The sequence below is a fragment of the Fibrella musci genome (genome assembly GCF_041321105.1).
In the GTDB taxonomy this organism is placed as follows: Bacteria; Bacteroidota; Bacteroidia; order Cytophagales; family Spirosomataceae; genus Fibrella; species Fibrella musci.
Genome location: NZ_JBGGWD010000001.1, coordinates 865,074 through 980,416 on the forward strand (window position 1 = coordinate 865,074; position 115,343 = coordinate 980,416).

The window sequence follows — 115,343 nt, forward strand, 5'->3', positions numbered from 1 at the left end:
CATGCCATACAACCTATAGCTTTGTAGCGCCATTGTTCACTGTTCAGTGCGCATTGTTCATCGTACATTATTCATTGTGCATTATTCATTATTCATCATCCACTGTCCACTCTTCTTTTTCACCCTTCCTCTACTCATGATCACAATCCGCACCGGCACTCCCGCCGATGTTCCGCAGGTATTCGACCTCATCCGCGAATTAGCCGTTTACGAAGAAGCGGCCAACGAGGTAACCAACACCGCCGAGCAACTGCTCGAAGACGGCTTCGGCCCCAATCCACTATTTGGCTTGCTGGTGGCCGAAGACGGAGAAACCCGGAAACTGGTTGGCATCGCGCTGTATTATTACCGCTATTCGACCTGGAAAGGGAAGCGGTTGTATCTGGAAGACATCATCGTGACCGAAAGCCACCGCGGACAAGGGTTGGGCAAGGAGTTGCTCGACGCCACCATCGAGCAGGCCAAAGCCACCAAGTGCACAGGTATGATGTGGCAGGTGCTCGACTGGAACAAACCCGCCATTGGCTTCTACAAACAATTCGGTACCCGCTTCGACGACGGCTGGACCAACTGCCATTTAGATTTTTAGATCCAATTGCCGGCTAGATCGATACGTGCACTGACGTCATTGATCGCTCATTCTTGGCTTGCCGCAACCAGTAGCCATCGGCAGGACGGCCGCCCCTCACCTACTCCCTTTTGGGAGGTAACCCTTACTAATCAGAAAGCGGAAAAGTGCTTTCCGTTTAGTAAGGGTTACCATATACAACGTGATTTTTTACGCAGTGAATAATACGCTCTCGTTCGAACGGACTGGGAATCAGCCGTCTGCCATCGCATTGCTCAGACCACGCAACGTCGCAGGTGGCAACGGATCGTTCAATAAAATGTAGCCATTGATTGCCGATTGGCACAAAGTAGGGAACGTCGATCAAACCCTTTAGTCCTGTACAAACCGGATACGGTTTTATCGGTTGCTCAGACGTTATGATCGCTTCCTCCTGTCCGCTGCTCAGGCTTGCCCTGCTGCTACTATCCCCTTTGCTGATTAATGGCGTTCGGGCTCAGTCGACGTTTGTTCAGCAGGCACAGGATCAGGCCATCCGCACTTACGAGCAGCGACTGCAAGGGCAGGCGCACGCCCAGGAAGGCCATCTGTATGTGGGACATGACCCCCGCATCAAAATACATCCCTATTTTCAGACTGATAGTTTGCAGCGGGGCACGGTGCAGCTCAACGGCGTCCGCTACCGCGATCTGCAACTGCTGTACGACGTCGTCCGGGATCAGGTGGTGATTCAGCCCACCGGGAGTGGCTACCGGCTACAGGTACCCATGGAAAAAATGGCCAGTTTCTCGCTGGGCAACAGCCAGTTCACCTGGATCAATGGCGATAGCCTGGCGGGCGTTCGCACGGGATTTTATGAAGTCATCTACAACGGCCGGGTCAAAGCGCTGGCCAAGCGCGTAAAGACCATCGAGGAAGACCTGTACGATGGCAGCTACAAAGGGAAGTACCTGATCAAAGACAAATTCATTGTTCAGAAGCAGAACGCCTTTTTCGAGATAAAAACCAAGCGAAGCTTCCTGAAACTGTTCCCCGATCAGGCCAGGGAGTTGCGCCGGTTTATTCGAAAAAACGCCCTTCGGTTCAGCGCCGACAGGCGGGAGCAGGCGATTGCCCAGGCTACGCAACGGTACGACGAATTAACGCGCGGGCTATGATGCAGCTATATCGATTCGTTCTTCTGGGGTACCTGACCACTTGGCTCGTCAATACGGGGGTTGCCCAGACCAAAAACGACCCGCTCATCAGCGGGGATTTCCGCCAGGTACGTTTCAGCCAGTTTGTTCAAGCGGTTGAGGCACAGACTTCGTCGCGCTTTTTCTACAACCCGGCCGATACCGACAGCCTGATTGTGAACCTGCGTGCCGACAAACAGCCGCTACAGGCCCTGCTGAACCAACTGGTTGCCGGCACAAAGCTCAGTTATTCGATTGACAACCAGCACCAGGTGTACATCACCGCCGGCCGGCCCATCCGAACGCAGTTGCCCATTGGGTTCTTTGTTCGAGGCGCTGTCGACGACGATACGACGGGCGCGACGTACCTGACGGAAATGCCGAAAATACGAGCCGAACCTGAAAGCCGGTTGTACGAAATCGGCAAACGAACCAACCCCATCCGGCCTGGTCGGGCCACGCTGGCCGGGTACGTCCGCAACATAGCGTCGGGCGAGCCGATTGTGGGTGCGGCCATTTATATTGATAATCCGCGCGTCGGTACCGCCTCTGATCAATTCGGGTATTACTCGCTGACCTTGCCCCGGGGTCGGCACGACCTAAAAATTCGGAGTACCGGCCTGAAAGATACCCACCGCCGGATTGTGCTGTACGCAGACGGCAAGTTCGATATTGACCTGGAAGACGACGTGATTGCCCTGAAGGAGGTGGTCATCGAGGCGGAAAAGGACGTCAACATCTCGGGTCTGCAAATGGGGCAGGAACGCGTCGACATCAAGAGCGTCAAGCAGATACCTACGGCGTTGGGGGAAGCCGATCTGCTACGGGTCATCCAGACATTGCCTGGCGTGAAAACGGTGGGCGAAAGCTCGACCGGGCTGAACGTGCGCGGCGGGGCCACCGACCAGAACCTGATTCTCTACAACGACGCCCCAATCTACAATTCGTCGCACCTGTTCGGCTTTTTCTCGGCCTTCAACCCCGACCTGATCAAGAGCGCCGAATTGTATAAAAGCGCCATCCCCTCGCGCTACGGCGGTCGGCTGTCGTCGGTGCTGGACGTGCAGACCCGCGACGGCAACAAAAAGAAGTTTATTGGCTCGGGCGGCATCGGGCTGCTGACGGGCCGCCTGACGGTGGAAGGGCCGATTCTGAAAGACAAAACATCGTTCATCGCCGGTATCCGAACGACTTATTCCGACTGGCTGCTTAAACAGTTGCAGAATGCGGCTTTCCGGAAAAGCGACGCGCAGTTCTACGATCTGAACGCGCACATCACGCACGAAATCGACGAGAAAAATACGCTTTACCTGACCGGCTACCTGAGCCGCGACCGGTTTACACTAGGCAGCGATACGGCCTACGCCTACCAGAACAAAGTCGCGACGTTGAAATGGAAGCACGTTTTCAGCCAGAAGCTGTACAGCGTTTATACGGCCAGTTACAGCGGTTACGAATACCGGGTATCAAGCGTATTGAATCCGGTGAACGCCTACCAGCTCGATTTCGGCATTAACCAGTCGCAGTTGAAAGCGGATTTCAATTTTTACCCGACCAATCAGCACGCGGTCGACTTTGGTATCAGCAGCATCTATTACAAACTCCGGCCAGGTACGTTCCAGCCGCAGGGCGCCGAGTCGCTGATCGTACCGCTGAGCGTGGGGACCGAACAGGGGCTGGAAAGCGCCGTGTATGTCGGCGATCGGTTCGACATCAGCCCGCGCCTGTCGGTCAGTGGTGGGCTTCGGTACTCGTTTTTCCAGTATCTGGGGCCGCGGGGCGTGTTCCAGTACGTACCTGGGGAGCCCCGCACCGTCGACAACATCACAGACACCATCCCTTACGGGCGGAATCAGGTCATCCAGACCTACGGCGGCCCCGAATATCGGGTCGCGCTCCGCTACGCGCTCTCGTCGTCGGCCTCGGTAAAAGCCAGTTTCAACCGTACGCGCCAGTACATTCAGATGCTCTCAAACACGACGGTCATTTCGCCCACCGACATCTGGAAGTTAAGCGACAACAACATCAAACCGCAGGTAGGCGATCAGTTTGCCGTGGGGGTCTACAAGAATAACCGGACCAACACGATTGAGCTGTCGGTGGAGGCGTATTACAAAACCATGCGGAACCTGATCGATTTTCGGAACGGGGCCACGCTGCTGCTCAATCCCCACATCGAAACCGACGTCGTAGCTGCCGAGGGGAAAGCCTATGGCGTGGAGTTTCTGGTGAAAAAGATGACCGGAAAGCTGAATGGCTGGCTGAGTTACACCTACGCCCGCACGTTTCTGCGCTCCACCGGGCAAGCAGAAACCGACGTCATCAATCAGGGCCAGTATTACCCGAGCAGCTTCGATAAACCCCACGACATCACGCTGATCAGCAATTACAAGATTAACCGCCGGTTTAGCCTGTCGCTGAATTTCACCTACAGCACGGGGCGGCCCATTACGCTGCCCATTGCCAAATACACGGCCGACAACGCGTTGCGGTTACTGTATTCGGAGCGAAACCAGTACCGGATTCCGGATTATTACCGGGCCGATTTTGCGATGAACATCGAAGGCAATCACAAGGTCCGGAAACTGGCGCATAGCTCGTGGACCATCGCCGTGTACAACCTGACCGGTCGCCGGAATGCCTATTCGGTCTATTTCAAGTCGGAAAACGGAGTCATCAACGGCTATCAGCTGTCGATTTTTGGGCAACCGATTCCCTCGATAACGTATAATTTCAGATTCTGAGACGAAGCGCTACGGATGAAAAACAGCATCTATCAACAGGTTTTGGGCGGGTTGCTCGTGCTACTGGCAGCGGCGAGTTGCGTAGACCCGTACCGCCCACCCGAGATTGCCGCCCCCGCCAGCTACCTGGTTGTCAACGGCTTTTTCGACAGCACACCCGGCGCCACCACGTCTATCCGGCTGAGCCGGAGCCAGAACCTGAGCGACAAAAATGCCCCCACGGCCGAAAGCGGGGCAACCGTCACGATTGAGAGTGCCCGTAACGCCATATACACGTTGCAGGAAAGCCCGGGCGGTATCTATTCCCTGGCCGGTATAACCCCCGTCTCGGGCGAAACCTACCGGCTGCACATCCGGACGGCTGCCGGAGGCGACTACGTCTCCGATTACGTACCTGTGGTGAAAGCGCCTCCCATCGACAGCGTGCACTGGACGGTAGAGAACGACGGCGTTCAGTTCAACGTATCGACCCACGACCCAACCAATCGCACCCGGTATTTCCGCTGGGAATTCGACGAAACCTGGGCCTATACGTCTGCCTACTACTCCGGCTACATCTACAATGACAAGACGAAAGCCGTCGAGCTGCGGCAGGACAATATCTTTAACTGCTGGAGTTCGACGAGTTCTAAAAACATCCTGACGACGTCTACCGCCCGGCTAAGTCAGGCTATTGTCAACCGGTTTCCGCTCACGTTCGTGGATGGCCAGTCCATGAAATTTCAGCGACGCTACAGCCTACTGGTCCGGCAGTACGCCCTGACCCAGGCGGGGTACAACTACTACGATCAGCTCGCAAAAATCACCCAGAACGTCGGCTCGCTGTTCGACCCGCAGCCGTCGCAGCTTACCGGCAACATGCGCTCAACCAGCAACCCCGCCGATCTGGTGCTGGGCTTCTTCTGGGCGGGTGACGTAAAGACGAAACGGATTTTCATCGGACGCGCTCAATTACCCAACTGGCGCACCGCCACGGGCTACGAGCTGTGCGATGTTGACACACTGTCGCTGGCCCAGATTCAGAAGACGCAGCCCGGCATTATGGCCGAATCGGGCATGCCGGGACCGCTTTACCTGACGACCACCTTCGAATGCATTGACTGCCGGATGCAGGGGGGCATCAATAAGAAACCTGATTTCTGGGACGAGTAAAACGCACTGACTACCACGATGATCGTATTGCGTAATGGCGCTATGCTGGTGCTGCTGCTGGTTCAACTGGCGGCATTCGGTCAGACGACGACCTCCGCCGATTGGCTGGTTCAGTCGTTCGATACCTACCGGCGGCAGGCTCTGACCGAGAAGCTGTTCGTCCATACCGATCAGGCTTTTTACCTGACGGGTGAGTCAATGTGGTTCAAGCTGTACTACGTCGATGGTACGTACCACAAGCCACTCGACCTGAGCAAAGTAGCCTACCTCGACCTGCTCGACGGGTCAGGTACGTCGATGCTGCGAGCGGCAGTTGCCCTCTCGGCGGCGGGCGGCAACGGCGCCCTGTCGCTACCGACCAATCTAGCGTCAGGTACGTACCGGCTGCGGGGGTATACCAACTGGATGAAGAACGGTGATGCCGCTTACTTTTTCGAGAAAAACGTAACGATTGTCAATCCATTCCGGCGGCTGGGGCTGAAACTCCCCCGCGAAACGGTGCGCTACGACGTTCAGTTTTTCCCGGAGGGGGGCTATCTGGTGCAGGGGCTCGCCAGCCGGGTGGCGTTCAGGGTGGCCGACGAAGCGGGACGGGGCGTAAACGCCCGAGGCTGGCTGCTGGGCGAGAAAAACGACACCCTAGCCCAACTGACGACACAGCATCTGGGCAAGGGGAGCTTTACGCTGACACCCACTCAGAACGCGACCTACCGGGCGTTGTTTGTGGACGAGAAAGGCCGCACCTTCAGTCAACCACTCCCCACGATACAGCCACAGGGGTACGTGATGCGGCTGGAGGAAAGCAGCGCCGACCAGTTACAGATCACGGTTACCACCAACGTACCCAATGCCTCGGCGGTGTACCTGTTTGCGCATACCCGGCAGGTCATTGATTTCGCCGAAGCACGGCCAATCCAGCGCGAAACGTCGTTTCGAATCGACAAAACGAAGCTGGGCGACGGCATTTCGCACCTGACGCTTTTCGACGCCAATCACCAGCCAATCTGCGAGCGACTTTATTTCAAACGACCAGCCAATCCGTTGTCCATCGCGTTGAAAACAGACCGGGATACGTACGCTACCCGGTCTAAAGTCGCCCTCACTGCCGCCGTGCAGGGCCCCGACGCGGCGAAGGATGGTTCGCCCACGCTCTCAATGGCCGTGTACCGGCTCGATTCGCTGGCCACGCCCCATTCGGAACACCTGTTGAGTTACCTCTGGCTGTCCTCCGATCTGCCCGGCCTGATCGAATCGCCCGGTTCTTACTGGCAAACCGATTCACCCCAACTTCGCGAGGCTACCGATCTGCTGATGCTCACCCAGGGCTGGCGGCGCTTCCGCTGGAACGACATTCTGACGCCCACCCGCCCCGGTTTTCGCTACCTGCCCGAGTACAACGGCCAACTTATAGAAGGGCGACTGACCGACCCCCAAACGGGCCAGCCAGTTCCGGGCGTGCTCACGTACCTCTCGGCCCCCGGCAAGCCAACCCGGCTCTACGTATCCCGCAGCGATACCGCCGGGCGCGTCTATTTTGAAATGCGCGATTTCTGGGGAACCAACACCATTCTGGCACAGACCAACCCCAACGACAGCCTGAAGAAGCTGACGATCCGCTCGCCTTATGCGTCTGTTTCTGGGCCGTTACCATTGCCCGAACCCGCCGTCAGTGAGTCGCAGCAGGAGACGTTGCTTAGCCGGTCGGTGGCGATGCAGGTGCAGCAAACCTACTGGGGCGACCGGCTCCTGCGCTACCAGTTGCCCGTTGTCGACAGCCTGCCGTTCTACGTACGACCGAGTGAGAGCTACCAGTTGGATGCCTACACGCGTTTTCCGCGCATGGAAGAAGTGCTGCGGGAATATGTGCGGGGGGTGATGCCCCGCAAGAAGCAGGGGCGTTTTCAGCTCAATGTCGTAAACCTGCCCTTCAATGAACTGTTCAACGACAATTCGCTGGTGCTGATGGATGGCGTGCCGGTTTTCGATATGGACAAGGTGATCGAGTTCAGTCCGTTGAAAGTGCAGCAGATCGATGTGGTTTCCAATAACTACGGCATGGGGCCTGCCATGTTCAACGGCATTGTCAGTTTCATGACCTACAAAGGTGATCTGGCGGGCTTTCCGCTGCCAGCCAACGTCGTGAAGCTGGATTACGACGGTCTGCAACTCCAGCGTGAGTTTTACGCGCCCCGGTACGAAACCGCCCGGCAGCTCGAAAACCGCCTGCCCGATAAACGTACCCTGCTCTACTGGAATCCGAACCTGGCCGTCGACACCAATGGCAACGCCCGCACCGATTTCTTCACGTCTGACCAGCCCGGCACGTACCTGATTGAGGTCAACGGCCTCTCAACAGACGGTTCCGCAGGCTACCAGCGAACCGTGTTTACGGTACAGAACCTACCGAAGTAGCCATTGGAAGTGATTTATTTGTGTTCAGTGCAGTTTCACTCTTCACCCTCAAGACTGAGGGTCACTTGGTGAGGGGTAGCAAAATAAACGCGTAGATATGAGCGGCAACTAGTCAATTCAAATAGGATCTAATGCATTAATCTGCTGATAATACCAGAACCTATAAATAGGGAGCGTAGAGTTTTATACAGTTAAAATTTCGCACGATCCGTTGTTGTCAATTAAGCAGTGACAAGCACATTGTGGCGATCCAATCAGTAGCTTTCGTATTTATACGTATAGCTGATTTGCCTACTTGATTTAAGATTAGCGTTCAAAACTTGTTTAATCAACAAGCCATTGGCATCATACGTGAGTGCATGACTTACATCTTCCTCTAAGCCACCGAGCCTCGCGATAGTGTTATTACGATTATACGTTGAATTGACAAAACCGACAGGATGTTCAGTCAATCCGTAAAAAGGGTTCGGCTTATCATCGTACTGAAAAGTGGTTATTGTCGTATGTTGCGTAACTGGATTTATTATTTTAACACTCTCTACATTGCCATTCCGAAATAAACTCTCAGCCACAGAAATTGAGATCAACTGCCCATCCATATAAGTCTTTGTCGTCATTTTGACTGGCTGCGCAATGTCATTATATTCTAATTTATCAATGCGTCTTAGCGAATATATTTGCTTACCATATGAAGTGGCATAAAACTCGGCAGTTGTTAGGTTCCCCTCTTGGTTATATGCGTAAGTACGGTAGTTACTGTACGAGGTTACACCGGGGGCCGGCTTTTCTTCTGAACGAGTGAGTTGTCCCTTCCCATCATAATTCAGCGTTCCCACTACAAGATCTCCACTTGTTACAGCTGTATAACTTACCAATTCCCCAGTCGCTCTATAGTGCAATGAAACCGAATCCCCTCTAGCATAAAAACTATCCCTCTTGATCTGTGATAACCGAAGGCGCTGGGGAGTTGCTGAAATGGACTCGTGTTGGCAACCACTTAGATGAAAAATAGCAGTAACTATTGATAAAATGTATAAGAGACAGTAACGAGTCATATAAATCAGAAATCGCAGTAAAAGCGTTGCCAAAATTCGCTTTTTTGTAACTAAAAACAAAATTTTATTGAACTATTGCCCTAATTCTTCTCTGATCATTATACTTCTTCAATCAGGTACTTACAGGCACGCTTTAACTTCCCCACGATCATACTCAGTATTCCTATCTGTATGCGTGTTACCTTCATCTATACCTGCAACACCTTGTGTTTATTAGGTCATCAATTTTACGCAAGCGTGTGCTGACTGGTTTATCTTTAACGGTGTAGCTTCAGATTCAATTAATTGCTTTTCATTAGTGAACATCTAAAAGAGGTAGTAGTATTTCGACGTACCTGAAATGCCTAAAACGAAAGCAATAGACCCGCGGAGGCGTAATTGATCCAGGTGAAATTGTAAATTTCGTCGACGTCGGCACCGCCTTCTACAACCCGATAGCCGGCTTTCACACTGACCGCCGGGCTGATGGCGTAGGCGCCTCCGGCAAAAATATCTTCGGCCCGCCCGAACCGTGACCCCAGCGCATCACCTTCCAGCAGGAAGCTAAACCGCTCGCCGGGTTTGTAGGCCGCATAAAAATTGACCAACGGTACAAAACCGAGGTTGTCAAAATTGGTACGACCCGATTCACCGGCAAACTGCACGTTGGCATCCCGGATTTTGGCCGTCAGCCCCGCCCCTACCCGCCACCGGTTGCTGACAACGAAATCATAGCGATACGTCAGGCGGTAGGAACTGAACTTGTAGTCGACTGTAACCGGTCGATTGGCCGGAAAGAGTAGATTGTTGAAGTTTACGTTCTGGTCGAAGTTCCCGTTATAACGCACGGTCAGCGGCGCATACAGAAGCGATACCGTATGGCGATTAGCAATCGTATAACCCAGCCGGGCCCGGTAAAATACGGTTGGTTTGGCGCTCAGTCGATCATTCAGATTGACGAACGTCCCACCCTGATTGGGGATTCGGATTTCGTTGTAGTTGGTACCCAGCACAAGTCCCGATTCCAGGTCGAGCCGCAACTGGGCTTTCAGTGATAAGCTACTGAAAAGCAAGGCAATGGTGAAAAGTCGAGTTATCATCAACGTTGAAAGACGTGTTTTGCTGTACATCCTTCCAGAACGCCTCGACCATCAAATTGTTTTTGGTCAGCTCGGCCCTTAACAAACATCCCGGAGGCCTCGAAACGGCGTACGGCCTGACAAAGCCGCTCAGAACAGCTTTACCAGGCCGCGTATTTTTCGTGCACCAATTCAGCCGGCTAGCCCAACTAGACTGTGAGTTTCAGGTACGTACCTGACAGCTCAAAATTCTTGCTTATCAGGCATTGAAGGCGGGCGCAAACTCGTTTTTGGCGAAGTCCTCCAGCTTGATTTTACTCAGCGCGGGGCGGTTGGCCAGGTAATCGGCCTGCATCGAACCATCCCGCAACGATGCGCCCATTTCAGTGTAGTTTGTCGCCACTTCGTCGCTCAGACCGGCCTGCAACATCCCCTGTTTGTTCTGCTCATCGCTGAACACCACCCAGGGCGTTTCAGGCTTCCCGACGGCCTCGCCCAGTACGCGGGCAATTTCGGCCCCTGTGCGCTCATCGCCCGCCACGTAACGTACCTGCGTGCCCGTGAAGTCGAGGTTCAGCAGTTCCTGCAAAGCAGCGGCGGCGATGTCGTCGGTATGCACGAGTACCACGGGATCGTCGCCAAAATTGCTACCCATGATGCCCATGCCTTTCACCATCCCCGCCATGCTAAACAGGTTTTGCATGAAATACGACGGACGCAACACCTTCACATTCAATCCCTCCACCGTTTTCAGCTTTTGCTCCATATCGTATAGCCCATCCACGGGGCCGGTACCACTGCCTTTGTGGGCACCTACACTGCTCAGCAACACTACAAACCGGATGTCATTGGCCTTAATGGCTGCGATGTAATGATCGCCCACCTGATTCTGGTAGGCCCGCCAGTCGGTCATGTTCCACTTCGGCGGAATCATCAGGTATACGGCATCGGCGTTGGCGAAGGCCTGCGTCACAAAGGCTCCGTCTTCCAGACTCCCAACGGCGGCTGTGGCTCCCAACGCCTCAATCTTGGCCGCATTGTCGGCTTTGCTGGTGATGACTGTAACGGTATGACCCGCTTTCAGCAGGCCTTCAGTGATGGGTTTGCCCGTGTGGCCCAATGAGCCGGTAACTACGTAATGCATGGTTAACTGTGGTTTATTGTCTGATTATACTTGTATATACAAATGAATGAATTGCGCTGTCGAAAAGTTCGCAAGAATCCGCACTTCGCTTATTTTTGTTAACGAAGCTTTCTCTCTCTTTGCGCAGCGCCACTGCTGTAGCCAACCCATTAACCAATGCCTTTTTTAGTATTAGACCTTGAAATGTCGGGGCCCGATCCGGGCTACAATGAGATTATTCAGTTGGGAGCCGTGCTGTTCGACGACGACTGGCGCGAGAAGGGCCAATACCTCACCAACGTCTACCCCGAAAACGAAGAGGCGTTTACGGCCTCGGCCGAGCAGGTGCACAACCTCTCGCTCGCCGACCTCGACGATGCTCCTATGATCTACGATGTGTTGCCCGCGCTGGAAAACTGGATCTGCGAACAACTCAATATCCGGGTGCCGCCCAACCAACTCGACAAGACGCCCTTCCTGCGCGATGTGGTGATCTGCGGCCAAAGCGTAATGCACGATATCAATTTTCTGAAGGAAGCTTACCTGAATGAGAAGATGAAATGGCCGTTTTCGCGCACCCTCGTCGACCTGCACACGCTGAGTTACTTTGTATTCCGGGTGCTGCGCAAGAACGGCAAACCCACCCCGAAAGGCCTTAGCCTGACAGCCATTGCCGCCCATTTCGGCTTCGAACGCGAAGACTCCTTCCATAACGCCCTCGAAGACGCCACCCTGACGGCTCAGTGTCTCAAAGCCATCTTCAAGCTGGGCGATGGGTTTACGGTGAGTTAAGAATTAGGAACTATGAATTAGGAACTATGAATTATGAGCTATGAATCGGCTGGCGCGGGTAGTCATGCGCCAGCCGATTCATAGCTCATAATTCATAGTTCCTAATTCATAGTTCATTCGCCTACTAGCAGCGCACGCAGTTCGGTGGCTTCCTGGGGTTTCATGCGGCCGGCCAGTACGAGGCGTAGCTGGCGACGGCGCAGGGCCGATTCATACCGGGCTTTTTCGTCGTCGGTTTCAGCAATGACGGGGGACACTTCGATGGGTCGCCCGCTCTGATCGACGGCGACAAACGTGTAGTACGCGCTGTTCGTGCTGACCCGGATACCCGCCGGAATATCTTCGGCCCACACCTCAATAAACACCTCCATCGACGAGTTGAAAGCCCGCGTCACCTGCGCTTTCATCGTCACGATGTTGCCTAGTTTGATAGGCTCGGCAAAGGATACGTTATCGACCGAGGCCGTCACGACGATCCGGTTAGAGTGCTTTTGGGCGGCGATGGCAGCGGCGATGTCCATAAAATGCAGCAGCCGTCCGCCCATTAGGTTGTTGAGCGTGTTGGTATCGTTGGGCAGCACCATCTCGGTCATGATGGTGTGCGATTCACTGGCGCGTTTGGGTTGCGGCATTGATGAAGCGATGGTTTCGTAGTTCGTGTTGGCTTGGTCGTAAATCGATCCAGCCGTTGGCGCGGCGAAGTTAACAGCCGGATTACCGAATCGGAACCACCACGCCCATGCCAAGCGGCGACTGCCCGATCAGCTGGATTTGCTGAGGATCGCCTCGTTTCTTAAAAATGAAGTAGTTAACTACATCGAAGGCCAGCAGAAACGCGCCCTGCACCATCACGGCTTTTCCGTAGCCCCGCAGCTTGTCGGCCTGATCGGGACGCGAATTGGCCCGCTCGGTCAGGTACAGCCCGCCCGCGATGTAGGCCACGTCGAGCCCCGCGTTGAACAGCAGCGTGCGTTTCATGGCCTCGTGTTTCTGCACCGCCTCGCCCAGCGTTTCGGTGCCGGGGTGTTGCTTACGCAAACCCAGCAGACCCACCCCGGCGATGCCCAGGTTCACGGCATTCCAGTACAGATTCATCTGATGAAAATACTTCGCTTCGCCCTGCGACTGCCCAATCGAGAGACCGCTCACGGCCATGTTCGCCAGCGCGTAACCGCCCAGCGAAAGGCCTAGTGTTCGGGTATGATTGTAGCGCTGCTGACTAAATGCCAGCCGATCGGCGGGCAAAGCCATTGACGATTGCGCGTGCGTGGTTCGCCCAGCCAACGTAGCCGCCAGCGTGCAGAGGGCCATTCGTAGGTAGCTCATAGCGTGGTTGTTTGTCAACCAACTAACTACCATCAGGCTCGAATGTTGGGGCGCATCAGGTATACTGATACGCCCACCAGATCAGCACGGCCTGCAAGGGAAGCCGCCCCCAACGTACCCAGGCCGGAATTTTCCGAAACTTTTCGTCCGTTGCCATGTACACGTTGGCGGGGAAGACAGCAATCAGCAGCGCGATGATGCCCCACGCCGCCCAGGTACGTAGCGCGGGCAGCAGCAACGCCAGACCCAGCGCCAGTTCAGCCACACCACTCCAGAACACCAAGGCCTTGTGTGCAGGCAGGTAGGGCGGCATGATGGCCAGGTACGTTCTGGGTCGGATAAAGTGCAACAGGCCAGCCACGATGTAGATGGCAGCCATGCTATAGAGCGATGTCATACGAGCATAGGATTTTGTTGGTTACGAGTTTACCCCCCCCGCCCTGAAGGAGGCCTGCTGGCGCACTCGCAACTACGCGAATGCCAATAGTTATGCGCCAGCAGGCTCCCTTTAGGTGGTCCGGCATTCCGGCGGGGGGTAAGCATGGTATTTAACCAGAAAGGGCAACCCCGAGGGGCTGCCCTTTTCCAGTTGAGTGAGTCACTACAGGCTACTTCAGATTCAGCTCGTCGGTCACGCGCTGCACTTTCGCTTTCAGGGCGGCGTAGGTGTCGTCGAAGGCCTCGGCACTTGGCAGTGGCTCGTTGACGCTGACGTAGAATTTGATCTTCGGCTCAGTTCCCGACGGACGGGCCGATACCTTCGTACCATCGGCGGTGAAGAATTGCAGCACGTTCGAGGCTTCGATACCCATCTTACCCGCTTCAATGGCCGTGGTCTGTCCCGACGCCATATCCAGCGTGGTCAGGGCCTTGTAGTCATCAACGCGCACCACCGGCGAACCGGCGATTTCTTTCGGCGGGTTGGCCCGGAAGTCGGCCATCATCTGCTGAATTTCTTCGGCACCGGCTTTTCCCTTTTTGGTCAGCGACACCAGCGCTTCGTAGAAGAAGCCCGTTTGCTGGTACATCTCCATCAGCAGGTCGAACAGGCTCAGGCCCTGATCTTTGGCGTAGGCCGTCAGCTCGGCAATCATGGCGCACGACGCGATGGCGTCTTTGTCACGCACGAAATCACCGATCAGGTAGCCATAGCTTTCTTCGCCACCGCCAATGAACTGCTCTTTGCCTTCCAGTTCACGAATCACCTGCGCGATGTATTTGAAGCCCGTGAGGGTATTGTAACAGGTAACACCATACTGCTCGCACAGCCGGTCGATCAGGTCCGTCGTGACGATGGTTTTCGCCACAAATTCGTTACCCGTCAGTTTGCCGGTTTCTTTCCAGGCGCGCAACAGGTAATAGATAATCAGGCTGGCCATCTGGTTACCGTTGAGCAACTCAAACTCGCCGTGGTGGTTCAGCGCACCCGCCCCCACACGGTCGGCGTCGGGGTCGGTAGCGATGATCAGATCGGCGTTCTGGTATTTGGCCTGATCAAGCGCCATCTGCATGGCGGCTTTTTCTTCCGGGTTCGGCGACTTCACCGTCGGGAAGTTGCCATCAGGCGTAGCCTGCGCTTCCACCACGCTCACGTTGGTGAACCCGAGGGCTTCCAGCGCGCGCGGCACCAGCGTAATGCCCGTGCCATGGATAGGCGTAAAGACGATGTTCAGGTTGGCTTGCCGGGCAATCACGTCGGGGTTAACCGCGTTCGACTTGATCCGCTCGATGTACGGCGCGTCGATTTCTTCGTCGATCAACTTGATCTTGTCGGCTACGCCTTCAAACTTGATGTCGTCGACACTGCTGATGGCGCTCACCTCGTCCACGATGTTTTTGTCGTGCGGAGCCACCACCTGCGAGCCGTCGTTCCAGTACACTTTATAGCCGTTGTACTCGGGCGGGTTGTGCGACGCCGTCACGACCACGCCGCCCTGGCAACCCAGTTGCCGAATAGCAAACGAGAGTTCGGGCGTGGGGCGCAGGGCCGAGAACAGGTACACTTTGATGTTGTTGGCCGAGAAAATATCGGCGGCGATACGCGCAAATTCGGGGCTCATCCGGCGGCTATCGTGCGCAATGGCCACGCTGATATCCTGTCCCGCAAACGATTTGTTGAGGTAGTTGGCGTAGCCCTGCGTGGCCGCGCCCACCGTGTAGCGGTTCATGCGGTTGGAACCAACGCCAATGACGCCGCGCAGCCCCCCCGTACCAAATTCGAGGGTGCGATAAAACGAGTCGGTTAGTTCGGTGGTGTTGCCGCTGTCGATCAGTTGTTGAATGGCGGCTTTGGTGTCGGCGTCGTAGGGGCCAGACAGCCATTGGTCAACCTGTTGTTGCGTGGTGGCGTCGAGGGTTTGCGTAGTCATAGAGAAACAATTTGCTGGTCAAAATTACACGTATGCCAATGCGGGACAAATCCGTGTAGTAGGTAAGCGATTAATAAGGCGCTGCGCGTTCGATCAGTTGCTGCCATTGCTCTTGCAGATGAAGTTGTTCTACCCACTGCCGGAGGTAGGTCATGTCGAGTTGATCGAACTGCATCTCGAAAACCCGAATGGCATCGGTAAGTTGCTTTTCGCTTCCACCCGCCAGCTTGGCCCATCTAAGCTTACTCAATATAGTATCTTCCGGAGCAGACACATAAAAATTGGTAAGCCCGAAAATAGCGGCGTTTCGTCGTCGACTAAACCGGCTTACATCAAACGGATCTTCGGTTAAAAGCCAAAAATCGACCTTGTTACCCGTTGCCCCCTCGAGCAGATTGAACATATGCTTCCGCTCAACAGCTTCCAGCACACTATGCTCGTTTAGGTAGAATACGTCTTTCGGAATAGCGGCACTAAACGATTGAACAGCCGCCTTTTCCAGCATAACTACAACATCAATATCGTGTGTTGAACGAGGGTCTCCCTGTATACTCGACACAACAGAGCCTGTCACCATATACGGAATGTTGAGGTCCGTCAGCAGACTCAGTATATAGATCAGTAATTCTGATTGTGACACTTGGCAAGGCGTTTCAGAAACAGTTCATGCAGTTCTGACTCTGTCTTTTCGGGAAACCGCTGACGTAGCCCCTCTTTGAACAATTGGCGGGTAAACTCCGACAGCTCAAACGCCTTCAGAAGCCGTTGCTCTTCGGTCATACGACGCAACGCTTCCAGATATAGACGATGATTAGGACGCGGCTTAGGATCCATTGGGCATAATTTGCTGGTCAAAATTACACGTATGCCGATACAGGACAAATCCGCGTAATAGGTAAGCAATCAACAAATTCATCGCAACACGATCATCAATAATTTTTTATTGTTTTTCAATAAATATTTACTGATACTTACAAAATAAACGCGATAAACATGAATTTTCCCTCACTGCCACGCTGGCTGGCCCGCCTGTTTACGGTACTGTTTTATGGGCAGATTGCCCTACTGCTCTTTGTTACAGTCCTGATAGGGCTATTGCTGGTTGAAGGGCCGTTTGCCAATGAGTCAGGTACGTTCGTATTTCCGATCGAACTTAACGGTCGAATCAACTCACCTGTGACGAAGCAGGCACAGGCGTTGGCCGAATGGAGCGAAGCCCCACAGGCGTTTGATCTGAAGCTGGGGTTACCAGCCTTCCTGAGCAAATCGAACCCTAACCAGACTCAGACTTTCTGGCTCAACATGGCTGTTCGTTCGTGGACCGATCTGGCCGAAATACCCCGTTTGCTAAGCGTCTTGGTCAGTGGAATGGGATTGTTGATGGTACTGCTGGTCTGGACTACGTACCAGTTCAAATGCCTCTTTCAGTCTATCGCCGACGAGCGGGTATTCAATCCGCTCCAAGTGCAGCGGCTCACGCGCATTGGCTTTGGCTTTATTGCCTACTTCTTCGTAGGTACGTTAATGAACATGCTGCTCAGCTATGACGCTGTTGAGTTGCTAGCGGCCAGGGGTTACGTTCTGAAACCGGCCCTCAATTTTACGGTAGGCGTTGGATCTGCCAATACATTGCCCTGGATCGTGACAGGGCTCTGTCTGCTGGCTCTAGCACAGGTATTCCGCTACGGCACACAACTGCAACAAGAAAGCGAACTAACTATCTAGCCCATGCCTATAATCGTGAACGTCGATGTGATGATGGCGCGGCGGAAGATGTCGCTCACCGAACTGGCCGAAAAAGTCGATCTGACACTGGCTAACCTGTCGATTCTCAAAACCGGCAAGGCCAAAGCCGTGCGGTTCAGCACCCTCGAAGCCCTCTGCCAGGCCCTCGACTGCCAACCCGGCGACCTGCTCGAATACGTACCTGACGCTGTAGAAAACGTGGTTTAAACGCGAAGGGCGCGAAGGTGTCGCATAGAGCCTTTGCGTTCTTCGCGGCACCTTGGCGCCCTTCGCGTTCAACACTTACCGTTACCGGCTGCCATATGCCCGGATGGGCTGCCCGTTGATCCCAATCAACAGCCGATCACCAACGGGTAGAACACTGCGCACGTCGCCCGTGAGCCGGAAACCCGACTGTTTCTGCGGAATGGCGGTGAAATTCCCTTTTCCGTCGTTGTGCAGCAATACGCCATAGTTGGCATCGGCCCGGCCAAAGCGCAGACGGGCCTGCGTGGTGTTGCCACACAGCAGTAAATCCCGGTGGCCATCGTGGTCGTAGTCGAGCGGGGTGATCGTATAGACCGGCGCCAGTTGCGCGGCCGTCGGCAACGGTTTCTCCTGCCATTTTCCGTTGGCTGAACTCATCAGGCAGATCGTCCTCAACTCGGTGGCGGTCAGGCGTCCGGCGTCGCGCAGTTCGTCGGACGTAAAGACATCGGTCAGGGTGGCGTTGGCGTAGCTGTCGTAGGTAGTGAAGCGGGCGCGCAGCATGCTCAATTGATCGAGCAGTTCGTCGCGGGTGGCGTGGGGGTAGCTTTTTCCCTGCACGAAGAGCGTCAGGATGGGGTCGATTTTACCGTTGTTATCGAAGTCTTTGTAGACCAGTTCGGCGGGTTGGTCGTCGCTGGCCCGGCACTGGGTATTAAGGCCCTGCCCACCCACCACCAAGTCGGGTTTGCCGTCGCCGTTCAGGTCATCTACCAGCAGTTTGTTCCACCAGCCATGGTACCCGCCAGACTCAGTCTTGGGTAGGTACGTTGCAGTTTGGTCGGTCAATTGGCTTCCCTCCCAGCCCAGTACCGTCACGGGCATCCATTCACCAACCAGAATCAGCTCCGGTTTACGGTCGCCGTTGAGGTCGGCCCAAGCGGCATCACTGACCATCCCGATTTTTTGCAGCGTCGGAGCCAGCCGGTTTGTCTGATCGGTGAACGTACCCCGCCCATCGTTGATGAGCAGATACGACCGGGGCGCTTCCGGGTACCGGCCCGGCACCACCCGGCCACCCACAAACAGATCGGGTTTGCCATCGCCGTTCACATCGGCAACCCGCGCACAACTCGTGCTGGTGCGCATAGCCGGAAGCGCCTGCTGGGTGAACGTACCTGAGCCGTCGTTGAGATAAAGCCGATCCTGCAAACGCGCATCGTCGGGGGCGAAATCGGCGTAACCACCCGCGCACACGTACAGATCGGGTTTGCCGTCGCCGTTGGCGTCGAAGAAGATGGCGTCGACATCATCGCTCGCTTTGGTCGCGTCAAAAGCGGGTTGCGCCTTGCGGCTGAAAGTGCCATTGGCAGCCTGAATAAACAGCGCTCCTGCCTGCCCGACGCTTCCGCCTGCGTAGATATCGTCACGCCCATCGCCATTGACATCGGCCTTGGCCAGACACGGCCCGTTGAACGACTGAGCGTTGACCAGCAGTGGCTGGCGTTTGAAATCGTTGACAGGCAGCGCTGGGTACGTCTGCGCAACGGGCGAGGGTTGTTCGGCAAACAGGGTGGCGGCAGGACTGGTGGCGCGGGCTTTTCCGGTCGCCTCAGCCTCACGCAGCGTCAATACCTGATCAGCGTTGACGTTGGTGAGCACTTGCTGCTTCCCGCCCGGCCATACCACCCGCAACGAGTCGATGGTCGCGTTGCCACCCAGCCCGAAGTGGACTTTAGGCGACATACTCGACTGGTAGCCACCGGTCGGCATCTGTTCGGCATACTGCGTGCTGTTTTTCTGGTACAACGTCAGTTTAGCGCCCAACCCCTGCGTGTTGGCCTTGGCGCCTTTGAGTTGCAGCGTCAGGTAGTGGTGGGTACGTTGTCCAGCGGTGCCGATTCCTTTGTTAGCGTCATTCTGGTAGATGAAAGCAGGCTGGTTGGTGTTATTGACCACCAGGTCCAGATCGCCGTCGTTATCCAGATCGGCGTAGGCTGCACCGGTGCTATTAGCCGTCTGCGTCAGGCCCCACGCCTTCCCGACGTTGGTAAACAGCGCGTCGTCGGCACGCCCCCGGTTCTGAAACATGTAGTTCGATACGTTCGACGAAGGCATCTGGTATACCAGCTTCAGAATCTCGTCCCGACTGGGGTTGGCGGGCCGGTTTTGCATGAAGTCGTTCAGGTATTTTATGTAATCCTGATTGGTGTAATCCCGAACGTACCCATTAGTAATGTACAGGTCTTTCCAGCCATCATTGTCGAAATCGGCCAGTAGCGGCGACCAACTCCAGTCGGTGTTCGAGATGCCCGCCAGCTGCCCCACCTCGCGATACGTGCCGTCGCCGTTGTTCAGTTGCAGCATGTTTCGCATGTTCTGGTGGTGAAAACCCGACGCCACGCTCATGGCATATTTCTCGTAATTGTCGGGCGCCATCAGCAGCTTTTGCCGCCGATTGTCTTCGGGCAGCATATCAAGCGTCAGTATATCAGGCAGCGCGTCGTTGTTCACATCGGCGACGGCGTTCCCCATCGAAAAGTTCGACGTGTGCCCGACGCTGGTTTTCAGCGCATCGCGGAACGAGCCGTTCTTCGTGTTCAGATACAGGTAGTCAGGTACGCCGTAATCGTTGGAGATATACAGGTCTGGCCAGCCATCGGCGTTCAGATCCGACACGCCTACGCCCAGCCCGTAGGTCAGGGCCGAGCTACTCAGGCCCGCCTTGCTCGTGACATCCGTAAATCGTTTACCCGTGTTCTGGTAGAGACGTACCCCGATTTCGGGGGCGGGTTGTCGCATGAGCGCCGCCGTTGCCGAGGGTTCGAGCACGGGCAACAGCCGGGGGTTATGGTTGAGCAGAAACAGATCGAGATCCCCATCGAGGTCGTAATCGAAAAACGTAGCCTGGGTGCTCTGCGCGGGGTTGGCTAGCCCATACTGGGCCGTCTGATCGGTGAAGTGCGGAATGCCCTGTGCATCGGGGCCGTCGTTGATGAAGAGTTGTGGAATGCGTTTGGGCCCGGGCAAGCTCCCCGAATAACAAACGAACAGATCGAGCCGTCCGTCGCCGTTGACATCGGCCATGCTGACGCCCGTGCGCCAGGGGCCTTCCCGCCCGGCCACGCCCGCCGCTGCCGTGATGTCCTGAAACTTCAGGTTGCCTTTGTTGAGGTACAACTGGTTGGGCACCATGTTGCCACTGAAATAAATATCATCCAGGCCATCGCCGTTCAGATCACCCACAGCCACGCCGCCGCCGTTGTAGAAGTATTCATACATCAGCACGTTGGTGTTGGGGCCTTCGGTCAGATTATTGGCGAAGGTAACGCCCGTTTGCTCGGGCGAAAGCAGCGTAAACAAGGTTGGACCAGCAGGCTGTTCAGCCGTTTTTTGGTCGCTATTCGAAGCGTCTTTGCAACTGGTACTGACAACAGCAATGCATAGAAGTAGAGAAAAGGCAGAAACCGGTCGAAATGACATACAAAGGGAATAACGTACCTATCAAAATTACAACTTACTGCTCGCATAGCTGAGCAGTTTTCTTAAATCTTCTTCGCTTCGAAAATCGATGTTTTGCGCCTCAATGTACGCGCGAAGTGCTGATTTGTGCCGGGCAAACAGCTTTAGAATAGCCGCTTCAGTCGTTCGATGAACGCGTTTATTGGCATCGACGATTAAGTATTCCTCCACCTTTTTCAGCAACAGGTCGCCCGGCTGCTCAAGCCGCGTCAGTTGCCCATTGGCACCCGCAAAGGATCGGTACTGAGCGATTGACGACGTACCTGACGATTGCCCGTAACCACCCGTTTTGTCGGTCGGCACCGGTTTGAGGAGTAGCTTGCTCGTCAGTTTCAGCGTACCATATTCGGCCAGCACATCAAGATAACCATTCCTGACGTCGTAGACATACATCGTTTCGCCCAGGTGGATGGCCTGTATGTTGTATTCATCAGCCAGCGACAGTGTATCACCGGCAGGATTGACAAACTGCATCTCACCAAGCAACAGGTTGTAGTTGAGCCGCCCTGTTGCCGACGTACCGTTTATGAACGTTATGGTGCCGGGCCGAAACTCACCGTATCGGTATCGCTGAGCGGCGGGAATAGCCTTTTGCCAGTTGGCCCCGCCCTTCACCCGAATCGTCGTTTGGGCTCGTAGGGTGTGGCTGGTCAGCAACCCAATCCCGATTAGTAACCACCTCGTTTTCATAAAGCATAGGGCTTAAAACAACCGATGCCAGCTCGGTTTGAACTGGCATCGGTTAACTTATGAGCGTTCCTACAGACGATTAATAGCCTGGGTTCTGCACCAGCTTGGCGTTTCGATTGCTCTCGTCGCGGCTGATGGGCAGGTAGTACATTTTGTCGAGCCATGCCCGGTTTTCCTTACCAGGATCGATGTCTACCACGCGGTAGGTGTAATCGTAACTGGTGGGATCATAGCGGTATAAGCTCATCGTCTTGCCGGGTTTCAACGTACCTGTGATGCTGATGGTATTGGCTTTTCGGCCGAGCGTTGCGGGCGCAATCATCCAGCGGCGGGCATCGTGGTAGCGTTGTTCTTCAAACACCATTTCGATCCGGCGTTCATTCCGATACCGTTGCCGCAGCGCGTCGCCCGTTTCAGTCAGGGCAGGCATGCCCGACCGGAAGCGGATCTTGTTCAGCCACGTTTTTGCTTCGGCATCTTCACCCAGTTCGATACAAGCCTCAGCGTAGTTGAACGCAGCTTCCGTATACCGGAAGAACGGCCAGGGAATTTGCTGATACGTGTTCTGATCGACGATTGCCGGGTTCGGATCGATAAATTTCCGCATGTAGTAGCCCGTATAGCTGCCGTTCCAGTCTTCGACCGTGCTCTTGCGCGTATCGAGGCCCGCTACCGACACCTTGCCGCTACCGCTCGTTATTTCATATTGACCCGTCTGAATCTGGTTGGCGGGGTCTTTAGCCGCTACGTCGGCTGTACGGGGTTTCCAGGGCGCTCCGTCATACAGGATCGAGGCGTAGAAACGCGGGTCGCGGTTGGCGTAAGGCGTCGTTGCTTTAGCGGGATCGCTCCAGCTAAACTTGGTGCCATCCATCATTTCGTAGTCATCGACCAGCAACGATACCGGCGTGTTACCAGCCCAGTTGTGGTACCCGTTGGGGCCATTAAACAAACCCTGTTGCCCACCGGCCTCCGGCTTCTGGTTGATGAACAGGCGCGAGAACAGGACGTCCTGCTCACCACCGCTGCGCGACAGCGCGATGTTCATGTAGTTTGTCGTACCCGCGTCTTTGCTTACCGGAGCCGACAGGTTCATCTGATATCCGTAACCAGTCATGTCCAGCACCGCTTTCGAGGCGGCTTTGGCTTTCTGCCAGCGCTCCGTACGGCTGCCCGAGGTATATCCCAACAGGGCCGGGGTAGCAAAGGCAGCATGGGCTGTCGACTTCGATTTAGCCGTAGCCGCGTCGTACAGATCACTGGCCGCGTAGGTCAGTATCCGCGATTTCAGCGCCAGCGCGCTTACATCATTAGCCCGGCCTTTCACCATCGATTTCCCTTTCAACAAGGCAGCCGCGTCGTCACAATCCTTCACGATGAAGTTGATACACTCCTCCATGGTATTGCGTGGCATCGAGTAATCGGCTTCACCCAACAAGTAGGCCCGATCGACGATGGGCACACCGCCGTAGTAACGTACCAGCTGATGGTAGTAATAGGCCCGCAGGAATTTGGTTTCACCCGTCAGCCGCTCCACGATATTGTTGTTATTCGGGAAGCCAGGCTTGGCCAGATTCTCCAGCGCCAGGTTACAGGCCCGGATACGCAGGTACATGTTGTTCCAGTTGATCGTCTCGTTGATCCAGCCAGGGCTGGCCGGGTTCGAGCGCGCTTCGGTGATGGTCGTGATGTCACGGCCAGGGTGCGTAAAAATGGTTTCGTCGGTCAGCGAGGCGAGCTGTTGCTCGTTGAACCCTCCCTGGCCAAGCCCCGCATAAATACCCGTCACGAAGGCCTCTGCCAGGGCGGCATCTGACCAGACGGCCGTTCCCGATACCTGATCGAGCGGCTGCGTATTTACAAATTGGTCGTTACAACCCGTCACGGTAAACGATGCCGCAAACAGGGTTAGTACGATGGTTTTAAAACGTGTCATAACTGAAGTCAATGAGTTAGAAGCGAAGCGATAGGCCGGTGTTGATAATGCGCGACTGCGGATAGTACTGCCCAGTGGCATTGTCGGCTTCGGGGTCAAATGAGCCCAGCCCGTTGTAGAGCGTTGCCAGGTTCAGCGCGTTTACGTAAACCCGCAGGCTGCTGATACCTATTTTTCTGCCTACTGTTTCGGGGATGGTGTAACCAAGCTCGAAGTTTTTCAGGCGGATGTAATCGGCCGAACGCAGCCAGTAGGTGTTGCCACCCGAGAAGTACTGATCGCTGCGGTTGGCAATGCGGGGATGCACGCTGCTGGGGTTTTCTACCGTCCAACGGTCGGTGTAGAACTCCTTCAGGTAGTTACCGATGTTACCCGATTCACCCAGGCTGATGTACTGCTGTGCCCCGGCTGCACCCTGGAACAGAATGGTCAGGTCGAAGTTTTTGTACGAGGCCGTCATGTTCAGACCACCCTGGAACAGGGGCAGGTTGGTGCGGTTGTTACGTACCTGATCATCCGGCGTGATTTTGCCATCTGGCCCCGAACCGTTTGGCCCACCAATGTCTTTGTACTTCATGTCGCCGGGGCGGAGCGTCTTCACGATCGCCGAGTAGTCGAGTTTGTTGGCGGCAATTTCTTCTTGGGTGGCAAACACACCATCATACTGGTACGCCAGATACGCGTTGATGGGTCGGCCCGTCGTCCGCTGCCAGTCAGGTGCACCGGGCGCTTCGTCCCAGAACAGAATTTTGTTCTGTGCGTAGCCACCGTTTATCCCCACGTTGAAGCGCAGCCCACCGGCCTGTCCGTTATACGTAATCTGGCCGTCGAAACCACTGTTACGTACCCGGCCAATGTTTTCCGGAGGCAGCGTCAGGCCCGTCGTACGGGGTACTGAGGCGTTACGCGGGTAGAGGATCGACGTACGCAGGTTGTTGAAGTAATCGAACTCGAAGCTGATTTTGCCATTGAACAACTGCCCTTCCAAACCAATGTCAGCGTTGTTGGCCACCTCCCACGTAATGTTGGGGTTTGGAATCCGCGCCTCGCCCAGCGTTTGCTGTTGCGCGTTGTTGATAATGTACGTGTTGAACCCGTACGTAGCCAGGTACTGGTACGTAGCCAGCGTAGTGGTGCCAGGCAGATAAATCTGGTCGTTACCCAACTGGCCCCACGAAGCCCGCAGCTTGAAGTAGTTCACCACCGGTGCGGCTGATTTCCAGAAGTTCTCTTCTGAAATTACCCAACCCGCCATGAAGCCGGGGAAGAAACCGTAGCGCGTTGCCGCCGGGAAGATGTCGGATCCGTCGTACCGGCTCAGGAATTCGAACAGGTATTTGTCTTTGTAGTTGTAAGCAACCCGGCCAAAGTAGTTCAAGCGCGCCCGGTTAAAGGCACCACCGCCGTTGTTTTGCTCCAGCGCCCCCCCAGCAAACAGTTGGTCGATTGCAGGCGAGATGAAGTAACGACGATAAGCGTTGAAGTTGTCACCGGTGATAGTTTCGCGGTTAACCCCCGCCAGAACCGTCAGGCCGTGATCGCCAAACTTGCGCTCATACGTACCGATAGCCCCCAACAGAATGTTGAGCTGCGTGTTGTTACCCAGTGTCAGACGGGGTTCTGCCGGACCACGTACGCTGGCCGTCAGGTTCGGGTTGCCATTGGCGTCTACGCCCGCGCCACGCTCATACAGCGTCCAGGGTGTTTCCCAACGCCGGTTGTTCTGGTTCAGCTTATCGATAGCCGCCGTCGCGCTTAATTTCAGGCCTTCTACACCCGGCACTTTGAAGTCAAGCTGCCCGTTGGTCTGGATGTAATCACGCTTGTCGCGGTCATAGCCCGTGGCGTTGGTCGTGATCACGACAGGGTTTTCCCCGTTTTCGATATCAGGACCGGGACGACCATCGGGCCAGAAAGCCGGCTGGTTGGGTTTGCCCCGCATCTGCATCCGGAAAATCGCAGTGGCACCGCGCGTCGGGTAATAGCGGAACTCTTCACGGCCCAGAATGCCCAACGCCACGTGCAGATTCTTGCTGATGTTGGCGTCGAGGTTCAGGCGGATATCATACTGCTGGTAACCCGTGGCCGAGTTTTTGTAAAACGCGTCCTGATTCTGATAGCCCAGCGAAGCCAGGTATTTGAAATCTTCGGTACCACCCGTCAGTTGCAGGTTGTGGCGCGACTGCGGCGACCACGTTTTCAGGGTCGACTTGTACCAGTCGGTGTTGGGGTGACCCCAGGGATCCGAACCGTCGTTGTATTTCTGAATGTCGGTTGGCGAGTAAGGCGCCGTACGCACCGAGCCGTCGGGCCGGGTATATGTACCCGCCGTTTTGTAGGCCTGGGTGGCAGCGCCCCACTCCCCTACCGGGAGTTCATATATGTTCAGGTCATTCAGCATGGTGGCGTATTCAGCCGCATTGGCCAGCTTAGGCACCACCGTGGGCTGCGCCCAACCCTGGTTGAAGGTGTACGACAGCTGCGGTTTGCCGGTTTTGCCCCGCTTGGTCGTGATCAGGATAACGCCGTTAGCGGCCCGCGACCCGTAAATAGCGGCCGAGGCATCTTTCAGTACCGAAATGGTCTCGATATCGGCCGGGTTGATCCGGTCCAGACCACCCGCACGATCAGGAATACCATCGACAACGACCAGCGCACTGTTGTTACCCAGTGTGTTGGTACCCCGGATCCGGATGGTCGACCCGTCATAACCCGGCTCACCGCTGCGGTTTACCGCCGTTACACCCGGCAGACGCCCGGCCAGTGAGTTAGACAGGTTGGTTGTTGGCGATTTAACCAGATCACCCCCTTTCACGGCTACAACTGAGCCCGTAATCGTTTCTTTCCGTTGCGTACCGTAACCCACAACCACAACTTCGTTCAGTGATTTGGTATCGGTCGCTAGCGTAACGTTGAGCGAAGTCTGCCCATTGAGCGGAATTTCCTGTGTAACGTACCCGATGTACGAGAACACCAGGGAGCCCTTGGTATTCTGTACGTTTACCGAGTAGGCACCCGTGGCATCGGTAACGGAGCCGGCAGTCGTCCCTTTCACGACGACACTCACGCCGGGAATACCCTGCTGTTGATCGTCAATGACGCGACCCGTGACCCGAACTTGCGCGAGAGCGCTCGTCGTGCAGAGTAGCAGAGCAAGGCACAGCACATATAAGCTGCGTGTCTGGGGCCATCCTGGTGTGAATGCCTCCTGCCGCTTATAGCCTGGCACGTTTCGAATAGATTTGTTTGGCATAATATTGGGGGAATAATGATACTTACCTCAAAAGCCTTCTGCTCATCGCTATCTACTAATGAACATTCCCGTATTTATCTCAATATTTTATCAAAAAAGTACTCTATTTTACCAAGGATACACTTCCTGTACTTATAGACAATTTATAACTGGTTACAAAACAGAATGGCCCTAAATGAGTCAGAAACAGCACTTTCTGACTCATTTAGGGCACATTAAAGGCAGATTAGAGCCGATTTATACGTATTTTCCCGTGATGTGCCGGGTACGTTCGGTGGTTTCGTCGAGCAGCGGATGCCGGGGGGTCGTGAGGGCCTGCTCCAGGTCGGCGATCGTATCTTTAAAGAGACAATGAACGGGTACGTTGTACGTCTCCGTGTCCAATTTTGCGTAGACCAGTTGCGGACGCGTTTCGCCCAGCGCGGCGGCATCGTTGTACCGGGCACGGGCCATTGTCCACTCGTCGTCCGACGGGCCAAACGGAATAGCCTGTTCGGGCAAATCGGCCGCTTTCCGGTCGGCCAGGCGCTCATCGAGGTCGGCCAGCATTTGTTTCAGGCGGAACGTGTCTTTGCCCGTGCGGATGCGTTCCCGTAACGACTGCCGAATCAGGTACGTCAGCGAATCGCTCAGATTCATACCGATTTCAGCCATCTGCTTAAAAATCAATGACGTCGGCGACATGCCCGGAATCGTGTTGGGGTCGTGCAGCAAGACACGCCCCGGCTCGCCATCGCGATCGGGCGTCAGAAAGCCGTCGATGCGCGAGTAGACGTTGATCCCCAATTTAGTAAACACCGTCTCGACCGCCAGTTGGATAGCCCGGTTGTTTTCCAGACTCGTGGCGACCGGAATGCGCTTTTTGGCTTCGCTGCTGAGGTATTTGGTCTCGTAATCGAAGGCTGTGGCGTTATAAATTTCGGTGGGCGGCAGGGCAATGGCGCGGCCATCGTCGTCCTGAATAACGCCACACGAGAATTCCTGTCCGTTAATAAACTCCTCGAAGAGCAACTCGTCTTCCGCGTTAATTGAGGCCAAGGTCAGCGTTTCGGTTTCCGAATTGTCGGCGTAGTCGTTTAGTGTCTGAATGAGTTCGACCGGGCTGCCGACGTATTCGCCGGTTTCTTCAATCACCATCGGGTAACCAATGGTCGCACTGAGGTTTGCCATCCGTTGGGCATACTCCCGCTTGGCGGCTTCATCCATTCCTTCCCACTCGGCAATCGATAGCTGCGCCGTGAAAAAGCACTGGTTCACGGCCTTCTGGAACGTACCCAGGTCATTCTCGCGCACGATGGCCACGCCGATGCTTGACCCCTGATGCGGCGCTTTCACCACGATGGGCAGGCCCAGATGCTCGATCAGCGACGAGAAGTACGCGCCCTGATCGGCTTGCAACCAGGCATCGCGGCCAATGGTGGCGGTCTTTTTCTGCTGCCCCGTTACCAGCGCAATCAGGTGGTTTTGCAGGATTTTGTTGATGCCCAGCCCGGAGCCCAGAATACCCGGCCCGGTATAAGGCATCTTGTGCCATTCGAGCAGGCCCTGAATGGCGCCATCTTCACAGTCGGGGCCGTGCATGGCCAGGAACGCCAGATCGAAATAGGCTTCAAAAAACTCAGGGCCGATGAGTTGTCCCGGAATAAGTTCGTCGTCATCGGGCAATGATTCGTCGTAGACCGAGAAGCCATCCTGCTCGGGCAGTGCCGCCCTAATTGACTCGTTCTCCAGAAAATCGGGCTCGACGATATAGAAATCGCCCATGCCGCTGACAAACACCAATACGGGCTCAAACAGGGCTTTATTCAGGTTGGCCAGCGCCGTGCGCCCGCCAGAAAACGATACGTCGCGCTCCCGCGAAGGCCCGCCAAAGAAAATTCCGATACGCATAAAATCAGTGTACAGTTTGCAGTATGCAGTTTACAGTTGCATTTACACATTTACGCGCCGGATAAGGGAGCCATTGTATACTGCATACTGTAAACTGGCTATTGATTACAATAAAAGTCCCGCCAGGGTGGCCGACATATAGCTGGCCAACGTGCCGCAGATCAGGGCTTTGAAGCCGAGCTTGGCCAGATCCGTACGGCGATTGGGGGCCAGTTCGCCGATCCCGCCAATCTGGATGGCGATCGACGAGAAATTGGCAAACCCACAGAGGGCAAAGCTGGTGATGGCAATGGTTTTGGGATCGAGCGTGGGTTTGAGCTTTACCAGGTCGATGTAGGCGACAAATTCATTCACCACCATTTTGGTGCCCATCAGCGCCCCGGCAGCTTCCACATCTTTACCCGGAACGCCCATCGCCCAGGCAAACACCGAGAACAGCTTGCCCAGCAGGAAGTTGAGGCTCAGTTGCGAGAAACCCGACAGGCTCCCCACTTTGCCCAGAATCATGTCGATGAGCGAGATCAAGGCAATAAAGCCGATCAGCATGGCTACCACGTTGAGGCCTACTTTCAGCCCTTCGCTGGCGCCGCTGGCAATGGCATCGACCAGATTGGCGTGCGATTTCTTGATTTCCAGCTTTACCGTGCCCTGCGTGGTCGACGCTTCGGTTTCGGGAAACACGATCTTCGAGATCACTAGCGCGCCCGGTGCGGCCATAATGCTGGCGGCGAGCAGATACGGGGCCGGCACACCCAGCGAGATATATACGGCCAGCACGCCCCCGGCAATGCAGGCAAAGCTACCCGCCATGGAGGCCAGCAGTTCGGAGTTGGTCATGGTGCCCAGATACGGCTTGATCATGATTTGCGCCTCGACCTGCCCCACAAACGTACTGGCGACGTTGGAGAGGGCTTCGGCGCCGCTTACGCCCATCAGCCACTTCATCACCCGCGCCATCACGGCTACAATCCGCTGCATGATGCCAAGGTAATAGAAGATGTTGACCAGCACCGCCACGAAAATGATGGTGGGAATCACCTTGAAGAAGAAAACGAAGTCGTTGCCGCTACCAAACGCGCGGACCATCAGGTCGCGGTTTACGAGTGTGCCGAAGACGAAGGCCGCTCCCTTGTCGGCGTTTTCAAGGGTTTTATTAACGAGAAAACCGAGGTAGTTGAAGACATTCTGCCCTAGGTCGGTTTTAAGTACAAAGACGGCGAGGCCAAATTGCAGCCCCAGCCCCACACCAACGGTGCGGTAATTGATGGCCTTTCGGTTGTTCGACATGGCAAAGGCAATGCCTAAAATCAGTACGATGCCGAGCAGGCCGGTAAAACGCTCCATGCGGTTCGATGAAATGCGGTGGTGAAAAAAGAACCTGCGAAGATAGGGTTAGAAGGAGTTTAATCTTCAGGGTCAAAGTCCAAAGTTGCGCCGCGTCACCATATCGCCCTATTCTCGATGAGTAATGGCCCCAAACGGCCGATCTGCGCAGTTTGGCGGATAGTCAACGTACCCACGATACTACTGGAGGCGGATTAACGGTAGTCAATGCCGTTGAGATAAATATACACTATATAGAAAATAGTGTATTTAAAAAGAGAATGCAACCGATTACACATTGAGTAGGTTTTTTTGAACTATACTTGCTGTATAAAACCTGACCAGTACTCTGTAAACCTGCTATGTACAGACAGTGTGCCCCCTTGTTATCGGTTGTATTTTTTGTTGTCGTATCCGCCTTACTGACAACAGGTGGCCTTATCGCCCGGAGTTCAGGGCCATACATACCACTTCCTTACCTACATCTGTCGAAGGGTGATACATCCCATACCCTGTCTATACTCGTCACATCGGCCTTTACCGCCCGAAAAGCACCGGATGCCAAAGGGTTCGTTTAGCATTGGCTGATACTGAAAGAAAAAAAGACATTGTCAGGCACAACATAGTCACCAACAACTCCCTCCGCATCGTGCTTGCGGCTGACAATTTTCCAGCGATTACACCACTATCCCGAAAACTCTTGCAACCACTATACGCATAAACCATGAGTCTACATTGTGAAAAATTGGCGTTGGCAGCGGGCTTTGTCTTTTTAGCAGGCCTAGGCCTACAAAGCTGTTCCGTCACGCCAAAAAGTCAAACGGCAGGTACTGCCAAAAGCGACACCGTACGAAGTCTTTCTCCCTACTTCACGTCGGCCACCAGAGCAAAAAAGACACCGGATGCTGAAGGCTTCATCCAACGTTGGTTGTTACTGGAACCTATCAATAAGCCTAACCGCACCAATACTGTTTTTACAGACAGTTACCTCCGAACGGCCTTCGCAACCGAGTATTTTCAAAACCAGTTTACGGCGCTCCCCAAAGACGGCGATAAAGTAAAAGCAGGCGATCAGGAATTGACCTGGCATGCCCTTGAAAGCACCAATTACAACGTCAAGTTATTCCGTTTCGCTTACGGATTGAGAAAGCCAGTCTACGGCGTTTTATTTTGGGCAGTGACGGTCATTGATAGTCCGCAGGAATTGAAAAATGTCAGAATGGCGGTTGGGTCAAATTCGGCATCGATGTGGTGGCTGAATGGCAAAGAGTCGGTGATGCTTTCTGGCGACAGGCGGATGGTCATGGATGACTGCGTTTCAAATCGCCTGACGCTTAACAAAGGAAAAAATATAATTCGGGGGGCCGTTATTAATGGTCCTGGCATGAGTGATTTCTGTGTTCGCTTCCTGGGTGAAAACGGAAAGCCAGTGAAGGATCTCACGATCAGTTACGAATAAAATCAATTGATCTGCCTGTTTCGAAGCTATCTATTTTACAGAATTGACATTACCATGAACCTAAGGACTAAACTCATTGGTGCAATAGCCCTGTTGTCAGTGTGGTCGACCGAAACCATACAGGCACAAGTCGGGAAACCGTTTATTCATGACCCATCAACCATCGCTGAATGTGACGGAAAGTATTATACGTTTGGCACAGGCCGAGGTGGCCTGATATCCGAAGATGGCTGGACATGGAACGGTGGGGCAGAACGACCGGGTGGTGGAGCGGCCCCGGATGTAGTGAAAATTGGCGACCGGTATCTGGTTGCCTACGGGGCAACAGGTGGCGGTTTGGGAGGCGGACACAATGGGCGGATACTGACCATGTGGAACAAGACACTCGATCCCAAGTCGCCCGATTTTAAGTATACGGAAGCGATCGTCGTTGCCTCATCAGATGGAGTTGAAGACAATGATGCCATTGACCCGGGGATGCTCCTTGATCCAACCGACGGTCGTTTGTGGTTATCGTATGGTACTTATTTTGGATTCATCCGCCTCATCGAACTCGACCCTAAAACGGGAAAACGAGTCGCAGGAAACAAAGCAATCAACATTGCCATTGATTGTGAAGCCACCGATTTGATCTACCGGGATGGCTGGTATTACCTGCTCGGCACCCATGGAACCTGCTGCGACGGCCCAAATTCGACCTATAATATTGTGGTTGGCCGTTCCAAAAAAGTAACCGGTCCATACCTTGATAACATGGGGCGGGACATGCTAAAAGGCGGCGGCAAAATGGTACTGGCGGCTGGTGGCCGAGTTAACGGTCCCGGACACTTTGGCCGGGTCATTCTTGGCGATGGCGTTGAAAAAATGTCCTGCCACTACGAAGCCGATCTGGATCAGAGCGCTCGTAGTGTACTAGGGATCCGTCCGTTGCTTTGGAAAAATGGATGGCCCGTTGCCGGCAACAACATCAAAGAAGGGACGTACGAAATTGAGTCTGAACGGCGTGGGTATGCGTTAGAATTGATCGTTGACTTCACACGAATGCCCGTTGGCCCGCGCGGACCGAATCGTAACAATGATGAGCCAATAAAATCGATTCCATCGCAGGAACTAGCCGACGTGATTAAAACCTGGCCAACGGGTACGATTGGTGTGCGAATCGGTGATTACATGTTTCGCCCCCATCAAAAGTGGACGATTACGGCTGTTCCAACGGCGGGTGGTTACCTTGGCGGTCCCTATTACAAAATCGTCATTGCCGGAACAGAACGTGCCCTGGCAGCAACGGCAGACGCCGAACTCACGACGGTTCCAACCTTCACCGGTACTCCCGAACAGCTATGGCGAATTGACCAACTCACCGACGGTACGTACCGGATCATGCCCAAGCAAGTACCTAATTCAGGCAAACCATTAGCGTTGGTCTCTTCTGGAGACAGCACCCCCACCCTGGCCGAGTTTGACGCCAACAGCGATAATTCCAAATGGAATTTTAAGGCGCACTAGGTGTAATCCTGCTTCCGTTGGCGCAGATATCCTTCTGCTACAGAAAAGCCGTCAGCTGAATAATGTATTATCTGGGTACGTGTTCGTCCATCTCATAAAATAAGGAGGATACAAAATTTTCGTATCAGCTAGCCAAGAAAATCACAGTACACAAATAGTACGATTCGTACACCAATTCACATTAATCAACATGATCTGAAAGCAGAAATCTACATTACCCGATGCACAAAATTGCGTGCTACTAAAAATGGATAATTCATAGTTTGCGCTACTCATTATTTATTTTCTCAATTGACTTCCTAATTAGTCAGTTGATTAGTGACTTTTTTAGTGATGAACCCTTTTATTGACATGAAGAAACTAACCATTTTATCAGTAATAGTGCTACTGCTCGGGGCATACAACCATGCGTTGAGTCAGGAGTTGAAACTCAATAATCTTGAGTATTTCGAGACGCAGGGTGTCAATGTACTGGTGTATAATAATTTGTTTACCGGCGGGTTTAACGATGAGAAGAATGCCGGTATCGAATTGATCCACCACGGAGTACGGACAGCCCAGGGTGGTGCGGTGCGGCTGTCGAACACGCCGGAGCAGTGGGATCTGGTGCCGGAGGTTTCCAACCGAAAGGTAGACCGGGCAACGAACACGATCGAGGCGACCCTGCGGTATAAAGACTATGACTTCAGCTCACGGGTAGTCGTTACAGGAAAAGGCAAGGGGGTAGAGATCGCCGTTTATCTCGATCAGCCGCTTCCCAAGGCGCTGGAAGGAGCGGCCGGGTTTAACCTTGAGTTTTTGCCCTCACAATATTGGGCTAAGACGTACCTGATGGACGGGCGCTACAACCGGTTTCCGCGTTACGTAGTCGGCAACAGCGCCACACGACCCAATAGCGAAAAGCCAAAGCAATTTAAAGGGTACAATACCTCCGACGACCGGGGCACCGGCCGGTTTATCGATCCGCTACCGCTGGAAAAAGGACGTACGTTTCTGCTGGCTCCCGACGAACCGTCGCGCCTGATAAAAATCGCCTCGCCGGATGCTGACCTTATGCTGTATGACGGCCGTGTGCTGGCGCAAAATGGCTGGTTCGTCGTGCGCAGTATGCTGCCAGCGGGCAAAACAGGCAAGGTGTTGACCTGGACCGTTGAACCCAATGCCATCAAAGGCTGGGTACGTGAACCCAACATTGGTTTCTCGCAGGTGGGTTACCGCGCTACGCAACCCAAAGTGGCTGTCATCGAACTCGACAAGAAAGACAAGCCACAGGCAACTGCCGCCTTGTATAAGATAGGTACAGACGGCAATGCCAGCGCCGTATTCAACGGTAAAATCGAAGCGTGGGGCGACTACTTCAAATACCATTACGTGAAATTCGACTTTACGTCAGTGAAAGAACCCGGTATCTACTACATCAAGTACGGGACTGTGCAGACGAACAACTTTTTGATCGACAACAGCGTCTACGATAAGATCACCGATGCCACAAGCGACATCTGGATTCCAATCCATATGAACCACATGACGGTAAATGAAGCCTACCGCATCTGGCATGGCGAACCGTTCAAGGAGGGCTATCGGCAGGCGCCGCCCAACACCGACCACTTTGATCTGCACGCGCAGGGCCCAACCACCGATACCAAGTACAAGGCGCTCGACTTGATCCCCGGCCTGAACGTAGGTGGTTTCTTCGACGCTGGCGATTTCGACATCGAGACCGGGGCGAATATCAGCGTAGTGCAAAACTTCGTGCGGACGTGGGAATATTTCAAACCGTCGCGCGACCAAACGTTCGTTAGCCAGAAGCAGCGGTACGTTGACCTGCACCGCCCCGATGGTACGCCCGACGTATTGCAGTTTATCGAGCATGGCACCCTGAATCTGGTGGCGCAGGCCGAGACGCTCGGCCATATGGCGCAAACGCTCTCCAACTCGGTGCTCGATAATTACCATCACCTCGGCGACGCGGCTTCGCTCACCGATGGTCTTCCGTACAATCCGAATCTGGGCCCTTACGAAGTGGCCGCCGATGGCCGGTCAAGCGGGGTTAAGGATGATTTGTGGGCCTTCACCAGCCGCAATGCGGGCCTTGACCTGAACGCAGCCACGATGCTGGCGGCCGCGAGCCGGGCCCTAAAAGGGTACAACGACGAACTGTCGGCGCGGGCCTTGGTGCAGTCGAAACGATTGCTGAAAGAAGCAACGGAGTTGCTCGCCAGCCAACCACAAGACAACATGGCCAGACGGTTTGGCTCAAGCATTTCGACCAACCTGCAATTGTACATCTCGACCGGAGAGCAGGAATACCTTACCAAGTTTCAGGAACAATTGTGGCCTGCGCTCGACCGCAACGTGAACTTCACGCTGCTAACAGCCCTGGACGCCATACCGCATATGGACGCAGCCTATAAAGAAAAGCTCCGGCCTTATGTAGTCAAGTACAATGATTACATCAAAGGGCTTGAAAAGAACAACCCCTATGGCGTACCCATTGGGCTAGGCAACTGGGCCGGTAGCGGCGAGGTTATCAACTTTGGTACGACCGTTTGCTTTGCCAGCAAGTATTTCCCGGATATTATCGACGCCAGCCATGCCTTTAAAGTGAGCAACTACTTGTTTGGCTGCCATCCGTACCACAATTATTCATTGGTGGCCGCGGTGGGGGCTACCCGTCCCAAAGCCGTCTTTTACGGGAACAACCGGGCTGACTTTTCCTTTATTCCGGGGAACGTGGCACCGGGCCTGTTGTTCAGAAAACCCGACCACTTTGAAAACTACGACGACTGGCCTTTCTTCTGGGGCCAAAACGAAGGCACGATTGCCGGCAACACCAGTTACCTGATCTTCGGCTCAGCCTTCAAGAACCTGGTCAAGTAAACAGACTTGAGTAATTGCTATAGCACAAGTGATAAGCCCGCTAGTTTGGCGCTTGTCACTTGCGCTATTTTTTGTAGGTTTAGGCGGTTCTGAGTTGCGTCAATACAACTTGCCCTTATCAAACAATACAAAATACGCAATGCGTGTTTTGTATTGTTTGATGACGCAGATTCAAAAATTACTTAAGCTCAGTATCTTGATTGTCAGACTATTGCGTTGCCATAGGGCGTGGTTCTATTATATTTGAGCAGTATATATTTAGATTTGTTCTATATGCTAAAAAGTGCGTCTATTTATGAGTTAGCGGTAAGCGTAAAATAACAAACCGTCAAAAGTAACATAAACAGTAATGGAACAGATTGAAATATCAAAAATCATAAAAAAGCTAGAAAGAATTGAAAAGACGAATGGTGTTGAAGTTGAAGACATTCTTAAACTTCTAAAAAATGGAGACCAAACGTTAGTTCAACCCATAAAGGAACTATCTTCAAGACTTGAATGGAAACCAATAAATAAACAATCGTATGTTCCATTAGCGACTTGGACTGATATAGTTTGTGTTTATTTGGAATTTGGATTAAACGGTTTAAAGGAATTACTTATAAAAAAAGATAAAATTTCAGAGTTTGTGCTTGGTATTTTGGGAGAACTTACTACTGTTGAAGCGTTAAGTACAATTTTAAGTGTTGCTGAAAAATTCGATTTGACAACTAATGAAAGTAAAGAAATTGAGTTTATAAAAAAATATAGCTATTCTTTAAATATGATTTCTTTCAAGATTGATAGACAAAATATTAATGATAATTTATATGTAAAACTTATCAACAATTTGAAAAATATGATCGAGTTTTCAAATACTATAAACAATGAAGTAATTAGAGCGAATTGCATTGCTTGTATGGGAAAACTAGGACGACTAAACGAAATTGATTATCTCAACAAGCAAAGAAAATTTGAAACGCCGTATACAGGACTTATTAAAAAAATGACTAAAAATATACAAAACGCCTACCGCTAACAAGGGTTTTGCAATAGTGGGGCGAAACTGCAAAGTTCAACGGTATTTCTTAGATTAAACTTTTGTGCAAAATTGAAGATTTGTGCTTCGATTGCCCCACCATCGCAAAGCCCCAAAACGTTGCACGCAAGCATATCGACTACATTTACTATGACAAAAATTGTTCTGATACTTCTTCTTTCTGTATTACTTTTCTCTTGTGGACAACAGGTAAGAGAAACAGATAAGGACACAGTAAAGGAAGGCAACAAATCAACAACCCTTTCAACCGACACAGGCAAACTTTCAAAGATTATAGACCTTGTGACATACAAGCCAACTCATGTTAAGTTTAAGTATATTTTCATTGACAATTCAGGACAAAACGAACGGCTAAGTATTCCTGGACCATCGGATAGTTATTTACAAGCCGTTTTATATTTTGACACAGTAACGTACCGACAGTTCAAGACGAAATATTTTAATGCAGATTATGTATCACCAAATTATGACAAACAAGATTTTAACTTTGAATGGCTCGACACAACTATAAGAAAGGAACTTTTGCAGTCCGACACAAGCTATCACGGACATCCGGATTTCTTTTTAGGATTAGGCGTAAAAGGTAAGTTGTGGCTTTTGAATAATAAGGTCTTGCTGACTAAGACCACAGATTGACAAACCAAAAAATGCCATGCGTGCAACATTGGGTTTTATGCAAGTTGGGCTTGACATTGTAACATCAGCTAATTGCAAATCCAAACTGTGGTTCAGGCTGGACGAATAAATCTCAACTTTTGTTCTCAGATTCAATTTTATATTTTCAATCAGCCGCGGTTATCGGCGGACGGAATTCTAATTCCCAACCTGCATAAAGCCCTGCTCGTTGCCTGCAATTTTATGGATAAACTTCAACCTCAAGATCATTTACAACAGCTGCTGTTGAGTTTGAACGTATTGAAAGGATTTTACTTTATTTCAGAGTAAGTAACAATCTCATTAATGAGGACTTACTAAAATCTATCACAAAACTCAAAACATTCAACGAAAATTTAGAGGTCCCATTTGAACTTGACATGCAAATGGAAAAGGAGTTTTTGGAGATAAATTACTACGAGATGACTTTATCGACGATGATGTATGTAAAGACGGTTGACAACTTTGAAAATTATTTCAAAGAGATTTTATCAGAAATTGTCATAAGCGAACCTAGAGTGCTAAAATCTAAAGAGACTGAGCAAATAGACTTTATCCTATCATTCACAAACTACAATAGTTTAATTAATGCAATTGTAGAAAAGAAGGTTGAAGCGCTTTTTCATCAGGGCATAGATGGCATTCAAAAGTTTTTCAGAGACAGAATTGGGATAGAGGTCTTTAAAGAGAAAGCTGACCAAATAAATCTTCTAGTCAAACAGAGAAACTTAGCGGTTCATAATAGAAGCAAAATCTCTAAGGATTTCTTACGGCAATTTCCTAATGAAAACTTCACCGAGAATATGTATTTAAACTTCACATTTGACTACGTTGGAAAAGCAGTTCCGGCTTTGTACAAAATAATTAACGAGCTTGACTATGAGTTCACTAAGAAATTTAATCTTCTTCAAGTCGAGTATTAAAACCACAGTCAACATCGGCTTGGCGTTATGGAGGCTGACGAAGCGCGACATCAGCAGTAATTATCGCTTTTGCGCCACATACCATCGGGACCGAATGTTATGAGCCGTAGAATAAAACTTGTACAGTAGTTCATCATTCGGCTTTAGTTGTCGGCAGATAGAACACAGAATATCGTCACATCGCCAATGCTTGATGTTGACCATGATCTGAGGTATCCAATACCTCCCTTACCGCTTATCTTTGACTATACTGCCGTACTTTCCTATCCAATAGCAGTTCAATGAGCGGCCGGGTACGTTGCCTGTCGGTTGCTTCGATTGATGAATACCAATGCGCCGAGAACCTAAAACGATGGTTGTTCAGTTTGATCCTAATAGACTGAAGTCAGCGGCCTTCCTTGTCAGCTGGGCAATGACCCACTAAACGAATAACTAACTACCCGTATGTCGATAACCAGAGAAGCGGACCTAATCGGAATGCAAAAAGCGAGTGAAGCTGTTGCGGCCACCCTGAAAGCAATGCGAACCTACGCCCAACCCGGTATGACCACTAAGCAACTGGACGAGTATGGCGCTGCGATCCTGGCCGATTACGGGGCTAAATCAGCGCCGTATCTGACCTATGGCTTTCCCGGCTGGACGTGCATCAGCGTAAACAATGAGTTTTGCCACGGCATTCCGTCTGACAAACGGGTGCTGAAAGAGGGCGACTTAATCAACATTGATGTATCGGCTGAACTGAATGGCTTTTGGTCTGACAACGGCGGCTCTTTTATACTGGGCAACGACATCAACCGACACCAAAAACTTGTAGACGCCTCGAAACAGATTTTGCGCAGGGCAATAAGTAATATAAAAGGCGGGGTGCGTATTTCAGAGATTGGCCACTTGATGGAAACGGAAGCCAAAAAACAGGGTTACAAAGTCATCAAAAACCTCACCGGCCACGGCATCGGCAAAAGCCTACACGAAGAGCCCAGTGAAATCGCCAATTTTCGGGACCGCTCCAATACAGCACGGTTTAGAAAGAATTCAGTCGTCGCCATCGAGACCTTTATTTCAACCACCTCAACCTATGCAGAAACACTACAGGACGGCTGGACCATGGTTGGCGACAAAGGTGGTTTTATGGCGCAACACGAACACACAATTGTGGTTACCGACGGTAAGCCACTCATCTTGACGGAAATGAATGAGATTTGGAATTAGTGAATAGGCTACTGGGCAGGTCTTTTTCCCGATAATAGAGGCAAGCGTGCTACCCTACTTTCCTTTTCAGCAAGAGTTCAACCAACGACCAGGTACGTTGCCGCTCAAACCCAGCGACGCCCTGATCGAAGTCGATACGCACTACGAAGCGGAAATCGCCCTAAAACAAGCCTTGCTGACCGACAGCAACCCCGCTATCCGAAATGGGGCGGGGCAGGCTGTACCTGATTATTACTTCCAAGCCGCGCCCGGCACCGAAGCAGCGCAATGGGACGTGCTGGAGGCCGTCCTGACCGACCTATCCCGGCATCAGCCCGATCAGTTTAACTTACATAAGGCTGGTGATCAATGGCACTGGCAAAACCACCGGCTGGGTACGTCGGCGGCATTCACGTATGGGGAATCAGGTACGTTACCGCTTTCTCCGCTCGATTGGGTAGGTCGGCAGGTACAAGAGGATTTGCTGATTCTCGACGGCCCCAACGCGACGCTGGTAGCTGGTCAACTCTGCTTTGGCAACGGCTGGAGCCTCGATGAAAAGATGGGTTTGCCGTTTGGGTCGATTCACGCGCCCATTAACCCGATTGTGCCGCCGATGATGCAGGCTGCTCAGACGATTATGGACCGGCTCCCCGTGGGAAAACCCCTCTGGCGCCTCAACTGGAGCCTGAAAGCCAGCGATCAACTCGACATGACAACTCACCGAATGCCAGCGCTTAACGCCCAACTCGCCGACCTGCTACCCACGTTGACCGCCACCAATGCCGGAGATCACCTGTTTATTCGCATCGAACGCCAGACACTGACCCGCCTACCCCGCTCCGGCGCGATCCTGTTTGGTATACACACGTACCAGAACCGCCTTGCCGACGAATGCCGCGCCCGCCCCGACGCCGCCCAACGCCTGTTGGCCGTGCTGGAAACCACCCCGCCCGCCATGCTCGATTACAAAGGTATCCGGCCTTTTCTGGCGGTGACGTTAGCGTGGTTGAACGCGGTTAGATGGAACACGGATGACGGGGATTTTGGGGATGAATAAGGCTGAGTATACAGGAAGAAGCGTTTTTGTCATCCCAACGACAGGAGGGATCTCAACCTTTCTCTCTTGAGAGTCAAGACGCTTCAAGATCCCTCCTGTCGTCGGGATGACAAAAAAGTAGAATAGCTCTGTCTCTGACTAAAAACTTCATTTTCCAAATCCGCGATCATCCCCAAAATCCCCGTCATCCGTGTTCCATCTAACCGCGTTCAACCCTCTTTCAAACCCCGCCAGTTGCGCATACCAACGGTGGCGATCAACACCATCGTTGCCGAACTGAGCGGCATCAATACGGCGGCCACAACGGGTGAGAGGTGACCGGTGGCGGCAAACGACAGCCCGACGAAATTGTACAGTAGCGATATGCCGAAGCTGAACCGGATGAGGCGCATGGCAAAGTGGCTATAGCGCAGAAAACGAGGCAGTTGTCGCAGCGAACGACTTTCCAGAATGGCATCGCTCGCGGGTGTAAACTGAAGCGTATCGTCGGTCACGGCAAGCCCCACGTTGGCCTGCCGGAGCGCACCGGCATCATTAAGGCCGTCGCCAACCATCAGCACCTGCCGACCCGACGCCTGTAGCTCGCGTACGAGGCGCAGTTTATCGTCGGGGCTACAGCCGAACGTCATGGCGGCGTCGGCAAACCAGGCACGCAGGTCCTTTCGGGCCGCATCGCTGTCGCCCGATAGCAGGTACAGGTCTTTCCCGCTTCCTTTCAGTGCCGTCAGCATGTCTATGACGCCGTCGCGCAGTTGCCCGGCCAGCCGGAAATAGCCCCGGTATTGGTTATCGATGCGAACATGCACAACTGAACTGCTCGCCGCTCCATTAGTAGGCACATCCACAAAAGCCGCACTCCCCAGTTTAACAATGGCTTCATCGACCAGCCCGATCAGTCCCTGCCCCGGCATTTCGGTAAAATGAGCAATGCCAACGGGCGGTTCTTCGGCCAGAAACTGCCGTAACCGACGACTCAGCGGGTGAGCCGACTGCCCGACCAACGTCGCGACCATAGCCCGTTCGATAGACGACAGCGGCGGGTTAAAGACCTCCGTGACCGACTCGGCAATGGGCGTGGTGAGTGTACCGGTTTTGTCGAAAACGATGGTGTCGCAGTGGGAAAGCTGTTCGATGGTTTCGGCGTTTTTGAGGTAGAAACCCCGTTTGCCCAACAGCCGCAGTCCATGCCCCAGCGCCACCGGATACGACAGAGACAGCACGCAGGGGCAGGCGACAATCAGCACCGCCGTGAAGGCATTGACTGCCGTGGTGGGTTGCCCGACCCAGCCGTACCAGTAAGCGCCGATGAGCGTGGCCAAGGTCAGCACGGTGATGGTGAAGTACGTACCTACGGCATCGGCAAAAGTCTGTGCCCCAGTAGTTTGTTCTTTTTTAAACGCATCGTTATTCCAGAGCTGCGTCAGGTAACTCTGCGATACGTTCCGGACAATTTCGAGGTCGATGGCCCCGCCAAGATGCCGCCCGCCCGCGTAGAGCAGGGCGCCCGGTTCGCGCTGTTCGGGCGTCGATTCGCCCGTCACGAACGAATAATCAATAACGCCTTCACCCCGATACAGCAAACTGTCGGCGGGAATCAGGTCGCCGTGACGTACCCGGATCCGATCACCTTTTTGTAGGTCAGCCACCGGCGCGAAGGTTTCTTCGTCGCCCACCAGCCGACGCGCCGCTAACGGAAAATAGGATTTATAATCGCGCTCGAACGACAGAAAATCATAGGTACGTTGCTGAAACCATTTTCCACATAACAAAAAGAAAATCAGGCCTGTAACGGAGTCATAATAGCCCGCCCCACCCAGCGCGAAGACTTCATATGTGCCCCGAAAATAAGCGACCAGAATGCCAAGCAGAATGGGGAAATCGATGTTGATGAACCGACCACGAACGTGTCTTTTTAAACTCTTCCAAACCGACTTGAAATAGCCCGATCCGGAGTAGAACACGACGGGCGTGGCCAGCACCAGGTTGATGATGCCAAACCAGTGTTTGAAGACCGAATCGTCGAGGCCAAGGTATTCGGGGAAGCTGAACAGCATGATGTTACCCGCGCAGAAACCCGCCACTGCCAACCGATACAGCAGTGGTCGGTACGTCTGTTTCTGCCCTTCCTTCACCACGTCGTTGAGGCTGATCAGCGGTTCGTAGCCCAGCGACGTGAGCAGTTCGGCCACCTGCCGCAACGACAATTTTCCCGGATTGAACACCAGATGTACCTGTTTCTTGAGAAAATCGACGCGGGTTTGCGCTACGGCCGGTTCGATGCGGTACAGGTGTTCAAGCAGCCACAGGCACGACGAGCAGTGGATAGCCGGTATGTAGAATGTAGCGTGGGCCACTTTGTCGTTCTGAAACTCGATCAGCTGCGCGGCAATATCGGGATGATCCAGAAACGCCAGCCGGTCGAGCGAGGGCGTCTGATTGGGCATGAACGTACCCGGCGCGGCATTCAGGTCGTAATAGCGGCAAAGCTGGTGGTGCTGCAAGACCTGATAAACGGTTTCGCAACCCGTGCAGCAAAACGGTTTGTCGTCGTAATACAGCGTCGCGGCGGGGCTGGGGCAGTCGTTACCACAGTGGTAGCAAACCGTCTTGGTGGGGTTGACCGTAGGCGTCATCATCCAGAATCGTTTGGTCAAAATTGCCGCCACCACCACCGCCAAAACCTGACGAAGATCAGCCCGGCAACTGATTGGCGTTGGGCTGGTGGCCCTTCTCCAGCCCGATTTTTGTCTGATCCTGCGGCCCGACAACGTACCTGGAAGCGGGCTCTTTTCATGCACAACGCGCTCATCGCCAAATACAACGTATCTGGCCCCCGCTATACCAGCTACCCAACCGTTCCCTTCTGGAATACTGATGCGTTTGACCACACAGTCTGGCAGGGACGGCTCACCACGGCCTTTGCCATGGACAACTACGCCGATGGGATCAGCCTGTATATTCACCTGCCTTACTGCGAAAGCCTCTGCACGTTTTGTGCCTGCCATAAGCACATTACCCGCAACCACGCCGTCGAAAAGCCGTACATCGACGCCCTGCTGGCCGAATGGGCACTCTACTGCGACTGGCTCCCCGAGCGTCCGCGTATTGCCGAGCTACACCTCGGCGGCGGTACGCCCAGTTTCTTCGCGCCGGAGGAACTTCAGCGCCTGCTGACGGGCCTCTTTGCGTTGGCCGATCCGGTGGAGACGTCATCGGGCGGTGGGCCAGACTTTGGGTGGGAAGGCCACCCCAACAATACCACTGCCGCGCACCTGCAAACGCTCTTCGACGGCGGCTGTCGGCGCGTTAGTTTCGGGGTGCAGGATTACGATCCGGTTGTACAAAAAGCCATTCATCGCGTGCAGCCGTTCGAGAACGTGCGCCGCGTCACCGAAGAAGCCCGCACCATCGGCTACACGTCGATCAGCCACGATCTGGTGTTTGGTCTACCCTTTCAACGCCCCGACTCCATCCGGCAAACGATTGCCCAGACCCTGACGCTGCGCCCCGACCGCATTGCCTTTTACTCGTATGCTCACGTACCCTGGATCGGTAAAAAGGGCGGGGCATTTGGGCAACGCGGTTTTCGGGAGGCGGATCTGCCCACGGGCGAGGCCAAACGTGAACTCTATGAGATTGGGCGCGATCTGCTGCTCGAAGCTGGGTACGTTGAAATCGGCATGGATCACTTCGCCCTCCCCCACGATTCGCTGCACGTGGCGCTGCAAAACGGAACGCTGCACCGCAACTTCATGGGCTACACCACCACCCGCACCGATATGCTGATCGGCCTGGGCGTGTCGGCTATCAGCGACATTGGCACGGCGTTCATGCAGAACGACAAAGACTTACGTAGTTATCAGGAACGCGTGATGGCGGGGCAGTTCCCCATTGGTCGCGGCCATTTACTGACCGACGAAGACAGCCAGGTACGTCAGCAAATCCTCGACATTATGTGTCGGTTTGGCACCGTCTGGGCTACGGATAAGCTGTCGGCCAGCGAACGTACCCAGTTGCTCATGCAACTCGATGCTTTCCGCGCTGATGGCCTGATTGATTTCGACGAAAGCCACTTGTGGGTAACACCCGAGGGGCGCCCCTTTTTGCGCAACATTTGCATGGCATTTGATCGCCACCTTGCTCGCAGCCAACGTACCGAACGCCTCTTTTCGCAGACGGTATAGACTAGAGCTGGCTACAGCAAACGGAGCGAACCTTGCTGAGGCTCAGGCATCAGCAAGGTTTTCATGATCCCGGTTATACCTTAAACCACGCCACAAAAAAATCCCGATGCACCTAACCCCTCAGGCGCACCGGGATCTGCACTCCCCTATTTACCTATACTTAAAGCGCTTTGATCCGCTCCAGCAGGTGCGGCAATAAGGTACGTTCTTCCCAAGCCCGAACCCCCTCCTGTCGCCAGCGTTCGACGCCATGATGCACCAGCACCAGGGCGGGCAACTGGGTTAAGTTAAAGCTGTTAACCACATCGGGATGAGCCGTTTGGTCGACATTGAGTACCCGCACCAGATCGGGCAGGCGCTGCTGTAGCCCCTGACTAAACGTCGTCATGAAGGTGCGTTCCTGAACGGCTTCCCGCGACGTAGCAGGTGGTAAAAAGCAGAGCAGTACGGCCTTCCGGGCTGTGGCTACGGGTGGCGATAGTGTGTTGACTTCCATCACAAAAAGGCGATTGGGCCCGCTTACATAGGTGCTTTGAATTTACTGATGAAGATACGGCCATTACTAACCAAAAAGTATAATACCCGTCACCTCAAGTGTTGATTAATCACCCATAACCGATTGGTTGAGATCAGAGTAACGGACTTACATATATGCTTCGTCGCGCCCCCAACGTACCCGGATGACCCCAACCTTGTTCAGCAAGCGAATCAGCGGGTAAGCCGGGTCCAATTCATGCCAGCGGAAGCCACCAAAATTGACCCGTCCACCGAATTTGTGGTGGTTGTTGTGGTATGATTCGCCCATCATCAGAAAGTCGAAGGGCAGCAGATTTCTGGCCGTATCGTTGACCACAAAATTGGTGTACCCGTATCGGTGCGCATACCAGTTGATGATGGCTCCGTGTACTGGTCCCATCAGAAAGTGCACCGGTAGCAGCAGAAACCACCAGGGCGACGGCGAAAACACCACGTAGATGAGCGTGTAGACCGCCACCCAGCCCAAACGCACCAGCCAGCGATCGCCAAGCCATTCCATAAACGCCCAGTTGGGTACGTTCTTTTTGAATTTCGCCGGGATGTGGTCACGGTTGTTCACGATGTCGTTGTAATACGTCCGGGTCTTCCACATCATATCGAACAGATTTTTGGAGAAGTCCGGCGAGTGTGGGTCCTGCTCGGTATCAGCGTGGGCGTGGTGCAGACGGTGCATGATGCCGTAGGCGCGCGGGCTCAGAAACGACGATCCCTGGGTGAGAAACGTGAGCGTGTAGAAGAATTTCTCCCAGCCTTTGCTCATGGTAAACATCTGATGAGCTGCGTAGCGGTGGAGAAAAAACGTTTGCATCAGTACCGATGCGTACCAGTGCGCCAGAAAGAAAATGGGAATGATCATTAGGCAGTGAAAAGTGGGAAATAAACTTGACTAACAAGCCCTTACTCCGTCTGTAGCAGCCCTGTCAGATGCAGGCGGCTTTGCATGACGGCAGCAATCGACTGAGCCCGGAGTATGGCTTCATTGGCCCGCTCACCGGCGAAGCACTCCCTCACGGTCTGGCTAAACAGCGCTAGCCACTGATCGAAATGATCGGGCCGGATGGGGGCTTTCTGCGCCAGTTCAAAATGCGGGCGCATGGGGTGGCCCTGGTAGCTGTTGGTACCCAGCAGCAGGCTCGACCAGAACTTTTCGATTTTGGGCAGGTGCGTCGGCCAATCGACCTGCGCTACCCCGTCGAAGAGGTAACCCAATTCCGGGTTTTGCCGCACACGAGCGTAGAATCGGTCCAGAAAATAAGCAATGTCGGCTTCAGTTTCGATGTCGCGAAGGGGCGTATGCATGCGGAAGGTGGCGCGCGGCCAGAAACGGGTTAGACGGATGTTGACCGGCGGGGCTCGTCGCCACCGCCTGTTCTATAAATCAGCATCCGGCCCCGTCCGGTTCACACCCGCGAGGGGGTTAAATCAAATTAAGCCTGACCAGCCCCGCCAGAAACTGGTAACAGATTTCGCGGAGGCGGGTCAGTTCGTCGCCGAGTTGGGCGAACGTACCTGTCAGCGCCTGATAGCGATTGTATTGCGGGTTTTGACAGGGCACACTGTCGCAGGTGGCGCTGCCACATAAGTAAAGCTGACGCAGCTGATCGATCCGGTTTTTGAGTCGGCTCAGGCTGGTATAGTAGCTCATCAGGCGGTAATGAAGTCCCTGCGGATTGGGCCGGTCTTTCAGGTCATCAAACAGGCTCAGCAGCCCGTCGATTTCGGCTTCATTGTGGCGCAGGGTAGCCGCCCAGTTCTGGTTCTGCGTGCGGCAGGTTAGGATGCTCGGCAGTGCCTCGTCGGTAGTTGGGGTCATGGCAACGAGTTGCATAATTTTCTGAAAATAGGGGTGTTTCGGTACGTAAAAGTAGCCGCTCCCCCGCCCCTGCCGCCTGACGGCCGTCAGCTCCCGATCTGATAGTTATCAGCCAGCGAGGCGGCTGAATTTAATCAGGCCCTCTACTGACCGAACTCATCGGTGCCCGACCGGCCGCCGCTCACTTTTGGGGTGTTAAACATCCCTGCGTATGGCTATCCTCTTTTTTATGATCGGCGTCAGTCTCGTCATGGCCCTGGGTTTTCTGGGCGCGTTCATCTGGTCGATGCGGACCGGCCAGCACGACGACCTTTACACCCCTTCCCTGCGCATGCTCTTCGACGACGACACCACTACGCTTTCACCGCCTTCCGATCCTGCTTAATCAATAATCTCCGTTTCGTTGCTTATGTCTACTGTATCAAACACCCCCGTTACCCTGGTTTCGACGGACCGCGAAACGCTCGGGCAACCGCCGGGTTACCAGCCACCCGTCAGCCAGCTTCCCGCCGAGCAGTTCACCTACGACAACCGCATCGTGCGTGATTTTGGCGTCGCCACCATGATCTGGGGGATCATCGGGATGCTTGTGGGGGTAATCGCGGCGACCCAGCTGTTTGCTCCCGTGGCCAACCTGAACACGCCCGAAACCACGTTTGGGCGCATCCGGCCACTCCATACCAACGCGGTCATTTTTGCCTTCGTGGGGAACGCCATTTTCATGGGGGTGTATTACTCCTTGCAGCGGCTCTGCAAAGCCCGGATGTTTTCTGACCTGCTTAGCCGGGTACATTTTTGGGGCTGGCAACTGATTATCCTGTCGGCCGTGGCGACGCTGCCGTTCGGCATTACCACGTCAAAAGAATACGCCGAACTCGAATGGCCCATCGACATCGCCATCACGCTGATCTGGGTGGTGTTTGGGGTGAACATGTTCGGGACGATTTTCAAACGGCGCGAACGGCACCTCTACGTAGCCATCTGGTTTTACATCGCCACGTTCGTGACGGTGGCGGTGCTGCACATCGTCAACTCGATGGAGATGCCCGTCAGCTTCCTGAAAAGCTATTCGCTGTATGCCGGGGTGCAGGATGCCCTCGTGCAGTGGTGGTATGGCCACAACGCCGTAGCCTTCTTCCTGACGACCCCTTACTTGGGTATGATGTATTACTTCCTGCCCAAGATGGCCAACCGCCCCGTGTATTCTTATCGCCTGTCGATCCTGCACTTCTGGGCTTTGATTTTCATCTACATCTGGGCGGGGCCGCACCACCTGCTCTACACTTCGCTGCCCGACTGGGCGCAGTCGCTGGGGGTGGTGTTCTCGATCATGCTCATCGCGCCGTCGTGGGGTGGTATGATCAACGGCCTGCTCACGCTGCGCGGCGCCTGGGACAAGGTACGCGAAGACACCATTCTTAAGTTTATGGTGGTGGGCCTGACGGCCTACGGTATGGCTACGTTTGAAGGCCCGATGCTGTCGCTCAAAAACGTCAACGCCATTGCCCACTTCACCGACTGGATCGTGGCGCACGTACACGTGGGCGCGCTGGGCTGGAACGGTTTCCTGACGTTCGCCATGCTTTACTGGCTCGTGCCGCGCCTCTACCACACCCCGCTGTTTTCGCAAAAGCTCATGAGTGTGCACTTCTGGCTGGGTACGTTGGGCATCCTGTTCTACGCCATTCCGATGTATATCTCGGGGTTCACGCAAGGGATGATGTGGAAAGAATTTACGCCCGAAGGCACGCTGCACTACGGCAACTTCCTCGACACCACGCTGCGCCTGTTGCCCATGCACCAGATGCGGGCCATCGGTGGCACGCTGTATCTGGCCGGGGCTATCCTGATGGCGTACAACCTCTTCAAAACGATGGCAGCCGGTACGCTAACGGCCAATGAACCCGCCGAAGCTCCGGCTCTGGCCAAAACCTATGTGGCCACGGGTGGCGATACCTTCTGGCACCGCTGGTTTGAACGCAAGCCCATTCCGCTACTGATTGGCTCGTTGGTAATGATTCTGATTGGCTCGCTGGTGGAGCTCATTCCGACCTTTATGGTGCGCAGCAACGTACCTACCATCGCTGCCGTACAACCCTACACGGCCCTGGAGCTGGAAGGCCGCGACCTATATATCCGCGAAGGCTGCGTAGGCTGCCACAGCCAGATGGTGCGGCCCTTCAGGTCGGAAACCGAACGCTATGGCGAGTACTCGAAAGCAGGCGAATATGTCTACGATCACCCGTTCCTGTGGGGTAGCAAACGCACCGGTCCCGATCTGCAACGCGAAGGCGGCAAGTACCCCGACTCATGGCACTACTACCACATGCGCGACCCCGGCTCGATGTCGCCCGGCTCAATCATGCCCGCCTACGCCTGGCTGGAAGCGCGCAAACTCGACACCGATAAAACGGGCGCCAAGATGAGCGCCCTGCGCAAGGTAGGTGTCCCTTACGACGATCAGACCATCGCGACGGCGACCGGCGATCTGCAAAAGCAGGCCACGACGATCAGCCAACGGCTGGCGCAGGACGGCATCAAGGTGCAGCCCGACCGGGAAATTGTGGCGCTCATCGCCTACCTGCAACGCCTCGGCACCGATATCAAAAAAATGGAAACCGCTAGTAGATAATGTACAATGAATAATGCACGATGGACAATGCGGCGCTGCGGTAGAATGGCTGACGCTGATTTGGCCTGACGAACACTCATTATGCCGCGCCAGCTAGCCCCCCGGCAGACCGCATTGTGCATTGTCCATCGTGCATTATTCATTAGCCAACTCCCGCTTTTATGTTCAAGCAATTCATCTCAAAAATTCCCGGAGCCGACCTCTATATGGTCGGTTCCTTCCTGACCTTCTTCGCGTTTTTTCTGCTGGTGGGTCTTTATCTATGGCTGGCCGACAAGAACCATATGGGTCAGATGAGCCGCCTTCCTCTCGATGATTCTACGTTGTCTTAAACCGTCCTGCCATGTACTTTTCGACACTGTTTGTAACCGCCGGTCTGGCCACTGCCTCCGGCAATGCCCCTGGCAAATCGATCTGGGCCATTGAATCGGGTGAGGAGTTGGTGCTCCTGATCGCGCTGATTACGCTGCTGGTAGGTATGGTGCTGGTGGGGTTCCTGTGCGTCTACCTGCTGATTATGCTCAAGGCCATACTGGCCCCGGCAGGTCAGGCTACCGAGAAACGCACCTTTTGGCAATACGTGACGGGGCTGTGGCCACTGGCTCAAGAGAGAGAATTGGTGATGGCCCACGCCTACGACGGCATCCACGAACTCGACAACCCCACGCCGCCTTGGTTTATGGGCCTTTTCTACGGCTCAATCGGGTTTGCGGTCATCTACCTGTTGCTTTTCCACGTGGCTGGTGTTGGGCAGCTGTCGCTGGCCGAGTACAACGAAGAGGTACAGGTTGCCGAAGTGGCCCGTGAAGCCTATATCCAGAAAGTAGCTGGCTCGATCAACGAAAATACGGTCAAGCTGGTGGGCGATGCCAAATCGCTCGACGCCGGAAAGGTGCTCTTCTCGCAAAAATGTGTAGCCTGCCACGGACAGCAGGCGCAGGGCGGCGTTGGCCCCAACCTGACCGACGAATACTGGCTGCACGGCGGTTCAGTAAAGGCGGTTTACCACACCATCAACGAAGGTGTGCCCGAAAAAGGCATGATGTCGTGGAAGAGCCAACTCAACCCGCTGCAAGTGCAACAGGTCGCCAGCTACATTTTGTCGCTTCAGGGCTCAAAACCCGTTGGTGCCAAAGAGCCGCAGGGCGAAAAGATGGTGGCCCTCAAGTAGGTACGTGGCTGGTACGTAACGTACCTGCTCTTTCAACTCAATTAGTCCTCATGCATCTCGACGTTCACGAACCCGGCCCGGTTGATGACTATTTCCGGACTCACCTGCCCAATCAGCTCGATACTGGCGGCCGTAAATGGCTTTATCCAAAAGCCTCTTCGGGCTCATTTACACGCTGGCGGACAGTGGTTGGTCTGGTGTTGCTGGTCTGTTTGTTTGCCGGGCCGTTCGTGTGGGTCGATGGGCATCCGCTCTTTCTGTTCAATGTGCTCGAACGCCGGTTTATCGTATTCGGCGTTACGTTCTGGCCGCAGGATTTTTATCTGGTTGCGATCGGGCTGATCACCTTTGTGGTGTTCATTGCGCTCTTTACAGTGATTTACGGGCGAGTCTGGTGCGGTTGGGCCTGCCCGCAAACGATTTTTATGGAAGGCGTTTTCCGGAAAATCGAAACTTGGATTGAAGGCGATTATACCGCTCGCCGTCGCCTCGACGCGGCCCCCTGGACGACTGAGAAACTCCTGAAGAAAGGCGGTAAACACCTTGTTTTCTTCCTGATCTCGTTTCTCATCAGCAACACCTTTCTGGCCTACCTGATTGGCCGCGATGCCTGGCTGAGTTTGATCACCGACAACCCAGACCGGCACCTGGCAGGTCTGACGGCGATGCTGGTCTTCACGGGTGTTTTTCACGGTGTCTTTGCTTACCTGCGCGAGATCGTCTGCACCACCATCTGCCCGTATGGCCGATTACAAAGCGTGATGCTCGACAAAAACTCGCTGATCGTCGCTTACGACTACATCCGGGGCGAACCGAGGGGACACCTTCAGCGCGGAGCCGCTTCGCAGGGGAATGGCGGGGCCGTCTCCAAAGGCGACTGCATCGACTGTAAACTGTGCGTCCACGTTTGCCCTACAGGTATTGATATCCGAAACGGCACGCAGATGGAATGCGTCGGCTGCACGGCCTGCATCGACGTTTGCGACGAGGTAATGACCAAAATCGACCGGCCCACCGGCCTGATTCGGTACGATTCGCAGAAAGGCATTGAGTCGCGCCAGCCATTCCGATTCACCCCGCGGATTGCGGCGTATTCGGCCGTGCTACTGGGCCTGCTGTGTATACTGGCCGGCCTGCTCATGACCCGCCCGGCGCTCGATGTCACGGTGTTACGGGCGCCGGGGCAACTGTATCAGCGCGAGGCCAACGGGCGTGTTGCCAACCTGTATTCGCTGGAAGTGATCAACAAAACCTATGGTGCTCTGCCCGTGCGGCTGCGTATCAGCCAACCCAGTGCTCAGTTGCGGTTTGTACAGCCGCTCACTACTGTTCAGCCCGGCGAACTGGCTAAAACGATGTTCTTCATCAGCCTGCCCGAAGCGACACTGCACGACACCTCTACTGACCTGCACATCGACGTATTGAGTGGCGACGAGGTTATCGACGAACTGGATACCCGCTTTTTAGGCCCCGTACACTAATGACCAACGACTGAAAGCGCGAACGGGTGATTTCAGTCAGCCATCAGAACGCTCATCACTCGTTCGCACATTTAGTACTTCGACTTTGACTTATGAACTGGGGAAAATCCATTGTGCTTGTCTTCGTTTTGTTTGCCGGCTTCATCGGCACGATGGTCGTTACCATGAGCCGTCAGCGTATCGACCTGGTGCGCGACGACTATTATCAGGACGAGATCGCGTATCAACAACACATCGACCGCGTTACCAACGCGGCTCACTTAACCAACAAGGTTCCCATGACGTACCTTGCCGACACTCAGGAAGTAGCGGTTTTTCTGCCCGCTTCGCTTCGCCAAGGAACCCTCCTGTTTTATCGACCCGCCGACCGGGTACAGGATTTTAGGGTCAAAATTCCGCAGGAACACGCCACTCGTCAGCTTGTATCGACCAAAGGGCTCTCAAAAGGCCATTGGCGGGTGCAGTTCACTTGGTCTGACGGACAGCGCGATTATTACACTGAGCAGGAGCTGTTTTTATGAGTATGGCCTGGCTCTTGGCGGCCCTCACGACGGGTCTTGTGGGTAGCCTGCACTGCGTGGGTATGTGCGGGCCGCTGGCGATGGCCCTGCCCCTTGGCCGACTGCCCTACCATCAGCGGTGGCTGGGTACGTTGCTTTATCACACGACCCGGCTCACGGCCTACGCGAGTCTGGGCGCGGCGATTGGCGGGCTGGGGCAAGGGTTGCTCTGGCTGGGCTGGCAACGCTCGGTATCGGTAGGGGCAGGCGTTTTTTTACTGGGGTTAACGGTGCTACAACGAGGGCGGTGGGGTGGTCTTACCGCCCGTCTGTCGTCCCGGTGGCTCATGGACCCAATGGCCCGATGGCTGCAACGGCCCTCACTGCTGTCGTTTGCAGGCTTGGGGTTGCTCAACGGCTTTCTGCCCTGTGGGTTTGTTTACGTGGCGATGGCGGGGGCTATCACAACGGGGCAGGCCGTGCCAAGCGCCCTGTACATGGTGGCTTTCGGGCTGGGTACGTTGCCCGCCCTCCTGACCATCCGGGCGATACCGACATTTTTTCCGGTTCAGGTACGTCAGCGCTTTACCTGGCTCATGCCAATTTTCACCATCGGACTCGGCCTGTTGCTGCTTGGCCGGGGGTTGTATCAGCCGCCTGCTACAGAAGCCAAACCGGGAGCCATTCCCCTTTGCCACGGTACGTTGACCCTAAAACAGCGTTAGTGTATAGCCGGTCAGTACCGACCCACCCGATAGCGCGTCCATCTTGCTTTTGGCATCAGTCAAGCGGCCCGAGGGCGATTTCAGATCCAGCACAACATCCGGGCCGATTCCACAAACCAGAATCAATAGTCAACGCAAAGTTGCGGTTGGCCGTTTCGCCGCCTGTTAAGCTCATAAGAACGATATCTCCATTTTTACGACGCTCGAAACGCAAAGAGGGGTTATCCTGACAGAACCGATAAAACTCGTCGTCTGTCAGCCGGATATCCTCGGCAAAATGCATCCTACCCGTTTCCATATAGTCGTTGTCATTGGCCCAATGACTACAAATGACGCCGTAGGCTACTATACATTAAATCGTGGCAATTGTGCGCTCGCTGCCTTCCACCAGATTGGCAGGTACGTCGACGGGCGGCTCGATGATTTCGTCGAACAGTTGCGCCTGCATCACGTCGGCCTCCGTTACGTTGAAAAACGCTTCCTGCATATTGAAAGGCGCCTCTCCTTCGGCCGGTTCGCACTTTTTGTAAGTGCCATCCTCCTGAAGCTCGTAGGCATTCACGGTATCATGCAGGTTGTATTCCAGAATCAGGATGGCCTGCTGCCGAACCCGCACGTCGGCGAGGTAAAACAACGACTCGATCCGGCGGTCGAAGCTCCGTACCATTACGTCGGCGCTGCCCCCGTAAATCTTCGGCTCACCTGCGTTGTGGAAGTAGAATAGCCGCGTGTGTTCCAGATAATCGCCCACAATCGACCGGAGGGTGATGTTTTCGCTCAGCCCTTTGCGCCCCGGACGCAGGCAACAAATCCCGCGTACGATCAGCCGAATGGGCACGCCTGCCTGCGAAGCCGCATATAGCTCGTCGATGATGGTTTTATCTTCCAGTGAGTTGATCTTGATGCAGATGCCACTGGGCAGCCCACGCCGGGCGAGGTCGGCCTCTGTGCGGATCAGATCGATCAGCTGGTTCCGCATATCGCGCGGGGCCGTTATCAGATAATCGTAACGACTTGGTAATGAGTGACCTGTGATTACATTAAAAAACTCCGAAATGTCATTGGTGTACGTTTCGCTCGTTGTGATCACCCCAATGTCGGTATACATCCGGGCCGTGTCTTCGTTGTAGTTGCCACTCGACAGGTGGGCATAGCGCACGACTTTGCTGCCTTCGTTACGCACAACAAGCAGCAGTTTGGTATGCGTTTTAAACCGGCTGATGCCATAAATCACGAAGCAGCCCGCCTTTTGCAGCCGTTGCGCTTCGCGGATGTTGTTTTCCTCATCGAACCGCGCCTTCACCTCAAACAGCACCGATACGTGTTTTCCGTTTTCGGCGGCTTTCAGGAGCGCTTCGGTGATGCGCGATCGTTTAGCCAGCCGGTACACCGTCAGCTTGATGGCCAGCACCTGCGGGTCTTCGGCGGCCTGCTCCAGCAGTTGTAGCACCGGCTCGAAGTTGTTGTACGGGTGGTGCATCAGGATGTCGCGCTCCCGAACAGCCTCGAAAATATCGCCAATCCGTTCCCGCTCCAGCCCAACGGGCGGTACCGACGGGTGCGGCGCGGGCATATCATTCTTAAATTCAGGGTGACGGATAATCTGCCACAGACTTGTGAAGTCGATGAGTGTGTCGACGGCGAAGATGTTGTAATCATCGATCTCCCAGCGTTTTTTCAGCAGGTTGATCATCCACTCCGACGCCGACGATTGCTTGGCTCCTGCCTCGACTTCGACCCGCACCACGCGCCCCAACCGGCGATTCTTGATCTTCTGCTTGATTTCGTCCAGAAAATCGGCCTCCACGTCGTCATTTTCTTCCAGCGTAAAATCGCCGTTGCGCGAAATACGGAACAGGTTTACCGACCAGATTTCGACGTTGCGGTACAGTTTGCTGATGTGCTGGCGAACGATCTCTTCAATGGGTAGGAACGCAATCTGCTCGTCGCGCTCAAACACCATAAAGCGGGGCAGGTTGGCCGGAATCTGCACAAACGATAGCCGTTGGTTATCGCTGTCGTCGTCGGGCGTCGGGTCGTGAAAATCGCCCGCGGGTGTATACGTTACCACGCCGAAGATCAGCACCTTGGCCAGCAGCACCGGGAAGGTATGCGTGTAATCATACAGCATGGGCGTGAGCGTCGGGTAGATCGTCCGGTCGAAGTACGACGACGCCTGTTGCCGCTCGGTCTCGCTCAGGTCGCTATACTTGATCAGAGCCAGCCCGTTTTCGGCAAACAGTGGCATCAGATCATTCATGAATACCGCCTGCTGATCGGTATTGAACTGCTGCAACGCCCGAAACAGCATCTTGCGGAACGGCCCTTCGCGCAGCCCAGAGTAGTCGACCCGCTCCTTGTGATAGTCAATGTAATTATACAAACTCCCGACCCGAATGCTGAAAAATTCGTCGTTGTTAGAGTCGGTAATCGCCAGAAACTTGAACCGCTCCATCAGGGTGCGGTTCGGGTGCCGGGCCTGGTCGAGCACCCGCTCGTTGAATTTGATCCAGCTCAGGTCGCGGCTGAGGTAATCGCTTTGGTCAATGACACTACTCGCCCGGTCGGTCACCTTGTCGGAGGTGCGGTCAGTGGTTCCTGTATCGGCGCGACCTGCGTCCGTCTCGGCACGCTGGGTCAGGCGGGAGACAAGGTTACCAATCAGGTTGCGGCCCCGGGATTGATTCGGATAACGCATGAGTTCAGAAAAGTGGGTGGTTTGTAAGGCAACGCAGAACGCAGCGATTCAAACAGGTTTTCACGTATTAAATTATTGTAATGCGGTTGATCGAAAGGCGTCAGGCACTATCCGGGTCTGTTACCGATATACATAAAGCAGTCGCTCCAACCTGTTTAATCGTCCGGTCTATGTTCTGCTTATTAACAAAAAACCGGGCTAACTGACCCGGTTTTTTTACTAAATATCAATCTTGGCGTACTTGGCGTTTCGCTCGATGAAGTCGCGCCGGGGAGCAACTTCATCACCCATGAGCATCGAAAAGACGTGGTCAGCGTCGGCGGCCGATTCGATGGTCACCAGCTTCAGACTTCGCGTGGCGGGGTCCATCGTCGTTTCCCAGAGTTGCTCGGCGTTCATTTCACCCAGCCCTTTGTAGCGCTGAATATGCACCGCTTCTTCACGACCGCTACCCGCCAGTTCACGCACAGCCGCTTCGCGCTGCGCTTCTGTCCAGCAATAGCGCTGGTCCTTACCTTTCTTCACCAGATAAAGGGGTGGTTGCGCAATGTATACGTACCCGCTCTCGATCAGCAGGCGCATGTTACGGAAGAACAACGTCAGCAACAGTGTCCGGATGTGGCTACCGTCGACGTCGGCATCGGTCATGATGATGATCTTGTGATAGCGGAGCTTGTCGAGGTTCATCACCGTTTCGTCGCCCTGCTTTTCCAGACGTACCCCCAGGGCCGTCCAGATATTCTTGATCTCTTCGTTCTCGTAGATCTTGTGCTCCATGGCTTTCTCCACGTTCAGGATCTTACCACGCAACGGCAAGATGGCCTGGAACGCCCGGTTACGGCCCTGCTTGGCCGAACCACCAGCCGAGTCACCTTCCACCAGATAGAGTTCGCATTTTTCGGGATCGGTATCCGAGCAGTCGGCGAGTTTACCGGGCAAGCCAGCGCCACCCATAAAGTCCTTGCGCTCGGTCATGATGCGCGAGTAGGCCAGATCGGCGGCAATCCGGGCCTGCGCCGAGATCAGCACTTTCCGCACAATCGCCTGCGCCTTCTTGGGGTTCTCTTCGAGCCACTGCTCAAGCATTTCGCCCACTACCTGGCTCACGGCGCTCACCACATCCTGGTTACCCAGTTTACCTTTGGTTTGGCCTTCAAACTGCGGCTCCTGTACTTTCACCGACACCACGGCTGTGAGGCCCTTCCGGAAATCACCGCCTTCGAATTTCACCTTCGTGGCATTCTTGGGCACCAGACCGGGGTTACGCTCCAGGTATTTACCAAACACCCGCGTGATGGCCGACCGGAATCCCTGCACGTGCGTACCGCCCTCGTGCGTATTAATGTTGTTTACATATGACTGTACATTCTCGCCAGCCTCCATGTTGTACACCATCGACACCTGCACGGGCGTGCTGCCTTTGTCGCTTTCCATATAGATGGGCTCCATGCCATCAAGGGCCGCGCGCGTCTCATCCAGGTATTTCACGAACTCGATCAGCCCGCCTTCCGAATGGAATTCCTGCTGATTGATGGGGTTACCCTGTTCGTCGAGTTCGCGCATGTCGGTCAGGACAATGCGGATGCCTTTGTTCAGATAAGCCAGTTCACGCAGGCGACCCGCTACCGTATCGAACCGGTAGACCGTCGACTCGGTAAAGATGGTTTCGTCGGGCTTGAAGTGAACCGTTGTACCGGTATCATCAGCCGTACCAATCTCCCGCACTTCATACTGCGGATGGCCAATGTGGTATTCCTGCTCGTAGGCTTTGCCGTCGCGGTGAACTTCCACGCGCAAGACGGTCGAGAGAGCATTCACGCAGGAAACCCCTACGCCGTGCAAACCACCCGATACTTTATATGTGTCTTTGTCAAATTTGCCACCAGCGTGCAACACCGTCATCACCACTTCGAGTGAGTTACGGCCCGTTTGCCGGTTCATACCGACCGGAATACCCCGGCCGTTGTCTTTGACAGTGATGGAATTATCTTCGTTAATCGTGACCTGAATGGTGTCGCAGTAACCGGCCATCGCTTCGTCGATCGAATTATCGACTACTTCCCAGATCAGGTGGTGCAGGCCTTTCACCCCTACGTCGCCGATGTACATGGCCGGACGTTTCCGAACGGCTTCAAGACCTTCAAGTACCTGAATATTATCGGCCCCGTAGTTGGCCCGCGAGGGGTCGGCTACTTCCTGAATGTCTGCGTCAACAACTTCGTTTGTCATGCGGTATTTGTGTATGTAGTTAGGCGAAATCGGGGCGCGGAACAGCCGCCGGAAAGGCGTTAAAGCAACACGTGAGTCCCCCGTATTCAGCTTGTAAAAATACAAAATTAATTGATCATTTCCGAGCGAAATCGCAAGTGATATCTTGTTAAAATGAAGTTTTTAGCCAAGCGTTGAGCTTCGTTATTTTCAGCGGCCCTTTAACCGCTTCACCAGCCAATTTTCTCCTCCTTATCGCACCCCTTTTATCCCCCCTCGTCCCCGCCGACTGGCAACCCAACCAACCGAAGCCAGCCTGTTTTCGAAACGGATCAATCGGTGTTCATCAGCTAAACGAAATAGCCTAATCGATTACAAATTCGGCGATCAGAACGAAGTGGGTTGTTGCACACTTCATCTATAATAACGGCAAAAAATTGATACGCCGATTGAAACCGTACGATAAGAAATTGAACTATATAAAGAATATAATCTTGTAACGGACTAATAATTAGCATTTTAAAGATATACCGATATAATTTTGCGTCAAATCAAAACATTTACGTCATGGCCACTGCCAAACAATTTTTGAAAAGTAAGCCTGTTGCCAAAGTAACGTTTGAACTTCCCGCCGAAGCGGTTAACGGCGCGAAAGTAGTTTCGCTCGTTGGCGAGTTTAACGATTGGGACGTAACCGCTCAACCGCTGAAAAAGCAGAAAGACGGTTCGTTCAAAACTACGGTAGAACTCCCTATTGGCACTGAATATCAATACCGTTTCGTCATTGATGGCCAAACCTGGGAAAATGACTGGGCAGCCGACAAATATGTCGCCAGCGGCATTTCAGCCGAGGAGAATTCGGTCGTTGTTCTGTAAGAAAAGAGTCCAAAAAAAGGGGGGCCTTGCAGGGTTTGTTGAATGAAGTATTCTCCATTCAACAAACCCCGCAAGGCCCCCCTTTTTTCGCTCTGTTACACGGCAAAATTATCCGATTCGATATACGCCTGAATCAGCGCCTGCTCGCCCTCTTTACCGGGGCGGGAGTTCCCGTGCTCCATCCCAAAAATGAATGTGCGGTTAGTCGCTTTGGCTTTGTCGTAGATGTGCTTGAAAATATTCTTGTAATTGATTTCGCCGGTGGTTGGCTCTTTCCGGCCGGGGTTATCGCCCATCTGGAAATAGCCGATCTCGTCCCATGCCCAATCAATATGCGGGATGATATGTCCTTCGTTCTTCTGCATATGGTAAATGTCGAACAGCACCTTGCAGGCCGGGCTATTGACGGCCCGGCAGATTTCGTAGGTCTGGTCAGACGTGCGCAGGAACAGATTGGGCGTGTCGCTGAGCGGTTCCAGCACCATAGCCAGCCCCGCCGGCGCGAGGATATCGCCCCCCCGGCGTAGCGCGTCGATCACATGTCCGGTCTGAATACCAATAGGCAGATTCCGTTCGAAATCACCCGGCACGACGGTCATGAACTTGGCATTACAGCGTTTGGCCGTGTCGACGGCACGACGACAGCCGTTCAGGAAGATGTCGATGTATTCTTTCTTACCCGCCGCCAATGAGTTTTGCCCATTGCCGCCTTTGTCGACCACAAACACGCCCATCTTCATCCCGAGCCGATCCAACTCTTTGCCCATCTTTTCCTGCATGGCAGGGTCACGGCCCATCATACCGTTGTCTTCGAAAGCCGTAAAACCCTGATCGGCCATGAATTTGAGCTGATCAATGGGGTCTTTACCCGCGCTGTTCTCAAACATGCCGAGGTGGGGGGCATAATCGAGCTTAAACTTGTTTTTGGCAACTACAGTAGCACCGGCAGAGCGGCGGCTACCAACAAAAGCGGCCTGTGCAACCGACGTGCCGGCAAGGGTAGCGCCAGCGGCCCCCAGGGCCAACTTCAGAAAATCGCGACGTTGGGTCATTGGAAAAAATCAGAAGTTAAGAATAGTTATTGCTAAAGCGATTTCAGCTGGTTGATTACAGGGAAAAGGCTTTTTCGGATCATATTACTGATTGGATTCCGTATCAGCATTTACTCGTTCACAATCAGCTAACACGTCTAATGGCAGGGTTTACTGTTTCCGCTTCAGCGTGCTCAGGTATTCGACCAGATCGACCAGCTCCTGCGTAGACATTGCTTCCTGCAGGCCCGATGGCATCATCGACGAATCGATCTGCTTCATTTTGACCACATCGGCCATTTTGAAGTTCTGCACCATCCCACCGGGAAATTTCATCTGTAAATCGGTTTCGGTTTTGCTCGATACGATGCCCGTCTGAGTGCTGCCATCTTTGAATTTCACTTCGTAGCCTTCGTAGCCAAAGCTGATACCAGCATCGGGATACAGGATGGCCAGGTACTGTCCATCTTTACCCAGCTTACTACCAATTTCGGAGAGTTTCGGCCCAAAATCCTGTCCGTCGCCATTGATCTGATGGCAGACTGAGCAATTGGTTTTATAAACCGCCAGACCACGGGTGGCGTCGCCGTTCATGGCCAGCAGTTCGGTTACGCCAGGCAGTTTTTTGGTCGATGCCGTCTGCGCACCGTCCAGGTATTTAGCGGCTTCAGCCCGTACACTTTTGCGCCAGGCCGTCGCTACTCCCTGATAAGCGGCCCCCTTCAGGTCGCCTTTCAGTTGCCCCGTTTTGAGCAGGTCGATGACCATTTCTTCCCCGTCCCAGCTACCGCCGATCATCCGGGCGGCCTGCCGCCGAATGGACATCGGGCGTTTGGCATCGGTTGCTACGGTTTTCAGCATCGCTAACGATTCTTTGGTACCCACGCGGCGCAGGGCGGTCAGCATGTTGTTGGTGGCGTCGGCCTCTATTCCGTTCAGGCTCTGCCAGACTAGGGCACTGCCTTTCTGCTTGAGCAGCTGCCGGGTTGCGTCGTTACCCACGTTATCGGCCGGCTTCTGTAGCGCGAGCTGCCACAGGCGTTTATTCTCGCTAGCGGGTTCGTACCGCTGCACCAGTTCGATGTACTCGGGTGTGCCATACGTCTGGTCGAGCAGCGTCTGGAGGGCCTGTTTGGCCGCGGCGTTACCCGTGACAAAAGCCGGATCGAGGTGGCGCAGGGCCAGCCGGGTGATTTCTTCGCTTTTCTGGGCCTGAAGTAACGCCAGCAACGCCGCTGATTTCTCTGTTTTGCCAGGATTGAAATCGAATGCCCGGAAGTAGCGCAGCCGGTCGTTGAGGGGAACAGTGGTCTCGCCTGCCAGCCGGGCCAGCAGGGGTACCGATGCTTTTGTGCGCGCCCGCCAGACAATATCACGCCCACCCGCGTTGGCCAGCGGATCGCTTACCTGACTGAGGTAGGCGGCGTAGTAGCGATCCCATTGTCCGTCGGCCCCGATACCGAGCGCTTCCAGATACCAGCGGTCTTTGCCGTCGTGCTGCGCGGCCAGTTGAGCCCACAACGCCGGTGCTTCAGGCGAGGGGTTACGCCGTAACGCTATGGCACATTCCCGACGTACCTGTGCGTCGGCGTCCTTAACCAGTTGTTTAACGTACCTGGGTACGTCGCCTTTCTGTTCGCGGGCCGCCCGCAGCGCCGTAATACGGATATTCGGATCGGCATCGGTCAGGGCCTTTTCAATGTATTGCGTGCCTTTGCCCGGCAGTTGGCTCAACAGCCAGAGCGCCCGGGCTTTCATGCGCGGGTTGGTGGCGGTGGCATACAGGTTAGCGAGTGGCTGCTCGGCTTTAAGACCAAGGTTATGCAGCGCCGTCCATCCCAGATAACGCGCCGACATATTAGGGCTTTGCAGGGCGTTGAGCGCTCCGTCGACGGTCGACACATCGGTGCTGGGTACGTTCCAGGGGGTGTTGGGCGGTGCGATGCGGAAGATGCGGCCCCGATCCTGATCGCCCGCCTGATGCCCGCCCACGCCGGGGTCATACCAGTCGGCAATTAGCAACGAGCCATCGGGGGCCACGCACACATCCGACGGCCGAAACCACTGATCGCGCACGCCTTCCACAAGGTTAGTAATGGTGGCTTTATATCCCGCTCCATTATTTTCGACCGGATACGCCCGCACCACGTTTGGTCCCGCGTCGCAGTGGATCACCTGATTCTGAAATTGGGCGGGTAACAGCGAACCTTCGTAAACGATGATTCCCGTGGGTGAACCGGCGCCTGTCTGCAGCAGATTCGGTACGACACCGGGGTCATTGAGATGCCAGTGGCGGAACGGGATTTCGGCCTCGATGTTGGTCCGGTTGGCCCGCCAGCCCGCGCCGGTGAGCTCGTCGGTGTATCCGTAATTGCCATACTCCATCATGTAGTTGATCCGGACGCTCTTGTTGCCGTCGTCGTCGTTATCTGACTGCCAGAGCGTACCATAGGAGTCGACGGCCACCTCGAAGTTGTTTCTGAAATTCTGGCCCAGCACTTCCACTTCAGAGCCATCGGGGTTGCAGCGTAATACCATCCCCTGCCGGTAGTTTTGAGCGTCGATGGGGCGGCCGGTGGTTACGTCGATAACGGGTTTGCCCGTTTTGTCTTTTAACTGCTTGCCTTCATTACCGAAGTTGAAATACCATTTTCCGTCTGGACCAAACACAAAGGCGTGCATGCCGTGGTCGTGCTGATCGCCGTCGATGCCCGTAAAGAGCAGTTCTTTTCGGTCGGCTTTATCGTCGCCGTTATCGTCGGTGAAGACCCAGACGTTAGGGCTGTTGGATACAATCACTTTGTTGCCCTGCACCCAGATACCCAGCGGCGACTGGAGTTCTTTGCCCTGATAAAAGACCTTACTCACATCAGCCGCTCCGTCGCCGTTCTGATCTTCCAGAATCACGATGCGGTCACCTTCCTGATGCGTCGGGTTCCCATTGATGGCCGGGCGATAATTGTAGGCTTCGCAAACCCAAACCCGTCCCCGCGCATCTACGTCGATGTTGGTTGGGTTTTTCAGCATCGGTTCGGCAGCAACCAGCGACGCCCGCAAGCCCGCCGCCACACTGAGGCTGGCGACAGCATTTTTAGGATCGTGTTTGTCGTCGTCGGAAAGGGTCGTGAAGAAGCGGTCCAGAAACGAGACTGACGCCCGGCTTATGTCCCGATTTTGATACGCTCCGGCGAAAAGGATCCCGGCCGCTACGGTGGCTACCGCCGTGCGTCGAATTGATAGTCTGGTGTGCAGCAAAGCCATTTGGTAGTTTGAACAGTCTGTTTCTACACAAAGGGGCGGATGGGTGAATTTTAACAGCTTATTCTTTAATTAAAAAGGAGCGCGGCCAGTCTCCGGAATGGTTGACTGACCGCGCTCCTTTCGGTTTATGCGTTAAAGAGTGTTTTTAACGCATGCCGATAGCGTCTCGGATGAGCTGCACATAGCCCTTCTGCACCTGCGGGGGCGCGTTGCGCTGCAAACCCGCATACACCACCCGCACCTCGTAGTAGTACAACCCGCCGGGCAACTCTTTACCCGCTGAGGTCTGCCCACTCCAGGCCAGCAACGGGCCCGCCGATTCGTAGACCTTCGCCCCCCACCGGTTGTAGATCACCACCTCTACCCGCTCCACAAACCGCGGGCAACGCAACGGCGCAAACACGTCGTTCTTGCCATCCCCGTTGGGGGTGAACAGATTCGGCAACGCAAACAGGGGGCAGATATCCTTGCACACCCGGTTGCTGGGACCGCTCTCCAGGCCCCGGTTGTTGACCGCCCGCACCTCGTAGCACCCCGCTACCGTGGTCAGATTCTGATGCAAAAACGTGGTGGTCGGCGCCGGTACGTTGGCCAGCAGCCGCAGGCTGTCACCCTCGTAGCGGGCGTAGTAAATGTTGTAGGACGCGATGCGGGCATCACAGGCCTGCCCCCCCGACTGAGCCGGGTACGTCCAGGTCAAGGTGTTGGTGAAGGTGCTCTGGTTGCAGAAGGCATCGGGGGCCAGCGTGGCGCAGTTGAGCTGATCCACCGTCAGGGCCGGGGCGCAGGGCCGGGTGGTGTCCCCCGGGGTGGCGCACTGTATCTGGCTAAAGTTGAGCAGCCGCCCCGTACGGGCCCGAATCGTGGCGTCGGTGTATTGGCCCACCGTCTGCACCCGGTAGCAGTAGCTGCTGTCCAGCGAGAGCACCCCGCTCGTGTTGCCGTCGGAGGCCACCAGGTCCGCCCCACTATCCACGTAGCGGTAGGTGGCGGGTCCCTGCACGGCCACCTGGGCAATCAGGTTGAAAGGACCTTGGGGACCCGTCCGACTGCGGTACACCAGATGCGTCTGGTTGTCGTTGCTCCAGGGCACAGTGGCCGCCCAGCTCAGCTCGATCTGACGGATGCCACCGGCGGCGCTCAGCCGCACGCTGTTGGCGATCTCGGTGGTCTCCTGCCGCAGCAGCGCCCCGTTGACCGTCGTGTAGAACTCCAGCCGGTAGCGGTACACGACTCCGGCCGTGTTGATACCCCGGTCGACAAAGACCGTGTCCACTACATTGGGCAGCAGGCTGGTGCTCACGGCTGTGAGTTGGGTGAAGGCCGTGCTGGTGGCGCCTTCGGCCCGCAGCAGCCGGTACTGGAAGGGCCCGCCCCCGTCGGCGGGGTTGAGCCCGATGGGCCGGCTCCAGCGCACGGTGATCACGCCCCGGCCTGGCCCCGTAGCCGCCCCGGTAGTGTCGACCGTCACCTGGGTGATGACCGGAGCCAGCAGAGGCAGGCTCAGGCACACACCCGCCGAGACGACGCTCTCCCCGCCGGTGGGCAGGGCAAACTGGGCCACGATGCGGTAGGTGTAGCTCACCCCCCGCCGCAGACCGGTCGTATCCGTAAAGGTAGTGGCCGTCAGGGGGATGCGTCCAATGAGTGTGTAACCCGGTAGAATGCCCGTCTGGCAGCTGGCAGGCGAGCGCGTGTCGCAGCCCTCCTGGCGGTAGATGAGCATCTGCGAGGGCTGCTGATCAGTGGGAGGGGCGGGGGGCAGGCAGCTGTAGGCGCTCCAGTTGAGCTGGATGGCCCGCCCGCTGGTGCCCACCCCGGCCAGGGGGCGGGCCGTCAGGTTCTGGGGCCGGGGGGCGATGAGCTGCACGTTGAAGCTCTCGTAGGAGTTGAGCGAGAAGGCCGTACCCCGAGGCGGCTGGTCGGTGGCCTTGATGGTGATCTGGTAGGGCTCGTCGCGCAGCTGGCCGCAGTTGGTCTGCCAGGAGAAGGTGCCCGTGGCCGGTGAGGGCTGGCTACCCGCCGGGGTGAGGCTGGCGTAGGCGGGAGGCAGCAGGGCGGGGCTGAACTGGGTGCCCTCGGGGGTGCGGTTGAAGGGCCCGCCATAGCCTTGTAAGAGGATGCGGTTACCGTCGGGGTCGGTGGCTCGGATGGCCTGGGTGATCAAGGAGCCCGCCTCGGCGCAGAGATCGGCGATGGGGTCGATGAGGGGGCGTTTGTTGGGTCCGTCGAGGACGATGACCTGCACGTCTCGGGTGATTTCGCCGATCAGCACGCCCTGTCGCCATTCCTGGATGACGAAGGCGTAGTTGTACTGGCCGGCCTCGACGGGGGCGTCCCAGCAGACGTCGCCGGTGCGGGGGTCGACGGTGAAGGTGGCCGGTGAGTTGCCAGCCTCGGTGCGGCCCGGTGCTCCGATGATGTTGGGCAGTTGGTAGGCAGGTACAGGCAGCGACCGGCAGGCAGCCGGGCTCACATCGTCTTCGCCCTGTGCGCGCTGGGGCGTGGCGATGCGGTAAGAGAGGCTATCGCCGTCGGGGTCGAAGGCGGCGGGGTTGTGGCAGTAGCGCTGCCCAATTTTGGCCGAATCGACAGGGGCGTTGAGCAGGACGGGGTTGGCGTTCAGTCCCAGCGACCCGTTAGCGAAGATAGTCGTCGAGACAAAGAAGTTGACGTTGAGCGAGTTGCCGTTATTGATGTTGCGGGTATTGTCGTTGCGGTTAATGACCCGCGCCGAGATGGTATACGTACCTGGCCCCGCATAGGTGTACACAAACCGATAGATGTTGATCGTGGTTGCGTTATTCAGAAAGCGAATCGGACGTAACCGGGGTACGTTCTGTTGGGTTCCGTCGCCTAGACAGAACAGCACCTGATCAGCGGCAGCGGCGGCTGTCTGCCCATTCTGTACGTCATAGTACGCGGTCAGGGTAATCTCGTAGGTCAGGGCCGACCCTGAGCCGGAACTAGGCAGGCGTCGGGTGGTAATCTCGCCCGCCCGCACGTGCGTAGCCTGCGATGTGATTGGGCAAAGTATACCTACGCCCACCAGCAACGCCAGCAGCCAACCCATGTATATTGATCTCATAGAGCAGAAAGTAGTCGTTTTGTTATCAACGTTTCTGAGACGCAAATAGATATGAAAAAGGCGAAAAGGGTATTGGAGTGCTGTTTTTTTGCCACTGAGGCACGACGTTCTCCAAGCGATTCTTTTTCTTCTCAGTGTCCTTCGTGCCTCTGTGGTGAAATCTCAATTACAACGGGATATTGCCGTGCTTTTTGCGGGGGAGCGTGGCCACTTTGTTTTCCAGCATCTGGAAGGCACGCATGAGTTTCTGGCGGGTTTCGGTCGGGTAAATCACCTCGTCAACGTACCCACGATGAGCCGCGCGGTATGGGTTGGCAAATTTCTCGGTATACTCCTGCACTTTCTCCTGCAATTTGGCCTGCGGGTCGTCGGCGGTGGCAATCTCGCGTTTGAAGATAATCTCAGCCGCTCCGCTCGCGCCCATTACCGCAATCTCGGCTGTTGGCCACGCGTAGTTCATGTCGGCGCCGATGTGCTTCGAGTTCATGACGTCGTAGGCCCCACCGTAGGCTTTACGGGTAATCACCGTTACACGCGGCACCGTGGCTTCGCAGAACGCATATAGCAGTTTGGCCCCGTTGGTGATAATGCCGTTCCATTCCTGATCGGTGCCGGGCAAAAAGCCAGGTACGTCTTCCAAGACTAGCAGGGGTACGTTGAAGCTGTCGCAGAACCGCACGAACCGGGCCGCTTTGGTACTGGCGTTGATGTCGAGCACCCCGGCCAGCACAGCGGGTTGGTTACCCACCACACCGATACTCCGGCCACCAAGGCGCGCGAACCCAACCACGATGTTCTCCGCAAAGTTTTTGTGGACTTCCAGAAACGAATCGGCATCGACAAGCGCTTGGATCACTTCCCGCATGTCGTAAGGCTGATTGGGGTTTTCGGGAATCAGGTTGTCTAGCGACGGCCGACTTTCGTCGCCGGTCGACTCATATGGCAGCATGGGCGGCTGATCCTCGCAGTTTTGCGGGATGTAGCTCAGCAACTGCTTGATATGCTGAATGCAGGCCAGTTCGTTGGCGCAGGCAAAGTGCGTCACGCCCGACTTGGTGCTGTGCGTGCTGGCGCCACCCAGTTCTTCGGCGGTCACTTCCTCGTGGGTTACCGTTTTCACTACGTTGGGGCCGGTTACGAACATGTAGCTCGTGTTTTCGACCATGAAAATGAAGTCGGTGATGGCCGGGCTATAAACAGCACCACCCGCGCACGGCCCCATGATGGCCGACAGTTGCGGGATCACGCCCGACGCCAGCGTATTCCTGTAAAAAATATCGGCATAACCTGCCAGCGACAGCACACCTTCCTGAATGCGGGCACCACCCGAATCGTTAAGGCCAATGAGTGGCGCGCCGTTCTGCATGGCCAGGTCCATCAGCTTACAGATCTTCTCGGCATGCGTTTCCGACAGGGCACCGCCAAATACCGTGAAGTCCTGCGCAAAAACGTACACCAGCCGCCCGTCGATAGTACCGTAGCCGGTTACGACGCCGTCGCCAAGGTAGTATTCCTTGTCAAGGCCAAAGTCTTTGGTTCGGTGCATGACAAACTTACCGATCTCCTCGAAAGACCCTTCATCCACCAGTAGGGCGATGCGCTCACGGGCGGTCAGCTTTCCCTTAGCGTGTTGGGCATCGATTCGTTTCTGGCCACCACCCAGCAGGGCTTCGGCATTTTTTCGGTCGAGGGCTTCGGTCTTCGATGGTTTCGTCATGGACTCCATGCAGGCGTTTGTTAACTGAATATGTGCTATCAGCAAAAGTACAGTAGGGACCATACAAAAAAAGCCCGCCCGGTGGATTCTGCACCGACCTGTCAGAAGCGATTCTTTTCCTATCCCATATTCATGTGGCGGTTAACTACGTGCCCTCACTGGATATTTACTTTCCTACAAATCAGGTAGTTATTCTCTAAAATCAATCACTCTGGCGGTCGAACTTTGTGAATACGATCCGGGGCAATGTTCGGACGTATCCACACCTATTTCTTTCAGCCATGTCTAAGCAATATCAGTTCAAAGGAAACCTGCGCGGTTTCTTCTGCGATCACTGTTCAGAACAGATATCAGGCGTCGTGATCCGGTTATACAAACCGCAGGCCGATCAGCGCATCATAGAATTGGCCGTTGCCGATCCTAAAGAAACGTTCCGCGAACTCACCACAGAGGCGATTAACGCCAAGCAGTCGCTTCTGCTGGCTGAAGCCAAAACCAATGAAGTGGGTGAGTTTATCATCGACCTGCCCCCTACCCATTACGACGGCGGAGCGTTCGAGATCGATTTTATGACTGACGATGTCCCTTATCATTTTCCGCCCAAGCACCGGCAAAACGTTCAGGTTCAGTTTACGATCACGATCTTGCAACCCCAATGGCGCGAAGCGGCCGATTCGGCACGACTAACGGCTAACTGGGCCTACGCCATTCCGTCCAAATGGTGGTGCGCTATTCGGGCGCGTTTCGGGGCCTATGTTGTTTGCGGGCAAGTTGTCGATTGCGCTACTCAAACGCCATTGGCCGGGCTCAAGGTATCGGCCTTCGATGTTGATTTAATCCAGGATGATCCACTGGGATCGGCCATTACCGACTCAACCGGCCATTACAAACTCTATTACTCAGAGGCGGCTTTCAGTAAAACGATCTTTAACTGGCTCAATGTGGAATGGCCCGCTGGTCCTGACCTTTATTTCAAAATTGAGACGGGCAGCGGCGATGTTCTCTTGCAGGAGCCCCGCAGCCAGGGCCATACGCCAGGGCGCGAAAATGCACCCAATTGCCTTTGCGTCAATTTCTGCGTTAAAAACCCCGGCAGGCCTAATACCTATGTACCTGCCTTGTTTACGCACGTTGGTCAGTATGCTATCGCCAGCGATTTCGATGCTCAAGGCTTTACCATCGACGCACAGAACAATGCATTTACCGGTAATCTTGACCTTATCGGCATACTACCGGGGGCTATCGCCTCCAACACGATGGAGTACCGATTCAAAGCAAAAAATCTGGCGACATCAGCCGAAGTCATCGTCGATGCCAACTACCTTAACCCCTTCCGTATTGGTACGCTTACTACCTACACGGGTGGTATTCCCCCCTACGACTCGGTTCCTTACATGGTCAATAGTGCAGGCGCCCCTCACAACGTCGTAGTCGATCCTCAAGGCTGGATTCGGATTCCTCGCGATAATGCGCTGTTTACTACGGGACAGTTTAGTGCAGGTACGTTGCTGGGTAGCCTAGACACATTAGCGCTGCTCGAACAGGGATTCAACATCCATGAACGCTATACTGCCGCGGCAGCCGCGGCATTTGACCTCACAACCCCGGCGGTATACGTAGCGGGGCAACCGTTTCCAGCGACGAGCCAAGCTGGCGTGCATACCTTCCAGCTTACATTTGAGGCCCGTGAGGTAGGCAGTAGTACACTAGCCTACTCGATCACGCTCCCCAAGATTGTGCTGACCAACGTCACGTACCTGCAACGTGTACACCCATCCTGGGCAGGTGGCGACCGCCAGAAAACGGGCGTGGGTATGCTCGAAATTGCCCAGACAACGGCTACAGGTGAGGGTTGCAACAAAATCGTCGATGTCTTGACTGCCAATTATTCAGTTGTCCACCCGTTCCTAGAAACCATGAGCCTGACATTTGAAGGCAACGCCCCCTTGCCCGCCCATTTCTCGGTATCGCTGTTGGGGCTGAACAAAAAAATAGGATCGGAAACATTCGACACGTCGGCCATGCAGCCCTGTGCCTACATCATTTCACTGGTTGCTCATCTGCGGCTCACGTCGGGCTATGGCCGACGTTCAGATGCTTACGTAGACGATCACATTGCGTTCTGCAAGGCATAAAGCCTCTGAACGTGTTTAAACGTGGGTGGTTGATGACGAAGGTCGGTCAGCCGCCCAATTTTTATTGTCTCAAGCGGTAAGTTGACCCACTTTCGCCTTTTACCAGAAAGCAAGTTTATTTTCTGCAACGTCAACCCAACTTGCCCGTTTATGAGTCAGACAAACCAACCAAACGAAGCGTCGAACCAGCCTTCACCGCAGCCTTCGCGGCGGCAATTTTTGCAAACCGGAGCGCTGGCCGCCGGGTCTTTCTTCATCGTGCCCCGCCACGTGTTGGGCAAAGGGTTTATCGCCCCCTCTGATAAACTGAACATCGCTGGGGTGGGCATCGCCGGAAAAGGCTATTCCGACACCAACAATGCCTTTAACAACGGGGCTAACAATATCGTAGCCCTCTGTGATATCGACTGGAGCCGCGATCAGGTCAAAAAGAATTTCGAGAACCACCCCAAAGCGGCCAAGTACAAAGATTTCCGGCAGATGCTGGAGAAGGAAGGTAAGAACATCGATGCCGTAACGGTCTCGACCGCCGACCACACGCACGCCGTCGTCGCGATGGCCGCCATGCAGTTGGGCAAGCACGTATATGTGCAGAAACCCCTGACGCACAACATCTACGAAGCCCGGATGCTTACTGAAGCCGCCCGCAAATACAATGTGGTGACGCAGATGGGTAACCAGGGTTCGTCGAACCCCATGCAGCAGGTGATGGTCGATTGGGTGAAAAAAGGCCTGATCGGCAACGTGCACACGATCAACTTCTGGACCAACCGCCCCGTATGGCCGCAGGGGATTCCGGTACCACAAACCACGACCCCACCCGACGACGTGGATTGGGATCTGTGGATTGGACCGGCGCAGAAAGTAGGCTATTCGCCCGGTTACCATCCGTTCAAATGGCGCGGCTGGTGGAACTTCGGGGCCGGTGCCCTGGGCGACATCGGGTGCCACATCATGGACGTGCCGTTCCGCACACTGGGACTGGGTTCGCCCACGTCGGTGGAGTGCAGCGTAGGAGCCGTATTCCTGAAAGACTGGACGCCCGAATACATCCCCGAAGGTTGCCCGCCGTCGTCGCAGGTGATGCTGCAATTTGAGCCGACCCGCACCAACAAAACGCCCATCACGATGACCTGGTCTGACGGTGGTATTAAGCCCCTCCGGCCCGACATGCTGCCCGACAGCGAGCCCCTCAGCGAAGATGGTGGCCAGAACGGGATGCTGATGATCGGCGACAAAGGTCTGCTGACCTGCGGCCTGTATGGGCAGAATCCGAAGATCTATACGAAGAAAGGCGACAAGATCGAAGCGCCGAAAGCCGAAGCCAGCAAACTGCCGGAGTTTGGCCATCAGGTGCTTTGGGCCGACGCCTGCAAAGCCGGCTTTAACAGCAAGGAGCACAAAGCACTCACGTCGTCGTTCGACTTCTCGGGTCCGCTCACCGAAACGGTGCTGATGGGTAACCTCGCCATCCGCAGCTATAACCTTCGCACGGCCAAAGCCGATGGTCGCGGGTTCGATTACCCCGGTCGGAAAAAGCTGTTGTGGGATGGTAAGAACATGAAGATTACCAACTACGACGAAGCCAACCAGTTTGTGGCACGTAATTACCGCGACGGCTGGAAGCTGGCGTAGGTTAGTAAGTTCAAGGTCCAAAGACCAATGTTGCTCTGCTCTTCGTATACTGGCAGAAAAAAAGCAACGTTGGTTTTTGGACCTTGATTCGTAAAGCTCCCCTCCCCTATGCGCACCATCCTACTACTTATTTCGCTCACCTACGCCGTTGCTCAATCTGTTTTCGGGCAACCGCTGGTCTTTGCGCATAACGATTACGAAAAACCGCAGCCGCTCACCAACGCCCTCGCTGCCCGCGCCGACTTCATCGAAGCCGACGTGTTTTTGCGAAACGGGCAGTTGGTACTGGCGCATACCCCCGCCGAAGCCGATACCGCCAAACGTACCCTTGAGGCAACGTACCTGACGCCGCTGGGTACGTTGTTTACCCAATACAATGGGCGCGTGAGTCCTGACCGACGCTATGCTCCCACGCTTATGATCGACGTGAAAGACAAGGCCGAGGACGTGCTGCCCATTCTGCGGGCATTAATCGAAAAGCAGATTATCGTGTTCAGCCGCCACAGTTCGGCGCAGGCGATACGGGTGGTGGTGAGCGGTAATCGGCCCCGCGTCGAAAATTACCTCGACTTTCCGCTGTACCTGTTTTTCGACGGTCGACCGAGCGAGCTGTACGACGAAGAAACCGTCAAACGGGTTGCGCTGATTTCGGATAACTTCCGGTCATACGCCCGCTGGGACGGTAATGGCGAGATCAGCGACGACGATAAAGCCAAGCTCAAGCGGATCATCAAACGCGCCCACGAAGCGGGTTGCCCCATCCGGTTCTGGAATGCTCCCGACACCCCCAACGCCTGGAAGCAACTCCGCAAGCTGGGCGTCGACGTGATCAACACCGACCATGTGACTGAGTGCGTGGCAGCCGTGCGGTAGCGCCACCTTTCCTCCCCTCCCCCACCATGAAGAAGCGTACATTCCTCAAATTGTCATCGGCCTTGCTGGCCAGCCCTTTTGTGTCGCCATTGACTCGTTTAACTGCGCAATCGCTCCCCGGCGAAAAACTTCGTAACTGGGCCGGCAATTATCAATACAGTACCGACCGGCTCCACGCGGCCAAGTCGATGGAACAGGTGCCTAAACTGGTGCAGCAGTTCAGCCGCGTGAAGGTGCTGGGAACGCGCCATTGCTTCAACAGCATTGCCGACAGCGCCCACAACCTGCTATCGCTGCTGCCGCTCGACACGGTCATCGACCTTAACCCGTCGGCCCGCACCGTTACCGTTGGCGCGGGTATGAAATATGGGCAGTTGGCTCCGCTGCTGCACGAAAAAGGATTTGCGCTGCACAACCTGGCATCGTTGCCTCACATTTCGGTAGCGGGTGCCTGCGCGACGGCTACGCATGGGTCGGGCGTGGGAAACGGCAATCTGGCCACGGCAGTCTCGGGTTTCGAGCTGGTTACGGCAGCGGGTGAAGTGAAAACGATGAGCCGGGTAGCCGATGGCGATGCCTTCAAAGGGGCCGTTGTGCATCTGGGCGCGCTGGGCGTAGTCACGAAAGTGACCCTCGACGTTCAGCCGACATTCGAGGCTACACAACACGTGTACGAAAACCTGCCACTGGCCCAACTCAAAACCAGTTTCGATCAGATCATGTCGGGCGGTTACAGCGTTAGCCTCTTTACCGACTGGCAGAAACAAACCATCAGCGAAGTGTGGGTAAAGCGCCGCGTGGAACCGGGCAAGCCAACCGAAGCACCGGCGGATTATTTCGGAGCCAAAGCTGCAACCAAAAACCTCCACCCCATCGCCGCGCTGTCGGCCGAAAACTGCACGGCTCAGTTAGGCGTACCCGGCCCCTGGTATGAACGCTTGCCGCACTTCCGGATGGGCTTTACGCCGAGCAGTGGCAAAGAGCTTCAGTCAGAATATTTTGTGGGGCAGGAAAACGCCGTCGACGCTATTCTGGCCATTGAAAAGCTGAAAGACCGCATTACACCGCACCTTTTTATTTCGGAGATCAGAACCATTGCCGCCGATGATCTCTGGATGAGTACCGCTTATAAACGTCCGAGCGTGGCCATCCACTTCACCTGGAAACCCGAGTGGGCCGCCGTGCGGCAACTGCTGCCCGTAATCGAGCGCGAACTGGCCCCGTTTGGCGCGCGGCCTCACTGGGGCAAGCTGTTCACGATGGCACCGGTGCAGTTTACCAAACTCTACGACCGCCTGCCCGACTTCCAAAAGCTCGCGGCCCAGTATGACCCCAAGGGCAAATTCCGCAATGATTTTCTGAGCAAAACGGTGTTGCCCCTGGCCTGACGATCGGCCGGGGCAACGTAACTGAACCGGGTTCAGAGGGCGTAGTAAATCGCAAAATTGGAGAGTGTGGTCGCCGTAGCGCCTACGCTAACCGACGAATTAGACTGCAAACTGGCCGTATTCGGAAACCACGTATAGCGACCATTCAGCGTACCCAGCGTTGTCTGGATGATGAACCGCTCGCCCAGCATGTACGCAAGCCCGCCCTGTAGTGTCAGCGCGGCGTAGCGTTGAGAGACATCACTGCCCGGGTTTTTGGTGAACCCGTAGCCAACACCTCCTTCAACAAAAGGCCGTAGCCGATTCAAACCGATATACGACCGGACGAAACCATTAAGTCCCGCCGAATAGGTGACCGCACCGGGGGTATCGCCACTCCCCGACCGCGAAGCTGAGTAGTCGATACTAGCCCCAACCAGGACGTTGTTGGCAACAAACTGCCCAGCCTGCACCGAAGCGGTGGCCGACGAATTTTTGTTGTTCACCCCGTTTTCCGTAGTCTCGTTACCCGACACCTTAGCCGAAGCCCCTAAAAGCCAGCGCCCGCGTTTGGTCTGACTGGCCTCGAAGGGATCATTTGTGATGGTTGAGTTGGCGTCACCCGTCAAAATAGCCAGGCCCAGTCCGGCACTACCCGCACTGATCGGGAATCCCTCGCTCCGCACAGTGGCTTCCAGCGCTACCCGATTGGTCAGCCGATAGAGCAGCCCGGCCTCACCAACTGGTGAAAATGCCCAACCCCGCACAGGTATCTGCGTTTCCGGCTCAGTGGGAGGCGACAGGCGTTCAACGGTAATTCTACCCTGTTGCCCGCCAGCCGACAGGCCACCCCCTGCATAGACTAGAAGCAGGTTGGTAGGTGCCCAGTAACGACGTACTCCAAGCGCTGCGCCGAAGGAGTATACATTCCCTTTAATAGTAGCCAAGGGCGGTAACGTACCTCCTTCGCCATCGAATGTGGTTCGGGTATAGTCCGCGTTGATTCTGTAAGCGAGTGCCCAGCCATCTTTTACAAACACCGCCCGGTTAAGCGCCGTACTAACCCCGAACGACTGCAGCCGATTGCCGTACGTATTAGTTCCAATTCCCGATGGAACAACGCTCTTCTGCTTGCTGTAACTGAGCCCGGCTGTTCCTGAGGTGATCGATTGTCCTTTCTGGATTTGCGCTGCGAGTGGTGAGATAACGGCCACAGTGAGGCCAAGGGCGAAAACGTATTTCATAACGGTTGCGTTTAATGACGACCAAAGCTACTAAACGCAACGATTATTCGATATATGTTACATCTGTTAATCTATGTTAACAGTCCGATCGTTTACAGAAAGACGTAGCTCATGGTAAAGGCCGGGCGCAAGGTCACGCTCACGTCGACCTGACGGTTCGCCTCTCCACCGGATTGGCCATTGGTCCATTGGCTACCAACGCCAGCGAGTTCACCCTCAACGATAAATCGCTTGCCCAGCAGGTACGCCAACCCGCCCCCAACTCGCCACGAATAGGTTGTGCTTCGTACGTCGGCCGTAGCACTCAGCCCGTAGGTACGTTCGCGTTGCCAACCGACTCGTGCGGCCACAAAAGGGCCAAAGTTGCCTTTCAGGAGGTATTTCTTGGCAAAAGGAGCAACGCCGATTCCATCGGTAGTGATGTCGGACGTGATGCCGCTGACGGTCTGCGTGGCCGACCGCACAAACTCGTTGCGTTGCACCTGATGGCTGATGGGCACACTTACGCCCACCAGCCAGCGACGGCCGGCGAAAAAGCCCAGACTTGGGCTAATGGTAAATCGCTCCGCCTGCCGCGTTTCAACGTTGGTAGCCAGTTCGCCCGCTGCCGAGGTTAACTGTTGCCGGTCGTTACCCACGTCGAACGTACCGCTCACGATCCAGTTACCAGCTAGCAACTGAGTTGGGATTTTCTTCGACTCTCCGCCTACCGGCCCAGCCTTCACGCCAGTCAGCAGCACCAAACTCAGATTCAGATCGGTAAAGGCGATGGGGGCAACACTCGAACGAGCCTGCAAATCGACGCCCCACCGGGGAGTAATGGCATAGAACAAACCCGCCTGTAATTCAGGCCTGATGCGCCAGCTAGTGGTCATATCTTCGGCGTCGCGCGTTTTGGTGTTGGCCGTCAGCAACCGGTTGCGGCTTAGCTCGACCAGTGCCCCACCACCAACGTACCCACGGAGTGCATTTTTACCCCAGAACCGACGAATAAACGGAGCCGCAGCCACGGCTGTCTGGCGATCATCGGTGACAGCATCCAGATTGGACCCTTCCCGTTTCAAATTTTTTGATCGTGACAAACGCAGGTCGGCACCAAGCAGCAAATCCGTCTGAATGAACGTACCCTGCGTAAAGCGAAGCTCCAGTGCCGAGGCCTCGTTGAGTTGCTGAAACTGGGTCGCGTGGCTGCTTGCGGCATTCAATCCCCCCGACCACCAGCTTACGCCGCGCTCGGTTTGGGCCCAGGCCAGCTGGCTAACTGCCAGCATTGGGGCAATCAGTAGTACTAGTTTTTTCATAACGGTGGTAGTTGGTATACCTATAAACGAAAAACCCCGGACAGCGGTGGGCTGTCCGGGGTTTGTTTTAGCCAACGGAACGCTGGTTACTCAGTAACGGCTTCCGGCTTTTTGACGGTGATCGTCAGCGACTCGCCCTCACCGCTGTAATCAGCCTGGATCACGTCGCCTTCTTTCAGTTCGCCTTTCAGGATTTCCTCCGCAACGGGGTCTTCGAGGTAGCGTTGGATGGCACGAGCCAACGGGCGGGCACCATACTGCTGATCGTAGCCTTTCTCGGCCAGGAAATCTTTTGCTTTCTCCGTCAACTCCACGTTGTAGCCCAGGTTGAGCACACGGCCGAGGAGCTTGTTCAGCATCAGATCGATGATCTTGTGGATGTCTTCGCGTTGCAGCGAGTTAAACACGATCACATCGTCGAGACGGTTCAAGAATTCCGGTGAGAAGGCCTTCCGCAGCGCGCTTTGGATGGTGCTCTTCATCAGTTCGTCCTGGTTTTCCGTCTTGCTCTTCGAGGCGAAACCGATACCCGCCCCAAAATCTTTCAGGTCACGTACCCCAATGTTTGAGGTCATGATGATGATGGTGTTGCGGAAATCGACCCGGCGACCCAGACCGTCGGTCAGGATACCATCGTCGAGCACCTGCAACAGGATGTTGAACACATCCGGGTGCGCTTTTTCGATCTCATCCAGCAGCACAACCGAGTAGGGCTTGCGGCGAATCTTCTCGGTCAACTGACCGCCTTCTTCGTAACCGACGTAGCCCGGAGGGGCACCAACCAGCCGCGATACGCTGAATTTCTCCATGTACTCCGACATATCGATCCGCACCAGGGCGTCGTCTTTGTCGAACAGGTACGTGGCCAGCACTTTCGCCAGCTCTGTCTTACCAACCCCGGTTGGGCCGAGGAAGATAAACGAACCGATTGGTTTCTTCGGATCTTTCAGACCCACGCGGGTACGTTGGATGGCTTTCACCAGCTTCTCGATGGCGGCGTCCTGCCCGATTACCTTGCCTTTCAACTCGGTACCCATCGATACGAGTTTCTTGCCTTCGTCGTTCGACACGCTCGTTACGGGGATACCCGTCATCATCGCTACGACTTCGGCCACGTTTTCTTCGTTGACCGTGTAGCGGCGTTTTTTGGTATCTTCCTCCCACGCCTGCTTGGCGCGCTCGAGCTGATCGATCAGGCGCTTCTCCTTGTCGCGGAGTTGAGCAGCCTCTTCGTATTTCTGGCTCTTCACCACCTGATTTTTCTCCTTCTTGATATTCTCGATCGACTCTTCGAGCTTCAGGATATCCTCGGGAACGGTGATGTTGCTGATGTGTACGCGAGCGCCCACTTCATCCAGCACGTCGATGGCCTTATCGGGCAGGAAGCGGTCAGAGATGTACCGCTCCGACAGTTTCACGGCGGCCTCAACGGCTTCCGGCGTGTAGTTTACGTGGTGGTGATCTTCGTACTTATCCTTGATGTTGTTCAGGATTTCGATGGTTTCGTCGATCGACGTGGCGTCCACCATCACCATCTGGAAACGACGGGCCAGCGCGCCATCTTTCTCGATGTACTGACGGTATTCATCCAGCGTAGTGGCCCCGATGCATTGAATGTCGCCGCGAGCCAGTGCCGGTTTGAACATGTTCGAGGCATCGAGCGAGCCAGAGGCACCACCCGCACCCACGATTGTGTGCAACTCATCGATGAACAGAATCACTTCGGGCGATTTTTCCAGCTCGTTCATCACGGCCTTCATACGCTCCTCAAACTGACCCCGGTATTTGGTACCGGCCACCAGCGAGGCGAGATCCAGCGTAACGACGCGCTTGCCAAACAGCACGCGTGATACTTTCTTCTGAACGATGCGCAACGCGAGGCCTTCGGCGATTGCCGTTTTACCTACGCCCGGCTCACCAATCAGAATCGGGTTGTTTTTCTTGCGGCGGCTCAAAATCTGGGCCACGCGCTCGATTTCTTTTTCACGGCCCACAATGGGGTCGAGTTTGCCCAGCTCGGCCAGCTTGGTCAGGTCACGGCCAAAATTATCCAGTACGGGTGTACGCGATTTTTCTGAGCCTTTCTCTTTACCCTGGCTGGTTCCGCCGCTGCCACCAAACATGCCGCGATCATTGTCGTCGTCGTCGGTGTCGTGGGCCATCGTGGGTTTACTTCCAGTCGATTGGTATTCCAGCATCTCCTTAATGACTTCGTAATTGACATTGAATTTGTGCAGAATCTGCGTCGCAACGTTGTCTTCGTCGCGCAGAATCGACAGCAACAGATGTTCTGTGCCGATCAGAGGGCTCTTGAAAATCTTCGCTTCTAAATACGTAATCTTCAGGGTCTTTTCCGACTGACGGGTCAGGGGGATATTGGCCAGATTCTTAACGTTGTTGGTTGCGGTTCCTTTCGTGGCTTGTTCGATAGTGATCCGAAGCTCATCGAGTGAGATCTGTAGCTTCTTCAGCAGCCCTACCGCCACGCCTTCGCCCTCGCGAATCATGCCCAGTAGCAAGTGTTCGGTGCCGATGTAATCGTGCCCGAGCCGCAGAGCCTCTTCCCGGCTGAGGGAGATGACTTCTTTAACGCGGTTTGAAAATTTTGCTTCCATTCGCTTAGGGTCCAATCGTATTAGCGTCCTTGTTGAAATAACGTAATTTAATTTGGGAATGTTCAGGGGCAATGAGTGAAAGCGATAAAGAGCGAAAGAGCGGTACACGCTGCTCCAGAACGCACCTGAGCGCGGGCTTCACGCTGTCGCTCCTTATTTCGTTTACTCATTGTCTGCACCCATAAACAAGGCATCCAAGATGCTCAGGTTAGGCTCAAATACAGTTCCAAAGTTTTGCAGGTAGGGGCGTTGTGGGCCAAATAACCCGGTTTCGCACCGTTTTGCCGGTACTACCCTCGAACGGGCGTCAAAAACGCCGACGGGGGCTTCTCGTTCGTACCATTCTGTCAGGTTCACGGGTGTGGTGATTCGCGCCCATTTACGACAGAATGTCAGCAGTGACCAGTTCAGGTCAAACAACAGCGGAGGGCGTTGGGCCAACATAGCCTCTACCTCCGGCATTACATACTCAAAATACGGCGCTTTGGCATACGCAGATTGCAGACAGCGCAGGTGCCGGTCGATCCACTTCTGACTGTAATCGATCCGGACGTCACGGGTACGTTGCCGGTGCGTACCATTCAGCACCGGAACGGTGAGGCACTCAACGCCATTGGCGGTCAGCACGTAGCAGCGGTTACGATAGCTTTGTTTGTGGTAGTTTTCGTGGGCTTCGATCCGTACCTCTTTTGCCTGGGCCATTCCCCGCATTACGTCGAGGCATGGGAGGTAGTGAAGGTCGATCAGCAGTAGGTCATCAGGTGTCAAACGTGAACAGGTTGATTCGATTCTCCAACTAACGAAAAAATTGGATTCACCCAAGATAAACGGCCCGTTTTTTAATCAAAATCGCGAAAGGAATAGTATAGCCCGCCTCGTTGCCGCTAATAAACACTACATTCGGAAGGCTGTCGTCACCCGCCCGACGGCCCCTCCTACCCCTGCCTTTCTATGCGTCGTCCTGCGTTTGCCGCCATCTGTTCACTCGTTCTGCTCATTGGTCTGTCGGTCTGGTTTATCCGCGCCATGCAGCCCCCGGCACCGCTGCCCGCCACAGCCCCGTCGGGCGATTTTTCGGCGCAGCGGGCTTTTAGCCACGTCCGGGCCATTGGGCACGAACCGCACGCGATGGGCACCCCGGCGCATATACAGGTACGTAGTTACCTGCTTGAACAGTTGCGTCGGCTCAACCTGAATCCTCAGATGCAGGAAACAACCGTGGCGCACCGCAGCGGCAACAAGGTTGGGTACGTCTTTAACGTGATGGCCCGGCTGAAGGGTCAGCAAGCGACTGGCAAGGCCGTGCTGATGCTGGCTCATTACGATTCACAGCCCAACGCCCGCGGCGCTGCCGACGACGCTTCCAGTGTGGCGGCCATTCTGGAGACGGCCCGCGCCCTTCAAGCCGGGCCGCCCCCCCTGCACGATGTGATTTTTCTGCTAACCGATGGCGAAGAATATGGGCTGTTTGGTGCGCAGGCGTTTGTGCGACATCCGTGGGCCAAAGACGTGGGCTTTGTCATGAACCTGGAAGCGAGGGGCGTGCGCGGTCCCAGCCTGACGTTCGAGATCAGCCCGCAAAATGGCTGGGCGGTCGAGGCGTTTGGCAAGGCAGCGCCCTACCCGCTCGCCTCGTCGCTCATGTATGAAGTGTACAGCAGTCTGCCCAATAACACCGATTTCACGGTCTTCCGGCTGGCGGGTTACACCGGCCTCAACTCGGCCTACATTGATGGGTTTGTGCATTACCACAAGCTCACCGATTCGCCCGAAAACCTCGATCTGGGTACGTTGCAGCACCACGGCAGCAACCTTCTCGCCCTAACGCGCTACCTGGCGGGCCAGTCGCTGGAACAGACGAAAGCACCTGACAAGGTGTTTTTCAATACCATTGGCTTCCACTTTGTGCAGTACCCCATGGCCCTGAACGGCTGGTTGGTGGCGCTGCTGACGCTGGTGTTGCTGGGTACGTTGGTGGTGGGGCTACAGAAGCGCGTGCTGACAATTGGGCAAAGTCTGGCCGGAGCGCTGTCAATGCTGCTGATCATCCTGCTGATTACAGCGTTGTTCTGGCCGATTACGGTAGGCATTCGGCAGTTGCTGCCCCCGGCCTATTATTTCCGAAACGGGCTGGATGGCCGGCCGTTGCTGTTTTCGTATTACATCAACGGCATCTACGGATCCGACCGATTTCTGATTGCCTACGCGCTGCTGGCTACGGGTTTGTTTGGCCTGCTCACCCGGCTCGTGCTCCGCTGGCTCAAGCCGTTTTCGCTCGTGATGGGGGCTTACTGGCTGGTGTATGGGCTGGTGCTGTTCACCTTCTTTCGCGTGCCGTCGGCCACGTTTCAGTTACTCTTTCCACTGCTGTTCAGCGCGGCCGGTATGGGGGTCGTTCTTCGCTGGGGCCTTCACCAACGTACCCAACGGCAGTTGGTTGTTGGGCTGGTAACGGCCATCCCTACGTTGCTGCTGATTCCGTTGGTGCGGCTACTGTTCGTCACCTTCGATCTGCAAATGCCCATCATTGTGGCAATGGTGCTCTTCCTGCTCACATTGACTTTATTACTTCCGATTATGTTGCCCATTGATGGGCCCCTGCGCTGGCGTAACGGCCCATCAATCGCGCTGGGTACGTTAGGCCTGGGCCTGCTGCTGACGGGCTGGTCCATCTACGCCGAGAAACCCAGCGCCGAACAGCCGTTGCACAGCATGGTGAGCTATTACCTGGATGCCGACTCGGGTCGGGCCTACTGGTCGTCGCAGTCGCCCGCGATGGATCACTGGAAACAGCAGTTTTTTCCGACTAGCACACAGGGTTTGTTTACCGAATTCTACCCCGCCTCGCCCCGACAACGCTTAAAAAGCACCGCCCAGACCCTGCCGCTGCCCGCCCCTACCGCCACAGTCCTGAGCGACAGCAGCACAGCCACCGAACGACAGGTACGTCTGCGAATCAAGTCGGTACGGGGCGCAGCCGGATTCGAGATTGGTGTGATTAGTGCCGACTCGGGGGCTGTGCAGACGATGGCGATCAACGGGGAACCCGCCCGGTTTTCGCGGTCGCCGCTGCTGAATGCGCCCTCGCCTACCTACCAGTTTTTTACCGGTTGTAACGGGCTGCCCCTGACCCGTGAACTGACGATTACGATCACGGCCAAACCGGGTGTGCCGCTGCAACTCCTGCTCTACGACGAAACCATGACGTTGCCCGCCTCGCTCGTTCGGGTGCCGCTACCGCCCGACGTCGTTTATGAGCAGGGTCAGGGTAGCAATCAGACCGTTGTCCGAAAATCGTTTGCGCTGGGCGGTGGCGGCTTCGCTGCTCGTCAATAGCTTTACCCCGAATTTATCTGTTTTCATCCATGCGGCTTTTCATCACCCTCATTAGCTTACTGATGGCCCTGCCCGGTCTGGCCCAAACGCCCACCGACTCGGCCTTCGTGCGCGACAACTACACCAAGCTCGACCGGCAGATTGCCATGCGCGACGGCAAGAAACTCTACACGGTCATCTACGTACCCAAAGATGCGTCGGGCAGCACCAAATACCCGTTTTTGATGGAGCGGACGCCCTATTCGGCGGGGCCTTACGGCGAAACGAATTACCCCAAAAGTGGCCCCGGCCCGTCGGCAGAGTTGTCGCGAGAGAAGTTTATTTTCGTGTATCAGGATGTGCGCGGTCGCTACATGAGCGAGGGCGATTTTGAGGAGATGACCCCTGCTGGCGGTACCATCAACGAAAGCACTGACACCTACGACACGGTGGATTGGCTACTTAAGAACATTCCGAACAACAATGGCCGCGTGGGTATCACGGGTATCTCTTACCCCGGTTTTTACGCCACGGCGGCGCTGCCCAACGCCCACCCGGCCATCCGGGCCGTATCGCCGCAGGCACCCGTCACCGACGAGTTTATAGGCGACGATGCCCGCCATAACGGGGCGTTTTTCCTGCTCGACAATTTCTCGTTCATGAATTATTTCGACGCGCCCCGTTCCGGTCCGGTTGCCAACTACGACGTCCTGTTTTCAAACCGTGCGCCCGACGCCTACCAGTTTTTCCTGAATCTCGGGCCCGTTAAGAATGCCAACGAAGCGGCCTATTTCAACAATAAAGGCAAAATCTGGAACGAGTACGTGCAGCACGACACTTATGATGCCTACTGGCAGAGCCGCGACATTCGCCGGGCGCTGGGCCGGGTACCGACGGGCGTGGCCACGCTGGTAGTGGGAGGCTGGTACGACGCCGAAGATTTATTTGGGGCGCTGAAAACCTATGAAGCCCTCGAAAAACGCCCGCAGAACAAAAACCAACTGGTAATGGGGCCGTGGACGCACGGGGCCTGGGCGCGCCGCGAATGGCTGGGTCTGGGCGATTTTCAGTTTGGCAGCAACACCGCCCAAACCTACCGCGATGAGTTGGAAACGCCTTTTTTCAACTATTACCTGAAAGACAAAGGCACGTTTGGGAAAGACGAGGCGCGGCTGTTTAATACAGGCACCAACCAGTGGCAAAGCTTTGATAAATGGCCGACGACCAACAGTCAGCGGATTGTGTTTTCGCTCAACCAGAACGGGAAACTCACCTCGACAAGCTTTAAGTCGACCTCGTCGGGGACGGCGTCTAACTCGGTGGAATACATCAGCGATCCGGCCAAGCCCGTACCCTACACGGATGGTACCTGGTCGCGGCGCAACAACGCCTATATGATCGAGGATCAGCGGTTTGCAGCCCGCCGCCCCGACGTGCTGGTGTTTCAGACAGAGCCCCTCACGGAAGATCTTACGCTGGCCGGGCCTATCGGTGTGAACCTGCGCATTGCCACCACCGGCACCGATGCCGATTTCATTGTGAAAGTCATCGACGTATTACCCGACACCGCCCAAAGCCCACGCCCGACGACGGCCGGGGCCAAAAGCGTAACGCTGGGCGGTTATCAACGCCTCATCCGCGCCGATGTGATGCGGGGGAAATTCCGGCAGTCGATGGAGCGGCCAACCGCGTTCACGCCCAACCTGAACGTACCCACGACCGTAGCCTTCACGCTCAACGACGCCCTGCATACAATTAAGAAAGGGCACCGGCTGATGGTGCAGGTGCAAAGCTCATGGTTCCCGCTTGTCGACCGCAATCCGCAGACGTTCAAGGCCGCTAAAGACGTGACTGAAGCCGATTACCAGAAAGCAACCATCCGCCTCTTCACCGACGCCTCGGGCATCACGGTGACAGTGCTCAAATAAGTTCAAGGTCCAAAGTCCCAGGTTCAACGTCGGCCGACGCAATCGTAAGATGCATCAATTGACGTTGAACCTGGGACTTTGGACCTTGAACTTATCTCTTATTTCTTCTGCTCGTCGGATTCGTCAAGAACCGGGGCCGTTGCGTCGGGCATGTCCGTACGGTTTTCGGGCGCATCGAACCGGCTGGGCGTGTGGGCAGGTACGTTGTCGACGGCCGTATCGCGCGGGTCGATTTCCGGCTGCTCAGGTACGTTGGTTACGGCATCGACCGGGGTACGTTCTGTGCGTTCTTCCTCGTCGAAGGCTTCCGTCGTCGGGAGCACGGCGGCATTGGTGGCATCCGGTGCATCAGGCAGCAAGTCGTCATGTTGCGCTTGTTCCTGATAGAAGCGGCGCTGGAAGAACAGAATCAGACAGACGCCGACAAAGATGCACGAATCAGCAAAGTTGAAAATGGGCATCGAGAAGTACTGCCCGCCCCAGATCGGAACCCAGCGGGGCAGAATACCTTCCCAGGCATCCACGAAAATAAAGTCGATTACCTGTCCGTGAAACCAGGGCGTCGGGGCGCCGTAGGGCGCGTTGTTGAGGTAAACGCCGTAAAACGTACTGTCGATGACGTTGCCGATGGCCCCGGCCAGAATGAGCGCCATGGCGTAAAGCAGACCGTTTGGAGCACCCCGTTTGGCCAGATACACCAAATACCAGCCGATGCCCGCCATCGCAAACAGCCGGAATACGCTCAAAAACAGCTTTCCATATTGGTGATTCAGCTCCATTCCGAAGGCCATGCCGGGGTTCAGCACATACTGAAACTTCAGCCAGTCGCCGATAACGTGGATAGGCATATACAGGTGTTCCTGCATGTAGTGCAGAATCCAGAGCTTGGATGCCTGATCAATGCCAATCAGCAACAGGGCCAGCAGGAAAAAACGAATGGGGTTTTTCTGAATCATGGAAATGGCGTTCAATGTTCAAAGTCCAATGCTCAACGTTGCTCCGCGAATGTATGCTGTGCGAAGCAACGTTGAGCATTGGACTTTGAACGTTGAACCGTTATTTTTTACATCCCTTCCGGCGCTCGAGTTCGTTCTTGACGAGGTTGAACTCGCGGCTGCTTTGGCCGGCAATGGATTTATTTTCTTCGGCCCGCCGGAACAGATACGGCATCACGGCTTCAACGGGGCCATAGGGCACATACTTCGCTACATTATAGCCCGCATTGGCCAGATTATACGAGATGTTGTCGCTCATGCCCAGCAACTGCGCGAAATAGATGTGCGGGTCGTTTGGCGCGATGCCCATCCGCTTCATCTGCCCGATCGTGTACTGGCAGCTATACTCGTTGTGCGTACCCAGGCAGATCGACACCACGTCGCGGTTCGTCAAGCAGAAGTCGATGGCGCGGTTGAAATCGCGGTCGGTATCTTCTTTGGTGGCCTGAATCGGATCCTGGTATTCGTCTTCGTGCGACCGGATGCGCTCTTTTTCCAGATAAGCACCCCGCACCAGCTTGGCACCCAGGAAATAACCTTTCTCACGGGCCCTTTCGGTGGCTTTCGTCAACTGGTCATACATCTCCCAGCGGTACATCTGGTAGGTGTTGTAGACAACGCAACGCTCGTGGTTGAAGCGGTCCATCATCTCGTAGGCGAGGCAGTCGATCGTGTCCTGAATCCAGCTTTCTTCGGCATCAATGAAGATGCGTACATTCTTGTCGTGGGCGCGCTGGCAGAGGGTCTGAACTCGCTCACGAACCCGGGCGAAAGCAGCCTGATCGGCTTCGCTCAGTTCGTCGCCGCGCTGAACGGCTTCAAGCAGCTCGGTTTCGGCTACACCGGTTACCTTGAATACAGAGAACGGAATGTCCTGTGATTCGCTGGCGCGTTCAATGGTGCGGAGAATTTCCAGTACCGTGCTGTCAAAACATTTCTCGTTTTCTTCCCCCTCGACCGAATAGTCGAGGATGGTGCCCACGTGTGCGTTGTGCAGGTACTGAATCGTCTTCTCACAGTCGCGGATGGTTTCGCCACCGCAGAACTGCTCGAAAATCGTGTTTTTGATGAGCCCTTTGATGGGCAGTTGCAGGTTTAGGGCCAGTTTTATGAAAAAAGTCCCTAATTTTACCAGCCAACCTTTATTCATCAACGCAAAGAGCCAGTACGTTTTTCGTAACTTGAAATCGGACTGGGAAGAGAAGGATATCGACGTATCCTCGAATGAGACCGGTTGAGCATTGCTCAGGGTGGCAGTGGCGACCGGCTGAGGAGGGGGAGACATTAGATTACTTCGGTTCGACATAGTCAATGCGCCGTTGCCGGTGCGTTCGTCCTTAGGTCGTTCGGTAGCCCGTTTAGATAGTGGCCGAAATATAAACGAAATTTCGGCACAAAAAGGTTTTTCAGGCTATCCTCTACTTTTTCAACAGACTAATAATCGTACAAAAATTGGGTGAGGATCAGCCACGTATACGGCTTTTTCTCCCGCAAATATACTATAAATTTGCACTTTCGCTTTTTATCCCACAAGGATCATTTTTCACCTGAATACGCGTACCGATCATGAAACCAGATTTAGCCGTAGAGCCGCTCGATTCGTGGATTAAGACCGACGGCAAGCCGCTGATTATCGCCGGGCCTTGCAGTGCCGAGACCGAGGAACAACTTGTAGAAACTGCCCGCCAACTGGCCCAATTAGGGTCTGTGCACGTCATTCGGGCTGGTGTTTGGAAACCTCGCACCCGTCCCGGCTCGTTTGAAGGAATGGGCGAAGCCGCCCTGCCCTGGATTCAGCGCGCCAAAGCCGAAACCGGCCTGCCCTTTGCCGTCGAAGTGGCCACGCCCCAACACATCGAACTGGCCCTGAAATATGGTGTCGACGTATTATGGGTTGGTGCCCGCACCACGGTAAATCCCTTCAACGTGCAGGAAATTGCCGATGCACTCAAGGGTGTCGACGTACCTGTGCTGGTGAAGAACCCCGTTAACCCGGACCTGGCCCTTTGGGTGGGTGCGTTTGAACGGATTGCCGGTGCCGGTATCACCAAGCTTGGCGCCATTCACCGGGGTTTCTCGACGGGTGAAGCCAGCAAATACCGCAACATTCCGATGTGGCAGATGGCGATCGAACTGCGTACGATGTTCCCGCAGTTGCCCATCATCGGCGACCCCAGCCACATGGCCGGCAAGCGTGCCTACCTCAACGAGCTGGCCCAGATGGCGATGGACCTCAAGTACGATGGTCTGATCGTAGAGTCGCACATCGACCCCGACAAAGCGTGGAGCGATGCGGCCCAGCAGCTAACCCCCGCCGCCTTCGGTGAGATGCTCGACCATCTGCAAATCCGGCAGTTGGCTTCGTCGGACGTGACTTTCAAAGGCGCGATGGAGCAGCTTCGGAACAACATCGACAGCGTAGACCGGCAGATCGTGGAAATGCTCGCCGCCCGCATGTCGCTGGTGGAGAAACTGGCCGAATACAAGCGCGACAACAACGTATCGCTGTTCCAGCCCGACCGCTGGAAAGAGATTCTGGAATCACGGAAACAGCTCAGCGCCAAGCTGAACCTGTACCCCGAACTGGTGGAAGAGATCTACAAGATCATCCACATGGAGTCGATTCGTAAGCAGACCGAAGTAATGAACAACACGCCGGTAGCTTAAGCAACGAACGTACCCACAACCCGAAAGGCCCCTCGACACTGTCTGTTGAGGGGCCTTTTTCGTGAAAAAATTTGATCTTCAGCCGGTTGGGTTTAGCCTTCGTAATCGGGTGAAATGGGCGAGCGTCGAAACTCATTGGGCGTTAGGCCTACGTACCGCTTAAAAAACTGGCTAAAATTCGGCTGGTCGGCAAAGCCAATAATCTGACTGATTTCCTGAAGCGTCCAGTTGGTTTGCACCAGCAAGGCTTTGCTTTCTTCCAGCAACCGATTTTTGATCAGCGTACTGATGGGTTGCCCCGTATGTTTTTTCACCAGCCCGTTCAGGTAATTTGGATTCAGGTTCAGTTTCTCGGCATACTCCCGGGCCGTGCGCATCCGAATCGGGTTATCCGGGTTGGCCAGATTCGTTTCCTTTTCCAACAGTTCGAAGAAGGCATACACGTGCCGGTAGTCGTTGGTGATCTCGCCCACAGGGGCATAGTCGATTCCTTTCAAACTTTCGACCAACACAAGTTGCACATAGGCTTGCAGGGCTTCTTCGGCCAGTTCACCACCCGTAGCGGCCTCGGCTTTCATCTGGGTTAACAGGCTGTGCACCATCCGGGCCGATGATTCCGACAGACGAAGAATCTTTTTCTCCGTAAAAAATTTGTAGCGGTCGATGATGAGTTTCAGCGAAGGATGCTGATCCAGATACCGTTTTTTGAACATGCAGAAGATACCGCCGCCCGACTTCGGCGACGTGTTGCGCCAGCAAACGATTTCGTTGGGATGCAAAAACAGGATGGTGCGCTCATCGATATAGTAATTGTCTTTGCCGATGGTTTTAAAACCCGTGCCGCTGGTCATGAACATGATCTTGTAAAAGTCGCGGCGGTTGGGGGTCAGGTAGTTGTCGCAGCCGGTTTTTTCGCGGTCCACTACCTTAATATTCCAGTCTTCGTAGTAGAGTCGGCTCACAGGCGTTGTGCCCGGTGGCAACACAGACGGCATGTCGTATACCATCGTGATGGGTTGAGGATCACCAGCCCGCCGATGCGTGTGCATTTTCATAATTCCTATAGACAACGTCCTGTCTGCAAAAGTGCCAACAAAGTACGCATACGCCAAATACATCTATCCAAAACACTAATAGACAGTTAGTTATCTTTTAAACAATGCGTATTCAGTAAAATACAGTCTTCTGGACAAATAAGTGCTTTTCATAAAAAGAGCATTGATTTTACTATAAAGTTGCCGAGCTATTTCAGGTACGTTTGCAGCAGCACTCATACGTATGAAAATCCCGATCAACACGCTGAACTGGCTGCTTACCTATTGCCTCTATAGCGGATTGGTGCTGGGAGCAACCCCGTCGATCATGGCGCAACAAACAACACCAACAGGCTCGCCCGCCGCAACCCGGGGAGCTGCCACGTACTTTAGCGGCACTGTCTGGGTGGCTACGCTGGTAGGCCCTAACGCCGAAACCGACTGCCTCGTAAGCAGCGTCACCTTCGACCCCAAAGCGCGGACGTTCTGGCACACCCACCCCAATGGGCAACTCCTGGTGGTAACGAAAGGCACCGGCTATTATCAGGAGAAAGGAAAGCCCGCCAGGGTGATTCGTGAAGGTGAGTCAGTTACGATCCCGCCTCTGGTTGAACACTGGCATGGAGCTGGCCCGGATGGTCCCTTTACGCACATAGCCATCAACCCGAATGTAAGCCAAGGTGGGGCTGTCAACTGGCTACAGGCCGTTACAGACGCAGACTATGACGCGGCTCGCTAAGGCCGTAAACCGCCCCCTTCGTTTTTGAAAAACACACTTGTATGAAAAACACACTTAGCCTCTTTCTCCCAATGTTGGGACTTTTCATCAGCCTAGTGGCTTGCACCATGGCCCCAACCGGCCTTTCCAGCGCCGTTGGCGGCGAAAACAACGACAGTATGACAGACAGTTTGTCCGGCACTGGGCCGCTCGGCGACCGAATCAGGATCAGGGTCGGTTCAGCCACGTTCACGGCTACGCTCCTCACCCATGCGACCGCAGCGGCCTTTAAAGCCCGCCTGCCGCTGACGATCACGATGAGCGAGTTGAACAACAATGAGAAGTTTGCTCAGTTGCCTAACAGCCTTCCCATCAACGCCTCGAACCCCGGCACCATCCAAACGGGCGATTTGATGCTATATGGATCGACTACGTTAGTCCTGTTCTACAAAACGTTTCCGACCGCTTACAGTTATACCAGACTGGGACGCATCGACAATCCGTCGGGGCTCGCGGCTGCGCTCGGTCCCGGAAGCGCAACGGTCACTTTTGGCCTGGACTGATACCTTCTCCAACACAACTAACACCGAGTGTATGACTGAGCTTGAACACACGGGAGATGCGTTAGACAACGCAAACGCCTCCCGACGACAATTTTTGAAACAGTCCTCTGCCCTGGCGGCTATTGTGATGACGCCCCCCGCGGCCGTGGCCGCCATCGACAACGGGCTGGATGAAAAAGTGGCCGCCGCCATTGAGCAGATGCCGCTTCAGGTCGACATCAACGGAACGGTGCGCAAACTCACCATCGAACCGCGTGTGACCCTGCTCGACCTGCTACGCGAGCAACTGCACCTGACGGGCACCAAAAAAGGCTGCGACCACGGGCAATGCGGTGCCTGTACGGTACACGTCGATGGGCAGCGGGTCAATGCCTGTCTAACCCTCGCCATGACCACCGAGGGCAGCAAAGTCACGACGATCGAAGGGTTGGCCGACGGAGATCGCCTGCACCCCATGCAGGAAGCCTTTATCAAACACGATGGCTTTCAGTGCGGCTACTGCACCCCCGGACAGATCATGTCGGCGGTGGCTTGTATTCGGGAAGGGCACGCCAGCAGCCCCGACGAAGTTCGGGAGTACATGAGCGGCAATATCTGCCGTTGTGGGGCCTACGCCAATATAGTCGATGCCATTATGGACGTAAAACAGGGAGGAGCCAGGGTATGAACCAGTTCAACTACACGCGGGTAACCAACCCCAAAGCGGCCGTCACGGCAATAAGTCAGGAAAGCGGCACGTACTTTCTGGCGGGCGGCACCAACCTCATCGACCTGATGAAACGCGAAGTCGTGGTGCCCCAACGGCTCGTCGACATCAACAAACTGCCGCTGGCCACCATCGAAAAAACAGCCACCGGCCTGCGAATCGGGGCGATGGCCAAAAACTCGGCAGTGGCCGATCATGCGCTGGTGAAGAAGCATTTTCCGCTGCTGGCCATGGCCCTCAACGCGGGGGCGTCGGCGCAGCTTCGGAACATGGCGACGGTGGGCGGCAACATGATGCAACGTACCCGTTGTGCTTATTTCTACGATACCTCCATGCCCTGCAATAAACGGAGTCCTGTGCAGGCCGGTCCCGACAAAGGCAAACCAAATGGCCCTTCGGGCTGCGGGGCTATCGACGGCATCAACCGAATGCACGCCATCTTTGGCGGCTCCAACAAGTGCATTGCCGTTCACCCCAGCGATATGTGCATTGCGCTGGCGGCCCTGGATGCCACCGTGAACGTGTCGGGACCAAAAGGAGACCGTAACATTCCGTTTGTCGACTTCCACCGACTGCCCGGCGATTCACCTCAGCAGGACAACACGCTGCTGCCCGGCGAATTGATCCTGTCGGTCGACGTACCCACAAACCCGTTTGCCGACCATTCGCACTACCTCAAAGTCCGCGACCGGGCGTCGTATGCCTTTGCGCTGGTATCGGTGGGAGTTGCGGCCGACATGAAGCGGGACACTATTCAGGATATCCGGCTAGCGATGGGCGGGGTAGCGCACAAACCGTGGAGGCTGACCGAGGCCGAGCAGTTTCTACGCGGCAAACCCGCTACAGAGGCCAATTTCAAACAGGCGGCCATGCTCGCCATGAACGGAGCGAAGGGGTACGGCGAAAATGATTTCAAGCTGACGCTGGCCCCCAACTCAATTATCGACGCGCTTAAAACCGCCACCAAAACCGCCTGATCATGGACAAGAAACTGACAAACCCGCCCATTGACCGGGTTGATGGGCGCATGAAAGTGACCGGCGGGGCTCACTACTTTGCCGATTTTGAGTTGCCGAAAATGGCCTATTGTGTCATTGTCGGTAGTGAAATTGCCCGGGGCACCATCACGGGTATGGACACGAAAAAAGCGCAGGGAGCACCCGGTGTGCTTGGCGTATTTACCCACCAGAACATGCCGCCCATTCCGGGTTGGGATGCGCCGGTAGGTGGCGAGGCCGACGGGCCAGCGCCCAAGCCCAAGACGGAGGCGAAATACCGCATCCTGAGTAGCCCCACTATTCTGTTCGATGGGCAACCCGTTGCCATCGTCGTGGCCGATAGTTTCGAGCGGGCTACCTACGCGGCGTCACTGGTCAAGGTAACGTACCAGAAACAGACAGCCCGGACGGAACTGGAGAAACACCTTGCCGATGGCATTACCGCCGGTCGCCCCGGATCGGGCGATTATCTGCGGGGCAAAGCTGATGCCTACCAGTCGGCACCCGTGACGCTGGAAGCCAACTATACCATCCCTATTGAGGTGCATAACCCGATGGAACTACATGGGATTCTGGCGCACTGGACCGCACCCGACAAGCTGATGATTTACGCCAAAACGCAGGGCGTCAACGCGACGCAGCAGGCGATGGCGCAGGCGTTCAAGATCGATCCGAAGAATATCCACGTGCATACCGAGTTCATGGGAGGCGGCTTCGGCATGGGACTACGTACCTGGCCGCAGGAAACGGCGGTGGTGGCCATTGCCCGGACGATTGGCCGACCACTAAAACTGGTCGTGACGCGCTCGCAGATGTTTACGCTGGTGGGGCACCGCCCCTACACGGTGCAGACCATCAACATGGGAGCCGACACCAACGGCAAGCTGGTCGGCATTGCCCACGCGGCCACCGCCGAAACGGCCAGCTACGAAGACTTCACGGAGGCGACCGTCAACATGACCAAGTTCATGTACGAGTGCCCGAACGTCAGCACCCGCTACCGCCTCGTTCGCCTCGATCGGAGCGTACCTATCTGGATGCGCGGACCGGGTGAAGCCACGGGGGCCTTTGCCCTCGAATCAGCGATGGATGAAATGGCGCACAAGCTAAACCTCGACCCCATCGAGTTCCGCCTGCGCAACTACACCGAAACCGACCCCGAGCACAACCGGCCCTATTCGAGCAAACACCTGCGGGAAGCCTATCAGCGCGGCGCCGAGGCTATTGGCTGGAACAGACGCAAAAACGAGCCGGGCAGCCAACGCGACGGCGACTGGCTCATCGGCTACGGCATGAGTACAGGTACGTTTAATGCCTTCCGCTGGGAGGCGTCGGCGCGGGTACTACTCAAGGCCGACGGCTCGCTGACGGTGCAGAGCGCCGTGACCGACATCGGACCCGGTACCGGTACCGCCCTGACCATGATTGCCCACAACGTGCTGGGCGTGCCGCTCAACCAGATCAAAGTCGAATATGGCGATACCTCGCTGCCGAAAGCCCCGACGCAGGGCGGCTCGGCCATTGTGTCGGCGGTAGGGTCGGCGGTATTTGATGCCTGTACCTTGATCAAAAAACAACTGGTCGATCTGGCGATCAAAGCAGGCGGACCATTGGCAGGGCGACAGGCCGACGAGTTGACAGCAACGGATGGCGTGCTGTCGGTGGAAAAGGAACCCCGCAAAAAGGTGGCCCCGACCGAGTTGATGACGGCCAATAACCTGACGGTAATCGATAAAAGTGCCGACTCGAAAGGTGGCCCTGAACTGGGCAAGTACTCCATGTATTCCTTTTCGGTGCATTTCGTGCAGGTACGTGTTAACCCGCTGACGGGCGTTGTGCGCGTAGCCAAAGCCGTTAGTGTGGCCGATTCGGGTCGGATTGTCAGTCCCAAAACAGCGGCGAGCCAGATGATTGGCGGCGTGGCGGGCGGTATTGGAATGGCGCTTACAGAAGAGGCCAACATCGATCACCGCTTTGGCCGATTCGTGAACAATAACCTCGGCGATTACCACGTGGCGGTTCACGCCGACGTACCGGCCATCGAAACGATCATGATCGACAAGCCCGATCCCATCATCAACCCGATGGGCGCCAAAGGCATGGGCGAGATTGCGCTGATTGGCTTTGCCGGTGCAGTGGCCAATGCCGTCTTCAACGCGACTGGGCAGCGGGTACGTGATCTACCCATTACGCCGGATAAGGTTATGCAGAAACTAGCCTAGTCACTAGTAACAGATAGAAACGTAGGGCCGGGCAGATCGTCTGCCCGGCCCCACCAATTGAGTGAACGTATGGCTCTCGATCAATCCCCAGCTTCCCTTTTTCAACGCTTACAGGCCGGTGAACTCCTCCGTAAAGACGACCCGGAATACGCCCGGTTTGGCGAGGTTGTGGCGCGCACCATCCGTCTCTGTGTTGAGATGAATGCAACGGCAACGGACGTGGCTCAGGTACGTTCCCGGTTGAGTGCGATCATAGGTATAGAGATCGACCCGACGACGACGATTTTCCCGCCGTTTCACACCAACTTCGGGCGACACATTCGGCTCGGCAAAAACGTATTCATCAACCACGCCTGCTCATTTCTGGACATCGGCGGCATCACCATCGACGACGACGTGCAGATTGGACCCCGGGCCAACCTTACTTCAGAGAACCACCCGCTAGACCCAACCGACCGGCAAACCCTGATTCCCCGGCCCATTGTGATCAAACGAAACGCCTGGATTGGGGCAGGCGCCACCATTTTGCCGGGCGTGACCATCGGCGAAAACGCGGTGGTTGCGGCCGGGGCGGTGGTGAGCCGCGACGTACCCCCAAACACCGTGGTTGCCGGGATTCCTGCTAAAGTGGTCAAAACGCTTTAGTTGAAGTCGTTTCTGTTCTGGTGAGGCCGCGTGCTACGACTTAGTTGATCTTCAGGGTAAGTGACGCCCCGTTGTAGGCCCCAAAGCAGCCAAGCCCATTCTGGATGTTCGAAGTGATTAGTACGGGTTCAGCAAAGGGGTTATCGCCTTGTCTGTTCTGGCGCAGAATCGCATCGCGGAAGCGGTACAGGTTTTCATCGTAACGCTGTAGCGTCAGTGTCAAACTTACGTTAGCAAAACGAGTCGTTGACCTAGATTCCGGGGCGTCCTTCGGCCAGTAATAAGCCGTACCTTTCAAGTTGCCGGATACCATAGACTGTCCATCCCGGTTCTGGTCAGTCTGGTAGCGTTCTTCACTATTCAGCGAAAGCGTTTGCGAAGTCTGGTACGTTGTATCACGATCTGTCTGAAAATTGGGTTGGGTAATATCAGCATTGAGCCTGCCAGTGACATGGTAATAAGCTGGCGTACCCACGGGGTCGCGCCAGCGCAGCTGAGCCAGGTAATCGACTTGCCGACCATTACCCAGGATATAAACTGTTGAGTCGAGGCGAATGTCGTCGGGCTGCACAGGGGCTGGTACGGTGCACCGCGCTGATACACTCGGAAACCCGGGTGCCGATGCCGTCAGTGTGTAGGTACGTCCAGCTATGATCGGAAACTCACGGGCATCGACGCCGTAAAACAGCTCTGATGAATAATTGTTGGGGGGAATGGGTAGGTTTCGCCGGGTCAGCCGGACAGTCTTCGTTCCGTCCGACAAATCGACGGTTGCTTCCTGGATTGGCCGCCGATATGGGTACCGATCGGCTGACCCGTTACCGTACAACCCCAATATTGATGTAGGATAATCGACGTAGACCGCGATGACCGTGTCTTGCGGGGATATAAAGCTCTGCACTACCATTTGCAGTTTGGCAGAGGGGATGTTGTCGACACTGACTTCCTGAACCAGACCACCGCAGCCAAACAGGCCCACCAGTAACAGCGCGTAAAGAAGATGACTCGTTTTCATCAGAACTTGAAGGCGTAGGTTACAGATGGTACAATGGGAAAAACTGAATACCGTTTCAGCACGGTCTGAGTCTGTCCGTTTGGTGTCGGCACGGTCGAACCCAGGTCGTAGAAAAACGGATTACGCCGGTTGTAGGCATTGTAGGCGCTGAACTCCCAAGTACGTTCATGCCCCTTACGCATCTTTTTGTGAAACTGTACACTGACGTCGAAACGGTGATAGGGCTCGGCCCGGAAGCTATTTTTCTGCCCGAAATCGCTCACGGTTTGCCCGTTTTTGTAAGGAATAAGTCGGTTTCCGGTGAATATGCCGTTGGAAAAATACCCCAGCTCGACGGTACTACCGGGCTCGTAGGCAATGAATTTGGCCGAGGGTAAGGTCAGGGCCTGCCCCGTGCCGTAGACCCACGTACCTGACAGCGTGATACGCGGGCTGAGCTCGTAAATACCTACCACCGAGGCATCATGACGGCGATCGTAGCGTGGGAAAAACGGCTTACCCCCGTTAAGTTCGGCAAACTGCCACTCGGTTCGCGACCAGGTGTAGCCTATCCAGCCGCTAAACCGCCCTACTTTTTTTTGCAGCAGAACCTCCAGCCCATAACTCCAGCCTTGGCCCGCCGTCACGTTGTCTTCCCAACGTACCTGCCGCGCCGACGAGGGGTCTTCGATGAGCAAAAAACTGGCCCCTTCCTTGTAATTGATGATGTTGTCCATCCGCTTGTAATAGCCTTCGACCGTCAGCGCCAGACCACTTTTAGGCAAATCCTTGGCGATACCAACCGCCCATTGCTGCGATTGCTGCGGCTTCACCCGGTCGGTTGTAGGTACCCACAGGTCCGTCGGCAGACCGATGCCGGTGTTGCTCAGCAAATGCACGTACTGGTTCATAAGTGCATACGAAGCCTTTACCGACAGATTGGGCTTGATCATGTACGCTGCCGACAAACGGGGTTCGGGCCGAACGTAGGTCGCGGCATCATGCACGAAGGCACTCAACCGTAGGCCCCCATTTACGCGCCAGTGGGCATTCGGTTTCCAGGTGTCCTCAGCGTAGATACCCGCTTCTGTTACATTGATCTGATCGACTTCCAGCCGGGTTTCATCGATCAGGCTATTATTCACCACCACCGCGCTGGGGGTGAAGCGATGCGCGGTTGCCTGCACGCCTGCCCGTAAGGAATGTTGCGGATTTGGGTAAAAATCAAGGTCGTATTTCAGGCCAACATCGCGGATACCGGAGGTGTAGCGGAGGCTGAAATCGCGGGGCTGGCTCTCGTAACTGTCCTTTTCCGAGGCCCGAATTGAGAAATCGTAGTTGCTGTAGATGAGCGATGCGTTACCGAACACCTTATCGGAAAACAGGTGGTTCCAGCGCAACGTACCGGTGGCGTTTCCCCAGGCCAGCCCATTGTCGCTACTGTAGCGGTCGTCGGCCGACTTATCGGTGGCGTAGAATTTATCCCGACCGAAATAGCCGCTCAGATACAGTTTGTCTTTGGGTCCTAGCTCAGTGTTGATTTTGGCATTCAGGTCATAGAAATAATAACCGGCGGTGTTTCGCCCGTCGCTCTCGGCAGCAATGAGCGGCGCGGCAATCACGTCCAGGTACGTTCGTCGGCCCGACAGCAGGAACGAGGTCGAGCCGGGTCCTGATTTCTTTCTGGTGAGCGGCCCTTCCAGCGTCAGTCGGCTGGCAATCAGCCCGATGCCGCCCTCGCCATGCAGTTTTTCCTTGTTGCCGTCCTTCATGTTCAGGTCGATGACCGAGGAGAGCCGCCCCCCGTAGCGGGCCGGAAAACCACCCTTGGTCAGCTCCACACTCTTCAAAGCATCCCCGTTGAAGACCGAGAAAAAACCAAATAAATGGCTGGCGTTGTACACCACCGCATCGTCCAGCACGATCAGGTTCTGGTCGGGACCCCCACCCCGCACATACAGGCCCGACTGCCCCTCGGAGCCTTTCTGCACCCCGGGCATGAGTTGCAGCACCTTAAGCACGTCTTTCTCCCCCAGCAGGGCGGGCACTTTCTTGATCTGGGCGATGGGCAGATCGATCTGGCTCATCTGCGCCGTTTCGCTAACCTTTTCGTCGGCTCGTGATGAGCGCACGACCACTTCGCTCAGTTGTTTCCCGGCAACCAGCAATACGTTGATGGTCTGACTTTTCTGCGCACCGATGCGCTGCTGCGCTACAGCATAGCCGACCATCGAGTAGGTAAGTTGCAGGCTATCCTGTGCCGGAACGGTCAGCGAGTAAAAGCCGTACGTGTTCGTTGTAGTTCCGGGCCGCAGTCGGTCGGTTTGATCACCCGACTGGTAGACATTGACCCCAATCAGTGCCTCCTGTGAGCCTGCTTCGCGGACATAGCCACTGATGGTAACGGTCGGTACGTTGCGTGTTGATGTCGGCTGACTGTATGCGCCGGTTGCACCCAGACAACTCAGCCAGACAACGAGTAAGCGTGTTTTCATTAACTGGTATTTTCATGGATGAGTCAGCTTAGCAACGAATCGTTGTAAAGCGTTGACTCATCCGCGAAAATAATACCCACTAATTAAACACATACGCCAATTTATTTGACAACCGACCGCGGTTAACGCAGTTGGATCGCCTTATCGGTGCGGTTATACCCCACAAAACACCCCAACCCACCCACAACATTAGAAGGAATCAACACGGGTTCGGCAAAGGGGTTATCGCGGTTACGGCGCTGATTGATAACCGCATTGGCGTAACGGTAATAAAGCTTTTCGAGGTGCAGAAGCTGGGCGGTGATAGTAGCTCCCGGATACACGCTGCTAAGCCGAACTCTCGCCACTTGCGTCTGGGCATTCGGCACTTTATCGTCTATGCTTACATTCACAACCTCCGTCGACGACTGGCTGCTTAGCACAACCCCGTCCTGATTTATATCGGCCACTAGATTGCCCGTTGTGTTTTCGCGTTGAAACGTAATCGGCCGCAACGTAACAACTGGTGGCTTTGGTTGCCCTTCGATGGGGTAGCTCTGGCTGGGGTTCCAGTTGAACGTACCGCCAAACCGGTAATAGTTTTCTTCGCCCACGGGGTCCTGCCAGTTGATGGTCATCAGGTACGACTTTTTCCAACTGGTTCCCGCATCAACGATTGTCGAGTCGATACGCACCGACTGAATGGCGATCGGTTTAGGAATGCTGGCCTGAGCTGTTACGCGTTTGCCATCGGGCGTACTCACGTCGAGCGTGTAAGTCTGCCCAACGCGGATCGGCAGTGCGGTTGCCTTGATTCGGTAAATCTGATCCGTTGAATTGTAGGTCAGTTTTACCGCTTGGCTACCGTTGCTAATAGATACGGTCGCGTTGGTGATGTTGAAGGGAACGGCTTCGGCGCCGTCGCCCAGCACCGGTTTCGACCGACCCACCCGCACCGACAGAAGGGTATCCTGCGGCGAGATGTAGCCATACACGACCAGCTTTTCGGGCTCGCCTGGCAGTTCGGCAGGGTCAATTTCGGTTCGCAGGCTCGTGCAGGCACTCAGCACGATAGCCGTAAGCAAACCCACGAGCAAGATTCTCATGATTGGATAAATGATAGTCACAACTGGTTGTTGATGGCGTCTGGGGAATGTAGCGACCAGACGAGGTTAAAACTTGTAGGTGTAGTTGATCGACGGCACAATCGGGAACACCGAGTACTTGTAGAGTACGCTGGTGCTGGGCTTATCCGGCGCAGCGCGTACGCTTTCGATGTTGTAGAAGAACGGATTCTGGCGATTATAGGCGTTATAGGCGCTAAACTCCCAAACACTCTGATGTTGCCGACGCCGACGCCGTAGCTGTACACTTACGTCGAGGCGGTGATAGGGTTCGGCCCGGAATGTGTTCTTGCTGTCGCCGAAATCGCGCACGCCCAGATCGGCCTGAAACGGGCGGGGTTTGACCCCGATGATGTTGTCTTTGCTGTCGCGGATGTAGTCGAAGCTGTTGCTCAGACCAAACGATCGGTAGCGTGAGTTCGGGATCGTCAGGGCCTGCCCGGTACCGTAAACCCAGGTAGCCGATACCGTGAGGTTGGGCGTAAAATCATATATCCCGACCAACGATATGTCGTGACGACGATCATAACGAGGGAAGAAGGGTTGCCCGTTGTTCAGATCGGCAAACTGCCACTGCGTCCAGGAGAGTGTGTAGCCCACCCAGCCGCTAAACCGGCCTTCTTTTTTCTGTAGCAGTATCTCGCCGCCGTAGCTCCAGCCCCGGCCCGCCGTTACGTTGTCTTCCCAACGTACCTGCTGCGCCGAACCCGGATCGTTGATGAGCAGAAAACTGGCGCCCTCCTTGTAGTTGATGATGTTATTCATCCGCTTATAATAGCCCTCAACCGTAATGGCCAGATCGGCTTTCGGCACATCTTTGGCCAGCCCCACGGCCCACTGCTGCGATTGCTGCGGTTTTACCCGGTCGGTGGTAGGCACCCACAAATCTGTTGGGAGCCCCACGCCCGTATTGCTCAGCAGGTGCACGTATTGGTTCATGAGCGAATACGATGCCTTGGCTGCCCAGTTGGCTCCAAACGAATAGGCCATCGACAGGCGTGGCTCAGGCTGTATGTAGCTCACCTCTTTTGCTCTGAACGAACTGAGCCGCAGCCCGCCGTTGATACGCCAGTGCCGACCCGGTTGCCAGGTATCTTCGGCATAGACGCCAGCCTCCAGCACGTCGATCCGCTCCACTTCGCGCTTGATCGACGCCAGTGCCTGGTTTTCAAGCACAATCGCACTGGGCGTAAACTGGTGGTCGGTCACCTGCACACCAAACCGCATAGCGTGGTTGGGCAGGGGGTAGTAGTCGAGGTCGTGTTTGAAACCGTAATCCCGAATGCCCGACGTGTAATCGAGAATGAATCGGCTCTGATCGCCCACCAATTGGTCGGCGTTTATTTTAAAACCGTAGTCACTGAAAATCAGCGACGTATTGGCAAATAGTTTCTGGCTGAACTGGTGATTCCAGCGCAGTGTGGCGGTGGCGTTCCCCCAGCCCAGTCCAATGCCCGTCTTGTCGACGTTGTTAGCCGAATTGAACTTGTCGCGACCAAAGTAGCCGCTTACGTAGATCTTATCGCGGGGGCCGAGGTCATAATTGATCTTGGCGTTCAGGTCGTAAAAAAAGTAGCCGGCACTGCTCTCGCCATTGGTCTGGCGCTTGATGAGCGGCGCGGCCAGCACGTCCAGGTACGTTCGCCGGGCCGAGATAATAAACGAAGCCGGCGCACGCTTGCCATTTTTAGGCGAAAACAGGGGGCCTTCCAGCGTGGCCCGGGCTGCGATAGCCCCCACCCCTATTTCACCATGTAATTGATCGCGGGACCCGTCTTTCATCGTCAGATCGATGACCGAGGAGAGCCGCCCCCCGTAGCGGGCCGGAAAACCACCCTTGGTCAGCTCCACACTCTTCAAAGCATCCCCGTTGAAGACCGAGAAAAAACCAAATAAATGGCTGGCGTTGTACACCACCGCATCGTCCAGCACGATCAGGTTCTGGTCGGGACCTCCACCCCGCACATACAGACCCGACTGCCCCTCGGAGCCTTTTTGCACCCCGGGCATGAGTTGCAGCACCTTGAGCACGTCTTTCTCTCCCAGCAGGGCGGGCACTTTCTTGATCTGGGCGATGGGCAGATCGATCTGGCTCATCTGCGCCGTTTCGCTCACTCGCTCGTGCTGCTTTTCACCACTGACCACCACTTCCCGCAGTTGCTCGCCCGCCATCAGTTCAACCGTAAACGTCTGCGCTTCATGCAGCGACACGGTACGTACCTGAGGTTGGTAGCCTACTAGCGAGAAAATAAGCGAAACGGAGTCGGCTTCGGGCAAGGTAATTGAGTAAAAGCCAAATGTATTTGATTGGGTGCCTAGTTGCTTATCCGCTACCCGAACGGTAGCCCCCAGCAGTGCTTCATGGCTCCCCATTTCCCGGACATAGCCACTAATCGTGTAGCGGCTAGGCGGTTGAGTTTGTGCTTCACACAAAGACACAAACAACAAATAAACATAGATGGATAAAAGTGATCTCATAAGTGTACAAATTCAGACAAAAATTACGCCTAAATGCCGTTCACTAAGTCTATCTATAAGTCACCAGATCAACTGACAGGAAAAGCATTGTTCAAGTATTTATACGGAAGCAACCAAGACGGATAAACCTGAAAACCAATCAAATACATGTTAAAATTTCACTATGTTCAACAAACTCAGTTTTTAGATTTTCATTGTTTTGTACAACACATTCTATTAAAAGTTAGACTTTAATTTATCGACGGATTTTCAAGTAACACTAGAGACTGTTTTAGCCTGATTTGGCCACACGAAAAACCCGTTTTCGGGCTACTTTTTTTCAAAAAAGAAAGGGAGCGTAAAACCCGGCGGTTTTATTCTCCCTTTTTACTTAAGTAATTGCAAAAATCCACGCTACAATGTGTAGCCGTTTGCGTAGGTTCGTTTTACAAATTGATTCGCATAATCGAAGTTGGTAATACGCATTGTATCGCCATCCCACAGCAGCTTTTTTCGGCCTAAAAATTGATTGCCCTCCCGCGCCATATAGCTGCGGGTGGCCAGGTTACCCATCAGCACGGTTTCGGTGAGTGGCCCGGCCGTATCGAAACCCGACGAGGTGTAGGCGCCAAAGCCTTGTTTGCAGGCTTTGACCCACTGTTGCTGATGCCCCTCGGTTTTCCCCTCAACGAGTGGTCGAATGGGCGAGGGCATTGCTTGTCCGTCGAATTTCTCGACCGGAAGCAGCTTATAATTATTTCCGAACAGTCCAGCCGAGAGCATGCCTTTCGTGCCCATGAATAACATGCCGCCGTCGATATCCGAAAACACCTGTTCGTAGGTAACGCCATCGGGCAGCGGGGGCCGGATGCCGCCATCGAACCACGAAAATTTGATCTCGTTCACCTTCCGGTCGTTGGAGGGGAAGGTCATATGCACGGTCGACGAGGGCGGACACACATCGTCGAAGAACGCTTCCTGAAAGAAATCGGCGTATACCGACCCGACACTGCACTCGACCGAGGTAGGGTATTTGAGGTTGAGCGCCCGAAACGGCACATCGATAAAATGACAGCCCATATCGCCCAGCGCGCCGGTACCAAAGTCCCAATAACCCCGCCAGCGAAACGGCATGTAGGCCGGGTGGTAGTCGCGGTAGGGGGCCGTTCCCAGCCACTTGTTCCAGTCGACTTCACCCGGTACAGGCTGCGATTCTTTTTTGTCTTTGGGCGACTGTACACCCTGCGGCCAGGTGGGGCGGTTGGTCCAGCAATACACCGTGTGCACGTGGCCAATCACCTTGTTCTGAATCAGAGCTTCTACGTAGCGGGTGGCGTCGCCGCTGCTGCCCTGATTGCCCATCTGCGTGACCACCTTGTTGCGCCGGGCAGCTTCGGTGAGCATCCGGGCTTCGTAGATGTCGTGCGTAAGGGGTTTCTCGACATACACGTGTTTGCCCAGGTTCATGGCCGCCATCGCGATCGGGGCGTGCATGTGGTCGGGCGTAGTCACGATGACCGCATCAATGGTCTTGCCGGCCTTATCGAGCATCTCGCGGTAATCGCGGAAATAGGGAGCCGACGAAAATTTTTCGCGGTATTTTTTGGCCTGCCGATCATCGACGTCGCAAAGCGCAACGATGTTGTCGGTGCCGCCATTGTAAGCCTGCTGAATGTTGTAATCGGCCTTGCCACCACAGCCAACGGCGGCAATGTTCAGCTTATCGGAGGGCGCCACGTAGCCTTTGCCCAGCACGTGCCGGGGTACAATGGTGAACGCGGCGGCGGCCAGCGCGCCCGATTTGATAAAGGTTCTGCGAGAGGTCAAGGTTTTTGGAACGAAAAAGAGTGAATGAGCCGAGGAGTGGGTACTGGATCAAATAGCCGACTAAGACGACGGTAACCTACTTTTTCCTTGTACAAGATAATCACTCTTTGGCTTATTCACTCGCTTTCGCTGCAATCTACCCCATAACCTGCCCCAGCTTCATGGCCACACCCATGTCGCCTTTCACTTTGAGCTTGCCCGTCATGAAGGCCATCATTGGGTTCAGATCGCCCGTTCCCATCTTCTCGAGGTTATCGACACTAACGTGCATTTCGCAGTCGGCGGGGGCGTCGTCGTTGGAAACGGTGGCCGGTGATTGTTTGGCGTTGATGAAAACAACCCCCTGATCCGTAACGAGTTTGGCAGTGGCATCGAGCGAGTCGGCGTTGGCTACGCGGGAGCGGATGTTATCAGTCAGTTCCTGAAGTGTCATAATCTGGTCAAAACTGTGGTTAATATTGTCGTTTGTTTTGGGGTAAAGCTAAGCGTCAACGGGCAAAGTCCAAGATCAAACCATCAAAGTCCAAGGTTAGTTAGCAGCCGAACCAATTACCCCGCTCGTCCGTCTTCATTCATTGACTTCATCTGCCTCATGCGCTCTCAGTTCCTGACCATTCTTTGTGTGTTTTCCTTCCTCAGTTGCGGGTGGGGCCTGATCGAAAGCAGCATCGCCCTGGCCGATCCCGAGCGGGTCGCCAACACGGTACAGACCGCCCGCGAGCCCGCCACCCCGCCACCCGCCGACCGTACGAATCCCAACTCCTTTTACGAAGACCGGGGCGCCAACGCCGACAACCCCACGCCCGAAAACCCGCGGGTGGTGCGTCAGCTCAGCCTCTCGCAACTGGTGTATTCGCTCATTACGCTCGTTGGGGTGGCGCTCATGTTTCGGCTGCGTAAAGTGGGCTTTTACATTTACGTAGCGGGCGTCGTACTGGGCATCGCACTGCCGCTCTACTTTGTCGGTTTCGCCGGCTTCAATACCTCCTTCGGTGCCTTTTTTAGCGTGCTCTTCGCCGTGATGTACGGCTTCTGCCTGCGGGAAATGAAGTAGGGCGGAAAAGGCAGGGCGGGGGTGGCATGGATGGCAGGGGAACTCACTCCGTTGATCGGGCACAATGCCCTGCTATCCACGCAACCCCGTGCCATCCCCGCAATGCCTTGCTCTTAGCCCCCACGCCCCTACGCTCATATTCACGAACGCATTCCCGTCAGGCGGGTTAGGCAGGGATAACCCCTGATCCGATGCAGCCCCCCTTTGCCAACCGCAACGCTACCGAAAGTGAGCCAACCCCCGCCCTGACCCCCGTCCCGATCAACCCACTGCCCCGCGCGGTCCTGCGTGCCAATACGTACCTGCTACTCGACGGCGACTGGCATTTCGAGTGGGATCTGGCCGACGAAGGGCTGGCGCAAAACTGGCAGGCGGGCCATACCTATTCGCAACGGGCGCACTGGCCGGGTTCGGTAGAAGAACATATCGCCCAGGCCCATCAGGGCGGCAACGTACCCAACTGGCCCGAATCGGGCTGGCAAGATCAGGTGGTGGTCTGGTATGAACGCGACTTTGAGCTACCCGAACGTACCCACACCGACGCGCCGCTGCCCATGTTTCAGCTTACGTTTGGGGCGTGCGGCTACGAAACGCAGGTATGGCTCAACGGCAAACGGCTCCAAACCATTGAGGAGGAAGCCGTTCACTACGGCGAATACACCTCGTTCTCGTATGAGCTGGGCGAAAAGTTGCTTCGGCCCGTTAACCGCCTCACGGTGCGAATTGCCGACACTATGGACGCCGACATTCCGCGGGGGAAGCAGGAATCGAGCGTGTATAAACGGGGAGGTATCTGGTACCAGACCTACACCGGCGCGGTTCGGAGCGTATGGCTCGAAACCGTCGAGCGCAACCGGCTGCGGTCGCGGGTTGGCGTGGTAAGCATTATCGAGGACAACCTGGTGCGGTTCAATCTCACCACACGCATTCACGACCCCGGCGATTACGTGATCCGGCTACAGATCGACGAGCATGATGGCAGTAACGCCGAGCCGCTCGCCGTCGAGGAATTTCCATTGCACCTTGAGTTTGGCCAGAAAAACCAGCGCGTCGTGGCCGAATTGCCCAATGCCCGGCTCTGGTCGCCGCAAGACCCGCACCTCTACAGGCTCACGGCGCAACTCATCGACAGCCGGGGAAATCGGGCGCAGATCGAGGCGCATTTTGGGCTTCGGAAGGTCGAAGCGCGGGGTTGTTGCGTGTACCTCAACGGAGCGGCAACGTACCTGGACGGTATCCTATACCAGCCGGGGCAGGCCACCTACGAAGAAATGCAGCGCCATTTTTACGCCATGCAGGCGGTGGGCTGCAACCTCGTACGCGTGCACATCGCCGGAATCGATCCGCGCCTGTACAACCTCGCCGATGAATTGGGCTTACTGCTTTGGGTAGAAGTGCCGAGTCCGCACCGCTCCAACAAGAAAAGCCGACAGAACCACCGCGCCGAGTTGGATCGCATGCTGGCGCTGATCGAGACGCATCCGTCGGTGATTATCTGGAGTTTGTATAACGAAGACTGGGGAGCCGAAGACATCGCCGTCAACCCCGAAACCCGGCAGTACATCACCGACACCTACCATTACATGCAGATTTACCACCCGCAGTTTCTGGTAGTCGACAACGACGGCTGGCACCATATTTCGCAGGAAGGCCGGCTGAAATCCGACCTACTTACGGCCCACCTCTACACCCCCGACCTCGCCCACTGGCGCTACGTGCTGGACCGGCTGGTGAACGGTGAACTTGAGGGCACGGCGGCCTTTCCGCTGGTGGTGGGCGATCCCTTCTTCTACCGGCGGCAGGTCCCACTGGTGGTGAGTGAATGGGGCGGTTTTGGCTTTGCTAATTACGGTGGACCAGACGATTCAGCCAGCCGCACGGATCGGATCCGGCAGTTTAAGCAGGAACTCCGCAACCGACCCATCGCCGGCGACATCTACACGCAGGCGACCGATATTGAAGACGAGCGCAACGGCCTGATCGACCCCAAAACCGGCGAGTTAAGTGTCCCGGAGGGGTTGCTGAAAAGCAGTTAGGATCGGGCACGACGAAACCAACAAACAGCAACGCATCCGACCGACTGTTATCTTTGGTCCATGCGTCTCGTATTCCAACTCCTGCTCCTTACCAGCGTGTCGCTACACGCGCAACCAGTCTATCAGTCGTCGCAACCAGCCGAATCGCCGGGTACGTGGCAAACGATTCCGTGGGAGGCCAAATGGCTCACGCACCCTACGGCCCTTGCCCGGCAATATGGCGTTTACCATTTCCGCAAGACAATCAGCCTGCCCCAAAAGCCGGCTCGGTTTGTCGTGCACGTATCGGCCGATAACCGTTACCGGCTGTTCGTCAATGGCCGATACGTTACGATGGGCCCGGCCCGGGGCGATACGCAACACTGGCACTACGAAACGATCGATCTGGCGCCGTTTCTGCAAGCGGGCACCAACACGCTGGCCGCGCAGGTCTGGCACCTGGCCGAGTCGGCTCCGTTGGCGCAGATGAGTTATCAGTTGGGCTTTGTGATGCAGGGCGACAGCCCGGCTGAAGCGTCGGTCAATACCAACGCGAGCTGGAAGGTGGCGCAAAATCCGGCCTATTCACCCGTCAAAGTGGATGGCGGCAAGCTGCGGACGTATATCGTCGTGGGCGATGGCGAACGGGTCGATGCAGGGCAGTATCCGTGGGGTTGGGAACAGCCGGGTTTCGACGATAGCCGCTGGCTCGCCGCCAAACCCTATGGTTTCCCCGCCAAACCGCGCGGCACCGGTACCGATGGCAACTGGGCGCTTGTGCCCCGCCCCATTCCGGCGATGGAGAGCCAGCCGGTTCGACTCAACGCCGTGCGGCGGGCGAGCGGCGTGAACGTACCTGACGGGTTTGTGCAGGGCAACAGCGAACTGACCATTCCGGCCAACACCCGCGCCGTTATTCTGTTCGACCAGAAAACGCTCACCAACGCCTATCCTGAACTGACGGTATCAGCCGGAAAAGCCGCCTCGTTAACGCTAACCTACGCCGAAGGGCTGTTCGACGCTAACCGGCAGAAGGGCAACCGCAACGAGGTAGAGGGCAAACAGATTATGGGCATTGAAGACGTGTTCATCGCCGATGGTGGCTCGCGCCGCCTGTTTCGCCCGCTTTGGTTTCGGACCTACCGCTACCTGCAACTGGCTATCGACACCAAAGACGAGCCCCTGACGATCAACAATCTACAGGGCGATTTTACAGGGTATCCGTTTGAACAGAAAGCGCGGTTCGCCTCGCCCGACAGCAGCCTCGCTCGCGTCTGGGAGGTGGGCTGGCGCACGGCGCGGCTCTGCGCGGGCGAAACCTACTACGACTGTCCCTATTACGAGCAGTTGCAGTACGTGGGCGATACCCGCATTCAGGCGCTGATTTCGCTCTACGTGGCGGGCGACGACCGACTCATGCGCAACGCTATTCTGGACTATGACCAGAGCCGCATCGCCGACGGCCTCACCCAAAGCCGCTACCCCTGCGCCGATCCGCAGGTGATCCCGACGTTCTCGCTGTTCTGGGTGTGTATGGTGCACGACTACTGGATGCACCGCCGCGACGACGCCTTTGTGAGCGATCGCCTGGCCGGTATCGAAGCCGTTATGACCTGGCACGAAAACCGCCTCGACCGCCAGACCAGCCTCAACGGACCGCTGATGTGGTGGAATTTCGTCGACTGGTCGTGGCCGTGGAATGAAAGCGAACGGCTGGGGGGCGTACCCGACGGCGCCAAATTCGGTGGGTCGAGCGTGCTGACGCTTCAACAGGCGTATACGTACCTGCGAGCGGCCGACCTGTTTGCCCATTATGGTCGGAACGAACGCGCCGAGCACTACCGCGAACTGGCCCGCCGCCTCAACAAAGCCGTGATGGACCGCTGCTGGGTGCCCGCCAAAGGGCTGATTGCCGACACCCCGGCCAAGACCAAATTCAGCCAGCACGCCAACATTTTCGCCGTGCTGACCAACGCCATTCCGGCCAGCCAACAGCGCGACGTATTGAAAAAAGTATTGGCCAGCGCGCCTGCCGACAGCCTCCGGCCTGCCACTTATTACTTTAAATTCTATCTGTTTCAGGCGCTGAAAAAGAACGGCCTGGGCGACGAGTTTATCCCGCAGCTACAACCCTGGCACACGATGATCGCCAACGGCCTGACCACCTTCGCCGAAAACCCTGAACCAACCCGCTCCGACTGCCACGCCTGGAGCGCCTCGCCCGTTTATGAGTTTCTGTCGACGGTTTGCGGGATCAACCCCGCCGAGCCCGGTTTCCGGTCGGTGAAAATCGAGCCGTATCTGGGTACGTTGCCAAGCGCCGAGGGTACCCTCCCCCACCCCAGCGGCGACATTTCGGTGCGGTTCGAGAAAACCCCGACCGGCACGTTGCGGGGCAACGTCACGCTCCCACCCGGTCTGCGCGGTACCCTCCGCTGGCAGGGCCGCAGCCTGAATCTGGTCCCCGGCAAGCAGGAGGTTAGTTTGTAGGTGTTTGACGTTTGATGTTTAACGTTGAGCGTGCAGTCAGGTCGGGGACCTGACTGCTCTTTGGATCCCTGATCCAGCGAACGAAAATCTACCTGCCAAAAGCAAACTGATTTTCAACCAGTGAGGGTGTGTTTGTCAACGCTGGATCGGGGATCCAAAAAACAGTCAGGTCGGGGACCTGACTGCACAAAACTGAATCGCTCAACTTCAAACTTTAGACATCAAACATTAAACCCAGCTTACGGCTTTTTATACGTCCAGCGGGTGATATTTTTGAACACGGCGCTGCCGCCATCGACGAAGAGTTCGATACCACCCGATGGTGTATCGCCCGTGGCCGGATTGGGAAAAATCTGATCGGTGATAACCCGTTCGCCGTTGTTGGCAAACACTTCGATAATCGACTTGTCGACGAAGATGCGCAGCTTCAGCACGCCATTCTGCAAGGCAACCGGCGCCTCTTCGATGCTGGCAAATCGCTTATCGAACGACACATTGCCCGAGCGGCGGCGATCCAGTTGCAGCAGGCCGTCGGTGTATTGCAGAATGGTTTCGGATTTAGGTCCTTTGGCCAGTTTCAGGCCCACCGTTTTGGCCGCGCCGGGCACAATCTCCAGTTCCAGTTCGTAGGCGTTGGTGGTATTTTGGTCGAGTGGTTGGCTCTGGTTGGTCAGGCGCAGAATCTTCTGAATCCACCGGTCGCCGCGCAGGCGCGTTACCCCCTCGATCGGCTGCTGAATCAGTTGGAGGCCCGTCCGGGTACGTTTCAAGGCAATGCGCCGGGGCAACGACATCGCTCCCTTGAACGGTGTCGTGGGCAGGTGATTGGCGTACGCCCAGTTGTTGAGCCAACCAACCATTACCGGGCCGGGCTGCTCGGTCGGGAGGTTGTTATACTGAATCGCCGCGTAATAGTCTTTCCCCCAATCGACAACGTTCATCACACTCGGCGCAATAGGCCGGGGATTGGCCGGATCGAGCTTGAACTCTTTGCCGTTGAACGTACCCACGAAATACTGCATGCCCACGTAATCGGCCTGCGGGTGGCCCGCCGAAATGAACAGCACCCAACGGCTTTTCCCTTTTTCATTCTGAATCGGCACGGGCATGAGCGCCGGGCATTCCCACACCTTGCTGGTGTCGCCGACATTCCCGAAATGGCTCATGAATTCCCAGTTCTTCAGGTCTTTCGATTCATAGAGCGCAACCCGGTGCTCCGTGGCTTTCACCGTTGCCATCACCCATTTTTGCTGCGGCGCATACCAGAACACGTTCGGGTCACGAAACTCCTTGCTGCCGATGTCGACGATCGGATTCTTGGCGTACTGCGTCCAGGTACGTCCCTTGTCGGCGCTGTAAGCCAGATTCTGGTACTGCGCCAGTTGCTGATCGCCCTTCGTCACATTGCCAGTGTACACCGCGATCATGCAGTCTTTGGTGCCGGTTGGGCAAAGACCGCTTTTGTTGCCTTTGTCGATCACCGAACTTCCCGAAAAAATGGCTGTCTGCGCCTTGGTATCGGGGTTGGTAAACTCGGGGATCGCCACGGGCAGATGTTCCCAGCGCAGCAGATCGGGGCTGACGGCATGCCCCCAACTCATGTGGCCCCACTCGTTGCCAAACGGGTTATGCTGGTAAAACAAATGGTATTCACCGTCGTAATAGACCAGTCCGTTGGGGTCGTTGATCCAGTTTTGAGGCGGTGTAAAGTGATAGTGCGGCCGGTAATCGGGCGACGCAGACTGAGCCAATACGGCTTGCCCGCCCACAAACAGGCCGAGTAGTGTAATGAGTACTTTTTGCATGAGGACCAAAGGGATACTAATAAGGGTACTGTTTTTCGCCCATTTTATTGTGAAGCGAGCGTCACTAGCCATAGGCATTATGAATGCGGGAGTGTTACCGACGCTTAGCCCTCGACCAGGCATCAGCACTCTGTTGCGAACAAACCATCCATACACCCCAACTCGGTTAGCTCGCCTGAAGCATCGGGCCAATGACCTTCCAGACGGTTTCAGTCACGATGCGGTGGCCCTGCACGTTGGGATGAATGCCGTCGGGCTGGTTCAGTTTAGGATCACCACCTACCCCTTCGAGCAAAAACGGAATCAGGACGGCCTTGTTTCTGGTCGCCAGCTCCTTGAATAAATCGCGAAATTCAGTCGTGTAGGTACGTCCCAGGTTGGGCGGAATCTGCATCCCGGCAATCACCACTTTGGCCTGCGGGTTTTGCAGCCGGACGGTATCGATAATGGCCTGCAAGTTCTCACGCGACGACTTAAGCGGGATACCGCGCAGGCCATCGTTGCCCCCCAGTTCGAGCACGAAAACATCAACGGCGGTGCCACGTCCGGCCTGTTGCAGAATCCAGCCCACGCGGCTACGGCCACCGGCGGTGGTTTCGCCACTCAAGCCGGCGTTGACGACGCGGTAGGGCAAGCCCAGTGAGTCGATCCGCGCGCCAATCCGGTTCGGGAAGGCGTCGGCGGTGTTGTCGAGGCCGTACCCGGCAGCCAGGCTATTCCCGAAGAAAACAATCACTTTTTTGGTTGAAGCCGCTGAGGCGGTAGTAGCCGTAGAATCGGCGGCCGTGGTGGTTTGGGTAGCCGTATCGGTTTTGGTTTGGCAGCTCAAAAAGCCAGCCAGCATGAGCAGCGCCGTAACGCGGGTAATGACTTGCATAGATTCAGGTTGGTCGAAGGGCAAACGATCTTTTCGCTTTAGTTAACCCACGAATACGCGTTTCCGTTTGCCGAGCCGGCCAAACCCGGGCGGTCGCAGGCAAACGAAACCGCTAGCGAATCGGATGATCGCGTTTTTCTTCCTCCAGATCAAGCTGGGCTTCCGCTTTCATCAGGATCTCCTTATCCATTTTTTGTTCCTTGCCCAACCGCGTCAGCTCTGCACGTTTGGCCTGATGCAGCCGCTCCATGGCTTCTTTATAGGTGGTAAGTAACTGGCGATCTTCGGGTGAATTGGTCAGCTTCGTCGCAAACAAAAAGGTTTCCAGGCGGCGTTTCAGATCGTCCATCAGCGGGTTATCCGCTACTTTATCCTTATAGTGTAGGTTCAGTTCTCGGAGGGCCGCTTTCTGCAACTGCCGTTTGATCAGCTTTTCCTGCACGTCGTCGGGCAGGCGGTCGATGAGTTCCTGGGGACGTACCCAACGGGCGAGCATCGGCAGCGTGAGACCTTGCAGCACCAGCGTGACCAGGATCACGACAAACGTGATGAGCAACAGCAGAGGACGCTGCGGAAAATCGGCTCCGTTGGGCAACGCCAGCGGTACCGACAGGGCCGCCGCCAGCGAAACCACGCCCCGCATGCCCGCCCAGCCCAGCACGACGGGTCCCCGCCAGCCCACGTTACGCACCGCCACAGTAATAAACCGCCCGGCGATATCGGTAAAAACGGAAGCAAAGAGGGAAAACACCAGCCGCACGACAATAACCAGAGCGGCCATCAGCAGGCCATATCCGAGCGACGTAGACAATGGATAGCTGTATTGCTTCAGTTCGTCGAGAATGACGGGAAGTTCCAGACCAATGAGCGTAAAGACAATGCCATTAATCACGAAAATAATGGTGGCCCACATGGATGAATTTTGCAGGCGCATCGAGTGGTTAAACAGCTGATGGCTTTGCGTGGAGAGAAAAAGCCCCCCGCTCACCACAGCAATGACGCCCGACCCGTGCAACTCCTCGGCCAGCAGGTACATGACATAGGGCGAAATAAACGTAAACAGGATGCTGATGCGCAGTTGCAGGTTCAACCAGCGGTGCAGACAGTAGAATACACCAGCCACGCCCAACCCCGTCGCCACCCCGATCAGCGTGACCGAGACAAATGAAAGCGCGATCGCCTGCCAGTCGAACGTACCTGTCTCTACGCCACTCAGCGCAAACCGGAACACGATCAGGCTGGCCGCGTCGTTGATGAGGCTTTCGCCTTCGAGGATACTAACGCTGCTTTTGGGTACGTCGACGTCGCGGAGCACGGAGGTAGCCGCCACGGCATCGGGCGGCGAAATAATGCCCCCTAGCAGAAAACCCATCGCCAGCGTGAAGCCGGGAATAACCCAGACCGCCGTATAGGCCACAGCCGTTGCCGTCAGCATCACCAGCCCGAACGCCAGCACCAGCACAATGCGTCGCCACCGCCAAAGTTCGCGCCATGAAGTATACCAAGCCGCTTCGTACAGCAGTGGCGGCAGAAAGACCAGAAAGATCAGGTCGGGTTCAAGGGCAATGCGCGGTACACCCGGCAGCAAACTGACGAGCAGCCCGCCCACGACCAGAAAAATAGGGGTGGGAATCCGCAGTCGGTGCGCCAGCGTCGCCAGCAACGACATCGTGAGCAGAAGGCCCAGGGCCAGGAGTACGGTTTCATGCATAGGCGCTACGTGTTGTGGAATGGACGCGTAAATACGGGTTTACCGTATCAGCGAAGCAGTTTATACCGCATTCTGACCGATCAGCCCAATTCTGTGGCTTAGCCGCGACGAAAATAAAGTCAATACAGTTATACCCAAACAACACCGAACAGTAGTGACTGTGTTTTCAGACAACCTGACTTATGAGTTTACGCGTTGATAACCTGACCAAAACCTATCAGAGTGCCGGTCAGACGCTTACCGTTCTCCACGACGTTAGTTTCAGTTTACAGCCGGGCGACACCTTCGCCATTGTTGGTCCCAGCGGCAGCGGCAAAACCACTCTCCTGGGTCTCTGCGCAGGCCTCGACCGGGCTTCCTCAGGCAGTGTCTGGCTCAATGGCGTGCAACTCGATACCCTCAACGAGGATCAGCGGGCGGCGGTACGCAACCAGCACGTCGGCTTTATTTTTCAGAATTTTCAGTTGTTGCCTACCCTCACGGCCCTCGAAAACGTGATGGTGCCGCTTGAGCTACGCGGTCAGCGTGGTGCCGAGCGTATCGCCCGTGATCTGCTCGACCGGGTAGGACTGGGTAACCGGGGGCACCATTACCCGCTCCAAC

General features: G+C 55.3%; 85 protein-coding genes (1 of these 85 only partly in view). 42 read left to right on the forward strand and 43 right to left on the reverse strand.

The window, feature by feature from the left end:
* The first annotated feature begins 136 nt into the window (after positions 1-136).
* From ACAW74_RS03485 to ACAW74_RS03505, 5 genes are all read left to right on the forward strand, one after another.
* The gene (locus ACAW74_RS03485; RefSeq protein ID WP_370696797.1) at positions 137-589 is read left to right on the forward strand and encodes a GNAT family N-acetyltransferase; all 453 of its coding nucleotides are present in this window, start codon (positions 137-139) and stop codon (positions 587-589) included.
* 398 nt (positions 590-987) lie between these two features.
* Positions 988-1,725 carry a hypothetical protein gene (locus tag ACAW74_RS03490; RefSeq protein ID WP_370696798.1) on the forward strand — a complete coding sequence of 246 codons (738 nt, stop codon included), beginning with the start codon at positions 988-990 and terminating at the stop codon, positions 1,723-1,725.
* The gene (locus ACAW74_RS03495) at positions 1,722-4,487 is read left to right on the forward strand and encodes a carboxypeptidase-like regulatory domain-containing protein (RefSeq protein ID WP_370696799.1); all 2,766 of its coding nucleotides are present in this window, start codon (positions 1,722-1,724) and stop codon (positions 4,485-4,487) included. The genes ACAW74_RS03490 and ACAW74_RS03495 overlap by 4 nt, the downstream gene beginning before the upstream one ends.
* A gap of 15 nt (positions 4,488-4,502) precedes the next feature.
* Positions 4,503-5,639 carry a DUF4249 domain-containing protein gene (locus ACAW74_RS03500; protein ID WP_370696800.1) on the forward strand — a complete coding sequence of 379 codons (1,137 nt, stop codon included), beginning with the start codon at positions 4,503-4,505 and terminating at the stop codon, positions 5,637-5,639.
* Between the two features lie 18 nt (positions 5,640-5,657).
* Positions 5,658-8,051: a hypothetical protein gene (locus ACAW74_RS03505; protein WP_370696801.1), complete on the forward strand. Its 2,394-nt coding sequence runs from the start codon at positions 5,658-5,660 to the stop codon at positions 8,049-8,051.
* A 254-nt stretch (positions 8,052-8,305) separates the two neighbouring features.
* Here ACAW74_RS03505 and ACAW74_RS03510 read toward each other — a convergent pair whose 3' ends face one another.
* The 3 genes from ACAW74_RS03510 to ACAW74_RS03520 form a co-directional block, all read right to left on the reverse strand.
* A complete protein-coding gene (locus ACAW74_RS03510; protein ID WP_370696802.1) occupies positions 8,306-9,139 on the reverse strand; it encodes a hypothetical protein in 834 nt (277 codons plus the stop codon).
* A gap of 311 nt (positions 9,140-9,450) precedes the next feature.
* Positions 9,451-10,185 carry a porin family protein gene (locus tag ACAW74_RS03515; RefSeq protein WP_370696803.1) on the reverse strand — a complete coding sequence of 245 codons (735 nt, stop codon included), beginning with the start codon at positions 10,183-10,185 and terminating at the stop codon, positions 9,451-9,453.
* Positions 10,186-10,423: 238 nt separating this feature from the next.
* Entirely contained in the window at positions 10,424-11,308 is an 885-nt protein-coding gene (locus ACAW74_RS03520) for an NmrA family NAD(P)-binding protein (protein WP_370696804.1), read from the reverse strand.
* 156 nt (positions 11,309-11,464) lie between these two features.
* Between ACAW74_RS03520 and ACAW74_RS03525 the strand changes: the two genes are divergently transcribed.
* The gene (locus ACAW74_RS03525; RefSeq protein ID WP_370696805.1) at positions 11,465-12,079 is read left to right on the forward strand and encodes a 3'-5' exonuclease; all 615 of its coding nucleotides are present in this window, start codon (positions 11,465-11,467) and stop codon (positions 12,077-12,079) included.
* Positions 12,080-12,192: 113 nt separating this feature from the next.
* On the opposite strand, the gene ACAW74_RS03530 is transcribed toward ACAW74_RS03525, so the two are convergent.
* The 6 genes from ACAW74_RS03530 to ACAW74_RS03555 all read right to left on the reverse strand — a co-directional run bounded on the left by ACAW74_RS03530 (position 12,193) and on the right by ACAW74_RS03555 (position 16,608).
* Entirely contained in the window at positions 12,193-12,711 is a 519-nt protein-coding gene (locus tag ACAW74_RS03530; RefSeq protein ID WP_370696806.1) for an acyl-CoA thioesterase, read from the reverse strand.
* Positions 12,712-12,793: 82 nt separating this feature from the next.
* A complete protein-coding gene (locus tag ACAW74_RS03535) occupies positions 12,794-13,405 on the reverse strand; it encodes a DUF6992 family protein (RefSeq protein ID WP_370696807.1) in 612 nt (203 codons plus the stop codon).
* A 55-nt stretch (positions 13,406-13,460) separates the two neighbouring features.
* Entirely contained in the window at positions 13,461-13,802 is a 342-nt protein-coding gene (locus tag ACAW74_RS03540; RefSeq protein ID WP_370696808.1) for a DoxX family protein, read from the reverse strand.
* Positions 13,803-14,013: 211 nt separating this feature from the next.
* The gene (locus tag ACAW74_RS03545; protein ID WP_370696809.1) at positions 14,014-15,774 is read right to left on the reverse strand and encodes a phospho-sugar mutase; all 1,761 of its coding nucleotides are present in this window, start codon (positions 15,772-15,774) and stop codon (positions 14,014-14,016) included.
* A gap of 70 nt (positions 15,775-15,844) precedes the next feature.
* Positions 15,845-16,414: a hypothetical protein gene (locus ACAW74_RS03550; RefSeq protein WP_370696810.1), complete on the reverse strand. Its 570-nt coding sequence runs from the start codon at positions 16,412-16,414 to the stop codon at positions 15,845-15,847.
* A complete protein-coding gene (locus ACAW74_RS03555; protein ID WP_370696811.1) occupies positions 16,393-16,608 on the reverse strand; it encodes a hypothetical protein in 216 nt (71 codons plus the stop codon). Before ACAW74_RS03555 ends, ACAW74_RS03550 begins: the two co-directional genes overlap by 22 nt.
* 159 nt (positions 16,609-16,767) lie before the next feature.
* Between ACAW74_RS03555 and ACAW74_RS03560 the strand changes: the two genes are divergently transcribed.
* Positions 16,768-17,499 carry a DUF2975 domain-containing protein gene (locus tag ACAW74_RS03560; protein WP_370696812.1) on the forward strand — a complete coding sequence of 244 codons (732 nt, stop codon included), beginning with the start codon at positions 16,768-16,770 and terminating at the stop codon, positions 17,497-17,499.
* A 3-nt stretch (positions 17,500-17,502) separates the two neighbouring features.
* Positions 17,503-17,727, forward strand: a complete 225-nt coding sequence (locus tag ACAW74_RS03565; RefSeq protein ID WP_370696813.1) for a helix-turn-helix domain-containing protein — start codon at positions 17,503-17,505, stop codon at positions 17,725-17,727.
* 81 nt (positions 17,728-17,808) lie between these two features.
* Here the strand turns inward: ACAW74_RS03565 and ACAW74_RS03570 are convergent, their stop codons facing one another.
* From ACAW74_RS03570 to ACAW74_RS03595, 6 genes are all read right to left on the reverse strand, one after another.
* On the reverse strand, positions 17,809-21,189 hold the full coding sequence (locus tag ACAW74_RS03570; protein ID WP_370696814.1) for a VCBS repeat-containing protein: 3,381 nt from the start codon (positions 21,187-21,189) through the stop codon (positions 17,809-17,811).
* Positions 21,190-21,216: 27 nt separating this feature from the next.
* Positions 21,217-21,918 (reverse strand): hypothetical protein, encoded by a 702-nt coding sequence (locus ACAW74_RS03575; RefSeq protein ID WP_370696815.1) that lies wholly within the window; start codon positions 21,916-21,918, stop codon positions 21,217-21,219.
* A 79-nt stretch (positions 21,919-21,997) separates the two neighbouring features.
* The gene (locus ACAW74_RS03580; RefSeq protein ID WP_370696816.1) at positions 21,998-23,854 is read right to left on the reverse strand and encodes a RagB/SusD family nutrient uptake outer membrane protein; all 1,857 of its coding nucleotides are present in this window, start codon (positions 23,852-23,854) and stop codon (positions 21,998-22,000) included.
* A gap of 16 nt (positions 23,855-23,870) precedes the next feature.
* On the reverse strand, positions 23,871-27,107 hold the full coding sequence (locus ACAW74_RS03585) for a SusC/RagA family TonB-linked outer membrane protein (protein ID WP_370696817.1): 3,237 nt from the start codon (positions 27,105-27,107) through the stop codon (positions 23,871-23,873).
* 237 nt (positions 27,108-27,344) lie between these two features.
* Positions 27,345-28,997, reverse strand: a complete 1,653-nt coding sequence (locus tag ACAW74_RS03590) for a D-alanine--D-alanine ligase family protein (RefSeq protein ID WP_370696818.1) — start codon at positions 28,995-28,997, stop codon at positions 27,345-27,347.
* A 105-nt stretch (positions 28,998-29,102) separates the two neighbouring features.
* The gene (locus ACAW74_RS03595) at positions 29,103-30,341 is read right to left on the reverse strand and encodes a NupC/NupG family nucleoside CNT transporter (RefSeq protein WP_370696819.1); all 1,239 of its coding nucleotides are present in this window, start codon (positions 30,339-30,341) and stop codon (positions 29,103-29,105) included.
* 703 nt (positions 30,342-31,044) lie between these two features.
* On the opposite strand from ACAW74_RS03595, the gene ACAW74_RS03600 reads away from it, so the two are divergent.
* The 8 genes from ACAW74_RS03600 (at position 31,045) to ACAW74_RS03635 (ending at position 41,029) form a co-directional block, all read left to right on the forward strand.
* Positions 31,045-31,779 (forward strand): acetylxylan esterase, encoded by a 735-nt coding sequence (locus tag ACAW74_RS03600; protein ID WP_370696820.1) that lies wholly within the window; start codon positions 31,045-31,047, stop codon positions 31,777-31,779.
* Between the two features lie 54 nt (positions 31,780-31,833).
* Entirely contained in the window at positions 31,834-33,285 is a 1,452-nt protein-coding gene (locus tag ACAW74_RS03605; RefSeq protein ID WP_370696821.1) for a family 43 glycosylhydrolase, read from the forward strand.
* Positions 33,286-33,636: 351 nt separating this feature from the next.
* Entirely contained in the window at positions 33,637-36,165 is a 2,529-nt protein-coding gene (locus ACAW74_RS03610) for a cellulase N-terminal Ig-like domain-containing protein (protein ID WP_370696822.1), read from the forward strand.
* Between the two features lie 349 nt (positions 36,166-36,514).
* Complete coding sequence (locus ACAW74_RS03615) at positions 36,515-37,183, forward strand: hypothetical protein (protein ID WP_370696823.1); 669 nt, start codon at positions 36,515-36,517, stop codon at positions 37,181-37,183.
* Positions 37,184-37,333: 150 nt separating this feature from the next.
* Entirely contained in the window at positions 37,334-37,840 is a 507-nt protein-coding gene (locus tag ACAW74_RS03620) for a hypothetical protein (protein ID WP_370696824.1), read from the forward strand.
* A 404-nt stretch (positions 37,841-38,244) separates the two neighbouring features.
* A complete protein-coding gene (locus ACAW74_RS03625) occupies positions 38,245-38,781 on the forward strand; it encodes a hypothetical protein (protein WP_370696825.1) in 537 nt (178 codons plus the stop codon).
* Between the two features lie 444 nt (positions 38,782-39,225).
* Positions 39,226-39,990 carry a type I methionyl aminopeptidase gene (gene map, locus ACAW74_RS03630; RefSeq protein ID WP_370696826.1) on the forward strand — a complete coding sequence of 255 codons (765 nt, stop codon included), beginning with the start codon at positions 39,226-39,228 and terminating at the stop codon, positions 39,988-39,990.
* Positions 39,991-40,036: 46 nt separating this feature from the next.
* Positions 40,037-41,029: a heme-dependent oxidative N-demethylase family protein gene (locus tag ACAW74_RS03635; RefSeq protein WP_370696827.1), complete on the forward strand. Its 993-nt coding sequence runs from the start codon at positions 40,037-40,039 to the stop codon at positions 41,027-41,029.
* Between the two features lie 209 nt (positions 41,030-41,238).
* On the opposite strand, the gene ACAW74_RS03640 is transcribed toward ACAW74_RS03635, so the two are convergent.
* Entirely contained in the window at positions 41,239-43,665 is a 2,427-nt protein-coding gene (locus tag ACAW74_RS03640) for a heavy metal translocating P-type ATPase (protein ID WP_370696828.1), read from the reverse strand.
* 156 nt (positions 43,666-43,821) lie between these two features.
* Here ACAW74_RS03640 and hemN point away from each other — a divergent pair, with 156 nt between their 5' ends.
* A complete protein-coding gene (hemN, locus tag ACAW74_RS03645) occupies positions 43,822-45,213 on the forward strand; it encodes an oxygen-independent coproporphyrinogen III oxidase (RefSeq protein WP_370697219.1) in 1,392 nt (463 codons plus the stop codon).
* 160 nt (positions 45,214-45,373) lie between these two features.
* Here the strand turns inward: hemN and ACAW74_RS03650 are convergent, their stop codons facing one another.
* From ACAW74_RS03650 to ACAW74_RS03665, 4 genes are all read right to left on the reverse strand, one after another.
* Entirely contained in the window at positions 45,374-45,709 is a 336-nt protein-coding gene (locus ACAW74_RS03650) for a thioredoxin domain-containing protein (RefSeq protein WP_370696829.1), read from the reverse strand.
* A 147-nt stretch (positions 45,710-45,856) separates the two neighbouring features.
* Complete coding sequence (locus ACAW74_RS03655; RefSeq protein WP_370696830.1) at positions 45,857-46,606, reverse strand: acyl-CoA desaturase; 750 nt, start codon at positions 46,604-46,606, stop codon at positions 45,857-45,859.
* A gap of 41 nt (positions 46,607-46,647) precedes the next feature.
* Entirely contained in the window at positions 46,648-47,049 is a 402-nt protein-coding gene (locus ACAW74_RS03660) for a group III truncated hemoglobin (RefSeq protein ID WP_370696831.1), read from the reverse strand.
* Positions 47,050-47,167: 118 nt separating this feature from the next.
* The gene (locus ACAW74_RS03665; protein WP_370696832.1) at positions 47,168-47,578 is read right to left on the reverse strand and encodes a hypothetical protein; all 411 of its coding nucleotides are present in this window, start codon (positions 47,576-47,578) and stop codon (positions 47,168-47,170) included.
* Between the two features lie 196 nt (positions 47,579-47,774).
* On the opposite strand from ACAW74_RS03665, the gene ccoS reads away from it, so the two are divergent.
* The 7 genes from ccoS to ACAW74_RS03700 all read left to right on the forward strand — a co-directional run bounded on the left by ccoS (position 47,775) and on the right by ACAW74_RS03700 (position 54,072).
* Positions 47,775-47,948 (forward strand): cbb3-type cytochrome oxidase assembly protein CcoS, encoded by a 174-nt coding sequence (gene ccoS, locus ACAW74_RS03670; protein ID WP_370696833.1) that lies wholly within the window; start codon positions 47,775-47,777, stop codon positions 47,946-47,948.
* Positions 47,949-47,972: 24 nt separating this feature from the next.
* The gene (gene ccoN / locus ACAW74_RS03675) at positions 47,973-50,195 is read left to right on the forward strand and encodes a cytochrome-c oxidase, cbb3-type subunit I (RefSeq protein WP_370696834.1); all 2,223 of its coding nucleotides are present in this window, start codon (positions 47,973-47,975) and stop codon (positions 50,193-50,195) included.
* 161 nt (positions 50,196-50,356) lie between these two features.
* On the forward strand, positions 50,357-50,527 hold the full coding sequence (locus ACAW74_RS03680) for a hypothetical protein (RefSeq protein ID WP_370696835.1): 171 nt from the start codon (positions 50,357-50,359) through the stop codon (positions 50,525-50,527).
* 11 nt (positions 50,528-50,538) lie between these two features.
* Positions 50,539-51,366: a cbb3-type cytochrome c oxidase N-terminal domain-containing protein gene (locus ACAW74_RS03685; RefSeq protein ID WP_370696836.1), complete on the forward strand. Its 828-nt coding sequence runs from the start codon at positions 50,539-50,541 to the stop codon at positions 51,364-51,366.
* Between the two features lie 50 nt (positions 51,367-51,416).
* The gene (gene ccoG, locus ACAW74_RS03690) at positions 51,417-52,847 is read left to right on the forward strand and encodes a cytochrome c oxidase accessory protein CcoG (RefSeq protein WP_370696837.1); all 1,431 of its coding nucleotides are present in this window, start codon (positions 51,417-51,419) and stop codon (positions 52,845-52,847) included.
* A gap of 92 nt (positions 52,848-52,939) precedes the next feature.
* Positions 52,940-53,368, forward strand: coding sequence for a FixH family protein (locus ACAW74_RS03695; RefSeq protein WP_370696838.1), 429 nt, complete (start codon positions 52,940-52,942; stop codon positions 53,366-53,368).
* 2 nt (positions 53,369-53,370) lie between these two features.
* Positions 53,371-54,072: a sulfite exporter TauE/SafE family protein gene (locus tag ACAW74_RS03700; protein ID WP_370696839.1), complete on the forward strand. Its 702-nt coding sequence runs from the start codon at positions 53,371-53,373 to the stop codon at positions 54,070-54,072.
* 55 nt (positions 54,073-54,127) lie between these two features.
* Here the strand turns inward: ACAW74_RS03700 and ACAW74_RS03705 are convergent, their stop codons facing one another.
* The 3 genes from ACAW74_RS03705 to gyrB all read right to left on the reverse strand — a co-directional run bounded on the left by ACAW74_RS03705 (position 54,128) and on the right by gyrB (position 58,999).
* Positions 54,128-54,355, reverse strand: coding sequence for a PDDEXK family nuclease (locus ACAW74_RS03705; RefSeq protein WP_370696840.1), 228 nt, complete (start codon positions 54,353-54,355; stop codon positions 54,128-54,130).
* A 69-nt stretch (positions 54,356-54,424) separates the two neighbouring features.
* Complete coding sequence (gene ppk1 / locus ACAW74_RS03710; RefSeq protein WP_370696841.1) at positions 54,425-56,770, reverse strand: polyphosphate kinase 1; 2,346 nt, start codon at positions 56,768-56,770, stop codon at positions 54,425-54,427.
* A 219-nt stretch (positions 56,771-56,989) separates the two neighbouring features.
* Positions 56,990-58,999 carry a DNA topoisomerase (ATP-hydrolyzing) subunit B gene (gene gyrB / locus ACAW74_RS03715; RefSeq protein WP_370696842.1) on the reverse strand — a complete coding sequence of 670 codons (2,010 nt, stop codon included), beginning with the start codon at positions 58,997-58,999 and terminating at the stop codon, positions 56,990-56,992.
* 546 nt (positions 59,000-59,545) lie between these two features.
* On the opposite strand from gyrB, the gene ACAW74_RS03720 reads away from it, so the two are divergent.
* Positions 59,546-59,854: an isoamylase early set domain-containing protein gene (locus ACAW74_RS03720; protein WP_370696843.1), complete on the forward strand. Its 309-nt coding sequence runs from the start codon at positions 59,546-59,548 to the stop codon at positions 59,852-59,854.
* 95 nt (positions 59,855-59,949) lie between these two features.
* Here ACAW74_RS03720 and ACAW74_RS03725 read toward each other — a convergent pair whose 3' ends face one another.
* The 4 genes from ACAW74_RS03725 to ACAW74_RS03740 all read right to left on the reverse strand — a co-directional run bounded on the left by ACAW74_RS03725 (position 59,950) and on the right by ACAW74_RS03740 (position 68,960).
* A complete protein-coding gene (locus tag ACAW74_RS03725) occupies positions 59,950-60,906 on the reverse strand; it encodes a hydroxypyruvate isomerase family protein (RefSeq protein ID WP_370696844.1) in 957 nt (318 codons plus the stop codon).
* A 150-nt stretch (positions 60,907-61,056) separates the two neighbouring features.
* On the reverse strand, positions 61,057-64,146 hold the full coding sequence (locus tag ACAW74_RS03730; protein ID WP_370696845.1) for a PVC-type heme-binding CxxCH protein: 3,090 nt from the start codon (positions 64,144-64,146) through the stop codon (positions 61,057-61,059).
* 145 nt (positions 64,147-64,291) lie between these two features.
* On the reverse strand, positions 64,292-67,234 hold the full coding sequence (locus tag ACAW74_RS03735; RefSeq protein WP_370696846.1) for a T9SS type B sorting domain-containing protein: 2,943 nt from the start codon (positions 67,232-67,234) through the stop codon (positions 64,292-64,294).
* 166 nt (positions 67,235-67,400) lie between these two features.
* Entirely contained in the window at positions 67,401-68,960 is a 1,560-nt protein-coding gene (locus tag ACAW74_RS03740) for an acyl-CoA carboxylase subunit beta (protein WP_370696847.1), read from the reverse strand.
* A 272-nt stretch (positions 68,961-69,232) separates the two neighbouring features.
* Between ACAW74_RS03740 and ACAW74_RS03745 the strand changes: the two genes are divergently transcribed.
* The 4 genes from ACAW74_RS03745 (at position 69,233) to ACAW74_RS03760 (ending at position 74,982) form a co-directional block, all read left to right on the forward strand.
* Complete coding sequence (locus ACAW74_RS03745; protein ID WP_370696848.1) at positions 69,233-71,086, forward strand: hypothetical protein; 1,854 nt, start codon at positions 69,233-69,235, stop codon at positions 71,084-71,086.
* A 150-nt stretch (positions 71,087-71,236) separates the two neighbouring features.
* Positions 71,237-72,721: a Gfo/Idh/MocA family protein gene (locus tag ACAW74_RS03750; protein ID WP_370696849.1), complete on the forward strand. Its 1,485-nt coding sequence runs from the start codon at positions 71,237-71,239 to the stop codon at positions 72,719-72,721.
* Between the two features lie 108 nt (positions 72,722-72,829).
* Positions 72,830-73,594, forward strand: coding sequence for a PI-PLC domain-containing protein (locus ACAW74_RS03755; RefSeq protein WP_370696850.1), 765 nt, complete (start codon positions 72,830-72,832; stop codon positions 73,592-73,594).
* A 26-nt stretch (positions 73,595-73,620) separates the two neighbouring features.
* The gene (locus tag ACAW74_RS03760; RefSeq protein WP_370696851.1) at positions 73,621-74,982 is read left to right on the forward strand and encodes a D-arabinono-1,4-lactone oxidase; all 1,362 of its coding nucleotides are present in this window, start codon (positions 73,621-73,623) and stop codon (positions 74,980-74,982) included.
* A gap of 32 nt (positions 74,983-75,014) precedes the next feature.
* Here the strand turns inward: ACAW74_RS03760 and ACAW74_RS03765 are convergent, their stop codons facing one another.
* From ACAW74_RS03765 to ACAW74_RS03780, 4 genes are all read right to left on the reverse strand, one after another.
* On the reverse strand, positions 75,015-76,205 hold the full coding sequence (locus ACAW74_RS03765) for a hypothetical protein (protein ID WP_370696852.1): 1,191 nt from the start codon (positions 76,203-76,205) through the stop codon (positions 75,015-75,017).
* Between the two features lie 92 nt (positions 76,206-76,297).
* Positions 76,298-77,506: a hypothetical protein gene (locus ACAW74_RS03770; RefSeq protein WP_370696853.1), complete on the reverse strand. Its 1,209-nt coding sequence runs from the start codon at positions 77,504-77,506 to the stop codon at positions 76,298-76,300.
* 86 nt (positions 77,507-77,592) lie between these two features.
* A complete protein-coding gene (locus ACAW74_RS03775; RefSeq protein ID WP_370696854.1) occupies positions 77,593-80,121 on the reverse strand; it encodes an ATP-dependent Clp protease ATP-binding subunit in 2,529 nt (842 codons plus the stop codon).
* Between the two features lie 162 nt (positions 80,122-80,283).
* Complete coding sequence (locus ACAW74_RS03780; RefSeq protein WP_370696855.1) at positions 80,284-80,889, reverse strand: WbqC family protein; 606 nt, start codon at positions 80,887-80,889, stop codon at positions 80,284-80,286.
* Positions 80,890-81,072: 183 nt separating this feature from the next.
* On the opposite strand from ACAW74_RS03780, the gene ACAW74_RS03785 reads away from it, so the two are divergent.
* On the forward strand, positions 81,073-83,457 hold the full coding sequence (locus ACAW74_RS03785; protein ID WP_370696856.1) for a M20/M25/M40 family metallo-hydrolase: 2,385 nt from the start codon (positions 81,073-81,075) through the stop codon (positions 83,455-83,457).
* Between the two features lie 29 nt (positions 83,458-83,486).
* Complete coding sequence (locus ACAW74_RS03790; RefSeq protein WP_370696857.1) at positions 83,487-85,364, forward strand: CocE/NonD family hydrolase; 1,878 nt, start codon at positions 83,487-83,489, stop codon at positions 85,362-85,364.
* A 98-nt stretch (positions 85,365-85,462) separates the two neighbouring features.
* Here the strand turns inward: ACAW74_RS03790 and ACAW74_RS03795 are convergent, their stop codons facing one another.
* Both ACAW74_RS03795 and ACAW74_RS03800 read right to left on the reverse strand, forming a co-directional pair.
* A complete protein-coding gene (locus ACAW74_RS03795; protein ID WP_370696858.1) occupies positions 85,463-86,320 on the reverse strand; it encodes a lipoprotein signal peptidase in 858 nt (285 codons plus the stop codon).
* Between the two features lie 100 nt (positions 86,321-86,420).
* Positions 86,421-87,644 carry a proline dehydrogenase family protein gene (locus ACAW74_RS03800; RefSeq protein ID WP_370696859.1) on the reverse strand — a complete coding sequence of 408 codons (1,224 nt, stop codon included), beginning with the start codon at positions 87,642-87,644 and terminating at the stop codon, positions 86,421-86,423.
* Positions 87,645-87,925: 281 nt separating this feature from the next.
* Between ACAW74_RS03800 and ACAW74_RS03805 the strand changes: the two genes are divergently transcribed.
* Positions 87,926-89,026, forward strand: coding sequence for a chorismate mutase (locus ACAW74_RS03805; protein WP_370696860.1), 1,101 nt, complete (start codon positions 87,926-87,928; stop codon positions 89,024-89,026).
* 92 nt (positions 89,027-89,118) lie between these two features.
* On the opposite strand, the gene ACAW74_RS03810 is transcribed toward ACAW74_RS03805, so the two are convergent.
* Positions 89,119-90,081 (reverse strand): AraC family transcriptional regulator, encoded by a 963-nt coding sequence (locus tag ACAW74_RS03810; RefSeq protein WP_370696861.1) that lies wholly within the window; start codon positions 90,079-90,081, stop codon positions 89,119-89,121.
* A gap of 223 nt (positions 90,082-90,304) precedes the next feature.
* On the opposite strand from ACAW74_RS03810, the gene ACAW74_RS03815 reads away from it, so the two are divergent.
* The 6 genes from ACAW74_RS03815 (at position 90,305) to ACAW74_RS03840 (ending at position 95,912) form a co-directional block, all read left to right on the forward strand.
* Positions 90,305-90,799 carry a cupin domain-containing protein gene (locus ACAW74_RS03815; protein ID WP_370696862.1) on the forward strand — a complete coding sequence of 165 codons (495 nt, stop codon included), beginning with the start codon at positions 90,305-90,307 and terminating at the stop codon, positions 90,797-90,799.
* Between the two features lie 41 nt (positions 90,800-90,840).
* The gene (locus tag ACAW74_RS03820; protein WP_370696863.1) at positions 90,841-91,341 is read left to right on the forward strand and encodes a cyclophilin-like fold protein; all 501 of its coding nucleotides are present in this window, start codon (positions 90,841-90,843) and stop codon (positions 91,339-91,341) included.
* Positions 91,342-91,372: 31 nt separating this feature from the next.
* Positions 91,373-92,008 carry a (2Fe-2S)-binding protein gene (locus tag ACAW74_RS03825; RefSeq protein WP_370696864.1) on the forward strand — a complete coding sequence of 212 codons (636 nt, stop codon included), beginning with the start codon at positions 91,373-91,375 and terminating at the stop codon, positions 92,006-92,008.
* Positions 92,005-93,024, forward strand: a complete 1,020-nt coding sequence (locus ACAW74_RS03830) for an FAD binding domain-containing protein (protein ID WP_370696865.1) — start codon at positions 92,005-92,007, stop codon at positions 93,022-93,024. The genes ACAW74_RS03825 and ACAW74_RS03830 overlap by 4 nt, the downstream gene beginning before the upstream one ends.
* Positions 93,025-93,026: 2 nt before the next feature.
* The gene (locus tag ACAW74_RS03835; RefSeq protein ID WP_370696866.1) at positions 93,027-95,267 is read left to right on the forward strand and encodes a xanthine dehydrogenase family protein molybdopterin-binding subunit; all 2,241 of its coding nucleotides are present in this window, start codon (positions 93,027-93,029) and stop codon (positions 95,265-95,267) included.
* Positions 95,268-95,336: 69 nt separating this feature from the next.
* A complete protein-coding gene (locus ACAW74_RS03840) occupies positions 95,337-95,912 on the forward strand; it encodes a DapH/DapD/GlmU-related protein (RefSeq protein WP_370696867.1) in 576 nt (191 codons plus the stop codon).
* 40 nt (positions 95,913-95,952) lie between these two features.
* Here ACAW74_RS03840 and ACAW74_RS03845 read toward each other — a convergent pair whose 3' ends face one another.
* The 6 genes from ACAW74_RS03845 to ACAW74_RS03870 form a co-directional block, all read right to left on the reverse strand.
* Entirely contained in the window at positions 95,953-96,927 is a 975-nt protein-coding gene (locus ACAW74_RS03845) for a DUF4249 domain-containing protein (protein WP_370696868.1), read from the reverse strand.
* Positions 96,927-99,401 (reverse strand): TonB-dependent receptor, encoded by a 2,475-nt coding sequence (locus tag ACAW74_RS03850; RefSeq protein WP_370696869.1) that lies wholly within the window; start codon positions 99,399-99,401, stop codon positions 96,927-96,929. Before ACAW74_RS03850 ends, ACAW74_RS03845 begins: the two co-directional genes overlap by 1 nt.
* A 122-nt stretch (positions 99,402-99,523) precedes the next feature.
* Positions 99,524-100,486 carry a DUF4249 domain-containing protein gene (locus ACAW74_RS03855; RefSeq protein WP_370696870.1) on the reverse strand — a complete coding sequence of 321 codons (963 nt, stop codon included), beginning with the start codon at positions 100,484-100,486 and terminating at the stop codon, positions 99,524-99,526.
* A 66-nt stretch (positions 100,487-100,552) separates the two neighbouring features.
* Positions 100,553-102,982: a TonB-dependent receptor gene (locus tag ACAW74_RS03860; protein WP_370696871.1), complete on the reverse strand. Its 2,430-nt coding sequence runs from the start codon at positions 102,980-102,982 to the stop codon at positions 100,553-100,555.
* A 393-nt stretch (positions 102,983-103,375) separates the two neighbouring features.
* Positions 103,376-104,788 (reverse strand): Gfo/Idh/MocA family oxidoreductase, encoded by a 1,413-nt coding sequence (locus tag ACAW74_RS03865; RefSeq protein ID WP_370696872.1) that lies wholly within the window; start codon positions 104,786-104,788, stop codon positions 103,376-103,378.
* Between the two features lie 136 nt (positions 104,789-104,924).
* Positions 104,925-105,221: an SCP2 sterol-binding domain-containing protein gene (locus tag ACAW74_RS03870; RefSeq protein WP_370696873.1), complete on the reverse strand. Its 297-nt coding sequence runs from the start codon at positions 105,219-105,221 to the stop codon at positions 104,925-104,927.
* Positions 105,222-105,380: 159 nt separating this feature from the next.
* On the opposite strand from ACAW74_RS03870, the gene ACAW74_RS03875 reads away from it, so the two are divergent.
* The 3 genes from ACAW74_RS03875 to ACAW74_RS03885 all read left to right on the forward strand — a co-directional run bounded on the left by ACAW74_RS03875 (position 105,381) and on the right by ACAW74_RS03885 (position 110,347).
* Positions 105,381-105,842, forward strand: coding sequence for a hypothetical protein (locus ACAW74_RS03875; RefSeq protein ID WP_370696874.1), 462 nt, complete (start codon positions 105,381-105,383; stop codon positions 105,840-105,842).
* 191 nt (positions 105,843-106,033) lie between these two features.
* Positions 106,034-107,878: a glycoside hydrolase family 2 TIM barrel-domain containing protein gene (locus ACAW74_RS03880; protein ID WP_370696875.1), complete on the forward strand. Its 1,845-nt coding sequence runs from the start codon at positions 106,034-106,036 to the stop codon at positions 107,876-107,878.
* Positions 107,879-107,938: 60 nt separating this feature from the next.
* On the forward strand, positions 107,939-110,347 hold the full coding sequence (locus ACAW74_RS03885; RefSeq protein ID WP_370696876.1) for an alpha-L-rhamnosidase-related protein: 2,409 nt from the start codon (positions 107,939-107,941) through the stop codon (positions 110,345-110,347).
* A 239-nt stretch (positions 110,348-110,586) separates the two neighbouring features.
* Here ACAW74_RS03885 and ACAW74_RS03890 read toward each other — a convergent pair whose 3' ends face one another.
* From ACAW74_RS03890 to ACAW74_RS03900, 3 genes are all read right to left on the reverse strand, one after another.
* Positions 110,587-112,152, reverse strand: coding sequence for a glycoside hydrolase family 32 protein (locus ACAW74_RS03890; RefSeq protein ID WP_370696877.1), 1,566 nt, complete (start codon positions 112,150-112,152; stop codon positions 110,587-110,589).
* Positions 112,153-112,318: 166 nt separating this feature from the next.
* Positions 112,319-113,029, reverse strand: coding sequence for an arylesterase (locus tag ACAW74_RS03895; protein ID WP_370696878.1), 711 nt, complete (start codon positions 113,027-113,029; stop codon positions 112,319-112,321).
* Positions 113,030-113,141: 112 nt separating this feature from the next.
* A complete protein-coding gene (locus ACAW74_RS03900; protein ID WP_370696879.1) occupies positions 113,142-114,740 on the reverse strand; it encodes a Na+/H+ antiporter in 1,599 nt (532 codons plus the stop codon).
* A gap of 182 nt (positions 114,741-114,922) precedes the next feature.
* Between ACAW74_RS03900 and ACAW74_RS03905 the strand changes: the two genes are divergently transcribed.
* A protein-coding gene (locus ACAW74_RS03905; protein WP_370696880.1) for an ABC transporter ATP-binding protein crosses the window boundary here: on the forward strand, positions 114,923-115,343 show its 5' portion. 257 nt of this gene lie beyond the right edge of the window; only the first 421 of its 678 coding nucleotides appear in the window; it begins with the start codon at positions 114,923-114,925; its stop codon lies off the right edge, out of view.

Coding starts and splice junctions, on each gene's coding strand:
- ACAW74_RS03665 (WP_370696832.1), bottom strand. CDS start 47,578: ATGCAACTCGTTGCCATGACCCCAACTACCGACGAGGCACTGCCGAGC.
- ACAW74_RS03595 (WP_370696819.1), bottom strand. CDS start 30,341: ATGGAGCGTTTTACCGGCCTGCTCGGCATCGTACTGATTTTAGGCATT.
- ACAW74_RS03720 (WP_370696843.1), top strand. CDS start 59,546: ATGGCCACTGCCAAACAATTTTTGAAAAGTAAGCCTGTTGCCAAAGTA.
- ACAW74_RS03900 (WP_370696879.1), bottom strand. CDS start 114,740: ATGCATGAAACCGTACTCCTGGCCCTGGGCCTTCTGCTCACGATGTCG.
- ACAW74_RS03610 (WP_370696822.1), top strand. CDS start 33,637: ATGAAGAAACTAACCATTTTATCAGTAATAGTGCTACTGCTCGGGGCA.
- ACAW74_RS03620 (WP_370696824.1), top strand. CDS start 37,334: ATGACAAAAATTGTTCTGATACTTCTTCTTTCTGTATTACTTTTCTCT.
- ccoN (WP_370696834.1), top strand. CDS start 47,973: ATGTCTACTGTATCAAACACCCCCGTTACCCTGGTTTCGACGGACCGC.
- ppk1 (WP_370696841.1), bottom strand. CDS start 56,770: ATGCGTTATCCGAATCAATCCCGGGGCCGCAACCTGATTGGTAACCTT.
- ACAW74_RS03695 (WP_370696838.1), top strand. CDS start 52,940: ATGAACTGGGGAAAATCCATTGTGCTTGTCTTCGTTTTGTTTGCCGGC.
- ACAW74_RS03685 (WP_370696836.1), top strand. CDS start 50,539: ATGTACTTTTCGACACTGTTTGTAACCGCCGGTCTGGCCACTGCCTCC.
- ACAW74_RS03650 (WP_370696829.1), bottom strand. CDS start 45,709: ATGGAAGTCAACACACTATCGCCACCCGTAGCCACAGCCCGGAAGGCC.
- ACAW74_RS03505 (WP_370696801.1), top strand. CDS start 5,658: ATGATCGTATTGCGTAATGGCGCTATGCTGGTGCTGCTGCTGGTTCAA.
- ACAW74_RS03855 (WP_370696870.1), bottom strand. CDS start 100,486: ATGAGAATCTTGCTCGTGGGTTTGCTTACGGCTATCGTGCTGAGTGCC.
- ACAW74_RS03605 (WP_370696821.1), top strand. CDS start 31,834: ATGAACCTAAGGACTAAACTCATTGGTGCAATAGCCCTGTTGTCAGTG.
- map (WP_370696826.1), top strand. CDS start 39,226: ATGTCGATAACCAGAGAAGCGGACCTAATCGGAATGCAAAAAGCGAGT.
- ACAW74_RS03525 (WP_370696805.1), top strand. CDS start 11,465: ATGCCTTTTTTAGTATTAGACCTTGAAATGTCGGGGCCCGATCCGGGC.
- ACAW74_RS03655 (WP_370696830.1), bottom strand. CDS start 46,606: ATGATCATTCCCATTTTCTTTCTGGCGCACTGGTACGCATCGGTACTG.
- ACAW74_RS03730 (WP_370696845.1), bottom strand. CDS start 64,146: ATGGCTTTGCTGCACACCAGACTATCAATTCGACGCACGGCGGTAGCC.
- ACAW74_RS03735 (WP_370696846.1), bottom strand. CDS start 67,234: ATGAGATCAATATACATGGGTTGGCTGCTGGCGTTGCTGGTGGGCGTA.
- ccoS (WP_370696833.1), top strand. CDS start 47,775: ATGGCTATCCTCTTTTTTATGATCGGCGTCAGTCTCGTCATGGCCCTG.
- ACAW74_RS03725 (WP_370696844.1), bottom strand. CDS start 60,906: ATGACCCAACGTCGCGATTTTCTGAAGTTGGCCCTGGGGGCCGCTGGC.
- ACAW74_RS03745 (WP_370696848.1), top strand. CDS start 69,233: ATGTCTAAGCAATATCAGTTCAAAGGAAACCTGCGCGGTTTCTTCTGC.
- ACAW74_RS03775 (WP_370696854.1), bottom strand. CDS start 80,121: ATGGAAGCAAAATTTTCAAACCGCGTTAAAGAAGTCATCTCCCTCAGC.
- ACAW74_RS03760 (WP_370696851.1), top strand. CDS start 73,621: ATGAAGAAGCGTACATTCCTCAAATTGTCATCGGCCTTGCTGGCCAGC.
- ACAW74_RS03485 (WP_370696797.1), top strand. CDS start 137: ATGATCACAATCCGCACCGGCACTCCCGCCGATGTTCCGCAGGTATTC.
- ACAW74_RS03765 (WP_370696852.1), bottom strand. CDS start 76,205: ATGAAATACGTTTTCGCCCTTGGCCTCACTGTGGCCGTTATCTCACCA.
- ACAW74_RS03545 (WP_370696809.1), bottom strand. CDS start 15,774: ATGACTACGCAAACCCTCGACGCCACCACGCAACAACAGGTTGACCAA.
- ACAW74_RS03795 (WP_370696858.1), bottom strand. CDS start 86,320: ATGATTCAGAAAAACCCCATTCGTTTTTTCCTGCTGGCCCTGTTGCTG.
- ACAW74_RS03845 (WP_370696868.1), bottom strand. CDS start 96,927: ATGAAAACGAGTCATCTTCTTTACGCGCTGTTACTGGTGGGCCTGTTT.
- ACAW74_RS03770 (WP_370696853.1), bottom strand. CDS start 77,506: ATGAAAAAACTAGTACTACTGATTGCCCCAATGCTGGCAGTTAGCCAG.
- ACAW74_RS03500 (WP_370696800.1), top strand. CDS start 4,503: ATGAAAAACAGCATCTATCAACAGGTTTTGGGCGGGTTGCTCGTGCTA.
- ACAW74_RS03515 (WP_370696803.1), bottom strand. CDS start 10,185: ATGATAACTCGACTTTTCACCATTGCCTTGCTTTTCAGTAGCTTATCA.
- ACAW74_RS03590 (WP_370696818.1), bottom strand. CDS start 28,997: ATGCGTATCGGAATTTTCTTTGGCGGGCCTTCGCGGGAGCGCGACGTA.
- ACAW74_RS03615 (WP_370696823.1), top strand. CDS start 36,515: ATGGAACAGATTGAAATATCAAAAATCATAAAAAAGCTAGAAAGAATT.
- ACAW74_RS03495 (WP_370696799.1), top strand. CDS start 1,722: ATGATGCAGCTATATCGATTCGTTCTTCTGGGGTACCTGACCACTTGG.
- ACAW74_RS03825 (WP_370696864.1), top strand. CDS start 91,373: ATGACTGAGCTTGAACACACGGGAGATGCGTTAGACAACGCAAACGCC.
- ACAW74_RS03490 (WP_370696798.1), top strand. CDS start 988: ATGATCGCTTCCTCCTGTCCGCTGCTCAGGCTTGCCCTGCTGCTACTA.
- ACAW74_RS03700 (WP_370696839.1), top strand. CDS start 53,371: ATGGCCTGGCTCTTGGCGGCCCTCACGACGGGTCTTGTGGGTAGCCTG.
- ACAW74_RS03540 (WP_370696808.1), bottom strand. CDS start 13,802: ATGACATCGCTCTATAGCATGGCTGCCATCTACATCGTGGCTGGCCTG.
- ACAW74_RS03840 (WP_370696867.1), top strand. CDS start 95,337: ATGGCTCTCGATCAATCCCCAGCTTCCCTTTTTCAACGCTTACAGGCC.
- ACAW74_RS03875 (WP_370696874.1), top strand. CDS start 105,381: ATGCGCTCTCAGTTCCTGACCATTCTTTGTGTGTTTTCCTTCCTCAGT.
- hemN (WP_370697219.1), top strand. CDS start 43,822: ATGCACAACGCGCTCATCGCCAAATACAACGTATCTGGCCCCCGCTAT.
- ACAW74_RS03800 (WP_370696859.1), bottom strand. CDS start 87,644: ATGTCTCCCCCTCCTCAGCCGGTCGCCACTGCCACCCTGAGCAATGCT.
- ACAW74_RS03625 (WP_370696825.1), top strand. CDS start 38,245: ATGGAAAAGGAGTTTTTGGAGATAAATTACTACGAGATGACTTTATCG.
- ACAW74_RS03820 (WP_370696863.1), top strand. CDS start 90,841: ATGAAAAACACACTTAGCCTCTTTCTCCCAATGTTGGGACTTTTCATC.
- ACAW74_RS03680 (WP_370696835.1), top strand. CDS start 50,357: ATGTTCAAGCAATTCATCTCAAAAATTCCCGGAGCCGACCTCTATATG.
- ACAW74_RS03565 (WP_370696813.1), top strand. CDS start 17,503: ATGCCTATAATCGTGAACGTCGATGTGATGATGGCGCGGCGGAAGATG.
- ACAW74_RS03555 (WP_370696811.1), bottom strand. CDS start 16,608: ATGGATCCTAAGCCGCGTCCTAATCATCGTCTATATCTGGAAGCGTTG.
- ACAW74_RS03885 (WP_370696876.1), top strand. CDS start 107,939: ATGCGTCTCGTATTCCAACTCCTGCTCCTTACCAGCGTGTCGCTACAC.
- ACAW74_RS03785 (WP_370696856.1), top strand. CDS start 81,073: ATGCGTCGTCCTGCGTTTGCCGCCATCTGTTCACTCGTTCTGCTCATT.
- ACAW74_RS03790 (WP_370696857.1), top strand. CDS start 83,487: ATGCGGCTTTTCATCACCCTCATTAGCTTACTGATGGCCCTGCCCGGT.
- ACAW74_RS03530 (WP_370696806.1), bottom strand. CDS start 12,711: ATGCCGCAACCCAAACGCGCCAGTGAATCGCACACCATCATGACCGAG.
- ACAW74_RS03740 (WP_370696847.1), bottom strand. CDS start 68,960: ATGGAGTCCATGACGAAACCATCGAAGACCGAAGCCCTCGACCGAAAA.
- ACAW74_RS03815 (WP_370696862.1), top strand. CDS start 90,305: ATGAAAATCCCGATCAACACGCTGAACTGGCTGCTTACCTATTGCCTC.
- ACAW74_RS03850 (WP_370696869.1), bottom strand. CDS start 99,401: ATGAAAACACGCTTACTCGTTGTCTGGCTGAGTTGTCTGGGTGCAACC.
- ACAW74_RS03890 (WP_370696877.1), bottom strand. CDS start 112,152: ATGCAAAAAGTACTCATTACACTACTCGGCCTGTTTGTGGGCGGGCAA.
- ACAW74_RS03535 (WP_370696807.1), bottom strand. CDS start 13,405: ATGAGCTACCTACGAATGGCCCTCTGCACGCTGGCGGCTACGTTGGCT.
- ACAW74_RS03520 (WP_370696804.1), bottom strand. CDS start 11,308: ATGCATTACGTAGTTACCGGCTCATTGGGCCACACGGGCAAACCCATC.
- ACAW74_RS03640 (WP_370696828.1), bottom strand. CDS start 43,665: ATGATGACGCCTACGGTCAACCCCACCAAGACGGTTTGCTACCACTGT.
- ccoG (WP_370696837.1), top strand. CDS start 51,417: ATGCATCTCGACGTTCACGAACCCGGCCCGGTTGATGACTATTTCCGG.
- ACAW74_RS03585 (WP_370696817.1), bottom strand. CDS start 27,107: ATGCCAAACAAATCTATTCGAAACGTGCCAGGCTATAAGCGGCAGGAG.
- ACAW74_RS03755 (WP_370696850.1), top strand. CDS start 72,830: ATGCGCACCATCCTACTACTTATTTCGCTCACCTACGCCGTTGCTCAA.
- ACAW74_RS03575 (WP_370696815.1), bottom strand. CDS start 21,918: ATGAAAACGAGGTGGTTACTAATCGGGATTGGGTTGCTGACCAGCCAC.
- ACAW74_RS03580 (WP_370696816.1), bottom strand. CDS start 23,854: ATGACACGTTTTAAAACCATCGTACTAACCCTGTTTGCGGCATCGTTT.
- ACAW74_RS03560 (WP_370696812.1), top strand. CDS start 16,768: ATGAATTTTCCCTCACTGCCACGCTGGCTGGCCCGCCTGTTTACGGTA.
- ACAW74_RS03810 (WP_370696861.1), bottom strand. CDS start 90,081: ATGAAAATGCACACGCATCGGCGGGCTGGTGATCCTCAACCCATCACG.
- ACAW74_RS03860 (WP_370696871.1), bottom strand. CDS start 102,982: ATGAGATCACTTTTATCCATCTATGTTTATTTGTTGTTTGTGTCTTTG.
- ACAW74_RS03880 (WP_370696875.1), top strand. CDS start 106,034: ATGCAGCCCCCCTTTGCCAACCGCAACGCTACCGAAAGTGAGCCAACC.
- ACAW74_RS03750 (WP_370696849.1), top strand. CDS start 71,237: ATGAGTCAGACAAACCAACCAAACGAAGCGTCGAACCAGCCTTCACCG.
- ACAW74_RS03570 (WP_370696814.1), bottom strand. CDS start 21,189: ATGTCATTTCGACCGGTTTCTGCCTTTTCTCTACTTCTATGCATTGCT.
- ACAW74_RS03830 (WP_370696865.1), top strand. CDS start 92,005: ATGAACCAGTTCAACTACACGCGGGTAACCAACCCCAAAGCGGCCGTC.
- ACAW74_RS03895 (WP_370696878.1), bottom strand. CDS start 113,029: ATGCAAGTCATTACCCGCGTTACGGCGCTGCTCATGCTGGCTGGCTTT.
- ACAW74_RS03660 (WP_370696831.1), bottom strand. CDS start 47,049: ATGCATACGCCCCTTCGCGACATCGAAACTGAAGCCGACATTGCTTAT.
- ACAW74_RS03805 (WP_370696860.1), top strand. CDS start 87,926: ATGAAACCAGATTTAGCCGTAGAGCCGCTCGATTCGTGGATTAAGACC.
- ACAW74_RS03705 (WP_370696840.1), bottom strand. CDS start 54,355: ATGCATTTTGCCGAGGATATCCGGCTGACAGACGACGAGTTTTATCGG.
- ACAW74_RS03870 (WP_370696873.1), bottom strand. CDS start 105,221: ATGACACTTCAGGAACTGACTGATAACATCCGCTCCCGCGTAGCCAAC.
- ACAW74_RS03835 (WP_370696866.1), top strand. CDS start 93,027: ATGGACAAGAAACTGACAAACCCGCCCATTGACCGGGTTGATGGGCGC.
- gyrB (WP_370696842.1), bottom strand. CDS start 58,999: ATGACAAACGAAGTTGTTGACGCAGACATTCAGGAAGTAGCCGACCCC.
- ACAW74_RS03600 (WP_370696820.1), top strand. CDS start 31,045: ATGAGTCTACATTGTGAAAAATTGGCGTTGGCAGCGGGCTTTGTCTTT.